An 89,027-nucleotide genomic window follows, 5' to 3' on the forward strand; every position below is an offset into this window, starting at 1 on the left:
GTCCGATATCCGCTCACTCGCAGGCGCCTTGACCTGCCCCACCCTCGCCACACCACAACCAACGAGACACCGACCACAAAGTCACCGGCATTGGGCCTAGGTTCGCACCGCGTCCTTCGAACGCGCGTGGGCCGGAAGGCCGTTGGCGAGGTCCTCGACCATCAGGCGCCAGGCGATGGCGGTCGCCGCGGTGCGCAGCTGGGGGCTGCGCGGGCGGCCGGCGTCGGCGTCCAGCCGGGCGTTGAGCCAGTCCGACCAGGCCTGGGCGAGGACGCGAACCTCCTGGGAGCCGGTCTCGGTGGGGGAGAGCCGGTCGCCGTCGCGGGTGAGGTAGCCCTCGGCGGCCATCCGGTCGAAGACCGGCTCCAGGACCTCGGGCGGCACCCGCTTGCGGGCGGCGATGAGGTCCAGGGAGGCCTGGCCGACGGCCTTGGTGTGGCCGGCGACCTCCATCAGCGCCCAGGCCCCGGCCAGGTCGACCCGGGTGTCGGCGTCGTCGACGATCGAGCGGACGGTGTCGAGGTCCACGCCGCGCACGAGCTTGCCGACGGCGTACTCCAGGTGCGGGTCGGAGTCGCTGGTGGTCGGCTGGGCGAAGCCCTCGCCCATGTCGGTGGAGCCGGCCCGGGCGGTGTCCCGCAGCTGCACCTGCTTGAGGAAGAGCGCGACCACGAACCCGACCAGGGCGACCGGCACCGTCCACAGGAACACGGTGTGCAGGGCGTCGGAGTAGGCCTGGACGATCGGGGCCGCCTGCGCGGCGGGCAGCCGGTGCAGGCCCTGCGGGCTCTCGGCGGCCCGGGTGAGCAGCGCCGGGTCCGCGCCGGTGAGGCGGGCCGAGGAGGCCACGCCCCGGGCGAGTTCGGTCTTGAGGCTGTTGGCGTAGATGGTGCCGAACACGGCGGTGCCGAAGGAGCTGCCGATGGTGCGGAAGAAGGTCACGCCGGAGGTGGCGGTGCCGAGGTCCGCGTAGTCGACGGTGTTCTGCACGGCGATGGTGAGCACCTGCATGCTCAGCCCGATGCCGACGCCGAGCACGAACATGTAGAGGGAGGCGAGCGCGGTGCCCGTGCCGGGTTCGAGCCGGGAGAGCAGGTAGAGGCCGACGGCCATCACCAGGGTGCCGACGATCGGGAACACCCGGTACCTGCCGGTCTTGCTGACGGCGTTGCCGCTGGCGATCGAGGCGAGCAGCAGCCCGATCACCATCGGCAGCGTCCGCACGCCGGAGACGGTCGCCGAGTCGCCGTCGACGTACTGCAGGAAGGTCGGCAGGAAGGTCAGCGCGCCGAGCATCGCGAAGCCGACGATGAAGCTGAGCACCGAGCAGACCGCGAACACCGGGTTCCGGAACAGCCGCATCGGCAGCATCGGTTCGACGGCCCTGCTCTCCACCCAGCAGAACAGCCCGAGGGCGACGGCGCCGCCGGCGAACAGGACGATGATCACCCCGGAGCCCCAGGCGTACTCGTTGCCGCCCCAACTGGTCGCCAGGATCAGTGCGCTGGCGCCGATCGCGACCAGTGCGATCCCCAGGTAGTCGATCACCGGGCGCACCGCCGAGCGCACCGAGGGGATGGTCCGGGCGGCCGCGATCACCACCAGGATCGCGATCGGCACGTTGACGTAGAACGCCCAGCGCCAGGACAGGTGGTCGGTGAACAGCCCGCCCAGCAGCGGCCCGATCACCGTCGCCACGCCGAACACCGCGCCGATCGCGCCCTGGTACTTGCCGCGCTCGCGCAGCGGGATGACGTCCGCGATCAGTGCCATGGCCGTCACCATCAGGCCGCCCGCGCCGATGCCCTGGAGCGCCCGCCAGGCGATCAGCAGCGTCATGTTGGTCGCCAGGCCGCAGAAGAACGAGCCGGTGATGAAGACGACCGCCGAGATCTGGAAGAGCAGCTTGCGCCCGTACAGGTCGCCGAACTTGCCGGCCAGCACGGTGGCCACCGTCTCGGCCAGCAGGTAGGCCGTCACCACCCACGACATGTGCGCGGCCCCGCCGAGGTCCGCGACGATGGTGGGCAGCGCGGTGCCGACGATGGTCTGGTCGAGCGCGGCCAGCAGCATGCCGAGCACGATGGTGCCGAAGACGACGTTGCGCTGCCGGGCGTCCAGTACCGGCGGGGCGGTCGGCGGGGTTTCGGTGGCGGCGTTCATGTCCTCAGCCTCCGGGGCGCCGGGGGAGGCCGCGATCGGGTTCGGCCGTCCGGGTGAGCGGCGGCGCGGGCGGCGCAGCCCGGCTGGCGGCTCCGGGGCCGCGCCGTCCACGATGGCCGTTCGGAGGGGGGCCGCGCGCGGCGGGCGGGCAGCCGGACCGGGAAGCCGGACGACGGCCGGCCGCCGGACGCGAAGCCAGACGACCGCCGGACGCCCGGAAGGTGCTCCCATGACGGCCCAACCCCCGTGCAGCACCCCGGAACAGCGGCCCGGCGCCTCCGCCGCGGGCCGGCGGGCCGAGGCGCGGCGCTGGCGGGCGCTGACGGTCTGCCTGGTCGCCGGGTTCATGACGCTGCTGGACGTCAGCATCGTCAACGTCGCCCTGCCGACCGTGCGGGCCGGGCTGCACATGTCCGACAGCGGCCTGCAGTGGGTGCTCAGCGGCTACGCGCTCGCCTTCGGCCTGGTGCTGGTCCCGTCCGGGAGGCTCGGCGACGCCCGCAGCCGCCGGGCCGTCTTCCTCACCGGGCTCGCCCTGTTCACCGCGGCCAGCGCGCTGGCCGGGGCGGCGCAGAACCAGGAGTGGCTGGTGCTGGCCCGGTTGTTCCAGGGCGCGGCCGGCGGGGTGCTGGTGCCGCAGGTCTCCGGCTTCATCCAGGTCCTGTTCCAGGGGGCCGAACGCGGCCGGGCCTTCGGCGCGCTCGGCGCCACCATCGGTCTGTCCACCGCCGTCGGCCCGCTGCTGGGCGGTCTGCTGATCCACCTGTTCGGCCCGCAGAACGGCTGGCGCTGGGTGTTCCTGGTCAACCTGCCGATCGGCGTCGCCGCCCTGCCCATCGCCTACCGGCTGCTCCCGCCGCCCCCGCCGGCGGCCTCGCGGGCCGGGCACCGGGACTTCGACCCGGTCGGGGTGCTGCTGCTCGGTGCCGGGACGGTCGCGCTGCTGCTGCCGTTCGTCCAGGCGCAGCAGTGGCACGGCTCGACGCGCTGGCTGCTGCTGCCGCTGGCGGCGGTGCTGCTGGGGGCCTTCGTGGGCTGGGAGCGGTACTACGCGCGGGGCCGGGAGCCGCTGGTGAGCATGGCGCTGTTCGCGGTGCGCCCGTACGCGGCGGGAGTGGCGCTGTCGCTGGTGTACTTCGCCGGGTTCACCGCGATCTTCTTCATCTTCACGCTCTACCTCCAAGCGGGCCTGCACTACTCGGCGCTGACGGCGGGCCTGGCGGTCACGCCGTTCGCGGTGGGCTCGGGCGTGTCCGCGGCGATCGGCGGACGGCTGGTGCACCGGCTCGGCCGCCGGCTGGTGCTGCTCGGCCTGGTGCTGGTGCTGGTCGGCCTGCTGGCCTCGGCCCTGGCGGTGCAGCTGTGGTCGGGGTCGGCGATCGGCTGGGCGACGGTGGTGCCGCTGCTGGTCGCCGGGGTGGGCAGCGGGCTGGTGATCGCCCCGAACCAGACCCTGACCCTCCAGCGGGTGCCGATCGCCCGGGCGGGCAGCGCCGGCGGCGTCCTGCAGACCGCCCAGCGGGTCGGCTCGGCGGTCGGCATCGCCATCGTCGGCTCGGTCTTCTTCGCCCACGCCCAGGGCCCGCACCCGGACTGGGCGCTGGCCTTCCAGCTGGGCGTGACGGTCGCGGCGGGCCTGGTCCTGGCGGCGCTGCTGGTGGCGCTGGCGGATGTGGCGGCGGGCCGCCGCGACGGGTGAGCACCGCTCCCGGCGCCGCCGCCGGACGGCGGGTCAGTGGTCGCGGCGCTGGACGACGGCCACGGCGACCAGCACCGAGGCGAGCGCCCAGAGCGCGAACGTGGCCCAGGATCCGGCGACGGTGGCCGGGTGCGCCGAGGGCAGCGAGTGGGTCAGGTCGACCTGGGCCAGCCGGCGCCAGGCCTGGAGCGGCATGGCGTGCAGGAGGTCGGCCGACCAGCGGTAGCGCTCGTTGAAGAACGCTGGCAGGAAGAACAGCACCAGGACGGTGCCCACCACGGCTCCGGCGGTGTGCCGGATCAGCGCGCCGAGGGCGAATCCGGCGAGGGCGCAGACCGGGGCGAACAGGGCGGCGGCCGCGACGAAGCGCAGCGCGGCGGGGTCGGTGACGGAGACGCCGATGTGCGTGTCGGCGAGGACCGCCTGGCAGGCGCCGAAGGAGACGCCCGCGGTGACGGCGCCGTAGCCGAGCATGACCGCGGTCAGTACGCAGGCCTTGGCGGCGATCACGGCCCGGCGGTCCGGGACGGCCACCAGCGTGGTGCGGATCAGCCCGCTCGCGTACTCGCCGACCAGGGCGAGAGCGCCGACGCTGCCCGCGACGATCATCACGACGTCGGCGGCGATCATGGTGAAGGAGTCGCCGAGCGCGACCTGCAGCATGGTCGCCGGATCGCCGTCGCCGACGGTGTAGTGGTCGTAGGTGTACCGGGCCGCCTTGAGGTTGGCGGCGATGACGAACAGGGCGCTCAGGCCCAGCACCCAGACGGTCGAACGCAGGGACCAGAACTTGATCCACTCGGCGGCGAGCAGGTCGCCGAAGCGGGCGCGCGGCCGGGGGAGGGGCCGGGGACGGGACTGGGGGTGGGGGTGGGGCTGGGGCTGGGGGGTGGTGGTCGCGGTGATCATCGGGGCTCTCCGGCCAGGTAGTCGACGCTGTCGGCGGTCAGTTCCATGAACGCCTCCTCCAGGGAGGCGGCGCGGGAGGTCAGGGCGTGCAGCAACAGGCGCTGCTCCAGGGCGAGTTCGCCGATCCGGGTGGCGTCCAGGCCGGTCACGGCGAGCGCGCCGTCCGGGCCGGGGCGGACGGTGGCGCCCGCGGCGGTCAACACGGCCGCCAGCCGGTCGGGTTCGGCCGCCCGGACGGTGACGCCGGTGCGGTCGGCCCGGGCGGAGAACTCCGCCAGGCTCTCGTCGGCGATCAGCCGGCCCCGGCCGATCACCACCAGCCGGTCGGCGGTGTGCTCCATCTCGGCCATCATGTGGCTGGAGACGAAGACCGTCCGTCCCTCCTCGGCGAGGCGGCGGAACAGGCCGCGGACCCACAGCACGCCCTCCGGGTCGAGGCCGTTGAGCGGCTCGTCGAACAGCAGCACCGGCGGGTCGCCGAGCAGCGCGCCGGCGATGCCGAGCCGCTGCTTCATGCCCAGCGAGTAGCCGCCGATCCGGCGACCGGCGGCCTTGGTGAGCCCGACTTCGTGCAGCACCTCCTCGACCCGCGCGGCCGGGATCGCGTTGGCGCGGGCCAGTGCCCGCAGGTGGGCCGCGCCGGTGCGCCCGCCGTGGACGTCGCCCGCGTCGAGCAGGGCGCCGACGTCGCGCAGGCCGCGCGTCCGCGCCCGGAACGGGCGGCCGTCGACGGTGGCGGTGCCGCCGGTCGGGTCGTTGAGGCCGAGGATCAGCCGCAGGGTGGTGGACTTGCCCGCGCCGTTGGGGCCCAGGAAGCCGGTCACATGGCCGGGCCGGACGGTGAAGGTGAGGCGTTCGACGGCGGTGGTTCGGCTGTAGCGCTTGGTCAGCTCGGTGACTTCGATCATGGGCTCCACGGTGCCGGGCGGGGCCGGGCCGCCGCATCGGACCGGCGTTGACACCGCGGGCCCCGGCTGTCACCCCCGGTCGTACAACCACGGTCCGATGACGGCGATTCAGGCCGCCGATACGATCTTCGTATGCTTGCGACGCCCTCTCCGCCCCTGTTCCGGCGCATTCCGCCCGAGGTCTGGGTCGGGCTCGCCTGGTGCGTGGCCGCCGCCTACCCCGCCGTCCTGCTCGGCGGCAACGCCCGGTACCACGGCGGGGCCGCCCACGGCGGACTGGCCTTCACCCTGGCCACCACGGTGGTGGCCTTCGCCGGCGCCGCGCTGGTGCGCCGCCTTCCGGTGCTCGCGGTCGCCCTGCTGTTCGTCGCCGCCTTCACGGAGACCGACGGCTGGGCCGCCGACACCCAGGTGCCGCCGGCCTCCCTGCTGGCCGTGGACGTCGCGCTCTGCCTGATCACCGCCACCCGGCCGCGCCGCAGCTCGCGGACCGCGTTCGCGCTGGTGATGAGCCTGCTCGTGCTGCACATCGGCCTGGTGCACGGCAACACCGTCGGCATCTTCACCGGCACCCACGTCGGCTCCGCCGACGGCGCCGCGCTGCTCGCCCTGGTCGCCTGGCTGGTCGGCCGCTCGATGCGGCAGAACCGCGAGCACGCCCGGGCGTTGAGCACCCGGGCGGCCGCCGAGGCCGTCACCGCCGAACGGCTGCGGATCGCCCGCGAGATGCACGACACCGTCGCCCACACCATCGGCATCGTCGCGCTCCAGGCCGGCGCCGCCCGCCGGGTCATCGACACCCGCCCGGAACGGGCCAAGCAGGCGCTCGGCGAGATCGAGAACGCCGGCCGGGACACCCTGGCCGGGCTGCGCCGGATGCTCGTCGCGCTGCGCCAGGCCGACGGCTCGACGTCGGCGACCACCCCTCAAGGTCTGGCCGACCTCGACCGGTTGGCCGCCGCGACCACCGCCGCCGGTGTCCGGGTCGAGGTCCGGCGGCGGGGCGAACAGGGCCCGCTGCCACCGGAGATCGACCTCTCGGCGTTCCGCGTCATCCAGGAGTCCGTCACCAACGTGGTGCGGCACGCGGACACCCGCTCCTGCAAGGTCCTGGTCGACCGCCGCACGGCGGGCGAGGTGGCGGTGGAGATCACCGACCGGGGCCGCGGCACGGGCACCGGCACCGGCACCGGTCGGGGCGGGGGCTTCGGCCTGGCCGGGCTGCGCGAACGGGTCGGCCTGCTGGACGGCGAGTTCGAGGCCGGGCCGCGCCCCGAGGGCGGCTTCCGGGTCGCCGTCCGACTGCCGATCCCCGGGGAGGTGACCGCATGACCCGCGTCCTGCTGGTCGACGACCAGCCGCTGGTCCGGGCCGCGCTGGAGATGGTCATCACCGAGACCGCCGACGTCGAGGTGGTCGGCGAGGCCGGCACCGGTGCCGAGGCCGTCCGGCTGGCCGGCGAACTGCGGCCCGACGTCGTCGTGATGGACCTGCGGATGCCCGGTATGGACGGCATCGAGGCCACCCGCCTGATCACCGGCGGCGGTGGGCCGACCAGGGTCGTCGTGCTCACCACCTTCGACGACGACGACCACGTGTACGCGGCGCTGCGCGCCGGGGCGTCCGGCTTCCTGGTCAAGGACATGGCGCTGGACGACATCCTCGCCGCCGTCCGGGTGGTGGCCGCCGGGGACGCCCTGATCGCACCGAGCGTCACCCGCCGGCTGATCTCCTCCTTCGCGGACCAGCGGCCGGCCCCGGGCCCGGCGGCGGCTTCGGGCCCGGCCGCCGCGTCACCGACCGGTGCGCCGGTGCAGGCCCCCGCGCCGACACCGGCCGCCCGGCGGCTGGGCGCGATCACCGGCCGGGAGCGGGAGATCCTCACCCTGGTCGGCCGGGGCCTGTCCAACACCGAGATCGCCGCCGAACTGGTCCTCAGCATCGCGACCGTGAAGACCTACATGACCCGGCTGCTCGCCAAGCTCGACGCCCGCGACCGGGTCCACCTCGTCATCCTGGCCTACGAGGCGGGCCTGGTCGCCGTCCCCGGCTGACGTCGGCAGGCTCAGCGCTTGATCGCCACGCCCGCGTACATCGCGATGTCCTGGTCGCGGATCGGCGCGGCCCCGGCGTCCGGGCGCCAGTGGTGGACCAGGGTGACGCCGGGGTCGAGGAGGTCGTAGCCGTCGAAGAAGGCCGCGGTCTCCTTCTGGTCGCGGATCTGCAGCGGGATGCCGCGCGCGTTGTACTCCCGGCCGACGCCGCCCACGCCCACCGGGTCGGTGTCCCCGGTGAACACGGTCAGGGCGAGGAAGCTGCCCGGTGCCAGGGCGTCCATGAAGCGGCGCACGATGCCCTGCGGGTCGTCCTCGTCGAGCACGAAGTGGACGATGGCGATCAGCGACAGCGCCACCGGCTGGGAGAAGTCGAGGACCTCGCGCAGCCGGGGGTTCTGGATGATCGACTCCGGGTCGCGGAAGTCGGCGTCCACGTAACAGGTGCGGCCCTGCGACGTGCTGGACATCAGGGCCCGCGCGTGGGTGAGCACGATCGGGTCGTTGTCGACGTAGGCGACCCGCGCGTCCGGGGCGATCGACTGGGCGATCTCGTGGACGTTGGGCGAGGTGGGGATGCCGGTGCCGATGTCCAGGAACTGCCGGACGCCGTACTCCTCGGTGAGGTGGCGGACGGCGCGCTGCATGAAGTCGCGGGTGGTGCGCATGGAGATCGGCAGCGACGGCCAGGCCTGCACCGAGGCGTGCGCGGCGACGCGGTCCGCCTCGAAGTTGGTCTTGCCGCCGATGAGGTAGTCGTAGACCCGCGCCGAGTGCGGTACGTCCATCCGCAGATCCACCGACGGGTACTCCTCCTGCGGGCCGCGCCCTGCCCGGACCTCGTTCGACATGCTCGTCCTCCCGTTGCTGGGGTTCCGTCACCGGCCGCCCTGGTGGCGGGCCTTGGTGCGCATGGTAACGGTGTTACGGGACGACAAGATGACCATCTCTTGGGGTTAAGGCCCCCTTAAGAGCGCATCCTAGGGCTGGGCCGCCGGGCTGCCGGCGGTCGGGGAGCCGCTCTGCCCCGGGAGGAGCGGATGGTGTCCGTACGATCGACCGGCGGCGGCGAGTTCGAGCGCGGCGCCGGTCCAGGCGGCACCGAAGGCCCAGGTCGAGAACCACTCGCACAGGTACAGCGGGCGGACGGCCCAGTCCGTGCCGACGCCGGCCACCCCGGCGACGACGGCGAGCAGCAGGAGCGCCAGGATCAGCACCCCGGCCGCCAGGTAGGCCCGGCTGACCCAGGACGGCTGGGTGGAGCGCGGGTTGCGGAAGGAGTAGACGCAGAACATCGCCAGCACGAAGAGCAGCAGTCCGGCGAAGGCGTAGTGCAGCAGGCCGACCGCGCTCTGGAACGCGGTGGCGCCCTGCGGCGCGGTCGGGCACAGGGCGACCCCGAGCGCGAACACGCCGGCGGCGGTGCTCCAGCGGTCGTCCCGGCGGTCGAAGCGGTAGCAGATCAGGAACACCCCGAGCGCGCACAGGCCGCCCACGAAGAGGTTCCGGGTGCTGGTGTAGTACGAGCCGCTCATCGAGGCCGGCCAGAATCCCGCCGTGCTCTGGCCCCTGAGCTCGGCGAACAGCCAGTTCCCCAGGGGTAGTGCGAGCGGCAGCAGGATGCCGATCAGTCCGACGCCGAGTCGTAGGAAGGTGATGGTCCGTTCGTCCTGGTTGGTGCCTCCCCGGGCGTCGACCGCGTCGCGCTCCGGGTCTTCCGCCGTCCGCCGTTCGTGGGTCACGGACGCCTCCTTGCCCTCTGCACTTATGAGCAGCTGTCAGCTGGTGTACCCACGGTGCGGCCCCTGTCCACACCACCGGAACGGGCGATTTGAAGACGGACCCCAGCGGCGTGACGGGGGTCAGCCGGTGGGACTGGCGGACCTGGCGATGAGGGAGTTGAGCAGGGCCGCGCCGCGCTCGGCGTCGTCGACGCTCACGGCGAACTCGCGCCCGCGCCGGGTGCGGACCACCAGGCAGACGCCGCGGCGCAGCATCACGGTGGTGCCGAGGCCGTTGACGCGGTATCCCCAGCCGCCGGCCTGGGCGGGGGTGCGCAGCTCGGCGCGGGCCGAGTCGAGGTCGGCGGGGGACCAGCGCCGGCTGGGCCAGCCGAACGGGCCGAAGCCGACGGACAGGCCCTGCGCGGTCACCCGGGCCTTGACCGAGGCCGAGCACAGGACGATGGGGGAGGTGGTGACGAACGGCACGACCGTCGCCCAGCTGAACCCCATCAGCCCGCTGGCCGGGGCCAGCACGCCGACCAGCGCGCCCAGGGCGAGGACGGAGGCGCCCAGTTGCAGCCACGGGTTGGCGGCCTGGGAGAGCCAGACCAACTGCTCGCCCGGCGCGGTCGCCGGCGCCGGGATCCGGGCCGCCGGGCTCGCCCCGGTCGGGGAGTCGATGCGCGGGCGGACGGCCAGCCAGGTCAGCAGGCCGGCCAGGCCCGCCGCCACGACCAGGACGACCACCTCGAAGCCCATCGGCGCGGCCTCCTGCCAGCGCGCGCGGTCCAGGTTGGCGTGCACGATGGAGGTCTGTGCCCCCGTCAGGAGCACCCCGACGGCCGCCAGTGCCGCCCCGGTGGCGCCGCCCGCCGTCCCGGCCCGGAACCGGCGGGCGGCCGCGGCGGCCAGCACCAGCACCAGCCAGACTCCCGCCGGGAACAGCGCGGACGCCGTCAACGACATGGAGCCGTCCGGGTTCTGTCCGCTCCAGTGGGTGGCGAGCGGGTCCGGCAGCCGGTGGCGCGCGGCCCACGGCAGCGCGATCAGCAGGGCCAGGACGCCCGCCGACCAGGCCACCGCGCCCCAGAGCGCGCCGCGCCCCGCCCCGGGCTCCCGGCGCTCCTTCGCTATGAGCTTCCCGTCCGTCACGACATCCCCCTGATCATGTCCACGAGATCGTTCCTGCTGTAGCCGGCCCGGGCCGCATCGGCGACCAACTGCCTTACCCGATCGGCGAGTTCGGAGCGCGCGTCGGCGCCTTCGGCGACCGTGACGCCACGGCCCCGGCGGAACTCCAGTACGCCCTCGTCGCGCAGCGTGCGCAGCCCGCGCAGGACGGTGTTGGTGTTCACGCCCAGCGCCCGGGAGAGCTCCCGGGCCGGTGGCAGCCTGTCTCCGGGGGCGCACTCGCCCTCGGAGACGGCCCGCCTGATCGCGCCCGCCACCTGCTCGTGCAGGGGACGGGCGTCACCGGTGTCCAGCTTCAGCAACATGGTGCTAATGACGATAGCACCATCCGGATCTTGCGGCGGTCCCCTCGTGCCCCCCGGCACCCGCCGGAGCGCCCGTCCCCTCGCGCACCCCGGCGTCCCGGCGGAGCATGGACACCGAGGAGGTGGCGGCACGGCGGTGAGCGGACGACTGCGGGTGTTCCTGGGGGCTGCGCCGGGGGTCGGCAAGACGTGCGCCATGCTCGCCGAGGGCCGCCGGCTGCGCGACGACGAAGCCCTCGACGTCGTCGTCGGACTGGTCGAGACCTACGGCCGCCGGGGCACCGAGCACCAGCTCGGGGACCTGCCCGTGCTGCCCCGCCGCACCGTCGGCCACCGCGGCACCACCCTCACCGAACTCGACGTCGACGCCCTGCTCGCCCGCCGCCCGCAGCTCGCGCTCGTCGACGAACTCGCCCACACCAACGCCCCCGGTGGCCGCCACCCCAAACGCTGGCAGGACGTCCGGGAACTCCTCGACGCCGGCGTCGACGTGGCCACCACCGTCAACATCCAGCACCTGGAGAGCCTCAACGACGTCGTCGAGCAGATCACCGGCGTCGCCCAGCGCGAGCGGATCCCCGACGAGGTGGTCCGCGCCGCCGACCGGATCGAACTCGTCGACCTCAGCCCGCAGGCCCTGCGCACCCGGATGGCCCAGGGCGCGATCTACCCGCCCGACCGGATCGACGTCGCCCTCGACCACTACTTCCGGGCCGGCAACCTCGGCGCCCTGCGCGAACTCGCCCTGCTCTGGCTGGCCGACCGGGTCGAGGAGGAACTCGCCGACTACCGCGCCCGGCACGGCATCCGGGCGCCCTGGGAGACCAAGGAACGCATCGTCGTCGCCCTCAACGGGGCCCCGCAGGGAGAGCACCTGATCCGCCGCGGCGCCCGCACCGCCACCCGGGTCCACGGCGACCTGATCGGCGTGCACGTCCGGCCCGACGACGGCGCCACCGTCCACGAACCGCCCGCCCTCGCCGGCCAGCGCGCCCTGCTGCACGAACTCCACGGCGGCTACATCGAGGTCGACGGCAACGACGCCGCCCGCGCCCTGGTGGACTTCGCCCACGCCGAGAGCGCCACCCAGATCCTGCTCGGCCCGACCAGCCGCAGCCGCCTGCGCGAACTGGTCTCGGGCTCGGTGATCAACCGTGTCATCCGGCTGGCCGGCCCGATCGACGTCCGGGTCGTCCCCCCGCCCCAACCCGGCCTGCTCGCCGTCCCGCCCGCACCCCGGCGCCGCCGCCCGGCCGCCGTCCCGCCGCGCCGCCGGCGCCTGGCCTGGCTGGCCGGCCCGGCCGCAACGGCCGCCCTGGCCTGGGCGCTCTCCCCGCTGCGCGACTCGTTCGCCCTCCCCGGCGCCCTGCTCTGCCTGCTGCTGGCCGTCGCCGCCACCGCCCGGCTCGGCGGCCTGCCGCCCGCCGCCGCCAGCACCGCCGCCGGGGCGCTCGCCGCCGACTACTTCTTCACCGCGCCCTGGCACAGCCTCGCCGTCACCCGCGGCGCCGACCTCGCCGCGCTGCTGCTCTTCCTCGCCGTCGCCGGGATCATCGCCCACCTCATCGACGGCCTCACCCGCCGCTCCCAGCAGGCCGACCGGGCCCGCGCCGAAGCGGCGGTGCTGGCCCGGCTGGCCGGGGCGGCGGCCGAATCCGGCGCCCGCGCAGTGCCCGACCTGGTCGCCGACCTGCGCCAGGTGTTCGGCCTGGAGGGCGCCGTCGTCCTGGTCCGCACCGGCCGGCTCTGGCGCCCCGCCGCCGCGTCCGGCACCGCCCTCCCGCAGCACCCCGAAGAGGCCTCGCTCGCCGTCGACCTCGGTCCGGACGCCGTCCTGGCGCTGCGCGGACCGGCGCTCACCGAGCAGGACACCCGACTGCTCGGCCCCTACGTCACCCAGCTGCGACTGGCCCGGGAACGCGAACGGCTGGCCGCCCAGGCCGCCGCTGCCGAGACCCTCGCCCACACCGACGCCCTGCACACCGCGCTGCTGGAGGCCGTCGGACAGGACCTGCGCGCCCCGCTCGCCGCGCTGCGCCGCGAGGCCGCCGACCTGCCGGGGCCGCCGGGGCGGCGGATCGCCGCCGAGGTGCGGCGGATGGAAGGCCTGGTCGCCGACCTGCTGGACCTCGACCGGCTGCGGGCCGGCGAGCAACCGGTGCTGCTGCGTCCGACCGCGCTGGCCCCGGTGCTCGCCGCCGCGCTGGCCGCCCTGCCCGCCGAGCAGAGCGGTGAGCAGCGCGACGTGCGCCTCGCCCTCCCGGACGGCCTGCCGCCCGTGCTCGCCGACGCCGGTCTGCTGGAACGCGCCCTCGCGGACCTCCTGGCGGGGGCCGCCGGGCCCGCCCTGGTGGACGCGGGCGCGGTGGGCGGGCGGATCCACCTCCGGGTGAGGGCCCCGGGCCCGGCCGCCGACGGCACCGGCCTCACCGTGGCGCGGGGCTTCGTCGAGGCGATGAACGGCGAGCTCACCGTCGAACCGTCTCCCGCCGGCGGCACCGCCTACACCCTCGACCTCGCCCGCGCCCCGGCCTGACGTTACGGCTGATCGCCCGTGATCCGGTATCCGGGGCGCCGCGTCGCCTCCCGGCTCCTGTCTCCTGCCTCCCGGCTCCCGTCCGCCGAACGGGTGAAACCAGGTGTCGGCGGGAGGCAGGCGTATGGAGCGCGTTGGGAAGGCGGCCCGGCGCGTCAGGAAGGCGTCAAGGACGGGCGGCGGCCGGCCGGCGCGGCGGTTGGGTGGAGGACGACACACCAGGTGACACACCGGGTACCGGAACGATGACGCGAGGACGGACCATGCACGGCAACGGGCGGCACCAGGGCAGCGGCACCGGCAGGGTGGTGGTCGGGGTCAGCGGATCGCTCGGCAGCCTCGCCGCCCTGCACCGCGGCGTGGCGGAGGCCCGCAGCCGTGGCGCCGAACTCGTGCCGGTGCTGGCCTGGGAGCCGCCCGGCGGCGAACTCGGCTACCGCCGGTCGCCGTGCCCGCCGCTGCTCGCGGCGGTGCGGGAGGCGGCCGAACAGCGGCTGCGGGACGCCCTCGACGCGGCGTTCGGCGGCGCCGACCCCGGCGTGCCGCTGCGCCCGCTGGTGATCAGGGGCGAGACCGGGCCCGCCCTCGTCCAGGCCGCCGACCGGACGGACGACCTGCTGGTCCTCGGCCGGAGCGGCGGCCTGCTGCGCCGCCGGCTGCGGCGCTCGGTCACGGCGCACTGCGCGCGCGAGGCGGGCTGCCCGGTGCTGACCGTCCCGGTGCCCGAGCTGCTGCACGAGCTGGAGGCCATGACCCGGCGCGCCCGGTGGCACCTGCCGGTCGGCCCGGCGCCCGAACTCGTCGCCGCGAAGGGGTAGGGCGTGCGGATGTACGCGGCCCGGCCGGGCGGGCGGCGCTACCACCCGGTCCTGGAGCGGCTCTCCGCCCCGGCCTCGGGCACGGTGGCGCTGCTCGCCGGCGGCGTCCTGGCGATGGGCCTCGGCGGGCTCGGCGAACTGCACTCCGGCGGGCTCGCCCACGTCGCCTACCTCGGCCTGTGCGCGATGCTCGGCGCCTTCTCCCGGCCCCGGGCGGCGCCGCTGATCGGACTGGCGGCCTGGCTGTGCTGCAACGCTTTCGCCGAGCACCGGCACGGCGAACTGGGCTGGGCCGGGACCTGGCCGGAGGGCTCGCACTTCGCGATGTTCACCGCCACCGCCCTGCTGGTGGCCCTGCCCACCACCCTGCCGCGCCGGACGGTCCGGGTGGCGCGGCTGCGCCTCGACCAGCTCGGGTGAAACCCCACAGACGGTCCCTCACCGGCCTTCGGGCCGGCGGGCGGACCACGCCGAGACCAGGGCTCCGGCCGGTACTCCGGAGCCCTCGGCAACCGGTGGAAAACAGGTAGGAGGCGCGCGGCGCCGTGGCGGCGGAGCGGTCGCCGTTCGGACAGCGGGCCCGCCGAGCCAGGCGGGCACCGCCGCGACCGCACCACGGCCCGCGCCGCGCGTCGTCCGTCCAGCCCCGCAGCCCGCAGGCCCGGTAGCCCGGCAGCCCTGCCCCCGGGCCGCCCGCTCGCCGCCCCCGGGCCGCCCGCCGCGGGCGGCGTTACGCTGAGACGACCAGATCCGTCCTCGCGGCCCCCGCTGCGCACCCAAGGGGGTGGGGCCAGTGTCGGCGTCCCCGACCAGCCCCCCGACCGGCGGTCCCCGTGACCGTCCGACGGGTTCCGGGGCGGGCGAGAAGGGCCTGAAGAGCGGCGCCCTGGGCCTGCTGTCCTCGGTGTGCATCGGCCTCGCCTCCACCGCCCCCGCCTACAGCCTCGCCGCGACCCTCGGCATCGTCGTGGTCGGGGTCGGCCTCCAGGCGCCCGTCGTCACCGTCCTGGCGTTCATCCCGATGCTGCTGATCGCCTACGCCTACAAGGAGCTCAACGCCGCCGACCCGGACTGCGGCACCACCTTCACCTGGGCCGCCCGGGCGTTCGGCCCGCGCACCGGCTGGATGGGCGGCTGGGGCATCGTCGTCGCCGACGTCATCGTGATGGCCAACCTGGCACAGATCGCCGGGGTGTACGGCTTCCGGCTGGTCGGCCTGGACTCGCTCGCGGACAGCCGGGTGTGGACGGCCACCGCCGGGGTGCTGTGGATCGTCCTGATGACCGCGATCTGCTACGTCGGCATCGAGCTGTCCGCGACCCTGCAACGCCGGCTGCTGGCCGTCGAGGTGGTGATGCTGGTCGCCTTCTCGGTCACCGCGCTCGTCAAGGCGTACGGCTCCGCCGCGCCCCCGACCGCCATCCCCGTCGACGCGTCCTGGTTCAACCCGTTCAACGTGCCCTCGACCTCGGCGTTCACCGCCGGCATGCTGGCCGCGGTCTTCATCTACTGGGGCTGGGACACCGCCGTGTCCGTCAACGAGGAGACCGCCGACTCCGCGCGCACGCCCGGCCGCGCGGCCGTCATCTCCACCGTGCTGCTGCTCCTCATCTACGTCCTGGTCGCCACCTCGGCGCAGTCCTTCGCCGGGGTCGGCGCGGACGGCATCGGGCTCGGCAACCCGGCGCACTCGGGGGACGTGCTGTCCGGCCTCGGTGACGCGGTGTTCGGCACCACCGGGATCGGCGCGGTGCTCAGCCGGCTGCTGATCCTGATGGTGCTGACCTCGGCCGCCGCCTCCACCCAGACGACGATCCTGCCCACCGCCCGCACCACCTTCTCGATGGCCACCCACCGGGCCATCCCGACCGGCTTCGCCCGGGTGCACCCGCGCCACCGCACCCCGACCTGGTCGACGGTCGCCATGGGCCTGGCGTCGATCGCCTTCTACGTCCTGCTCACCGCGATCAGCGGCAACGTGCTGGCCGACTCGATCGCCTCGGTCGGCCTCGGCATCGCCTTCTACTACGGCCTGACCGGCTTCGCCTGCGTCTGGTACTACCGCCGGGTCCTCACCCGCAGCGTCCGGGACTTCGTCTTCAAGGGCGTGCTCCCGCTGGCCGGCGGCCTGATGCTGCTGTACTTCTTCGCCTACGGCGCCTTCGACGTCTACGCCGATCCGGACTACGGCGCCACCTCGATCGACCTGCCGGGCGTCGGCCGGGTCGGCGGGGTGACGGTGATCGGGCTGGGCGCGCTGCTGCTCGGCGCGGTGCTGATGCTGGTGCAGCGGGTGGTGCAGGGGTCCTGGTTCCGCCACCCGGACGTCCCGGTGAGCGCCGCCGACCCGGCCTCCGCGCCCTGAGTTGCCGGTGCCCCGAACCGGCTGGTTCTGACGTTTCCTTGACGCGTAGTCACGTGTAAAGGACTAGCAAAGCAGGCATATAGTTCGGGCAAAGCATCGTGGTGGGAGGGGCCGGATGGAGACGACGCTGGAACCGGACTGGCGCACGCTCGGCGTCCTGGGCGCGGCCCGGGGCGCGCGCGGCGGGGGTGACGGCCGCCTCGGGACGGAACACCTGCTGGCCGCCGTCGCCGGGGCGAAGGGCCCGGCCGGCGAGGCCCTGGCGGCCGCCGGGGCGACCGCGACCGCCCTGCTCGCCGTCCTGCGCGACCGCCAGGGCGGGGCCGACACGGCACGCTGGGGCTCGGACGACGGGGCCGGCGCGAGCGTGCCGGCCCGCGACGCGCTCGGCCCGACCGGGGAGCGCGGCGTGCTGCTCAGCGGCGCCGCCGCCCGCGCCCTGACCGGTGCCATGGAGCGGGCCCGGCAGGACGGCGAGCGGAAGTTCAGCGCCGAACACCTGTTGCGCGCCCTGCTCGCCGATCCGCACGCCCGGGCCGTCGAACTGCTGCGCGCGGCGGGCGTCGCGCCGGGAGCGGTGCTGGAGCGACTGGCGGCGCCCGCCGGCCCCGACGCGCCGGACGGTCCCGGTGCCCCGGGCGCCCCCGACCGCGACGACCTCGACCCGCTGCTGCGCCCCACCCGGGACGCGCTGCTCGGCCGCACGCCGTACCGGCTGCCGCGCTGGAAGCGGCTGCTGGTACCCGGCTTCGCCAAGATGAACATCGCGGCCGCGCCGATGGCCTGGGTCCGGCTGGAGGCCGACGGGCAGGCGCAGCGCCTCGGCCGCCGTGCGCCCGGCACCGAGCACGTGCTGCTGGCCGTTCTCGCCGTGCACGAAGTCGCCTGCCGGCACCCGCAGTTGGCCGGCGAGGGCGGCGTCGACCCGGCCGAGCGGCACGCGGGCGGGGTGCGGCTGGCCCGGCTCGGCCTGGACTACGCCCGGGCCCACGCCGCGCTCACCGCCGGGCGGGTGCCGCTCGCGGCCGACCCGCGGGCGGTCGAGGCCTACCTGTCCGGCGCGGCGGACAGGCAGGGAACCGGGCCGCTGGTGGAGACGCTGCTCTCGGAGGAGACCCGGGCCCGGCGGCTGGTCGAGGCCCTGTGCGGCGACCGGCCCGATCACCCCTGATTGCTGTAACTGAACGGCGTTGGGACTAGACCGCGGGGACCATCCCGAGCAGCTCGCTCAGGCGGCGGACCGTGGCGGGTGACTCGCGGTGCAGGCCGGCGACGTCGAGGCCCTCGTCTCCCAGGATCATCAGCAGCGCCTGCTCCCCGATCGCCAGCACCACGACGTAGCCGCTGTTGCAGCGGGTGACCACGTCACGCAGGCCGCCCACGCCGACCTCGGCCGCGGTGCGCCGGCCGAGGCCGAGCATGGCGGCCGACAGGGCGGCGGCCGACTCGGGGTGGACGGCAGCCGTGTCGGCGGCCACCAACAGGCCGTCGGTGGTGGAGATGACACTCTCCGAGATGCCCATGACCCGGTCGCGGAGGGACTTCAACTCGTCGACCAGTACGGCGGTCGGTGTCTGGCTGCTCATGGTGCGCTCTTCTCACTCTGCTCGGTCGTCTCGGTACGCGCGGTGTGCTCGGCGCGGTGTGCGTTCGGTGGGCCGTCGGAAGCCGCCGCCGCTCCCTCGGATCGGGCGGGCAGGCCGCCGGGGCCGCCGGGGCCGCCCGGACCACCCGCGCCGCGTCCGCTGCGGACGCGGCGCGGCAGCGGCCCGGTGTCGGCCGGCGGCGGTTCGCTCGTCGCTATGCGCGGGGCCACGCTCGGTGCCAGGGGAGCCGGGTGCGCCGGTTCCCGGTGGAGCAGGTGCCGGGCGTCCATCCGTACGACGTCGAGGAGTACCGCGAACACGCCGCGTCCCAGGGCGAAGCCGAGGTCGCGCGCGGTGCGGCGGCCGGTGGCGGCGGCCAGGATCTCCCGGTAGCGGACCGGGATCCGCAGCGCACCGGATTCGGCCCGGGCGGCAGGACGGATCCGGATGCGGGCCAGTTCGCCGGGCGGTCCCCAGAGGCGGGTCAGCAGGGCCGTCCGCCGGGCGGTCTCCGCGAAGAGCCGCTCCGGCTCGATGCCCGGGCGCAGCGCGATCCTGGCAGGCGGCGCCGCCTCGGCCGTCTCCCAACTGCCGGGCGGGCTCAGCACCAGGGCGAAGGCCCCGTCGAAGGCGGCGGCGGCGCAGACGGCTTCGAGCTCGGCGGCGCCGATCGACCCCTGAGCCACCAGGGCCGCGCCGAGGTCGCCGCCCCAGGTCGGGGGAGCGTCGGTCGGCCGGCCGACCGACGCGGCCACCTCGGCGGACGCCCACTCCTCCTCGCCGACGCGCCGGGACTTCAGCAGCAGGGTCGCGGCGGTCGGGGCCCCGGGGGTCTCGATCGCGGTGACCAGACCCTGCTCCAGGTGGATCGTGCCGCCCGGTGCGCTGGAGACGGTGACCGAGCCGGTGAACTCCGTCCGGCGCAGCGCGAGCAGCAGCGCGGGCACGTTGCGCGCGGTGGGCGGAGCCGGCGTCGTGGGAGCTGCGGGGATGGCGGGCGGCGCCGTGTCGTGGGACGGGTCGGTCATGCCAGCAAGTCCTGCGCGCGGTCGGCGGTCTGGCGGACGGCCAGCGCCAGGTTGGTCCGTTCCCGGTCCAGCACGGTGGCCAGCAGCAGGGGGTCGCCCTTCCGGGACACCACCTGGACGACCTGGTGATGGCGGGTGCTGGTGACCACCAGGCTCTCCAACTCGCTCTCCGCCCCTGCCTCGTACAGCCGCTCGCCGATCAGGTTGGTCAGCTCGGCGAGTTCGGCCCCGGTCCCGAGCAGCCGGTGGTCCCCGGCGGACTGGTAGCTGAGACCTGTGACGGCGTCGACGAGCGCGGCACCGACCACTCCGGGGGAGCCGAGCACATCGGAGAGGGAAGCTTCGAGTGCGCGCACCAGTACCCCTTCACGTTCTGAACCCCGGTAGCGTACTTTATTCCATCATTTTCACGAGGCGACCACAACCGGTGACTTCTTGCTATTTTGTTCCTGCACACGGGAGTTCTGCCCGGAAGTCACGCAAAGGACGAACAGCGCATGAACATTGACGACGCACTCAAGGACGCGATGGCCATCGAGGGGGCCATCGGAGTGGCTGTGGCCGACTACGATAGCGGCATGTCGCTCGGGTTCCTCGGCGGGGGGCAGCAGCTCGACCTGGAGATTGCGGCCGCCGCCAACACCGAGGTCGTTCGTGCGAAGATACGCGCCTTGGCCGCGCTGTCGATCGACGATGTCATCGAGGACATCCTGATCACCCTCGGCACCCAGTACCACCTGATCCGCCCGCTGACCCGCAGTCACGGCTCGCTCTTCCTCTACCTGGCGCTGGACCGCTCGCGCGCCAACCTCGCGCTCGCCCGGCACGGTCTCAAGCGCATCGAGGCCGCTCTCGACGTCTAGCCGAGGTCGGGCCGACGGCCCGGGTGTCCGCGCCCCGTCCGGAAGGCCTGCGCGGAAGCCCTGCCTGAAGCCCTGCCTGAAGGACTGCCCGAAGGCCCACCCGGAAGGCCCGCGCGGGCCGCGTGTCGCGCGTGGAATTCCGGGCGGAGCGAATGCGGGACGTGACGAACCGGCTACGGAGATCCGTCCGTGGGAATCGGGCCGCGAATATCGCGGGTGTGCGCCGACCATGAAAATGCGTGACTTTCCGATGACTGGGCGTCATATTCGCCTCGGCTGTTCCGGCCGGCGCCGGAGCGCCGGAATGCCGTGGTCGAACCGCCGGAGCGCCGGTGTTTCGGCGGTGCCGCGGAATCGGCTCGACCACGCCGCGCGCGGCACGAAGGCGCGCCGCCGAGATCCGGCGGCGGGAGCGTCCCCGGACGCGGACGACGGGTGTGTGTGTCCGCGCTGGCCCCAGGTGCGGGCGCGCGGCGGCGTCATCGCGAACCCGGCCTCGTTCTCGAAGACGATTCAGGCGGGCAGCCTCACAGGACGGCGACCGCCAGTGTGATCGCGGCCAGCACCATCAGCAGCCCGAGCGCCACGAAGCCGTACTCCAGGGGTCTGCGCTCGCGGCCTTCCACCAGGACCTGCCGGGGGTCGGCCGGGTCGTAGCGGACCTGCACGTGGCCGCCGTCCGGCAGCGGGTGGCGCGGGGTGGACGGGACGGGGGAGAAGACCTCCACCACCCGGCCGTCCTCGGTCTCGAACTGCAGCAGCGGGCGCGGCGGCAGCGCGCGGTCCTCCGGGGCGGGGACGCGGGCGCGCACCAGGGCCAGGGCCGGGACGCCGACCCGGCGCAGCCGCCGGAGGTCGCGTAGGCCGACCACCCCGGCGAGGTAGGCGACCACGCCGCCCAGGCCGCCGAACACCACCACGGCGAATCCGGCCGTCCCGCCCACCGCGCCTCCCTGTCCGAATCGCCCCCGGACACCCCAGTATTGCCGACCGCAGGGACTCCTGACGCCTGGAACCCGCCCAGTTCACGGCGGAGCCCCGCCACTCCGGAAAAAGGGGTGGCGGGGCCCTCAGGGCACCGCGCGTACGTCAGACGTCGCCGAACTCGCCGGTACGGACGGCGGCGACGAAGGCCGCGAAGCCGTCGGGGGAGAAGGCGAGGGCCGGGCCCTCGGGGTCCTTCGAGTCGCGGACGGGGACAACACCGGGGACGTTGGCGGCCACCTCTACGCAAGCGCCGCCGTTGTCGCTGTACGAAGACTTGAACCGCTGAGGCTCGGTGGTCGCGGTAGATCCTCTCTTGGTTTCCTGCCTGTGTTGAAACACCGGGATGAGACCAGGGTGGCCTACGACGGGATCGTCGAGCTCTGTGCGTTGATGTTCACTGGCCGACGGTCCAGAAGAAGTTGATCAGCGTGACGGCCGCTCCGCACAGGATCGCGGCACCGTACGGTCTTGCCCGGGATGCGCGGTTGGGGTCAGTATCGATCACGGCTTGGTCCTCCTGTCGGCGTGTGGACGTGGCTCGTCCGACAGACAGGTGCACCGACCGAGTCCCTCCGCGACCGCAGACGGCGACCCCATCGGGACGGGGCGATGCGCCGGAGGTCGGGAATGGCCGCGACATACCATCGCAGTGAATACGAAGCGCCAGGCCGAGATTCCGGCACCGGTGTGAGGGAGGGCCAGGATGTTCGGTTCGCAGAAGAAGCTCAACGATCTGATGGCGCAGCTCAGGCCCGACCTGAGTCGGGAATCGCTCGGTGTCGGGCCCGACTTCCCGGGCGTCGCCCCGAACCCGTTCCTGAGCAGTGATGCACGGAAGCGCAACGCGGAACTGCGTACGGGGGCGCTTGCGCTCGGCGTTCTCGTCGACTGGCGGGAGGTCAACAGCAGTCCGCGCGTGGTCCTGATGCTCGACGTGGAGACCGCCGACGGCATCTCGTTCCGCGGTATCGCGGACGAAGGCCTCACGATCACCGAGCTCACCCGACTCGCCCCAGGACAGACGTTTCCCGTGCGCTACCGGCCGGCCGTCATGGACCACTACGTCGCCCTTGCCCGGGACGCGGACCCCGTCCACGTGCAGCAGCTCGCTGACGAGATCGCGAGCCGCAAGCGGACCTGACCCGAAGCCATTGGCCGGATCCCTGGAAGCCTCTTGAAGATCCTGCTCTGACTGCCCGACTCACCCCGGATCGCCGGTAAGTGTCGATCAGGTCGAACTGGTACAGGCCGGGCGTGCTTTCAACAGCTTCATCAGGGAGCGGTCGGCCAGGAGACCCCGCCACTCCGGAAAGGGGTGGCGGGGTCCCAGGGCAGCGCGCGTACGTCAGACCTCGCCGAGCGGGGTGTCCGGGTCGGCCAGCGCCTTCGGGTCCACCACCCGCCTGGAGCGCACCAGTTCGCGGATCGGGTCGGTGACGTCCCAGACGTTGACGTTCATCCCCGCCAGCACCCGGCCGTCGGCCAGCCAGAAGGCGATGAACTCGCGGGTGGCCGGGTCGCCCCGGAACACCACCTGGTCGTAGCCGTCCGGTTCGACGTAGCCGACGTACTCCAGGCCGAGGTCGTACTGGTCGCTGAAGAAGTACGGGATCCGGTCGTACACCGCGTCCGGGTGCCCGAGCATCGCGCGGGCGGCGGTCTGCGGCTGGTTGACGGCGTTGGCCCAGTGTTCGACCCGCAGGTGCGTGTCGAACAGCGGGTGGTAGGCGTTGGCGACGTCGCCGGCCGCGTAGACGTCCGGGTCGGAAGTGCGCAACTGCTGGTCGGTCTTGACGCCGTTGTCGATCTCCAGCCCGGCGGCCTCGGCCAGGCCGGTCGCCGGGGTGATGCCGATGCCGACCACCACCGCGTCGGCCGGTACCGTCGTGCCGTCGCCCAGCCGCACGCCGCTCACCGCGCCGCCGGAGCTGGTCAGTTCGGTGACCTCGACGCCGAACCGCAGCTGGACGCCGTGGTCGCGGTGCAGATCGGCGAAGACCTGCGCCACCTCCCGGCCCAGCACCCGCAGCAGCGGCAGTTCGGCGGCCTCCAGCACCGTCACCTCGGCGCCGGCCTCCCGGGCGGCGGCCGCCACCTCCAGGCCGATCCAGCCCGCGCCGATCACCGCGACCCGCGCGCCCGGGCGCAGCACGGCCTTGATCCGGTCGCTGTCCTCGACCCGGCGCAGGTAGAGCACGCCGTCCTGGTCCGCGCCCGGCACCGGCAGCCGGCGCGGGGTCGAGCCGGTGGTGAGCAGCAGCTTGGCGTACTCGATCCGGCCGTCGTCGGTGAGCGTCACGGTGTGTCCGGCCGGGTCGATCGCGGCCACCGTCGTGCCCAGCCGCAGCGTGACGTCCTGCTCCCCGTACCACTGCGGCGGGTGGACGTAGATCTTCTCCCGGGGCGTCTTGCCGAGCAGGTACCCCTTCGACAGCGGCGGCCGCTCGTACGGGCGCTCGTGTTCGTCGCCGATCAGGACGATGCCGCCCCGGTACCCGGCCTCGCGCAGCGCCTGGGCGGCCTTCGCGCCGCCCAGGGACGCCCCGACGATCACGATCGGCCGCTCGCGCCCGCCGTCCTCCGCCGTTCCCGCCGTGCCCGTGCCCATGCTGAACTCCTCGCTCTCCGGCCGGAATCAGGGGCCAGCCTGCCGCCGTCCGGGTGGCGTGTCGAGGGCGTGCCGGGCGCGCCGCGCCATGCTCCCCCTTACGGGTGAACGCGAACCGCTACGGGCGCGGTCAGGGAATTCGCTACGGGGTCATGGCCTCCCGGACCAGCGCGGTGTCGGCGAACTGCTCGAATCGGACGATCCGGCCGCCGCGCACCGTGAAGTGGTGGGCGACCCGCACCGCGAGCGGCTTTCCGGTGATCTTGTGGACGGCCGTGTAGCGGGCCAGCACCACCACGTTCTCGCCGTCGACCACGTAGGTGTCGTCGTGCGCCGTCCAGTTCTCCCAGGCGGCGGCCAGGCGCTCCATGACGTTGGCGGTGACGCCCTTCGGGGTGCGGTAGGTGCCGGCCAGCGGGAAGCCGGCCATCTCGGTCCACTCCACGTCGTCGGCGAGCGTGGCGCGCAGCGCGGCCAGGTCGCCGTGGGCGGAGGCCAGGTACTGGCGGCGGACCACGTCGGCCGGGGCGGAGGACTCGGCGAACGAGGCGGTGTCCCTCGGGATCTCGATCATCGTCGCTCAGCCCCAGGCCATCTCGCCCATGGCGACCTTGGTGCCGAGGTCGACGGCGATCTTCAGCCCCAGGTCGGGGAAGCGCCGTTCCAGCGCCTCCTTCGCGGCGGTCGCGTCCGGGGCCCGGCCGATCTCGGTCTCGAAGGCGCGCAGGTAGTCCCGGGTGTGACGGACGGAGGTGAGGTCGGTGGCCGCGCCGGCGGTGCGGTGGCCGGCCGCGACGAACTGCGGTTCGAGCGCCTCGATCCCGTCCAACAGGTCGATCCAGGCGGCGCGTTGGGCCGGTTCGGGGGTGTCGGCCGTCCACACGTGCAGGCCCTCGAAGAGCAGCACGCCGCCGAGTACGGCGCGGTGGTGGTGCTGCCAGAGGTAGTGCCGGTCGGGCAGGTGGAAGTCGGCGCCGCGCAGCTCGAACCGGTGCCCCTCGAAGACGAGTTCGTCCCCGTGCAGCAGCTCGGGCCGGACCAGCCGGGTGGGCAGCTCCGGGCCGAGGTGGGCCCAGGCCCTGAGCTTGCCCTCGAACGTCTCCTGGATGTGCTCGACGGTGGAGGCGGTGGCCAGGAACCGTGCCTGGGGGAAGGCGTCCTGGACCTCCTGGGCGCCGAAGTAGAAGTCCGGGTCCCCGTGGCTGACGAAGACCGCGGCCAGCCGCTTGCCTGCGGCGCGGATCCGCTCCACCAGCCGGCGGCCGTCGGAGCGGGTGAACCCGGCGTCCACCAGCAGGGCGTCCTTCGGGCCGGTGACCAGGACGGAGGTCTTGTTGAGCGAGCTGTCGGGGCTGTCGATGATCTCGAAGTCGAGAGCACTCATGGGTCTGTTGTCCTTCCTGCTGCCGGGCACGCCTCGCGGCCAGCATCGGCCTTGCGGGTGCGCTCCGCATCCGGAGGAGGGGCGGGGCCGGGCCCGATCCGACCCGCGCCGTGGGCGTCACGTCCTCGGGGCCAGTCGCAGCACCGCCAGCGCCCCCAGCAGGGTCGCCCCGGCCAGCACCGGCCACAGCACCCCCGGACCGGCCGCGAGCAGCGCCGTCAGCGCCGCCGGCGCCGCCGCCCGGCCCACGCCCGAGGACAGCTCCCAGCGCGCCAGCGCCCGCCCCAGCAGGTGCGGCGGGGCGGCGGCCGTCACCAGGGCCGTCCCCGCACCGGTGTAGAGGATCTCGCCCAGCGTCAACACCACCGAGACCGCCGCGACGCCCGCCGCGCCCGCGGTGCCGCCCAGCGACCCGACCGCCCAGTACCCCAGGTAGGCCAGGGCCAGCGTCACCCCCGAGGCGGCCAGCACGGCCCGCCGCGAACGGTCCGCGAGCCGCAGCACCAGCACCAGCTGCAGCGCGATCACCAGCACCGTGTTGCCCACGAACACGCCCGACGACCACGCCGGGGAGGCGTGCAGGTGCAGCACCAGCAGCGCCGGCAGCGCCACCTCCAGCACGTCGAAGCAGAACGCGTACGGCAGGTTGGCGAGGCTCAGCAGGCTGATCCGCCGCAGCGACTCGCCCTGCTCCGGCACGTCCACCGCCCGGTCGGCGGCCCGCTGCGGCGCGCGCACCCGCAGCGACAGCACCAGCGCGGCGGCGGCCAGGCAGGCCGCGCCCGTCACCCCGGCCAGCACCCGGATCGCGCCCGTCCCGCCGGTCACCACCAGGGTGGCCAGCAGCGCCCCCGCGCCCAGTCCCGCGTTGCGCAGCGACCGCCCGGCCGCCAGCGCGGCGTCCCGCAGGCGGCCCTCGGTCAGCGTGCTGACCACCGCCGCGTGCGTGGTCGGCCAGGACTGGCTGCCCACCCCGATCAGCACCGACGCCGCCACGAACCCCGGCAGGCCGTCCGAGACCAGCAGCGCCAGCGCGCCCGCCGCCCGCACCGCCAACGTGGCCGCCGCCGGCACGGTCCGGGCGCCGCGGTCGATCCACCGGCCGGTCAGCGGCACCACCAGCAGGCCCGCCACCATCCCCGCCGACATCGTCAGCCCCGCCGCCGCCGCGCCCAGGTGCAGCACCCCGATCCCGTACAGCAGCAGGAACGGCCGCAGCAGGCCGGAGCCCACCGCGTCCACCACCAGCGCGGCCGCGTACCGGGGCCCGCCCGCGGCGGTCAGCAGCCGCAGCAGCGTGGACGGGCCCCCGCGGCTCGCACCGATCGGCGGGGCCGGCGGCACGCCGTCGCGGACGGCGGCGTGGTCATGGACGGACTTCTCCTGGATCAGGCTCATGGCCGGTACCGTCCGCCCGGCCCGGCCCGCCGGGCACGTGGATTGACGCTAACCGTCAATCGACGCGGGAGCGGATCCGGGCGGGTGGCAGGATCGCCGTCGTGAGCGAACCGATCATCGAGAGGCGCGGGTGGGCGAACGCCCCTGCCGGGAGGAGCACGGCGGGCGCATGAGCGTGACCATCGACATCACCGGCCTGCCGGACGAGCGCCTGCTCTTCACACCGTCCCCGCTGGGCGAGCTGACCGCGATGCTGGACGTCCTCGCCGAGCCCGCGCACCACCCCGCGCTGCACGGCTGGGCGTCCAGCACCGCCGCGACGATCCCGCCGGAGCTGTCCGAGCGGCTGCTGGAGGCCGACTTCCTCTGGCGCTCCTCCCGCGCCGACTTCCTCGTCCCCGGCCTGCCCGGCGCCACCCTGGCCGCCGAGCTCGACGCCGTCGACCGGATGGACGACGAGCTGTACGTCGCCGCCGCCCTCGTCACCACCTGCGGCTCCTCCCGGCCGGCCCGCCGGGCGCCCTCCCCGCTCACCGACCCGGTGGCCAACGAGCGGGCCCGCGAACTCGCGCTCGCCCGGGGCCCCCGGCAGGCCGCCTTCGCGGACCGGCTGCTCGCCGACCCGCCCGCCGTGCGGGCCCTCGTCCGGCGGATGCTGGAGGACTGCGAGTCCGCGTTCTTCGCCGACGCCTGGCAGCGCGTCCTGCCCGCCCTCGCCGCCGACGCCCGGCGCAAGGCCGATCTGCTGGCCCGGCGCGGCCCCGCCGAGGCGCTGGCCGCGGTCTCACCCTCCGTCACCCTCGACCAGAGCGCCGACGGGCGGCGGCGGATCGTCATCGACAAGCTCCAGGACAACGCCACCAGCGGCACCGAGGGCGGCGGCGTCACCCTCATCCCCACCGCCTTCGGCCGGCCCCACCTCGTGGTGGTGTACACCCCCGGCTGGCGTCCCGTCCTCCAGTACCCCGTCGCCGAGGCGGGCATCCCCGAACCCGTCTCGCTGGCCCTCGTCCAGCAGCGGCTGGAAGCCCTCGCCCACCCCGTCCGGCTGCGCCTGGCCCGCACCATGGCCCGCGGCGCGCACACCACCGGCGAACTCGCCTCCACCTGGCAGCTCAGCGCGCCGGAGGTGTCCCGGCACCTGGCCGTCCTGCGCAAGGCGGGGCTGCTCATCACCCAGCGGCGCGGGCGGTACATGCTCTACCAGCTCGACCTGTCCGGCAGCGCCCGGCTCGGCTCGGACTTCCTGGAGGCGTTGCTGCGGTGACCGGTGTCGTGGTGACCGGCGGAGCGGCGACGGGTGAGCGGCGGCGGGTGAGCGGGAACAGCGGGGGAGCGGAACGCGTTCGTCCGGGCATGACCGACGACGCCTCACCCCGCATCCTGCGCTACGCCGCCTTCACCACCCGCCCCGAGGGCGGCAACCCGGCGGGCGTCGTACTCGACGCCGCAGGCCTGACCGACGAGCGGATGCTCGCCATCGCCGCCGAGCTCGGCTACTCCGAGACGGCCTTCCTGACCGCGGGAGCGACCGAAGGCGCCTACGGAGTCCGGTACTTCAGCCCGCTCACCGAGGTGCCGTTCTGCGGCCACGCCACGGTCGCCTCCGCCGTCGCGCTCGCCGCCCGCACCGGCCCCGGGCAGTACGTCTTCACGACGGCCGCGGGCGAAGTCCCCGTCCAGGTCGACCAGGACGCGGAGGGCGTGCTGCGCGCCACCCTGACCAGTGTCGAGCCGCAGGTGGAGGACGTGACCGAGGCCGACGTCGACGAAGTCCTCGCCCTGCTCGGCTGGGCCCGCACTGACCTGGACCCGACCCTGCCGCCCCGGATCGCCTACGCCGGCGCCCGCCACCTCGTCCTCGCCGCCGCCACCCGTGACCGCCTGGCCCGCCTCGACTACGACTTCGACGGCCTCGCCGCCTACACCCGGGCCCGCGACCTGGTGACCCTCCAACTCGTCTGGCGCGAGGCCGCGGACGTCTTCCACGTCCGCAACCCCTTCCCGGTCGGCGGCGTCGTCGAGGACCCGGCCACCGGCGCCGCCGCGGCCGCCTTCGGCGCCTACCTGCGGGAGCAGGGCGCGGCGGCGGCCCCGGCGGTGCTGACCCTCCACCAGGGTGAGGACCTGGGCCGCCCGGGCGTGCTCCACGTCGAACTACGGACGGCGGACAGCCGGATCCGGGTGTCCGGCGCGGCGGTGGCGATCCCGTAGCGCGAACGCGCTCGGCCCGGTCCCGGCCCGAGGCGTCCGGAAATTCGCTCGCATACCGGGCCCGGGTGGGCGAAGCTGCCCGGATGCAGCGAGCGAGCGAACGCACCGTCACGGTCCATCTCACCCACGGGGCTGAGTACTTCGGTCCCGTGGGCCCGTTCCAGGCGGCGGGCGGGTGGTGGTCGTCGGTGGACGGGGTGGGGGCGCGGACGGCCGAACTCGCCGGGGTGCCGGTGCTGGTGCTGCGGCTGGTGGAGGGCCGGGGCGAGCAGGGCGGGCGCGGCGGGCACGGTGGGCACGGTGGGCAGGTGTGGTACCACGCCGAGGCGCTGGAGCGGCCGACGGCCGTCGAGGCCCGGCCGCTGGACGCCGGGACGGCCGCGCTGCTCGGCCCCGCCGAGCGCCGCGCGGCCTGGGCCACGCCGGCCGGGCTGGGGGAGGCGCTGGCCTGGGCGGAGGCGGAGCTGGCCGGGGCGGGCCGTCCGGTCGCCGGCCCGGCGCGGCAGATCCGGACCTGGAACCTGTCGGGCCTCCTCCGCCTCCCGACGGCCACCGGCCGTGACGCCTGGCTGAAGACCACGACGCCCGCCTTCAACGCCCGGGAGGGCGAGGTGATCGCGCTGCTCGGCGGCGTCGACCCGGGCCTCGTGCCGCCGGTGCTGGCCGCCGACCCGGCGGGTGGGCGGCTGCTGCTGGACCACGTGCCCGGCGAGGACTGCTGGTCGCCGTCCCTCGACACCGTCGAGGAGGTGGTGCCCCGGCTGGTCGCCGCCCAGGCGGCGCTGGCCGCCGACGGGCGCGCGGCGAAGGCCGGGCTGCGCGACCGGACGCCCCGCACCCTGCTCGCCCAGGCGCAGGCGCTGCTCGACCGGCTCCCCGGCGAGACCGACCTGACGCCCGGGGAACTGGCCGACGTCCGCCGACTGGTCGCCGAACTGCCGCCACTGCTGGAGGAGTTGGCGGCCTGCGGCCTCCCCGAGACCCTGGTGCACGGCGACTTCCACCCCGGCAACTGGCGCTCCGACGGCGAGCGTCCGGTGGTCGTCGACTACGCCGACTCCTACCTCGGCCACCCCGCCCTGGACGGGCTGCGCCCGCGCGCCTACCTCGCGCCGGAGCGCTGGCAGCACCTCGTCGAGGTCTGGCTGAAGGCCTGGAGCGAGCACGCGCCCGGATCCCGGCCGTGGCGCGCGCTGGAGCTGGTCGAGCCGCTGTACCACCTGTCCTACGCGCTGCGCTACCAGGAGTTCCTGGACCACATCGAGGAGAGCGAACGCCCGTACCACGCGGGCGACCCGGCCGCCGAGCTGCGCGCGGCACTGGCCTGCGGCGTTCCCGACCTCACAGGTCGGAACACCTAGACTGCCGGGGTGGATCGGACGACGCCAGGCCCCGTGCTCCCGGAGCTGCCGCTCCAGGAACTGGAGTGCTTCTCCGTCCTGGTGCGCCAGTTGCACTTCGGGCGGACGGCGCAGCTCCTGGGCGTCTCCCAGGGCCGGGTCTCCCAGCTGATCAAGCGGCTGGAGGGCCGGGTCGGCGCCCCGGTGTTCGAACGCACCAGCCGGCGGGTCGAGTTGACCGAGCTGGGGCGCGAGCTGGCCGAGCAGGTGGTGCCCGCCGTCGACCGGCTCCGGGAGGGCTTCGAGGCGGCCCGCGCCCGGGCCGCCTCGACGGACCGGCCGCTGCGCCTGGGGTTCCAGTGCGCCGTGTACGAGCCGGTGGCCAGGGCGATCGCGGGCCTTGCGGAGGGGGCGGCCCAGCTCGTCGAACTGTCCTGGGGCGATCCGTTCTCCCACCTGGGCCGGGGCGAGATCGACCTGGCCATCGTGCTGTCCCCGTGCCGGGAGGACGGCCTGCGGGTGCTGCTGGAGTTCTCGCGGCAGCCGATGTACGTCGCCCTCTCGGCCGGGCACCGCCTGGCCGGGGCGGCGAGCGTCTCGGCGGACGAACTGGCCGGGCTGGCGCTGATCGAACCGCGTGGGCCCGCCCCGGACTACTGGCGCCGGGCGAACGCCCCGCGGCGGACGCCCGACGGGCGGGAGCTGGCCTACCCGGCGGGCGCGGCCACGCTCCAGGAGGGGCTGTCGACGGTGGCCAGCACCCGCCTGGGGCTGCTGCTGTGCGAGGCGAGCACGGCGTACGTCCAGCGGCCGGACATCCGCTGTCTGCCGGTGCCGGGCCTGGAGCCGTCCACGCTGCTGGTGGTGCAGGGCGAGCGGCCGCCGCACCCGCTGGCCGGGGCCTTCGTGCGGGCGCTCACCGCCGTGGGCGCGTGACGGCGGCGAGCAGCAGTCCGGCCGCCGTGATCAGCGCCGCCGTGAGGAGCACGGCGTGGGTCCCGGCCCGGTCGACGACCAGGCCGCCGGCGAGCGAGCCCAGCGCGATGCTCGCGTTGAACACGCCCGCCCACAGCGCCGCCGAGGCCTCCATCCGGGTGGGGTCGGCGATCCGGACCCAGGTCTGGGTGGAGATCGAGACCCCGCCGTACGAGGCGCCCCAGACGACGAGCGCGATCAGCACCGCCACCACGCTCCCGGTGAGGAGCGGCAGGAGGGCGGTGGCGAGCGCGACGCCCGCGAGGGCGGTGGTCACGGCCGCCTTGGGGCGCCGGCCGGCCGCCGGGCCGAGGGTGAAGTTCCCGGCGACGCCGGCCAGTCCGTAGACCAGCAGGCAGGCGGCGATGACGCCGCTGCTCAGGCCCGCGTCGAGTTCGAGCACCGGCCGTACGTACGTGTAGCCGGTGAAGTGGCCGAGCACGACCAGCGCGGTGACGGCGAGTCCGGCGGCGACTCCCCGGCTGCGCAGCGCGTCCGCGATCCGGTCGAGCCGGCCGCGCTCGTGGACGGGGAGGGCGGGGAGCGTGCGGGCGAGGACGGCGGCGGACACCGCGCCGAGCAGGGCGAGGGCCCAGAACGCGGAGCGCCAGCCGAGCAGCGCCGCGAGGTAGGTGCCCAGGGGGACGCCGAGCACCGAGGCGATGGAGACGCCGGAGAAGATCAGCGTGGTGGCGAGCGCGATCCGCGGCCCGTCGGCGAGGCGTGGGCCCAGCCCCGCGGTGATGCCCCACACGACGCCCATCGCGAGGCCGAGCAGGACGCGGCCGACGGCCAGTACGGGGTAGTCGGGGGCGAGCGCGGTGAGCGCGTTGGCCAGCGACAGCAGCAGCATGAAGGCGACCAGCACGTGCTTGCGGTCCCGGAGCCCGATGAGCGCGGGAACGAACGGGGACAGGGCGGCGGCGAGGAGCCCGGTGATGGTCAGGGAGAGCCCGGTGACGCCGTCGGAGACGCCGAGGGTCTTCGAGACGGGGGTCAGCAGCCCCACGGGCATCATCTCGGCGGAGACCACGGTGAAGGTGGCGAGGGCCACGGCGGTGATCGGTGCCCAGCGGGGCGGGCTGCCGGGGGCGGCCGGGGGCGCGAGGGTGTCGGCGTCGGTCATGGAGCCAGCCCATCAGCCGCGCCGAGGGCGGAACAAGATCGATGAGCTCATCCGTCGATTAGCCAGGTTCATCGATCCAGGGGTGCCCCCGGCGCCGCCCGCCGTGGTGCGGCAGGCGGCGCCGGGGCGCGGTCACTCCGGCGGGGCGATCCGGTGGCCGCCCGCGGCCGAGTAGAGGGTCAGCGCCTCGACCGGGCAGAAGTCGACCGCGTCGGCCAGTGCCTCCGTCAGCTCGGCGCCGTCGGCCGCGTAGTCGGCCACCGGCTCGGCCAGCCCGTCCGCGCCGAGCGCCAGCGAGCCGGGGGCGCTCAGGGCGCACATCCCGGAGCCGATGCAGCGGTCCCGGTCGACCCGGACGACCACCGCGTCGGCGCCCGTCCCCGGGGTGGCCGTCACCAGGCGACCTGGAGGGTCTCGGGGCTGCGGGTGAGCAGGCCCTTCCGCCAGTCGATCTCCTCGACGGGCCCGGTCAGGCGCAGCGAGGGCAGCCGGCGGGCCAGGCGGTGCAGGGCGAGTTCGAGCTCCATCCGGGCCAGCCAGGCGCCCAGGCAGTGGTGCGGCCCGGCCCCGAAGGTCAGCATCGGCGCGGCCAGCGGGGAGAACAGCTCGGTGAGCAGGTCCCCGGTGAAGACCGACGGGTCGTGGTTGGCGGCGCCGGTGTCGGCGGCGACGACGCTGCCGGCCGGGATGACCACCCCGCCGATCTCGACGTCCTCGATGGTGCGGCGCAACAGGCCGGGCAGGTGCTTGGCGTCGCCGAGCGGGACGGCGCGCAGGATCTGCTCGGTCGCGGCGGTCGCGCTGGCCTCGTCGGCGGCGAGCCGCTGCCAGGCCTCGCGGCCGTCGGCGAGCAGGTAGACGAGCGCGTTGCCAAGGCTGGTCATGGTGGTCTCGTGGCCGGCCACGACGAGGCCGATGACCAGCGTGACCAGCTGCCGCTCGGTGATCGATCCGTCCTCGGCGGCGGCCGCGAGCAGGCTGCTGACCAGGTCCTCGCCGGGGTCGGCGCGGCGCTCGGCGATCACGGCGGCGCCGAAGCCGGCGAACTCGGCCATGGCGGTGGCGATCTCCTCGGCCGTGTAGGCGGTGGCGGAGAGCGCGTGGTCGCTCCAGTGCGCGAGCTTCTTGCCGTCCAGGTTGTCCAGCCCCATCAGCCGGCTGATCACGTGGACCGGTAGCGGCCGGGTGTAGCCGGCCACGATGTCGGCGGGGGAGCCGTGGTCGATCAGCTCGTCGATCAGGCCCTCGACCACCGAGGCGACCCAGGGCCGCCAGCGGGCGATCGCGCGCGGGGTGAAGGCCCGCTGCACGGTGCGGCGCAGCCGCTGGTGCTCGGTGCCGTCGATGTTCAGCAGGCCCTGCGGGTCGTCGAGGATGTTGGGGATGGCGGTGATCGGCGGCGCGTCCGGCTCGTACAGCGGGGCGCGGCCCAGGCGCGGGTCGGTCAGCACCTGCCGCACGTCCGCGTGGCGGCTGACCAGCCAGACGGGCGTGCCGGTGGGCAGCGCGGCGAGCCGGGGCGGGCCGGGCTCCAGGCTGCGCAGGCAGTGCAGCGGGATGAGCGGGACGGTGCCGGTTCCGGCACCGGTCGCACTGTTCTCGGCGGACATCCGTACTCCAGACTCCAGGGCGGGGGGCCGCGCGTGACGGCCCGACGGGGGGTGGAACCGGGATGGTGCGGGGACGGGTGGGGCGGGCCGGCGGGCGGCTCGGCTCGGCCCGGGCCGGGTCCGGCGGACCGGGACGAACGGCGGATCGGGTGGGGCGGCAGATCGGGACGAACGGCGGATCGGGTGGGACGAACGGCGGATCGAAGGCGGAAGCGAAGGCGAACGCGGACCGGAACGGGGGATGGCGCGAATCGTGCGACGGCGTACGGTCGGTACGCCTCGGCGCGGACGGCGCGCGGTGGCGCACCGTCGGGTGGGGCGGATGTGCTGAGCGTGGTCGCGTGGACCGCTTCTGCTACGACCGTACGTGGGCGGTGGTGCGCGCGTCAGCGGCACTTCCAGCCAACGGCGCTCCTTTCCGGGCACTTCGAGGCACGCTGACGGGCGCTCGGCGCCGCCCGCGCGCCCTGCCGTGCGGGCCGCGCCGGGGGTCCGGCGGATATCTCGACGGCATATGACGCCCTCGCGGCCGGTGCGGTGAGCCGGATCACCGGGCCCGCCCCGTCGGCGCCCGTCGCTACGGGCGCTACGCTTCGTGGGCAGTCGTTTGTCGCAGGTCACGCCGGTGCAGAGCCGCATCGGCCGACGGAGGTGGAATCGGATGGCCCAGCAGGTCAAGGCAGTCATCGCGCGCGCCAAGGGCGCGCCCGTGGAGGTGACCACGATCGTGGTGCCGGACCCGGGGCCGGGCGAGGCGGTGGTCAAAATCCAGGCCTGCGGGGTCTGCCACACCGACCTCCACTACCGCGAGGGCGGCATCAACGACGAGTTCCCGTTCCTGCTCGGGCACGAGGCGGCGGGCGTCGTCGAGTCGGTCGGCGAGGGCGTCACCGAGGTCGAGCCGGGCGACTTCGTCGTCCTCAACTGGCGCGCGGTGTGCGGCCAGTGTCGCGCCTGTCGGCGCGGCCGCGCGCAGTACTGCTTCAACACCCACAACGCCAAGCAGAAGATGACGCTGCTGGACGGCACCGAGCTGTCCCCGGCGCTGGGGATCGGCGCGTTCGCCGAGAAGACCCTGGTCGCGGCCGGCCAGTGCACCAAGGTCGACCCGGCGGTCTCGCCGGCCGTCGCCGGCCTGCTGGGCTGCGGTGTGATGGCGGGCATCGGCGCCGCCATCAACACCGGGGGCGTCGGCCGCGGCGACTCGGTCGCGGTGATCGGCTGCGGCGGCGTCGGCGGCGCGGCGGTGATGGGCTCGCGGCTGGCGGGCGCGGCGAAGATCATCGCCGTCGACATCGACGACCGCAAGCTGGAGACGGCCCGCAAGCTCGGCGCCACCCACACCGTCAACTCCCGCAGCACCGACCCGGTCGAGGCGATCCGGGAGCTGACCGGCGGCAACGGCGCGGACGTGGTGGTCGAGGCGGTCGGCCGCCCGGAGACCTACAAGCAGGCCTTCTACGCCCGCGACCTCGCCGGCACCGTCGTCCTGGTCGGCGTGCCCACGCCGGAGATGACGCTGGAGCTGCCGCTGCTCGACGTGTTCGGCCGCGGCGGCGCGCTGAAGTCCTCCTGGTACGGCGACTGCCTGCCCTCGCGGGACTTCCCGATGCTGATCGACCTCCACCTCCAGGGCCGCCTGGACCTCGGCGCGTTCGTCACCGAGACCATCGAACTCGACGCGGTGGAGCAGGCCTTCGAGCGCATGCACCAGGGCGACGTGCTCCGTTCGGTCGTGGTCCTGTGAGCGAGCGTAGCGAGCGAACCATCGAGAGGTGCGCATCGGGCGAAGCACCTGCCGAGCGAAGCGAGGTGGGCGCATGAGTCCGCGCATTGACCGGCTGGTGACGGCCGGTACCTTCGAACTCGACGGCGGCAGCTGGGAGGTGGAGAACAACGTCTGGATCGTCGGCGACGACGAGCAGGCGGTGGTGATCGACGCCGCGCACGACGCCGACGCGATCGAGGCCGCGCTCGGCGGGCGCCGGCTGCTGGCGATCGTCTCCACCCACGCGCACAACGACCACATCGACGCCGCCCCGGCCCTCGCCGCCCGCACCGGCGCGCCGATCCTGCTGCACCCGGACGACCTGCCGCTGTGGAAGCTCACCCACCCCGAGCGCCTCCCGGACGGCGAACTCGCCGACGGGCAGCGGATCGAGGTGGCCGGCACCGAGCTGACCGTCCTGCACACCCCGGGCCACGCCCCGGGCGCGGTCTGCCTGTACGCGCCGGAGCTCGGCACCGTCTTCACCGGCGACACGCTGTTCCACGGGGGCCCGGGCGCGACCGGCCGGTCGTTCTCGCACTTCCCGACGATCATCGACTCGATCCGTGAGCGGCTGCTGTCGCTCCCGGCCGAGACGGTGGTCCGCACCGGCCATGGCGACCCGACCACCATCGGCGCCGAGGCCCCGGCCCTGCCGGACTGGATCGCCCGCGGGCACTGACGACGAACGGCCCCCGGAGCACGGCGCGCGCTCCGGGGCCGTAGCATCGCGATCATGGCCCATGATCCCCGCGACCTCGACGACGCCTTCCTCGCCTTCTGGCGGGAGCGTCACATCGCCACCCTGACCACCGCTCGCCCGGACGGCTCGCCGCACGTGGTGCCGGTCGGCGTGACGTACCAGCCGGAGACCGGGACGGCCCGGGTGATCACCAGCCGCACCAGCCGCAAGGCCCGCAACGTGGCGGCGGCCGGCCCGCAGGGCCTGCGGGTCGCGGTCTGCCAGGTGGACCGGGCACGCTGGTCGACCCTGGAGGGCGTGGCCGTCGTCCGGGACGAGCCGGAGCAGGTCGCCGACGCCGAGCGGCGCTACACCGAGCGCTACCGCGAACCCCGGGCGAACCCGGACCGGGTGGTCATCGAGATCGCCGTCGACCGTGTCCTCGGCCGGCCCTGAGAGCCCTGCTCCCGGGCTTCCTCACGCGCGGCCCGCGCCCATCCTGAGCGCGAGCTCGCGGGCGTGGTCGGCCGCCGCCGGGCCCCGGCCGGCGTCGGGCGCCTCGGAGAGGAAGACGAGCGCCAGCATCAGCGCGGCGTCCAGCCGGCCCACGGCCAGGCACGGATCGTCGTCGGCCGGGGCGGTCGCCGTCCTCGCGTACCCGCTGCGGACCGCCGCCGGGTCGAGGTCGTTCTCCGGGTACCGGGCGTACTCGACGAGCCGGCCGAACTCCAGGGCCGGGGGCCCGAGCAGGGCGTTCGACCAGTCGAGCAGGGCGACCGCCCGCCCCTGGCGGCGGCGGATGTTGGCGCTGCGCACGTCGAGGTGCAGCAGGCTGTCCTCGGTGGAACCGGCGAGGTGGCCGGCGATCAGGGAAGCGGCCGGCGGCTCGGGCCAGTCGCCGACGCGGCGGCCGATCTCGGCCCAGCGGCGCCCGATGCGTGCGGCGATCGCCGCCGCCGTGCCGGTTCCCTCCGCCGCGACGGGCCTCAGCTGCGGCGGCGGCACCCGGTGGAGCCGCGCGAGGAGGTGACCCAGCTCGAAGGAGTCGAGGTCCGAGCCGTCGTCGGGGACGTAGGCGGACAGCAGTACGTCGGGGGCGGCCGGGTCGTCCGCCAGGACGAGCTCCCTCGGCTGCGCGACCGGCAGGCCGTGGGCGGCCAGGTGCTTCGCGATGGCGTACTCCTGCCGGAGCAGGGTCCGGGTGTCCACGTGGGGGTCGTTGGCGTTCGACTCGAACCGCTGGCGCGCGAGCCGCACCGCGACGGGCTGCCCGTCCCGCGCCTGCGCCCGGAACACGGAGAACTCCAGTCCCTGGCCGACGAGTTCCAGGCCGCTCAGGCCCCACCGCTCGGCCAGGTCGTCCAGCGCGGCGAATCGCTCACTCATGTGCACCTTCGGGGTTTCGCGGTCGCAGGTCGGCCTGCGTCTTTCACCACCAGTGTGAAGGCGCCGGGCGGGCACGTCAGGCGTTCGCCGGAGACAGCGCGGGATGGCGCGGGTGCGGCTCCTGCCCGGCTCAGCCCCGGTTGTGGTCGCCGGCCGCGCCGTCGAGGAGTTCGCGCGGGATGTCCATGTGGACTCGTGCGGCTCCACCCTCATGTCGGAGGTCTCGTCGGCCTCCAGGTCGAAGGGCAGGGGCCCCGTCCCGCGGCCGAACGCCTCGCAGAACCAGCCCGGCTCGGCACCCCCCGGGTGCTTGACCAGGCCCGGCAGGTTCCTCCCCGACGGGGTTATCGGTCGCCGCAGCTGCTCGTCGTCCAGGCCGTCCGCCCGGGGTGGCGCCGCGTCAGGCGGAGCGGTGGTAGGAGGTGAGCGAGATTCGGACCGGGCCGTCGTCGGCCGTGGCGAGGACGCGGACGATGGCGATGTCCTGGCCACCCTGGGCGCGGACACAGAAGCTGCGGTCGGTGCGCAGGGCGTTGAAGGGCAGGGCGGAGACCGGCTGGGTCTCGACGCCCTTGACGCAGTCGGGGAGGGTGAGCCGGCCGGTCGGCGCGACGTAGGCGTCGCTGTCCTCGGGGATGGAGAACTCGCCGGCGTGGCGGCCCAGGTACCAGGTGGAGGCGTCCTGGGCGGTGACCTTCCCGGCCTTGAGGTCGAACTCGTAGGTGGGGTCGGGGGAGGTGAGTTCGAGGTTGGTGTGGACGGAGGTGTACCCGGCGGCCGTCGTGGCGGCGGCGGTGGCCTGGCCGGGGGCCGGAGCGGTGGTGGCGGCGGCGCCGGCGGCGACGTTCTGGTCGTCGAGGTCGTCGAGGGCGTCGAGGTACTCGGGATCGAGCAGGACGAACGTGGCCGCGGCGCCGACGAGGAGGGCGGCGGCGGTCAGGAGCACGGTGCGGGTGCGGGTGTGGGTGCGCCGGCGGGCAGGGGCGGCGGGCTCGGGTCTGTCGGGGGCCGGTTGCAGCCGGGTGGGCGGCGGGGCGGGGAGGCCGAGCGTGGTCGGGGCGTCGGCCGCGGCCCGGGCCGGGGAGAGGACGGTGGCGGGCGGGGCGGGTGCGCCGGGCGTGGTCGGCAGGTCGCTGTGGCGGCGGATCGCGCTGCTGACCCGCTGGGGCAGCCAGTCGTCGGAGAAGCGGAGCTCGCCGCCGGTGGCGGGGTGCCGGCGGGCGGCCTCGATCAGCTGGGCGGTGCCCGGCCGGTCCTCGGGGCGCTTGGCCAGGCAGAGCCGGACCAGTTCGTGCAGTCCGGGCGGCAGCTGGGAGAGGTCGGGCTCCTCGTGCACCGCCCGGTACAGCGAGGCGGGCTCGGGCCCGTCGCCGAAGGGGGGAGTGCCGGAGCCGACGTAGGCGATCAGGGCGCCCAGCGCGAAGACGTCGGTGGCCGGGGCGGCGGACAGGCCGAGGGCCTGTTCGGGGGCCATGAAGCCGGGCGAGCCGATCCGCAGACCGGTGCCGGTGAGCGGGCTGGCGTCGGCGGCCCGGGCGATGCCGAAGTCGATGACGCGGGGGCCGTCGGCGGCGACGAGGACGTTGCCGGGCTTGAGGTCGCGGTGGACGACGCCCGCCGCGTGGATCGCCTGGAGGGCCTCGGCGATGCCGGCGAGGAGCAGCAGGACGGCCCGTTCGGGCAGCGGTCCGTAGTGCTGGACGACCTGCTGGAGGGAGGGGCCGGGCACGAAGGTGGTGGCCAGCCAGGGAGTGGCGGCGTCGGTGCCCGCGTCGACCACCTGGGCGGTGTAGAGACCGTGGATGCGCCGGGCGCTGGCGACCTCCTGGGCGAAGCGGTGCCGGAACTCGGGGTCCTCGGCGAGTTCGGGCCGGACGACCTTGAGCGCGACCGGCCGCCCGCCGGGGGTGTAGGCCAGGTAGACGAGGCCCATGCCGCCCGCGCCGAGCCGCGCGCAGAGGCGGTAGCCGCCGACCTTGCGGGGGTCGTCCGGGGACAGCGCCTGGAACGCCGTGGGCGACGGGCCGCCGAAGGGCTCTGCGGTCATGCTGGCTCCCAGCGGGTCGTGCGGGTGGGACGGGGGAGTGGCGGAGCGGGGGGCGGGGTAAGGCGGGGCGGGGCAAGGCGAGGGTGTGGCAGGCAGGCAGGCAGGCAGGCAGGCGGGCCGGGGCCCGGGCGGACGCCGGCGTCGTGAAGCGCACCGGATCATAACCCGACTGGGATTTCAGTCAGGAATGGGGTCCTCCGGTCGGTCGGTGCCCCCTCCGGGTAAGGTGATTCCTTGTGGCTGACCGTCGAACCTTGATCATGGAAGCGGCTGCGCGGGTCATCGCCCGGCGCGGCGTCCGCGGGCTGCGCGTGGAGGAACTGGCGGCGGAGGCGGGTGTGTCCACCGCGCTGATCTACTACCACTTCAAGGATCGCGCGGGGATCCTCCGTGCGACGCTGGAGTTCATCAACGACCGGGCCGAGCGCTACACGACGGAGCGCGCGGCGGACGCGCCGCCGCTGGACGCCCGGGGCGAGCTGGAGCAGACGCTGCTGCTGGAGCTCCAGGACACCCCCGAGGTGCGGGAGAACAGCACGGCCTGGGGCGAGCTGCGGGCGAGTGCGGTGTTTGACCCCGAGCTGCGGGAGGACCTGGCCCGGGCCACCCTCGTCTGGGTCCAGGAGGTCGCGGAGCTGCTCGGACAGGTGCGGCCGATGAACGGGGCCGCCGCCCTGGCGGCCTCGGCCGAGCGGCTGACCGCGCTGCTGGAGGGGCTGAGCGTCCGTTGGCTCAGCGGCAGCCTGCCGGTGGCGCACGCGCGCGAGCTGATGGCCGGCGCGATCGAGGCCGAAGTGGAGCGACTGCGCGGGTAGCGCGCGTCGCGTTCCGGCCCCGGGCGAGGCGGCCCGGGGCCTTCTCGCGTGCCGGGTCCCTTTCCGGGCCGGGCCTCTTCCCGGGCCGGGCCTTTTCCCGTGTCGGGGCCGGCTGGGCAGTTCCATCATCTGGAGCTTGACTGAAAATTCAGTCAATGTCAGAGTTGCGGTTGCGGGGCCACCGGTCGCTCGGTGGGCAATACTTGATTCGGAGATCGTCATGAGCAACACCCACGGTGACAACCGCTCCCTGTTCGACCGCCTCTTCGGGGCCCCGCCCCCGCCCCCGCCCCCGCCCCCGCACCAGGCGGAGCACGGGCTGCCGTACGCCGGCGAGGCCGGGCTCCCGCAGTGGTGGGTGGACCGCGACGACGTCCCGCACGCCCGCACCTGGATGTCCTGGCCGTCCCGCAAGTCCGTCTGGGGCCGGCAGCTGGCAGGTGTCCAGCAGGACATCGCGCTCATCGCCCGGACCATCGCCCGATTCGAGCCGGTGGTCATGTGCGCCCCGGACGACTACAGCGTCCGGGAGGCCCGGTCCCTGTGCGGATCCGCCGTCACCGTGACGGACGCCGTCCCCACCGATGACCTCTGGATGCGGGACACCGCCCCGGTGTTCCGGCGCGACGGCTACGGGCGGCTCGACGCCGTCGGCCTCAACTTCAACGGCTGGGGCGGCAAGCAGACCCACCGCGACGACGCCGAGGTCGCGCGCGGCATCGCCGAGATGCTCCGACTCCCCTTCTCCTACGCGGAGTTCGTCGGCGAGGGCGGCTCGGTCGAGACCGACGGCGACGGCACCCTGATGGCCACCGAGAGCAGCCTGGTCAACAAGAACCGCAACCGGGGCATGAGCCGGGACGAGATCGAGGAGGCCGTCCTGGAGGTGTACGGCGCGGACAAGATGATCTGGGTCCCCGGGATCAAGGGCCGGGACATCACCGACGACCACATCGACGTCACCTCCCGGTTCGTCCGGCCGGGCGTCGTCCTGGTGCAACTGCCCCCGGCGGACCGCCACGACGTCTGGGCCCGGGACGCCCGCGAGCAGTTCGACATCCTCTCCCGGGCCACCGACGCCAGGGGCCGCCGGCTCCAGGTGATCCGGGTGGACGGCCCCGACACCGTCCGCTCGCGCGACTCGAAGTTCGTCGACTCGTACCTGAACTTCCACGTCGTCAACGGGGGCGTGATCGCCGCCCAGTTCGGTGACGTGTACAAGGACGAGGCCGCCCGGCGCGCCCTCGCCGAGGCCTTCCCCGGGCGCGAGGTCGTCCAGCTCGACGTCGACCGCCTGATGGCCGGGGGCGGCGGCATCCACTGCTCCACGATGCAGGAACCGCTGCCTTAGGGCCTGTCCGGTCGGCCCGGGAGACGTTCGGCGCGCCAGCCCGCGATCTCCGTGCCGATCGCCTCGCCGAGCAGGCTGCGCGCGCGGTCGAGCGGCAGCGAGCCGCTCAGCCACCGGATGGAGAGGCCCTCCAGGAGTGCGGTGAGGCGTTCGGCGGAGGCCGCGTGCGCGGGCGCGGTGCCGAACGGGTGGGCGCGGCCGAGCAGGCCGGCGATCTCGTGCACCCAGGTGTGGGTGGCCCTGGCCAGGTCCTCGCGGAGGCGGGACTCGAAGACCGCGCTGGCCCGCAACTCGCCCCAGGCGGTGCTGTTCTCGCGGACCTCGGTGGAGTCCTGGAGTTCCAGCAGCAGGGCCTGGGCCAGTTCGCTCCAGGGGTCGTTCGCGGGCGCCCCGGGCTCCGGTTCGGCGGTGTAGCGGTCGGCCCGTTCGCCGATGAACTCCAGGGTCTCGCGGAGGATCCCGGCGCGGTCGGTGAAGTGGTAGTAGATCAGCGAGGTCGACACCCCGGCCGCGGCCGCGAGTTCCCCCACCCGCAGTCCGCGTACGCCGCGTCGCGCGATGAGTCTCGTGGCCGCTCTCAGTATCTCTGTTCGACGGTCTGGCATGGTGGTCCACTGTACTCGAATTATTGACTGAACTTTCAGTCTCTCCCGGGAGGCGCCCACTCGGCCCACCCGTCCCTCCCGGCCCGGCGGATCGCCCGATTCGCCCGATCGGCGCCGCGCGGGCTCGCCGCCGGACCCGCCGGCCGCCCCTACTGTCGGATATCGCCCGTTTCGGGGTGGAATCCGTGTCGACGAGGGGACCTGCCGTGAGAGAACCCGCCCTGTCCCGCCGGGCCGTGCTGCGCTCCGGGGCGGCCGTGGCCGTGGTCGCGATGGTGGAAGGCTGCGGTTCGTCGGGGGCCTCGTCCCCGAAGGACGAGCCGACCACGGCCGCCGGCACGGGCACGGGAGGAGCGGCGAGCGCCGCGGCGTCGTACGCGATGCCGGCCGAGTGGCGTCCGCACACCAGGACGTTCATGGCCTGGCCGGCCCTCGACTCGGTGTGGGGCGACCAACTGCCCGCCGTCCGCCAGGACATCGCGCACGTCGCGCAGGCCGTCGCCCGGTTCGAACCGGTGGTGCTGATGGCCCGACCGGACCAGAGCGCCGCGGCCCGGCAGCTGTGCGGCTCCAGCGTCGAGGTCCTCGACCTGGCGGTGGACGACCTGTGGGCCCGCGACACCGGTCCGACCTTCGTCACCGGCCCGGCAGGGCTGGCCGGCGTCGACCTCAACTTCAACGGCTGGGGCGGCAAGCAGACCCACGACAACGACGCCAAGGTCGCCCGGAACCTCCTCGACCACTACGGGATCCGGCGCATCCAGGCGCCGATCACCGGTGAGGGCGGCGCGATCGAGGTCGACGGCGAGGGCACCCTGATGGCCACCGAGAGCTCGTGGGTCAACTCGAACCGCAACCCGGGCACGAGCCGCGACCAGATCGAGGGGGCCCTGAAGGACCTGTTCGGCGTCCAGAAGGTCATCTGGTTCGCCGGCGTGGCCGGGCAGGACATCACCGACTGCCACATCGACGCCCTGGCCCGGTTCGCGGAGCCGGGCGTGGTCGTCATCCACCGCCCCGGCCCCGACACGCCGCCGGACATCTGGTCCCGCGCCTCCGACCAGGCCTTGCAGGTGCTCGGCTCCACCACCGACGCCAAGGGCCGCAAGCCGCGGATCGTGGAACTCGCCGAACCCGACCTCACCGGGCAGCCGGACCGGGGCAAGGACTTCCTGGCCACCTACCTCAACTACTACGTCGTCAACGGGGCGGTGATCATGCCCCAGTTCGGGGACAAGGCCTCCGACGACCGGGCGGCGGGCGTGCTGGCCGACCTCCACCCCGGCCGCGAGATCGTCCCGGTGAGCATCAACGCCATCGCGGCCGGCGGTGGCGGCATCCACTGCTCGACCCAACAGCAGCCCGAGGCCGCCGGGGCCTCCGGCGGCTCCTCGGGCCCGGCCTGACCGATCGGTCCGAGCGGCCGGGCCCGCCGGCCGACCTGGCCTGAGGAGCCGCCGGGCCTGACCGATCGGCCGGGCCGCGCCGAGCCCGGAAGCCGGCGCGGCGCGGCACGGCCGACCGGGCCGTTCCCGGACGGTCAGCCCGTGATCGGCCGGCTGTCCAGGCGGATGTGGTCGACCGCCCAGTACCAGTTGTTGCCCGCGTCGTACATCCGGAACTTCAGCGTCACCGCCTGCGCCCCCGTCGGGACGGCGAGGCGGCGGGTGACGAGGGCGTTCTGGACGTCCTTGCCGGCGTTGTCGTTGCCGGTGGCGTCGGCGCTGTAGAACACCAGGCGGGTCTCCGTGCCGTTGTCGAACACGGCGGTGACGGACGCCTTCTGCGGGGCCTCCTGCCGGTAGTGCGAGTCGAAGGCCAGGTACAGGGTGTCGGCGCCGGCCGGGAGGCGGACGGCGGGGGAGACGAGCGTGGAGTCGAAGACGCCCTTGCGGGAGGGGGAGCCGGTGTCGTCCCAGTCGTCCGGGTCGGCGACGGCGAGGACGCCCAGACCGCGGGTGAAGTTGCCGCGGTCCTGCCCGGCCGGGGTGGACCACTCCCGCTTGGTGTGGAAGGTCCAGCCCTGGAGACGGACGGTGCCCTGCGGCATGCCGGGGGCGTTGACCACCGACCAGCCCTGCGGCGCCTGAGCCGTCCAGCCGAGCACGCCGTCCTGCGGCTGGAGCGCGCCGGCCAGCGACTCGAAGTCCTCGCCCAGCAGGTGGCCGGCCATCACGGGGGCGGGGCGGGCCGCGAGTTCGCCGTCGGCGATCGCGAAGCGGTCGCCGGCCAGCGCCCGGGCGGTGACCAGGATCCGGTGGGTGGCGCCGTCCGGCAGCTGGGCGGGCGGGGTGACCTCCCAGACGGCGGTGGCGGTGGCGCCGGCGGCGAGCGCGGCGGGCGGCGCGGTGACGGCGGTGACCGTCCAGCCCGGCGGGACGACCGGCTGCGCCTCGACGGCGGTGAGCGCGGCGGTGGCGGTGAGCACGGCCGAGACCCGGGCCGGGCGGCCGGGCAGCAGGACGGGTTCGTCGATGGTGCTGGAGGCGGCCCCGAGGGCGACGTCCACGGCGAGCGGGTCGGCCAGGCCCAGGGCCGGGTCGGTGACCGTCCGGTCGTCCCAGGGGAAGCGGCCGGCGATCCGGCGGCGGAACGTGAGGTCCCCGCGGACGGCCACCGCGACGTCGTACCAGCCCTCGGGCCGGACCGCGAGGTTGACGGTCCGGTCGTCGCCGGCCGCGACCCGCACCTCGCGCAGCCCGTCGCCGTAGGCGAGGTCGCCGACCAGGAAGGTCTGGGCGGTGCGCGAGCGGTTGATCACGTCGACTTCGAGGACCTTGCCGTCGCGCTCCTCCGACAGCGACACCTCGTACGTGGCGGCGGCATCGCCGCGCAGGTGCCACAGCGCGCCGTTGGGGCCGTGGACACGCAGGTCGTAGCCCTCCGGGCCGACCGTCCAGACGTCGGAGAGCCGGCTCTTCGCGCCGACGGTGTAGTGCCGGGGCGCGCCGCCCGGTGCCGGGTAGACGGCGAACACCGCGCCCTGGCGGCCCTGGTTGACCAGGTCGAGGGTGAGCTCGCCGCCCTTCAGCCGGGGCTTGACCAGCAGGTCGTAGGGCGCCGGGCGGGCCGAGCGGGTGCCGCGCTGCTGCTGCGGGAAGGCCTGCGGGCTGGGCACGGTGGGGGCGGGGAGCTTGCCGGTGTCGACCACCTTCTGCCGGTTGCCGCTGGTGTCGGGCAGCTGCGGCCAGGCCGGGTTGCGGCCGGAGAAGTCGAAGACGTTGGTGAGGTCGCCGCAGACGGTGCGCCGCCACGGGCTGATGTTGGGCTCCTGGACGCCGAAGCGCTGCTCCAGGAAGCGCAGCACCGAGGTGTGGTCGTAGACGGTGGAGTCGACGACCCCGCCGCGGGTCCACGGCGAGACCACGACCATCGGCACCCGCACGCCCAGGCCCATCGGGTACGGGCCGGAGACCAGGGTCTCGCCGGCCGGCAGGGTGTCGGACCAGGTGAGCGAGCCGTCCGCGGCCTTGACCCGGTACTTGCCGTCCTGACCGACGACCCGGTGGTAGGTGGCGGAGCCCTTGCTGACGCGGACGACGACCTCGCCGTCCACCGGCACGGTCGACTTGCCGCGCCCGGTGGCCAGCGGCGGGACGGGCGGCAGCTGGTGGTCGAAGAAGCCGCCGTGCTCGTCGTAGTTGAGGATGAAGACGGTCTTCTGCCACACCTCGGGCTTCGCCGCCAGGGCGGCCAGCAGCCTGGCGGTGAGGTGCTCGCCGTTCGGCGGCGCGTAGTTGGCGTGCTCGGAGAGCGCGGCCGGGGCGACGATCCAGGACACCTGCGGCAGCCGGTCGGCCTGGACGTCGGCGGCGAAGGCGTCGACCAGGGCGTCGCCCATCGCGAACGGGTCGTTCTTCTTCGCCGGGTCGCCGACGGCCCGCATGCCGCGCTCGTACAGCGGCTCGCCGGGCTTGGCCTTGACGAAGGGGGCGAACCAGGCGAGCGCGTTGTCGTCGAAGTTGTCCAGCGCCTGGTAGGTCTTCCAGCTGACGCCGGCCCGCTCCAGCCGCTCGGCGTAGGTGGTCCACTCGTAGCCGCCGGGGATCTCGGTGTTGTCGGTCACCGGGGTGTCCCGTACGGTGCCGCCGCTGGTCCCGGTCATCAGGTGGTCGCGGTTGGTGTTGGTGTTGCACTGGACGGACGCGTAGTAGGCGTCGCAGGTGGTGAACACCGAGGCGAGCGCGTGGTAGAAGGGCATGTCGGCGCTCTCGTAGTAGCCCTGGCCGAGCCAGCCGCCGGAGCGGCGGGTGACCGAGCCGTCGGCGAGGCCGTCGTTCCAGGCCTTCATGGAGTCCACGAAGCCGAAGGCGGGCGCGCCCTGCTGGTAGGCGCTGGTGTGCGCGGCGTTCATCGGGAAGGGCAGCAGGTGGCCCTCCTTGCGGCCCGGGTCGGGCTGGTGGAACACCGAGCGCCCGTTGATCCCGCGCACCGCCGTCCGGTCGCCGAAGCCGCGGACGCCCGCCAGGGTGCCGAAGTAGTGGTCGAACGCGCGGTTCTCCTGCATCAGCACCACGACGTGCTGGATGTCCGCCAGCCGTCCGGGCCTGGCCGGCGCGGCGAGCGCCTCCTGGACGCTGATCGGGAGGGCGGACAGCACGGCGGCCGCCGCCGCGCCGCCGAGCAGGCTGCGGCGCGACAGTTCGGGCATCGGACTCATCGGGTGGGGCTCCTTGCTGACGGGCGCCGGACCATCGGTTCGACCCGGACCAGTCATGTTTCTAAGCGACCGAGGTGACCGGGGCCGGGGAGTTCGATGACGATCCGATGGCCGCCAAGGGGCCCGGAGCTGTACAGACAACTTGACTTGACGCCGAGCCACGGAGAACCGCGGTCGACGAGGCCCGGTGAACTCCCGCGCCCCTCCGAGCCGTAGCACCGGGGTGGGGGCGCGGAAGCGGCGCGCCCGGACACCGGGGAGGAACTGGATGCAGTCCCGACGCGACCAGGTGCAGGCGCACCTGTTCGTGATGAGCAGGCTGGCCTCCGGCATGCTGCGGGCCGAGCCCGACGCGCCGGACACCCCCACCGGGCGGACCACCCGGGGCACCACGACCGGACTGGCCGTGGCCGTCCTGATCGGGCTCGGGGTCGTGGTGTACGGGGTCATCAAGCCCGGCGGCGACGCCGGCTGGACCAAGCCCGGCACGCTCGTGGTGGTGGAGGAGACGGGCGCCCGCTACCTGTTCGTGGGCGGGCAGCTGCACCCGGTGCTGAACGACACCAGCGCCCGGCTGGTGGCCGGCGACCAGATGGCGGTCGCCCAGGTCGGCCGGGCGTCGCTCGCGGACGTGCCGCGCGGCGCTCCGGTCGGGATCGTCGGCGCCCCCGACGGGCTGCCGCCGGCCGCCGAACTCGCGGGCGGCACCTGGCTGGTGTGCGGGACCGTCCAGCCCGGCCCGACCGGCGCCCCCGCACCCCGGCTGGGCCTGCTGATGGACCCGGTCAAGGAGGGCAAGGCGCTGACCCCGAGTCAGGCCGTGCTGGTGTCCCTTCCGGACGGGACGGTGCACCTGCTCTGGCAGGGCCAGCGACTGCGCGTCGACACCGCCAACCAGGCCCTGCAGGCGCTCGGCTACGGCGGGGCGACGCCCTTCCCCGTCCCGGCCGGGGTGCTGAACGCGCTGCCCGCCGGACCGGATCTCGCCTCCCCCGCCGTCCCCGGGCGCGGCGGCGACGGCCCGGTGCTGGCCGGGAAGCCGACCCGCATCGGCCAGCTCTTCGACGTCGCCGGCGGTGCGCACTACCTGCTCACCAAGGACGGCCTGGTCCCGCTCACCACGACCCTGTACGAGCTGCTGCGCGGCGATCCGCGCACCCAGAAGGAGGCGTACGCGAACAACGCCCCGGCGCCCGCGCTGATCGGCCCGGTCGACCTGGCCGCCCACACCGCGCCGGGCGGGGCTCCGGCCACGGGACTGCCCGAGACGCCGCCGACCCTGGTCACCCCGCTGCACGGCGAGGGGGTCTGCGCCGACCTGCACACCGGCGCCGGCTCCCCGGTCACCGCGATCACCCTCCTGGACGCGGCCGGGGCGGACACCGGCCGCCCGCCGACCGCTCCGGCGGGTGCGGTGGGCAGCGGCTGCGCGGTGGCCGACCGGATCTCCGTCCGGCCCGGGCGCGGGGCCCTGGTCAAGGTGGTCTCCGGCGCGGGCACGGGCAGCACCGAGTACCTGGTCACCGAGGCGGGGGTGCGGTATCCGCTGCCCTCGGCGGCCGTCGCCAAACAGCTCGGCTACGGGGGTGCCACGCCGGTTTCGGTGCCCGCCCCGGTGGTCGGGCTGCTCCCCACCGGGCCGCTCCTGGACCCGGCGGCGGTGGCCGACGGGGCCGCCGCCACGCCGACGGCCGCCTCGACGGCCGCCGCCGCGGCCGCCGCGCCCGGTTCGGCCCCGTGCAGCTGAACCACCCGGTCTCGCGAGCCCGTTGAGTCGGTCAGGAACGTGTGCGGGGTCGCAGTCGCGCCCCCGCTCGTGCAGGGAAGGGAGCATGCCGTGGGCACACCGTCCATGTTGACGAAGGAAGACGAGGCGATCCGCCAGGTTCTTTCGAGCCTGGAGCAGCAGATCGAGAACATGGTGACCGCCGGCCGCACGGTCGAGCGGATCAAGGAGGAGCTCGCCGCCGGCTACATCTCCGGCGCGAGCAGCATGTTCCAGTCGAAGGTCGATGACTGGATGCAGCGCTACCAGAAGGTCATCGGTGCCTTCGAGAACTTCGTCCAGTCCACCCAGGGCGCCAACCAGATCCTCACCCAGGCCGAGAACGATGCCCGGGCGCACGCTGCGGACGGCATCTACAACGGGCTCCAGGGCGCCTGAGGACGCGTCGGAAGAGCAGGAAGACTAGGGAAAGCGAACCGATGGACTTCGGAAACATCCAGCTCCACCACGAGACGGTCGAGCAGTCGGCGGCCGAGCTCCGGCAGGCCGGCAACCTGATGCACAGCAACCTGGAAGAACTCATGGGCAAGCTGAGGGGCGTGATCGACGGCGGGCACTTCCAGGGTGTCGCCGCCACCGCCTTCGAGGAGCTCTCCCGGGTCGTCGCGGCCAACGAGTCGCAGATGGACAAGGACATCGAGGCCGCGGCGAACACGCTCACCAAGATGCACGACATCATGACGGAATCGGACTACAACGCCGGCAAGCAGTTCTAGTCCGGGCGGGGGCGCGCGACCATGGGTGAAACGACGATCAAGGTGACGGTCGAAGGTCTGGAGACCTTCGTGAAGGATCTGAACACCTTCGAGCAGGACGTCAACGGCCAGAAGACGTCCTGGACCGAGGTGCCGGCGCTGAAGCCCGGCCGGGAATCGTTCCCCGCGACGAAGGCCCTGAAGACCAACTTCGAGGCCTTCTCCAAGAGTGTGGGCGAATCGATCGAGGCCATCCGGGGCGACGTCGACAAGATCGTGCTCGACCTGATCAAGGCGCGGGAGAAGCTGCACCTCGGTGACGGCGAAGCCCTGTCGGAGGCCCAGATGATGGACGTCCTCAAGGACGTGCTCGGCGGAGTCACCGGACCTCCCACCCCGCCCAAGTGAGGGCCCGTCGTCGGATCGGGCGGTTGTGGGGCCGCCCGATCCGACGGCACACCGCTGTCCTGACCCGTGTCACCGCGTTCGGAGGAAACCATGGCGGACGAGCCGCCCAAGGTCACGTACACCTGGGAACAGATGCTGGAGGCGTTCGCGGGGTCGGACCACAGCGCCATCGTGAAACGGACGGACGTCACGGGGCAGCCGTGGATCACCGGGCAGGAGCTGGTGACGGACTCCCGGTACAACAACAACCTGCGCAAGAAGCAGGGTGGCCTGTCCAACAACGCCGGCTACGACATGTGGGCGGAGTGGGATTACGGTGACGGCAACGCCACTACCCCGTACACCACGATCCTGGGTGTGACCTACAACTGGCACTTCTTCGACGACACGCCCTCCGGCACGTCGGGGAGCGTGCTGCACCGGTTCCACACCGATCCCGGAGAGATCCTGGGCGGGGCCATCTTCCAGGGGGGGCCGGGGAACGACAACACGAACTACAAGACGCTGACCGAGGCGGCGCGGATCCTCGCCCTGGTGGACGCGTTCTTCGCGGACAACCGGGCGAAGATCCACCAGTGGGCCGAGTCCGTGGACGGCGCGGGCAGCGACTTCCAGGGCAGTGCGGCCGGCCGGTTCAAGGAGGTCCTGGTCGGGCTGCAGAACGAGTTCAAGACGCTGCACTACCGACTCAGCGGAGACCTCGACGCGTTCAAGGACGACGCCCCCGCGCCGGCCGCGGGCAGCAGCATCGCCGACAAGCTGAAGGCGGCCGGCGATGCGCTGGTCAAGGTCCAGCAGGACATGTACAACAACGGGTACAACCCCTGGCGCGGGTACAGCGCCTTGACGGACCCCACGGGCTCGTGGGCGTACAAGAAGAACGACGACCCGGACAAGCACGCCACGTACGCCTGGCCGGACCTGTGCATCCACTACGCGTTCACGCAGGAAGTCCAGAAGCTGACGGCGGTCCGCTACCCGACGACGTTCAACAACGAGTCCTCGTACGAGGCCACGGTCAGCGGCGGCACCACGAGCATGACGAGCGGTTCCACCGGAACCGCATCGGTCGCCGCCTTCGCCACGGTCCTGAACAACGCGGCGACCAAGCAGTGGACGGACGAGGTGGTCAAGACGCTCGACAAGGCGGCCACCGACGCCGGGACCGCCCTCGCCGCCGCCTACGAGGCCGCGTCCAAGGTCCTGATGTCGTTCGCGGCCCCGAACATGGACCTGGCCCCGGACAAGGTGGACCCCCCGAAGGACAGCCCCGACAAGGGGCCCGGCGGCCCTGACGGCCCGAAGGACGACAAGAACGGTCCGAAGGACGGCGGCATCGGCGGTCCGCCGCCGCCGAAGATCGACACTGGCCCCCCGCCGCCGAAGCCCGGCGGGATCGGCGGCGGAGGCGGCGGCACCGGCGGCAAGGGCGGCGGCACCGGGACCGGAGGCATCGGCGGAATCGGTGGCATCGGGGGGATCGGCGGCGGCAACGGCCAGGCGCCGCTGCTCGACAAGGACGGCAAGCCGCTCCTCGACAAGGACGGCAAGCCGATGTACGTCCCGCCGGGGACGAAGGTCAACGACAAGGGCGAACTCATCGGCCCCGACGGCAAGCCGCTCCTCGACAAGGACGGCAAGCCCCGGCACGTGCCGGTGGGCACCGTGGTGGGCCAGCCGACCACGGGATCGGGCGGATCGGGCGGATCGGGCAGTTCGGGGGGCGGATCGACCTCCAACACGGCGTTCAAGGTGCCGCCGGGGTCGAAGATCAACGACGACGGCACCGTCACCACCCCCGAGGGCAACCTGCTGAAGGACTCCAACGGCAACCCGGTGGTGCTCCGCAAGGACGACAAGATCGACGCGGACGGCACCGTCCGCACCGCGAGCGGTCGGCCCGTCTCGCAGTTCGAGCAGCTGCTGTCCGACGAGGAGCACGCGCTCTCCGGGCGGGGCGGCGGGCTCGTCGTCGGCGGGGGAGGCGGCAGCGGCGGCAGTGGCAGCAGCTGGACCGGCCTGCCGAGCTCGCTCGGCGGCGGCGGAATCTCCTTCGGCGGTTCCGGCGGTTCGAGCTCCCTCAAGAGCGGCACCGACCTGTTCGGCGAGCCCTTCAGTGGCCAGGGCTCCGGCCCCAAGACCATGGGCGGGATCGCCGCTCAGGGGCCGCCGCGCGTTGGCGTCAGCGACCGCCTGGCCTCCGCCCTGGGCATCGACAAGGGGGCGACGGCCGCCGAGGAGGCCATGGCCTCCCGCACCATGGCCGCCGAGCGGGCGTCAGCGGCCGGGCTGGCCGGCGAGGAGGCCCAGCTGATGGGCCGGGGGGTCTCCACCACCGGTGGCGGCGGCCCCATGATGCCGCCGATGGGCGCCGGTGCCGGCGCGGGCGCGGGCGGTCAGGGGGAGAAGGAACGGCAGCGCACCACCTGGCTGGCCGAGGACGAGGAGGTCTGGGGTACCGACTCGGGCGCCGTGACGGGCGTCATCGGCCGCTGAGCGGGCGATTCGCGTCGGCGGTCGAACCGCAGGACCCCGCCCATCCGTAGAGAGAACCGTACGACCCCACGAGCCGGCGCGTCCCGGGCCTCACCCCCGTAGGCCCGGGACGCGTCATCGGGATTCGGGACGAGACGGAAGTGCGGGTGATGGCGTTGTCGTACGCCGAGCAGATCGAACAGGCCATGGCTGCTCTGGAGGAGCAGCAGGCCAAGATGGCGGTGGCCGCCAAGGAGTTGCAGGCGGCCACCGCCTCGGTGACGTCCAAGGACCGGATGGTCACCGCGACGGTCGGGGCGCAGGGGCAGGTGGTGTCCCTGGTCTTCCACACCACCGCGTACCGGTCGATGGCGCCGGCCCAGCTGGGTCAGGTCCTGGCCGACGTGCTGAACACCGCGCGGGCCGACATCGGCGAGCGGGTCGCGGAGACCATGGGCGCGTTCAGCGGCCTGGGTGAGGCCCTGCGGGCCTCGATGACGGGCGGGACCGAACTCGACGACCTCTTCGCGCCGCTGCGGGAGATGCGGCCCGGCTACGCCGACGAGGCCGCCGCGGCGGACCGCCGCAAGCGCGACCGGCAGGAGGAGTTCCGTGGCTAAGCCTCAGCTGACCGCGATGGCGGACCTCAAGGACAAGTTCGCCAAGTTCGGCCCGCTCTCGGACACCATCGAGGAAGTTCGCCGGTGGACCGACGAGATCAACGAGTTCAACAAGAGTTCGGCGGGCAACGACGACATCGGCAAGGAGTACCACAAGAACGTGGACGGGCCGACCGCCGATCTCGACGACCTGTTCAAGAAGGTGCGCGACCAGGTCGAGGGCGCCGGAACCAAGGGTCAGAAGACCTCCGAGATGCTGAAGAACGCCGACGAGGAAGCCAAGAACCAGAACTGACGATCCGTCAGTCCCTTGTGCCGGCCCGCTTCGCCCGACCCCCGACGAACGCCAGGAGTACGCCCCCGTGTCGATCATGCTTCCCCCGGCCCTGGCCAAGCTGTTCGGGTTCGTGACCGGCATGAAGTGGCCCGAGGCCAACGAGGACCGGCTGCGCACGGCCGGTGACGACTACCTGGAGATCTACAAGAAGGTCCCCGAACTCCGCTCCTACCTGCTGGAGTTGGTGAACTACGTCAAGGATGAGTTCGAGGGCGAGGCGGCCGACCGGTTCGTCCAGCAGATGGGGCAGCTGATCGGCGCCGACGGCGGCACCGACTACGTGACGGCCTCCGGGGACTCGGCGAAGGAACTCGGCGACTACGCCCACAAGACCGCCAACCAGGTCGAGTACGCCAAGTGGATGATCATCGCCCAGCTGGTCCAGCTGGCCGCGCAGATCGCCTGGGCCATCGCCAACATCCCGCTCACCTTCGGGGCTTCGCTCGCCACCATCTTCGCCGCCGAGGTGGCGACCAGGGAACTGGTCAAGCAGGTCTTCATCTGGCTGTTCAAGCAGATCGCCCTGCACGAGTTCCTGAACATCACCACCTCCATGATCATGGACGGGATCATCCAGGGCATCCAGATCGGCCAGGGCCACAAGGACCACTGGGAGAAGGACTCCTTCCTCCAGGCGATCGAGTTCGGCGCGATCAACGGCCTGCTCACCGGCCCGCTGGAACTGCTCACCTTCGGCTTCGGCAAGCTCTTCGGGAAGGTGTTCGGCGGCGGCATCGGCAAGGAGTTGCAGAACAACCTCAAGAACCTGGCCGGCGCCGAGCTGAAGACCGCGGCCGACCTCGCCAAGGGCGCGGGCCGCTCGCTGGAGAATGCGGGGCTCAACACCCTCAAGAAGACCGGCGAGGGCGGGCTGGCGGGCCTCGGCAAGACCGGGGTGAAGGACGGCCTCAAGGGCGCGGCCAAGACCACGGCCAAGGACGCGGTCGAGGGGGCGACGAAGACCACGGCCAAGGGCGCGGCGGAGGGTGCGGCGAAGGCCGGGGCGAAGGCCGGGGCCAAGGATGCGGCGGAGGGTGCGGCGAAGGCCGGGGCGAAGGCCGGGGCCAAGGATGCGGCGGAGGGCGCGGCGAAGGCCGGGGCCAAGGACGCGGCGGAGGACGCGGTCAAGGCCGCCGAGAAGAAGCTGTCCAACGTCGAGAAGTTCACCCAGGAGATGGGCAAGTCCTTCGAGGAGCAGCTCGGGAGCCTGGGCATCTCCAAGGACCTGGCGAACGAGGCCGGGCGGAAGGTCGCCGAGACGATCGCCGGCAGCGGCGCCCGCTACGCCGTGGACCTCGGGACCGTCCGCAAGCTCCTGGACGCGGCGGTCAAGGACGCAGGCAAGGGCGGCGAGCACCAGGCCGTCAAGGACCTCGCGGACCGGACGCTCCACCTGATGGACGGTCTGCGGCCGCAGACCGCACTGCAGATGCTCTACAAGTTCGGCGAGGGCATCGGCGGCTACCTCAAGGGCGGCGTCCAGAACATCCTGACCGAGGGCACCTACAACTCGATCTTCGGCGACGGCTCGTTCTCGGTCACCGCCGAGACCTTCTTCGCGGGCGTCGCCATGGGTGCGATCGGCCACGCCGGGCACACCCTCACCGGCCCGGCGCGACTGCGGTTCCAGGACAAGATCCGCGCGTGGGACGCGGAGTCCTCGATGACCAGCGACGGCAAGTACTACGGCCTGGGTCACCCGCGCACCCTGCTGGCCATCGCGTCCACCCTGATGGGGCACCCGACCTCGCTGCTGATCCCCCGGCCGGAGGGGCCGAAGGCCCGCGAGGCCCGGCTGGCGGCGGAGGGGAACTTCGAGCACGCCACCCAGCCGAAGGACTTCCACACCAGCTCCGAGGGCTCCAGGTCGCAGTCGTCCACGACGGGGGAGCGGCAGACCAAGGACGCTCCGGTCAAGACGGAGGCCAAGGCCCCCGGGGAGACGTCGAACAAGCCCGAGCCGCCGGCCAAGGTGCCTACGTCCGGCGGCGGCTCGCACGAGCAGGGGCAGAAGTCGACGCAGCAACCTCCGGCGCACGAGACGGTGCCCGCGCCCGCCACGACGTCCGAATCCAACGTCCCTGCCCCCGCCCCCGCCCACGTCCCGGTGACCGGCGGGCACGAGCAGCCGAACCCCCGGGAGCAGCAGAACCCCCGGGGGAACGAGAACACCCGCGACAACGAGAACCCCCGGGGGAACGAGAACACCCGGGAGAACCCGAAGACCCCCGAGCAGCAGAACCCCCGGGGGAGTCAGAACTCCCACGAGAACCAGAAGACCCCCGAACAGCAGAACACCCACGAGCAGCAGAACACCCACGAGAACCAGAGCGCCCACGAGAACCAGAACACCCACGAGAACCAGAACACCCACGCCCACAACGAGGAACTGCAGTACCTGGAGGTCGACGAGTCCAGCGCCCCGAAGGACCACGGCCACCACCTGCCGTCCGCCGGCCCGGAGCGGCAGCCCGGCTGGGTGCTCGGTGACAGGCCGTCCCAGGAGACGTTGAAGGCCCTGGAGCGCCTGCCCCTCGACCCGTCCCGCTTCGCCCTGGTGATCCACACCAACGAGCACGGGATGCCGATGCACAACGGCCGCGAGCTGTCGGTGGAGAAGCTGGCCTCCATCGTGCGCGGGCTCGCCCAGACCGGGCACCTCGGCGGGGACCGGCGCACGATCGAGTTCGTCGCCTGCGACCTGAACGGGCCGCTCAACGCCCGTTACGTCCAGGAGGTGATGGAGCACATCTGGGCGGACCCGAAGCTCGCCGACGTCAAGGCGGTGGCGGCCGACGGCCCGGTCTGGGTGGTGCCGGGGTTCGACTCCCCGACCGCGATGAAGGAGGGCCCCGGTACGGGCCACGTCGTGGTCGCCGCGAAGGTCGGCTTCGGCGCGGACGGCCGGCCGGTCGTCGAGAGCGGCGGGAACTGGTACGAATACGTCAACCCCGCCTCCGAGGAGGGGAAGGCGCGCATCGAGGCCGGCGAGCCGCTGGTGCGCTCGTACCCCTCGCCGCTGCCGGAGCACTACACGTCGGGCTCCAAGCACACGGACATGGCGGAGGCCTCGGTCTTCGGCGACGCGGCGAAATCCGCGCAGGAGCACGAACGATCGGCGCCAGGCCAGGAACCGCCACCGGCCTACCACTACACCGACGCGCCCGAACACGTCCGCGCCGACGAGGACGGCCGGCGCGGGGAGCAGTGGCGCCAGGCCCAGCGGGACCTCCAGGACGCCTACGACGCCAAGCTCGCCGAGGCGGCCGACAAGCTCCGCCAGGACCCGGACGGCAGCGGCCACGTCCATGACGCGCAGGCCGAGGAACTGCTCCGCGAGGCCTTCACGGACGGGCCCGTTCGCTTCCCCGACGACGCGCCGCCGGGCCTGCCCACGGCGGTGTGGAAGCGCGCCAAGGACCTGATGTACCAGGAGCTGACGGCCCGGCCGCAGGACCGCGAGCAGATCCTCGCGGGCCTGGACGGCATCACCCACCTCGCCGCGGTCCGCGAGGCGGCCGTCCGGGTGGCGATGGAGCGCTTCGACCGGACGGTGACCGAGTGGAGCGCCCCGCCGAGCGCCCTCGGCGACGGCACCGCCACCGTTTCGCACGCCGACCTCCCGGCGGTGATCCGGGACCTGATCCGCAGCGAGGCGCGGGGCGGCTTCAGCGCCCGGGCCGAGGCCGAGGTGGCCCGGATCTACGCCCGCCCGGAGGACCTCACCGGGGTGGGCAACGCGCAGGCCCAGCACGCCCTGAACCGGCTCACCGAGCACCTGCGCGGTGAACTCGACTTCCGCGCCGACCACGAGACCGCGCTCGCCCAGGCGGAGCACCTGGTCGAGCGGGCCACCGCCGACTGGTACGACCGCCTCTCCCCGGCCGACCGGGAGCTGCTGGCCGCCGCCGGGGTGACGGAGCGCCCCGAGCTGTCACCCGACAGCGTGACCCTGATCAGGGAACAGCTGCGGGACCGCCTCGGCACCGACTTCGAGGAGGTCGCCGGCCCCGTCGACACGGCCGCCGGACCGCGCCGCGAGCGCACCCAGGCCGTGGACCTCTTCGGCCTGGCGCTGGCCGGCCGCGCCCAGGGCCTGCCGCACGAGTTCGCTGTCCAGGCGGTCCGCGAGGCGGTGATCCGGCGCGCCGCCACGGAGGCGGAGAAGGCGACCGAATCCTGGAACACGGACGCCGGCGCCGAACGCAAGGACCGGGCCGCCGCCTTCGGTGTCACCGAGCACGACGTCCAGCAGGCCCGTGGCACCGTCACCCGCGAACTGGCCAAGGCCGCCGACCGGCTGGTCGCCGACCACCTCAACCGAGGCACCAAGGACACCGAGGCGCTCGGCCGGGAACTCGACGAGCTCACCGGCACCGGTGCCGTGCACGACCGGCTCACCCACCAGGCCGCCCGCCTCGGGGCCCGCCGCGCCGCCGAGGAGGCCGCCGAGAAGGCCGCCCAGGAGCACGGCGGCCTCACCGGGCACGGCATCGGCCGCCTGAAGGAGGGCCACCGGGACCGGATCACCTCCGCCTTCGACCAGGTGTTCGGCAAGCCCGAGGACCTGAAGGTCCGCCAGGAGGAGTGGGACGCACGGCACCGGGAGCTCACCGAGGAGCTGGTCGAGCACGCCGCCTTCGAGGCCGAGGCCGCGCCCGCCCTGCGCGACGCCGCGGCGGGCTTCGAGGACCGGGCGGCGCCGCACGTCCTCACCGACGACGTGATCGCCTTCCTCAAGCGCGAGTACGGCGACGAGTTCTTCGCGCGGTACCGCGAACTGTGGAAGCTCGCCCACCTGGACGCGGCCGGCTGGCGCGCCCACCAACGCGGCCACGAGGACGCCTTCGCCCGCCGCCGGGAGGAGGAGGCCGCGGCCGCCGAGGAGCAGCTCGCGCTGATCCGGACCACCCCCCGGACCGAAACCCCGGAGGGGGCGGGCCACCACACGGATTTGCGCGAGACGGATTCGCACGAGACGGATTCGCACGAACGCCCTCGGCAGGACGACCTCCCCGAGTCCATCGAGACGGCGCTGACCGGCGCCACCACCCGGCCCGAGGAGCAGCCCGCACCGTCGCACACCGATGCCCCGTCCGACCTCACGCTGCGGCCCCGGCCCGACGGCGAGGCGGTCGTCCACACCTCCGACGAGACGGTGGTCGTGCATGAGTCCGTGGAGTCGCCGGTGTCGGCGCCGCGGATGGTGGTGGATCGGACGCCGCGTTTCGTGGTGCAGTCGTCGTTCGAGGCGCGTCGGTTCGATCATGAGGGTCCGGTGACGGATCTGACGGTGCGGATCGATTTCGTCGAGGGTGGTCGGGGTCACAACACGGCTCTGGTGTGGGACAAGGTCGTTCGGGGTGTGGAGGAGTATCTCAACGCGCCCGGTTACCGGTTGGCCAATGGTGACCGGATGCATGTCACGGTGTTGCCGGCCAGGCCGGGTGAGCGGGCGCATCTGACGGTGGACCTGGTTTCGCGGGGCCGGGAGATGGATCAGAGGTCCTGGTGGCTGGACGCCGATCCGATCGACTACGCGCACGAGTTGGGCCACCAGATCGGTCTGCGGGACGAGTACCGGGCTTCGGGTCTGCCGCACCGTCCGGCGGTCGAGGGCAGTCTGCTGGGTGACCACCGGGCCCCGGCGCCGGAGGGGTTGCGGCAGGGTGGTCTGCGTGAGCGGCACTTGCAGCTGATCTCGTCGGTGGTGGGGCACCTGGACCCGGCTGCTACGCATGGCCGGACCTGGGATGAGGCCTGGTCGTTGGCGGCGGTGCATGACCGTGAGCATGTCTGGGTGGACCCGGTGTCGGCTCCGCTCGGGATCGGTTCGCACGAGGGTGGCCCGCTCGACGTCGCGCCGAGGGCGAACATCCATGAGGACAACCTGCCGGCGGAGCACAAGCGGCTCATCAAGCAGCCGGGCTATTCGTCCGGTGACCAGTTCGGGATCTCGGTCGCGCTGCTGAACGACCCGAATCTGCATGTTCTGATCGCGCGGGGGCCGCGGACGGCGGAGGGTCATGCCGTCAATCCCAAGGACAAGTCCCAGGAGATCGAGGCCTTCTACCGTTCCATCGGGATCTCCGACGACCGTATCCACACCGTGGACGTACCGACCATGGAGACGGGCCGCCTCTACGAGGTGATGGACGCGGAGGCCCGCCGCATCGTGGCCGAGGACTGGGAGGTGCTTTCCGAGCAGGACCAGGAGGCGGCGGTCAAGAGCGTCACGTTCGGTACTGACAAGGTCGCCAAGGTGTTCTCGGACGAACTGCGCCAGACCGTCCGCGACGCCTGGAAGATGACTCCTGCGCACGATCAGCGGATCGCCGACTGGCTGACGGGCCGTGGGATCACGCTGCCTGCCCGGGGTTCGAAGGTCTTGGTGCTCTGGTCCCGTTTCACCGGCAAGGCCACGCAGTGGGCCGACCTGGGTGGCCGGATGGAGCACGACACGAGCTTCCAGGGCGTGCGGCAGATCCTGCGGGAGGTCGCCCGTGAGCAGGGCATGGTGCTCATCACCGGTGACCCCCATCCTTCTCGGCAGAACAAGTGGAACGAGTTGGTCGCGGAGATGCGCGCGGAGCTCGGGATCGACACCATCCACCACGTCACCGGCTTCTGGAAGGACGGTGGATCGGACCCCTCGGTCTGGACGGAGAACCTCAGGACCGGGCAGTTGAGGCTGTACGACTTCCTGGACCGCCACTACGACATGAACCACCTGGGGACCCGTTCCGGAAACCTGGAAGCCGCCGCGCTGCTCGGCCACAAGGTCACGTACCTGGAGGAGAAGGGCTCCAGCGGACGGGAGCGGATGGAGAAGTGGCACGAGCAGGACGCAGGCAAGACCAAGGCCGGAGGCATGGCGCCGGGCTACGAGCGTGTGGTGATCCCCACCCCGCCCACCGCGTCCGGCCGGTACACCATCCCGTACGACGAGAAGCACGGCGCCTCCAAGCAGTCGGGGGCGGGCGGTAAGGGCAAGGAGAAGAAGCAGTCGGGTGGGGGCGGCAAGGGCAACCAGCCGCAGGCCAAGCCCAACCACGGTTTCCACCTGAGGGGCGACATCCTCCGGTGGCGCAAGCCCGTCGACGTCTACGGCCAGGAACGCGGCTTCGGGTACGACGCTGTGGCCAAGATCCGGGAGCAGCTGGGGCTTTCGGGTGACCGGCCGCTCGACGCCGGGCAGTTCGCCGCCAACCGCGTCCAGCACCTGCGGAACCGGTACGGCAAGCTGCGCCAGGAGGTCGTGACGGCCTCGGGCGGCGGACGGGCGGTGGAGGATTACCTGGGCAAGTTCGACGAGGTCTTCGCCGACGGGCCGCGGTACGCCGACAACCCCCCGTGGCAGGTGTACCGGAGGATGGCCGAGGAGGGGCTGCCCCTGTTGCCCGAACTGCAGTCGTACCACCGTAGCCTCCACGACGGCGCGTACCTGTACGAGATGGGCTACCAGATCCACGAGGTGCCCCGCGACGGGGACTGTCTCTACCACTCCGTCAACCACGTTATGGACACGGCCGTCAGCCCTCAGAACGCGGCGATGCTGCGCAACCGCGTCTCCAGGTGGATCGGCCACAACATGGAGCTGGTTACCGCGTTCGCGCAGACGCACGGGGCGAAGCCCGATGATCTCGGCTGGATGGTCAAGACGAGGGGGTGGTGGGCCGGGTCGAACGGTGATCTGATCCCGTCGATCGTCGCCTCGGCCCTGGGGGTGCGGCTGCACATCTTCGACGGGGTCAACTGGCATTCCTTGGCGCCGGTACCCGGTGCCCCCGAGGGCACCAGGGATGTGTCCCTGTTCCTCTCCGATAGTCACTACTCCCCGCTGGCTCCGGTCGAGGCCCCGGAAGGGGCGCAGGCTGCCGGCAGTACCCAGGAAGGCGATGGGGGGCAGAAGCGGCAGCTTGAGCACAACAGTGACTCGGAGCCGGAGGATCAGTCGGGGAAGAAGCTTCGGCAGGCGCCGTCGGGGGTGTCGGAGGAGTCGGTGGTGGTGAATCCGCTGGCGGTGGAGCATGGTGGCGGGATGCCGGTGCCGGGGCCGTTGCATGAGCGGGTGCAGGCGTTGGAGCACCTCGGTCCGGAGGCCCGGCGGGAGCTCGCGGCGGACACGGTGTTCGTGGAGAGTCTGCGGTCGGAGTTGTCGGCGGAGGACTTTGCGCAGGCGGCGGCGCGGTTGGTGATCGACGTGGACTCCCGTGTGCATCAGCCGGTTGCTTCGCGGCGTGAGGCCGAGTTGCAGGTCGCGCGGATGTTGCAGGACAAGGAGGTTGCGGCCAGGCTGGTGGCGGCGGGTGTGCGGGTGGTGGTGGTGCCGCGTGACGTGCCGTTGACCGGGGTGGCGGGTTTCGAGCGGCTTCGCGGTGTCCTGGCCGATGGTGAGGCGGGCAACGGGCGCAGCGTCGACCAGTTGCGGGGGGCGAACGACGAGCTTCTGGTGGCGATCACTGAGGAGAACCTGCTCGGTGAGCGGACGACGGTCGGTCCGCATGCCACGCAGCCTGAGGGGTATTCCTCGGTGACTCATGAACTCGCGCACGCGGTAATGGAGTTCGGGCTGAGTCGTGAGCAGAGGGCGCTGGTCGAGGAGGCGTACCGGGGTAAGCGTCTCGCGGACGGTCTGGCTGATCTGTTCGGTGAGGAGTCCGTGACGGTCTGGCCCGATGGATCGCGGCGCAATGCTGCGGGTGAGTTGGTCGGCAACTATTCGTCGGCGGATGTGCATGAGTTCTTCGCTCAGTTGAGCAATACGTATCTCGGGACGAACCACGGGAACGATCCACAGACCGGGAAGCCCCGCAACAACGGTTCCGACTGGGTCCGTGAGAACGAGCCGGAGCTGCTGCCGTTGTTGGAGCAGCTCTACGGGCCCGATCCGCAGTCCGTCCAGGCGCGGCCCTCGAACCAGGTCAGCCGGGCCCGGGCCGAGGAGGAGATGTACCAGGTCTTCCAGGAGTTCATGGAGGCGAGGGCCGAGGAACACCGTGAAGAGGAGTTGTTCCAGGGCTTCCGAGAGTTCATGGACGGGAGGTCCGAGGAGCAGCGCGTAGAGGAGATGTTCCAGGGCTTCCGGGAATTCATGGACGGAAGGGGCGAGGAACAGCACATCGTCGTGCCCGAGGAGACGGCGGTCGTGTCGCAGGACACCTCCCACGTCGTCTCCGAGACCGAGTCGGTAGAGCAGGCCGTCGACCACACCGTCTCCCACGACGAGTCCACCACGCAGGAATCGGTGGTCGCCGAAGAGAGCGACCTGCCGCTGACCACGGACGATGAGGGGGCTGCGCTCCAGCAGACCTCCTCGCACACCGAGGAGACCACCGAGGGGATCACCGACGAGTCGCTGGCGGTGGCGAACTCCCATGAGGTAACGCAGAGTTCGCAGCAGCAGGAGCAACAGCAACAGCAACAGCAACAGCAACTGGAGCAACAACAGCAGCAAGAGGTGCAGCCTCCGCCGCCGCCCGCCCCGCTACCGCCGGCCCGCGTCGGCGAGCGCGGGTTGGCCGCGTACGACGTCCTGGTCGCTCTGAACCACGACGACGTGCGGATTCTGAACCAGCTCACCGACCGGTTCGCCGAGGCGCTGCACGGGGACCGGGATGCCGCGCGGACGCTGGCGAACAGCCTGTTCGGCGGCGAGGTGCTGCGGCCGACGGTGTCCGCGCTGTCCCGGGGCGATGTCCGGGAGGTGGACTTCCAGGCGGGCCAGTGGTCCGGCACGGTCCGAATCACGGGTGGCGCGGGGGAGGGCACGTACGTCGAGACGGTGTCCGGCTTCGAGTTCGAGTACGGCTCGGAGCAGCAGAGCATGATCGGCGTCACCTCCGACGGGTTGACGCAGGCCAACCTCGGTGTGCAGTTCAAGGCGAAGTTCGGCAGCTCGGGGGATCTCACCGAGACGCTCGGCTATCAGCACGGCTGGCTGCACGGCAGTGCCACCGCCGAGGCCAGCAGGACACTGGCCCGGGGTAAGACCGTCGAGCCGGCGGCGCTGTTCGACACTCCGTTCAACGTGCGGGTGGAGTTCCTGGACGCCCGCCTCCAGGGCGCACCGGGGCCGTGGAAGGTGCCGCAGCCGATCGACCTCGGTTTCACCGGGCGGGTCGCCGTGCCGGTGCGGGAGACCGCGAACGCGCCGCAGGTGCCCCAGGCCCACTACACGGTGCCGCGGGAGACCGCCGAGAACCTGCGGCTGGCCGGCTCGCACATCGTGACCGACGTCTGGCCGGTCGACCGCCCGCCGGCGCCCGTGCCGGACGCCGAGGGCAACATCGAGCTCGCCGCGGTGAACCAGCCCGTCACGCCCGTAGCCAACGGAGCGGCGGCCCTGGCCAGGTTCGTGGCGGGTTTCGAGGGCCAGGCCGAGCGGTACTTCGAGGGCCGCTGGCCCGCCCTCAAGCGCAGGCTGCTGGAGGAACTCGACCTCGGCACCCTGCACCAGGAGCTGAAGGGAGTGATGTCCGGTCAGAAGCTGACCATCGTGGACGACAGCCTGACCGGGCCCGCCGCGGTGCTCACCATCGGCGGCGGGACCGTCTCCCGGATGCAGCAGGTCCACGTTCTGCCGACCACCGAGCTCAACATCGCGACCGCGACGACCCGCTCGCACGTCGAGCAGAAGACCGGCAGCAAGGACTGGCAGACGCTGCCGTCCTCGGTCGGCAACTGGGCCGCCAAGAACGGCGGTGCCGGGGGCGGGGTGGGCGGCCGGGCCGGCCGGGACGACGTCGAACTCCACGGCTCGGGCGACGATCTGGGGCTCGGCACCAAGGTCAAGAACCCGGCGGTGCTCTTCGAGGGGACGGCCGACCTGGTCGTCACCTTCGGCTGGCGCAGCAGGCTGTCCCAGCCCGCAGACCAGGACGCCCACGTCGCTCTGGGTTTCCGGACGGTGATCGACCAGGCCGAGGCGATCCTCGTCACCCCGGTCGAGGAGGTCGTGCCCGGCACGCAGCCGCCCGTGTTCACCGCCGCCCAGCAGCTCACACCCCCCGAGCACGCCCACGCGGTGGGAGACGAAGTGCTGGCCCCCCGGGACGAGTTCTGGCAGGGGCTGCCCGACACCACCACCGTCCGGGACCTGCGCAGCGTCGCCCCGCTGCACGCCGCACTCGACCGGATCGGCCGGGAGGTGTTCGGCGGCGAGCAGGGCTGGTCGGCGGTGCGCGAGGACGTCCTGCAGGCCTACTCGCACGCCGCCGTCAGCGCCCACCTGGTCGGGATGTCGCGCGGATCCGAACTGCGCGGTCCCGAGGTCACCCTCGGCCCGTTGGAGAAGATGCACGTCTCCGTCACGGCCCGGGTCACCCGGATCGACCACGTGCGGCCCCAGAGCAACGCCGAGCTCAACCCGATCCGCGAGAGCAGCACCTTCGACTCGTCGCGTCACCTGCGCTCCGACACGAAGACCGTGCAGGGCCAGGGCGGCGGCAAGGGCCCGGTGCACACCCGGGAGGTGCTGGACTCCGCGGGCAAGCCCTTCAAGGACAGCATGCAGGGCAACGTCACGGCCTCCGTGGAGTCGCGGGTCCGCGACGGGTGGCGCGGCGGGGAGTCCAGCAAGAGCTACGCGAACGGCAAGTACGGCAGTGCGCAGGAGCTGTTCCGGACGGAGATCACCCTGGACGTGACGGTCAACGGGGAGCACCGCGGGTCGGTCCCGCTCTCCGCCGAACTGAGCCTGGAGCAGGTGCACACGGCGCTGCGCCAGGTCGGCGAGCACGACCGGAACGGCTTCACGGCTCCCTCGGCCCCGCACCAGGAGGTCGCGGAGCAGGTGGCCACGCAGCGGACGGTCACCCGGCTCGGCCAGTCCGACGTGGTGCTGAGCCTCGGCAGGGGCGACACCGCCGTGCTGAGGCAGATCAGGGAGACGCTCGAACGGCAGTCCGGCCACCCGGTGCCCGAGCGCGTCCTGGCGCGGCTCGCCAGGGCGGTCGACCCGTACGGCCTCAAGGCCGCGCTGTCCCGGCTGAGCCGGGGCGAGCGGATCCGGATCCCGGTCGACCTCGACGGGTGGAAGGGAACGGTCGTGGTCGCGGCCGAGCTGATCAACCCCCGGCCGAGGGAGACGCTGGTCACCGGCTTCGAGTTCGAGGTCGGCAGCCAGCAGCGCACCACCACCGGCACCACCTCCGACCTGCGCACCCGGTTCCGGTTCCGGCTCAAGCTCGGGGGTTCCGTCCCGCACGTCGACCTCGCCGGGGAGGCCTCGCACACCCGGGACTTCGTCAAGGGGCTCTCGATCGACCGCACCGGCGGCACCAACAGTCGGGCCAAGGCCACGGAGTCGGCCCGACTGTCCGACTCCACCGCCGAGTTCACCGTCTCCTTCGAGCCGTCGAAGCGGTCGGCGAGGCTTGACGACCTGACCGTTCCGGTGCCGGCCGTGGTGGCCGCGCCGCACCGCACCGTCGATCCGGCCGCGCCCGTGCGGCAGCTCCCGAGCCACCGGCTCGGCTCCTCCGACGTCGTCACCGCCGTCTACCGGAGGCTGGGCCCGGACGGGACGGCCCGGGAGGGGACGGTCCACGAGGTCGTCCAGGACCTGGGCCGCAGGGCTGCGGGCTTCCTGGGCAAGGACTGGCCCGGCATGCAGCGGAAGCTGCTCGCCGAGCTGGACTTCGACCGGCTGCACACCGACCTCAAGTCGGTGATGGCCGGTCACCCCATCGTGGTGAAGCACGGCCGCAGCCGGGCGTGGATCACCGCCGAGGTACGGGAACTGACCCCGACCGGTTCGGCACCGGTGGTCGAGTTCAACATCGGCCACGGCGCCCAGACCTCGCTCACCAGCTCCGACGGCGGGACCAACACCGGCGGCGGCCAGGGCACCGCGATCACCGGTAGCCTGCTCGCCACCACCGACGTCCTGCCCACGGGGGCGGCGTTCGTCGGCGGCGGCAGCGTCACCGGGGCGTGGGGCGTCGACCGGCTTGAGCACGGCAGCGCCAGCACCGCCAGCGGGACGGCCGTCAAGAGCAAGGTGACGGACGGCCGGTCCTACCGCGCGGACGTGGTGCTGAAGGTCGAGTTCGAGCGCAAGCCGGCGGTGAGCCTGGCCTCCCCGCACAAGATCCGCCCCAGCCGCGAGGCACGGGAGCAGATGTTCCGGCGGCAGGACAGGGAGCGGCAGGAGGCCGGCGGCAGCGCCGCTCCGTCCAAGTTCCAGGCCCTCAACCGGGAGCTGGTCAGGACCGGGGACCGCCTCGCCCGCGTCGGCCTGTACCGGCGGACGGTCGTGGAGACGCGGATCCACGCCGACGTGCTGCTGGAGTCCGGCCGGGGCGAGCCCGTCCGGCCGCCGCGCCCGGACGATCCGAACCGGCAGTTGCCCCCGATCCCCCCGGCCGTGCCGTCCGCGACGCAGGTCGTCCGGCGGCCGCCGGCATCGGTGTTCACCAACGGGTTGCACGACACCGGCATCGTGCGCTGGCTCGACGACACCTCCGGCGTGCGGGACCTGCTGACCGTGTTCGGTGAGCGCTTCTTCCGCGAGGGGACGTGGTCCTGGCTGGAGTCCGTCGCCCGGAACACCCACAGCCACGCGCAGTTGTCCGCCCTGTTCGGGTCGGTCGTCCGGGGCCGGGAGATCCTGGCGCCGTCGGAGGAGCACCCGAACGCCCCGCGCCGCGACGCGGTGGTGCAGGACGGCCGGACCATCGAGACCCCGTCGGCCGGCAAGCGCCTGTTCGTCGACGACGCCGGCATCAGCGCCACCATCTCGATCGTCCAGCTGGAGTACCACAGCGACAACCAGGCGGCCGCCTTCAGCCCGGCCAACGACGTCACCAGCGGCGGGCGGCACACCCGCCTCGACTGGCGGCGGTGGAACGCCCAGGGCCAGCTCGGCGCCAAGTTCGGCACCAAGGGCGCCGCCGAGTTCACCGTCGGCGTCGTCGGCGGGGGCGGCCACCGGTGGCGTGAGGGGCCCTCCGCGGGCTCCTCCGGGAAGACCGTGGCCAACGCCAAGATCCCCACCCCGGCCGCCCGCTACGTCGGCCAGGCCGAGGTCCAGCTGACCTTCCGGGACGGCGACCGGACCGAGACCGTGAAGGGCCTCGTCCCGATCGAGATGGAGATCCCGATCAGCGAGACCACCGTCGTCCAGTCGGTGAGCAACCACCGGGTGCTGTACTCGGTCCTGCACCCCGAGGGGCAGACGATCAGCCGCGGCTCCACCTCCGACGCCGTCGCCGAGACGCTCGCCACGCCCCTGCCCGGCCCCGCCAACGGGGTGCACTACCTCGCCGACCTGAACGAGCGGGGCACCCCCGCCGCGCAGGCCGTCCTGGAGGCGTTGAGCCACCTCCCGGCGGATTCCCGGTACTTCACCCTCGCTTACCACACCCTCCAGCACGACGGAGCGCCGACCTGGCTCGGCAGGGAGCTGAGCCCGGAGGAGATGGCGGGCGTGCTGCTGCGGCTGGCCGAAGGCGGCCAGTGGCAGGGCGAGCCGCTGCGCTTCCTCTCCTGCAACTCCGGTTACCGCCCGCCCGGCCCCGAGGGAAGCGCCGAGCGCCAGGCCTCCTACGCCGACAGGACCCTGCTCGCCCTCCACGAGGCGCTCGCGGCCCGCCGGGCCTTCGCCGAGGCCAACAACCTGCCCCTCAGCCCGGCGCTGGAGCGCCTCGGCCGCCCCGAGGCCTTCGCCGCCGGGGGCCTGGTCCACCTCACCGGCGGGGACCAGCCCCGCATGGTCGTCGCCGCGCGCGTCGGCTACACGGGGAACGGCCTCCCGAGAGTCGAGGGGGCCGGCGACTGGTACCACCTGGCGGTCACCGAGCACGGCACCGTCCAGTCCACCGCACACGGCCAGGAACTCCTGCGCCCGGACGAGGAGCCCGTCCCCCAGGCCACCGAGCACGACCCCATCGACCCGGACCAGCCGGTGCCGGTCGTCCTGGGCGACGTGGGTCAGGTCGGCGTCGGACATCTGGGCGATGAGGATCAGGTCGTCGCCGGGCATGCGGGCGATGAGGACCAGGCCGTCGCCGGGCATGCGGGCGATGAGGACCAGACCGCCGCCGGATCTTCGAGCAGCGACGGCGATTCCGTCTACTCGGTCCTGATGACCTTCCACGTGACGGTGCCCCTGCCGGTGGCGGAGACCCCGGCCGCGCCGAGGCCCCCGGCCGAGTGGTCGGTTCAGCGCACCCGCGCCTTGGAGCTGCTCCAACCGCCGAAGCGGAACCGGATCGAGGGGGAGGTGTACGGCCCGACGGACGGCGGCGGCGCACCCGGGTCGAGGAGGCTGGAACGGCTGGCGTACGACTACGGCACCGGAGAAGCGGCCCGCACCGCGCTGGAGCTGCGGCTGCGTGATTCCGCCACCGTGGCCACGGTGGCCGTCACCCGACCGGGCGGCTTCGCCGAGGTGTGGACCGTCCGCGGGAACACCGAGGAGGAGGGAGGCGGCCTGCGCTGGGAGCTCAAGGAAGCACAGGAGAGCGTGGAACAGTCCGCCAGCGCGGTCGTTCCCCCGTCGATCACGCCCGACACCCACCTGTGGGTGACGGCGTCCGGTGACCACGTATCGGCGGACGGTCTGAAGCTGCTTCCGAAGACGACTTACACCATCAGGGCGGAGAACTCCGGCGACATGTACCACATGCGCGCCGCCCTGGTCGCCTATCCGGACCGCGGCCTGGTGATCTGGAACGTCACCGAAGCCACCAAGGGCCAGGTCGAACAGATCATCAATCTGCATGACGACCTGATCCGGTCGGGGCGCACGGTGGTGTACACGACCGAGACGCAACTGCCGAGCAAGTTCGGTCGCAACGAGACCGACGCGTCGGAGGATCTCGCCGCCTACCTCAAGCGGCCGCTCGTCGCCGACCATCTGAAACTGGTCAACAGTGCCGTGCCGTCCGCGACGAGGAACGCGGAGACCAAGGAGCAGGTGCAGGCGCTGACACGGGCCGTGGGCATGGTCGAGAAGCGCACCGCGAACTATCAGGATCCGACGGGCGAGGTGACGTTCCAGGACGCCCGGGTGACGGAGTTCGCCCGTGGCTACGGGCACTACACCCCGGAAGAGGGCGAGGCCTTCCGGCGGGACCTGGCGAATCCGGACTTCGGGGGCTTCGAGGAGGGGAAGAAGTACGTGCTCGTGGTGTACCGGGGCAGCGGTCACAGCGGCCGGGCCGGCGCCAACGCACCGGCCCTCGACACCGGTACGGAGGGCGTGGTGCAGATCATCGAGCAGGCCAAGGCGGCGCTCGGGGACGGTCACACGATCGTTCCGATGGGCGAGGAGCCCGCCGTCTGGGAGGGGCCGGCCCTGCGGGAGTACTGGAACTGGCCGTCGGTCGGGAACCGCCGTAAGGAGCTCGCGCTCCTCAAGTACCTCTCCGACACGTACGAGGTGGTCGGAGCGGTCGGCATGCGCAGCGGCGTGATGGACGAGCTCTCCTTCGCCGGAATCAAGATCGTCTCGATCGACATCAGCCCGCACCGCAACGAGGGCGACGGGCTGCCGAACCTCAAGCAGTCCAAGGGATGGACGCGCGGACTGAAGTTCGAGGAAGCCATGGGGCGGAACTACGGCCGGGCATTCATCACCGAGGCGAGGGCGAATGACCGGATGCTCGAAGGCGCGTTCCCCGGAAAGTTCCTGGGGGGCGATCCGAAGGTGATTCGAAGTGCGATCGAATTCTATCTGGGCCGTCACGAGAGGCCCATGGAAGTCGGGCACGAGTCCCACCCGCACCTGGCGGATCCCGTGCGCGTGGGCCTGGAGCAGATGAAGGCCGTCAAGGAGATGACCGGCTTCGAACTGGCGAAGCAGACCCTGCCCTACCTGCGTGAATTCAACGAATTCAAGGAGCGCCTCGCTCCTGACGCGTGGGAGCAGGTGGAGGGGCAGCTGGCTCTGGCGGAGGACATGGCGCACGAGATCGAGTCGGCGGCCGCCAAGGTCTGCGCGACTGCCGTGCCGGAGTTCGGCGCCAACGGACTCAAGGCGCTCGGAGTCACCTGGATAGCCGACAACCACTGGAAGGTCCTGGCGGAGGACTACACCGGAACCATCGACAAGAAGGTCAGCAACGCCGCTTTCAAGGCGATCAGGGAGGGGCTGGAGGAGGCTCTCGCCGAGTACTTGACGAGGCAGGCCAACCCCGGGGTGGACGAGAAGACCATCAAACAAATGCGGAAGGGTTTCTGGACCCCGGAAGTCAAGGAAATGGTCGGGAAATTGACCGAGGACCAGCTGAAGAGGATCTACCAGATCTGCCGTGAGCAGTACAAGGCCCCGTCGGACGAAGACGGCGAGGCCCCGGCCGGATGATCCGGCCGGGGCCCGCCCCGGGGGCCTTGGCGGCTCAGCCGCCGAGGCCCCGCAGGGTGTGGTAGACGCCGCAGGCCTGGAGGGCGAGCGGGAGCAGGGAGAGGGCGCTGAGGGTGTGCAGGATGTCGGCGATCCGGCCCCAGTAGGGGAGCAGACGCCGGCCGGGGACCGTCCAGGCGACGACCAGCAGGGCGACGGCCACCGCCAGCAGGCCGCCCAGCAGGCCGAGCCGCTCGGTGGGCGAGGCCGATTCCGCGGCCCGGGAGACCAGCACCAGGCCGCCGTAGACCCCGGGCAGCAGGATGCTCAGCCGCTGGCGGATGCTGCCGACGGCCCGGCCGTGCAGCAGGAGCAGCAGGCTGAGTGCCGCGGCCTCGGCCGGGCCCGCCCAGCCGTCGGTGAAGGCGAGGACGGTCAGGCAGGCCGCGCAGACGGCGCCGATCGCCGTGTAGAGGGCCATCAGGTAGTCATCGGCGATCAGGGCGCGCGGCAGCACGGCGGCGGCCGGGACGGGCTCGATGTTCTCCTGCAGTTCCTCGGCGTTGCGCGGGAGCATCGGCAGTCGCAGCCCGGAGAGCCGGAAGGCGAACGACGGCACGAAGGCGCCGATCAGGACGGCCACCACCGCGACCACGGCGACCAGCTTGCCGAGCGTCAGCCCCGCCAGCACCAGCACCCCCGCCAGCACCCCGAGCACCGCGACCAGCACCACCCCGAGGAAGAGCGGGGCAGCCCCGCCCACCGCCGCCAGGGCCAGCACCGCCGCGCCGGCCCCGGCGGAGGCGGCCGCCAGCACCCGGGCGCCGAGCAGGTCGTCCCCGCCCGGGCCGCTGGGCAGCAGCAGGGCGGCGAGGCCCAGGTACGGGACGGCGGCGGCGCCGAGCGCGGCGCCCGCGCCGGCGTCGGCCATGGCGCGGGAGGCGCTGGCGGCGCCGAGCAGCAGCAGGGCCGCGACGGCCGCCGCGGCGGCCTGGCGCGGGCCGGCGGGGCCGGGCAGGGCGAGCAGCACCCAGGCGGCGGCGAGGGCCGTGAGGGTGACGGCGAGAGCGAGGCGGCGGGTGAGGGCGGGGCGCCAGGTGTCGCCGCGCTCGTTCATGCCGGAGGCCACGCCGTCGACCAGGTCGTCGAAGTGGACCGGCGGCAGGGCCTGGTGGCGCGGGCGCAGGTGGACCGCGTCGCCGTCGTGCAGCTTCAGCGCCTCGGTGCTCTGCTCCTCGTCGAGCGGGTCCTCGCCGAGCCGTTGCAGCACCCAGCCGCCGTGCTCCAGCCCGGTCTCGGCGAGGTCCGGGCCCGCGTGGCCGAGGATGGCGGGAAGCAGGTCGCCGAGCGGTACGTCGGCCGGGACGGCCAGCTCGAAGACCACCTCCGGCGCGTGGAACCTCAATCGGCACAGTCCTGCGACGACACTGCTGCTCACGCCAGTCCTCCGGCTCGGTGGTGTTCTCCGCTCGGTTGAACGGGCGGCTCGGCGCGCCGCGTTCAACCGCGGTTGAACCCCGGGTGCCACGCCGTCCGTGAGCCAGAGGGACGGCTGTCGCAGTGAGGAGCCCGTCACAGTGAGGAGCCCTGAGTGAGCGTTGTGCTGGTCACCCGGACGCCCCGGCGCCCGGGGCCCGAGATGCCGGACGGCGAGATCCAGTTGCAGGAGCCGCCGGGTCTGCCGGAGAAGCAGAGCGGCATGGCGAGCGTGATCAGCATGGCCCCGATGGCGCTCGGCTCGCTGTCGATGGTCTTCATGTTCCTGCACCCGGGCGGCGGCGAGGGCGGCGGTGGAGCGCTCAGCTACCTCGCGATGGGGATGATGGCGCTGTCCGCCGTCGGCATGCTGGTCACCCAGCTGATCCGCGGCTCCAGCGACCGCAAGCAGCAGTTGCGCGGCGAGCGCCGCGACTACCTGCGCTACCTCTCCCAGGTGCGCCGCCAGGTGCGGCGTTCGGTCGACGCCCAACGGCAGGCGCTCGCCTGGCGGCACCCGGCCCCGGACGAGCTGTGGTCACTGGTGGGCACCACCCGGCTGTGGGAGCGGCGGGCCGCCCACCCGGACTTCAGCGACGTCCGGATCGCGGTCGGCGCCCAGCGCCTGGCCACCCCGCTCGCCCCGCTGGCCACCAAGCCGGTCGAGGACCTGGAGCCGCTGTGCGCGCACGCGCTGCGCCGCTTCATCCACGCCTACGGCACCGTCGCCGACCAGCCGATGGCGATCCACCTGCGCGGCTTCGCCCAACTGCTGCTGCGGGCCGAGGACCCGGAGGCCGCCCGCGCCCTGGTGCGGGCCGTGCTCGCCCAGCTCGCCGTCGTGCACGGCCCGGACGAACTGCGCATCGCCGTCGTCACCGACGCCGAGCGGCGTACCTCCTGGGACTGGGCCAAGTGGCTGCCGCACGCCCTGCACCCGACCGACACCGACGGCGCCGGCCCGGTCCGGCTGGTCGCCGGCAGCCTCGGCGAGGTCGAGCAGCTGCTGGGCGAGGAGTTCACCAGCCGCCCGGGCTTCGAACCGGACGCCGTGCCCAACCGGGACGAGCCCTTCACCGTCCTGGTGCTCGACGGCCCCGGCGCCCACACCGGCAGCCGCGCCGCGCTCACCGGCTACCGCAACGCCGTTCTGATCGACCTGTCCGACAGCCTGGAGTGGCGCGCCGCCCGCACCACCCTGCGGCTGCGGATCGACGACGGACGGCTCGCCATGATCGGCGCCGACCGCAACCGCAAGGACGTCGTCACCGACCTCGGCCGCCCCGACGCGCTCGCCGTGCCCGCCGCGACCCGCCTGGCCGCGCTGCTCGCCCGCTACCGCATCGCCGACGGCGTGGACGTCGCCGAGCCGCTCGCCACGGACTTCGACCTGACCGCCCTGCTCGGCATCCCCGACCTGAACACCCTGGACGTCGAGGGGCTCTGGGGCCAGCGCGGCATCGCGCAGCGGCTGCGCGTCCCGCTCGGACTCGGTCCGGACGGCCGCCCGGTCGACCTCGACCTGAAGGAGTCCGCGCAGGGCGGCATGGGCCCGCACGGCATGCTGATCGGCGCCACCGGCTCCGGCAAGTCCGAACTGCTGCGCACCCTGGTGATGGCGCTCGCCGTCACCCACTCCTCCGAGGTGCTCAACTTCGTCCTGGTCGACTTCAAGGGCGGCGCGACCTTCCTCGGCCTGGACGGCCTGCCGCACACATCCGCCGTGATCACCAACCTGGCCGACGAGGCCGCGCTGGTCGACCGCATGCGCGACGCCCTGCACGGCGAACTCATCCGCCGCCAGGAGCTGCTGCGCGAGGCCGGCTACGCCTCGCTGCTGGACTACGAGACGGCGCGCGCCGGCGGCGCCGCGCTGCGCCCGATGCCCACGCTCTTCGTCGTCGTCGACGAGTTCAGCGAACTGCTTTCCGCGCACCGGGACTTCATGGAACTCTTCGTGATGATCGGCCGGCTCGGCCGCTCGCTCGGCGTCCACCTGCTGCTCGCCTCCCAGCGCCTCGACGAGGGTCGGATGAGCGCGCTGGAGTCCCACCTGTCCTACCGGATCGGCCTGCGCACCTTCTCCGCGATGGAGAGCCGCGGCGTCCTCGGCGTCCCCGACGCCTACCAGCTGCCCTCCCAGCCCGGCAACGGCTTCCTGCGCAGCGACATCTCCACCCTCACCCGGTTCAAGGCCGCCTACGTCTCCGGGCCGTACCGGCCCAAGCGCCGGTCCTCCCAGCAGGCCGCCCTTGCCGGGCAGGTCGTCTCCTACGGCACCGACTACGTGCTGCCGCGTCACCTCCCGGTGGCCGCGGCCGAGCCCGAGGAGGAGCAGGCGTCCGACGGTTCGCTGCTGGAGGTCGCCGCCGGCCGGCTGCGCGACGCCGGACCGCCCGCCCACCGGGTCTGGCTGCCGCCCCTGGACGTCCCGCCCACCCTCGACGAGCTGCTGCCGCCGCTCGTCCCGCACCCCGAACGCGGCCTCACCACCGAGGACGAGCGCTCCCACGGCTCGCTCGGCCTGCCGGTCGGCATCGTCGACCGCCCCTTCCAGCAGCTGCGCGACCTGCTCACCGCCGATCTGGCCGGCGCCGGCGGGCACGTCGGCATCGCCGGCGCCCCGCAGAGCGGCAAGAGCACCATGCTGCGCACCCTGATCACCGGCCTCGCCCTCACCCACACCCCGCGCGAAGTCCAGTTCTACTGCCTGGACTTCGGCGGCGGCACGCTCTCCGCCCTGCGCGGGCTGCCGCACCTCGGCGGCGTCACCGGCCGGCACGACGGCGAACGGGTGCTGCGCACCGTCGCCGAGGTCAACGGCATCATCACCCGCCGCGAGCAGTACTTCGCCGAACTCGGCATCGACTCCATCGTGTCCTTCCGCCGCCGCAAGGCCGCCGGGGAACTGCCCGACGACCCGCACGGCGACGTCTTCCTCGTCATCGACGGCTGGAACACCCTGCGCCAGGAGTTCGGCGACCTCCTCCAGCCGCTCACCCTGATCTCCCAGCGCGGCCTCAACTACGGCGTCCACCTGGTCGTCGCCACCACCCGTTGGGGCGAGATCAGCGGCGGCCTGCGCGACCAGCTCCAGACCCGCTTCGAACTGCGGCTCGGCGACTCCGTCGACTCCGTCATCAACATGCGCGCGGCCGCCAAGGTCCCCAAGCTGCCCGGTCGCGGCCTCACCGACGAGCAACTGCACTTCCTCACCGCCCTGCCCCGGATCGACGGCTCCGGCAACACCGACGACCTCGGCGACGGTGTCGCCGACCTGGTCGACGCGGTCGCCGCCCACTGGACCGGCCCACGGGCCCCCGAGGTCCGGATGCTCCCGCTCACCCTCGACGCCGCCGGGCTCCCCGCCCCCGAGGGCCGGCTGCGCGTCCCGATCGGCCTGGAGGACACCGAGGTCTCGCCGCTGTGGCACGACTTCGAGGAGAACCCGCACCTGCTGGTCGTCGGCGACAGCGAATCCGGCAAGACCAACCTGCTGCGGCTCATGATCAACGCCATCACCTCGGCCTACACCCCCGCCGAGGCGCGGATCATGCTGGTCGACTACCGGCGCGGCCTGTTCGACGCGGTGCCCCAGGAGTACCAGCTCGGCTACGCGGTGGCCGTCGACAAGCTCCGCCAGATCGTCGACGGCGCCTCGCGCGCCATGAAGAACCGCATCCCGCCCGCGGACATCACCCCCGCCCGGCTCAGGCTGCGCGACTGGTGGACCGGGCCCGAACTGTTCATCCTCGTCGACGACTACGACCTCGTCGGCTCCACCAGCGGCGCCCACCCGTTCGCGGCCCTGCTCGAAGACCTCTCCCAGGGCGCCGAGATCGGCCTGCACCTGGTCGTCGCGCGCGGCGCCAACGGTGTCGGGCGAGCCCTCGGCGACCCGCTGATGCGCAAGCTCCAGGAGGTCAACTCGCCCTCCCTGCTGCTCTCCTGTCCGCCCTCGGAGGGGTACCTGTTCGGCAACGTCAAGCCCCGGCAGTTCCCTGCCGGGCGCGGCCTCTACATCACCCGGCGGCGCACCGTCCAGGTGCAGACCGGGCACGTGGCGGACGAACCGGAGGCCGGCCGGTGACCGCCTCCACGCTGCGGGCGCTCGGCCCGCACTACGTCATCGCGCCGCCCGGCGCGGAGGCCGCCGGACTGGCCGAAGCCCTCGCGCCCGTCGGGGCCGAACCCGGCGCGCTGCTGCTGCTGGCCGCCGCCGCGGACGCCGCGCCCGTCCTGCTCGCCTCGCTCGACGACCTCGTACGGGCGGCGGGTGAGCGCGGCGCCGACGTGCTGGTGCTCGCCGCCTCGGGACTCGCCGCGATCGGGCCGGACGGGCGGCGGCCCGCCGAACTGCTCGCCGCCCGCTCCGGGCTGACGATCGTGGCGCCCGACGCGATGGTCAGCATCGAGCCGGACGGAACGCTGTCGGCCCCGGACGGCTCCTGGTGGCGCTGCCCGCCGGGCGGCGCCCAGCTCCGGGCCGAACCGCTCGGCGCGCGGTGGCCCGCCGCGGCCGCCATCACCCCGCTGACGCGCGATGCGTACTGGGTCACCGAAATCGCGGGCCGGGCGCGGCCCGCCGCGCTGGACCACGCGGCCGCGACCGACGGCGGACTGCTGCTCGTCCTCGGCGAACCGGCCGGGCGGCTGCCCACCGGGGCCCAACTCGCCAACGCCGCCGCGCTGCTGCTCGGGACGGTCGCGGAGGACGCGCGCCTCACCCTGAGCGCGCCGTGGGCCGCGCCGGTCGAGCTCATCGAACTCGCGGCGGTCGCGGCGGCCTCGCTGGGGCGGGAGGTCCGGGCGGCCGTCGGCCTGCCGGTACGGGGCGCGGCCGGGCTGCGCCACGTCCACCTTGCCGCGGACGGCACCGAAGGGTGGGAGCCCTACCTCACCGAACTGGTCGCCTGCCCGACCGACCGCACCGTCACGGCCGTCGGCTGGCGCAGCCGGCCCGACCTGCCCGCCGCCCCCGGGCCCGCGCGCTACCCGGCCTTCCCCGGCTGGGAACTGGAAGCCGTCGCGGCCGGACTCTGGCTCCGCCCGGCCGCCACCGCGGACCGCGGCCCCCGCCTTCGGAAGCCCGACCCGGCCGGCCCCGCCCTGGTCGTCGGGTCCCCGGGACGCCCCGTCCCCGAGACACTCTGGGACCACCTCGGGGCCGTCCTCGGCTCGCTCCCGCCGACGCCCGCGCGCCTCGCCCTCGCCGTCGAGGGGACGCTGGACGTCGAGTCCGGGGCGGTCGGGCGTTTCTGCGCCCGGCTGTACGGGCTCGACTGGGTCGGACCCGCCGCTGCTTCGGCTGTCGTGGCGGCGCCCGGCCCGGAGGCGGCGCCCGCGCTTGCGGCCGGGCCCGTAGCTGTACCTGAGCCCGCGTCGGTGGAGCTCGGAGCGTCGGCGGAGGCGGACCCGGCGCCGCTACCGGTGTCGACCGAGCCCGGGGCGCCGGAGCCGGTGGCCGCGACCGGTCCGGTGTTCGAGATCGAGACGGAGGCTGGGACCGGGACGGAGACCGAGACCAGGACAGAGTCCGAAGCCGGGATTGGGACGGAGCGCGGGATCGAGACGGATCCGGTGGCCGTACCGGTCCCCATGGCCACGATGGGGGTCTTCGGAGGAGAGCCCGGGGAACGCCCCGCTTCCCCTCCCACCCCCGAGCCCGCCCCCGGGCCGACTGCGGCCGTGGTGGGCGACACCGGCACGACGGTGGCCCCGGACGCCGGCCCCGGCCCGGCCGTGGAGCCGGGGGCGAGTGCCGCACCCGGGGGAGGAGACCGGACGCCGCCCGACGGGGAAGCCGGCCCCGGGCCCGCGCCGGCAGCAGCTTCGGAGGAGAGCACCCCCGCAGCGGAGGAGGTGCCGGCCCCTGCCCCGGCACTCGACCCTGAGCCCGTGCCCGTGGCCGTGTCCACGGAGGCCGCCGAGACCGCCGAGTCCACGGAGCCGCCGGGAACCACGGCGGGCCAGGCCGGGGCACACTCGACGCCCGAGCCCGCGGCCGGCTCCACGCCAGTGCAGGCCCCGGGGCCTGCCCCCGAGCAGGTCCCCGAGCAAGCTCAGGCGCAGTCGACCGCCCCCTTGTCGGACCTGGTCGAGCTCTCCACCCCCGCCGAGGACCGCGCGGCCCTGGTCACCCTCCTCGGGCCCGCCTACCAGCGCTTCGTCCGGCGGGCCGAGGACGTCGCGACCCGCCTGCCCGGCCTGCGAGCCCGGGCCGACGAGGGCGATCCGCGGCCCGAACTGGTCGCCGTGCTGCTCCACCACACCGACTCGACCGTCCTCGCCGAACGCGCCGAGCTTCGCGCCGCGGCGCGGTCGGGCGCCCCGGGCCCGTTCGGCCCCTACCTGCGCTGCCTCGCGGCCGGGCTCCGGCGGCTGCCCAGCCACTACGGAGGCGTGCTGGTGGCGGGCCCGGTCGAGTCGGCCGACCTGGCCGCCTACACCCCGGGAACCGTGGTCACCGAGCGGGCCCCGGTCAGCGGCCTGGCGGCGCCGGGCGCGGACTTCGGCGAGGACGTCGGGGTGGAGTTCGCCATCTGGTCCGTCGGTGGCCGCCGCAGCTCGGTCTTCGGCGAGCCGGGCGATCAGCCGACCGTGATCTTCGCCCCGGGGACGGAGTTCGAGGTGGTGGACGTCGACCTGCCGGACGAGACGACCGGGCGTCCGGCCCGCGTGCTGCTCCACGAGATCGGTGGCGTCCGCCCGCGCCCCGACCGCCTGCGCAGTTGGCTGGCCCGGCGCGACGCCGTCGCTCCCGCCGACCGGATCCGCCCCGCCGACCCGGCCCGCTACCTCCTGGACCTCGGCGGCGCGACCGGACGGTGACGTCCTGTGGGGGCCGGGCGGCCGTCGTGGCGCGGATCACCTGGTCCGAGGCGCGGCACCGGCGCCCCTCCCGCTCTCCCCGGCCGGTGGTGGGCCCTGGCTCCGACCCGGCCGGTCGGGCCGTCGGCCGACGGCCCGGCACCGCGATGAACCCGGGGCGGCCTTCCGTCCGTCGGACGAAGCGTAGGGGCGAACCGGCGGGAGGAGTGCGGGATGAGCGGGACGAGCGGGACGATGCGGGACGACTTCCGGTTGGCGTCGGTGTTCGACGCCGTGGACCCGGTGACGGGGCCGGGCTTCGGGCCGGACCGGCCGAGGATCGAGGAGCGCGCGGAGCGCGAGGCACTCGTCGGCTACCTGCGCGCGGGCGCGCCCGTGCTGCTGACGCCGATGCTGATGGACGACGTGGTGGACCGGCAGCGACGCTCCATCGTCCCGATGGGCTTCCGTACCGACGGGTCCTGGATCTGGACCGACACCGTGACGTACTACCTGGAGGAGTACGGGCTGGCGCCCGACCCGGAGCTGCTCGCTCACGTCCGCGCGCAGGGCGACGGTCCGTGGGCGGCGCCGGACGCGGCGGTGCTGGAGCGGGCGGTGTCCTTCGTCCTGACCCCGCCGGACTCCGACGAGGAGCCGGTCTGGACGGTCGGCTCGTAGCGGCTGAACCGGTTCGGCCACTCCGTCCGTACCTCCCCACAGGAGTGTCGTCGAGTGCAGGGGATGCATGGTGGCCGAGGAGAAGCGCGGCGAGGCGGGGCGGACGGGCGCCGGGTTCCAGCTCCCGGAGGTGAACTGGGCCCTGGCGGCGGAGGTCGAGCCGCCGGAGGGTGCGTCGGCGGCGGCCGCCTCGGAGGGAACCGCCTCGGCGAAGGGTGAAGCGGCGGAGGCGGGTTCCGGCGCCGCGACCGCGGTGCTGCCCGCGCAGCCGGAGCGCGAGCAGCCGGCTGCACCTCCCGCCGTCCCGCCCGTGCCCGCACCGGCCACGGCCACGACGACCGCAGCACCCGCCACCGCAGCACCCACCGCCGCCGGGACGCCCGAGGCGGTGGCCGCCGCGAGCGTTGCCGAGCCCTCCACCGACACCGGCACCGACCAGGGCCCCCGGCCGGGCCGGGTCTCCCGCCCGATGATCGCGGCGGCCGTCGCCGTCGGCCTGGTGCTGGTGGGCACTTCCGTGGTGGTGACCCAGCTCGGCGGCAACGAGCACAAGGGCGGCCCGGCCCAGGCGGACGCCCCGCCCGGCTACGGGCAGAGCGGTGGGGACGGCGGCAACGGCTTCGTCCCGAACTTCGACGAGCACGGCGGTACCAGCGGCTCCGGCGGCACCCCTGCCCCCGGTCAGCCCGACGCGGTGGTCCCGGCCGCGGACGCCGGTACGGGCACGCCCGCCCCGGGCGACCAGCCGGCCTCGGCCCCGAACGGCACCGGAAGCGGCGGAGGCGCGGGAGGCACTGCCGCTCGATCCGGCGGAGCCGCTAACTCCGGTGGTGGCAAAGCGAGTTCGACCACCGCTCCAGGTCGCGCCCAGGACGGCTCCGGCTCGGGTTCCGGTTCCGGTGGCGCCGCCGCTGCCGCCGCAGGTGGCGCGGCGGGGAGCGCGGCCGGTGGCGCCGCCAACCCCGCCCCGCAGAACCCCGCGCCGCAGCAGCCGGCCCCGCAGAACCCCGCGCCGCCGCCGGCTTCCCAGCAGCCCGCGCCGCCGCCCCCGCAGAAGGCCGCGCCCACCGTCGTGGTCACCGGCCCGTACTGCGGCAACAAGAGCGGCGTGTACAGCCAGAAGGGCTGGTTCGACCAGGGCGACTCCGGCTGGCGGAGCAACTCCGGCGGCTACAGCGGCGACGGCTGCAACGGGACGTACACCTCGGTGCCGATGTCCGGGGACGGCTCGGACGACAAGAACTCGGTGGTGTGGACCTTCACCGTGGACAAGGTCACCAGCTGCACCCTGGACGTCTACATCCCGGCCAGCGGGGACGTGAAGAAGGTCGGCGGGAACCCGACCTACTACACCGTGCAGAGCGGCAGCGGGTCGAGCGACTTCAAGATCAACCAGACCTCCAACCAGGGCCGTTGGGTCGGCGAGGGCACCTTCCAGTACCGCGGCTCGCTGTCCGTCACCCTGCACACCCGCGGCCAGGACTGGGTCGGCGGTAACAAGACCTACGCCCACCACGCCGCCAGCGCCATGCGCGTCACCTGCACACCCTGACCTGACCCTCATCCTCCGAGCAGGTCACGAACGAATGCCCCACGACGAAGGGAACCCCCAGGCATGTCGCGCCCGGTGCTGACGGTCTGCGCGGAGCAGCGGGAACGCGGCTCCTACCGCACGATCGGCGAGGCCCTCCAGGCAGCCCGCAGCGGCGCGGTGATCTCCGTACGCCCCGGCCGGTACGAGGAGAACCTGGTGCTCACCAAGGTGGTGACCATCACCGCCGAGGACGTCCGGGGCAGTGTGCGGATCAGTCCGCGCCGTGGCTCGGTGGTCCAGGTCCTGGCCGAGGCCGTCCAGCTGACCGGCCTGGTGATCCAGGGGCAGGACGACGACCTGCCCGCCGTCGACGTCCCGCGCGGCCAGCTCGCCCTACAGGACTGCGAGGTGATCGGCAACGCCTGGACGGCCGTTCTCACCCGCCAGCAGGGCGAACTGGCCATGCGCGGCTGCCGGGTGGTCAACACCGCCGGCGCCGGGCTGGTCGAGACCTCCACCGGCGCCAGCGTCATCGAGGACAGCGTCATCGAACACCTCGGCACCTCCGCCCTGGTGATCGGCGAACGGGCCAACCCCACCGTGCGGCGCTGCGTCCTGCGCGACGCGCGCGGCAACGGCATCTGCGCCAACGGGGAGGCGCGCGGAGTCATCGAGGACTGCGAGATCTCCGCCACCGACAAACCCGCCGTGGCCCTGGAGGAGCAGAGCACCACCCGCCTGCTGCGGACCGAGGTCCGCGACAGCGCGGTCGGCGTCTTCCTCGGCTCCACCGCGCGGGTGGTGCTGGAGGACTGCACCGTCACCGCCGTGCGCGGCCACGGGTACGTCCTCACCAACGGCACGGACCCCCTGCTGCGCCGCTGCCGCGCCGTCCGCAGCCAGGGCCACGGCCTGCACATCGCCGGCCGTGCCCGCGGCACCTTCGAGGACTGCGAGGTCACCGCCGCCGCGCAGGCCGGCATCCACGTCGACGAATCGGCCAGCCCCAGCCTGGTGCGGGCCGTGGTGCGCGACAGCGAGACCGACGGCGTCGACCTCACCGGGGAGAGCGCCGCCGAGTTCGACCGCCTGGAGGTGCGCGACGCGGCCGGCGGCGGCATCGTCATCCGTGACGGCGCCAACCCGCTGCTGCGCCGCACCACCGTCACGGACGCCGGTGGCCACGGCGTCGAGGTGGTGCGGGACGGGCGCGGCCGGATCGAGGACGCCACCGTGCTCGACGCGGGCAAGAACGGCATCCGGATCGCCGACGGCGCCAACACCTACCTCGGCGGCAGCCTCGTGCGCGGCAGCAAGGCCTGCGGCATCTCGATCGGCGCCGAGGGCATCGCCACCCTGCGCGACGTCGAGTCCGCCGACAACGCGTTCGACGGCGCGAGCGTCGAACACGGCGGCGAACTCACCGCGACCAGGACCAGGCTGCGGGCCAACCGCCGCCACGGGCTCCACCTGCTGCCCGGCGCCCGCGCCACCCTCACCGGCTGCCAGCTGACCGACAACACCGTGGACGGCCTGCGCTCGGAGTCCGCCGAACCCGTCCGGCTCACCGACTGCGTCACCGCCGAGAACCAGGGCGCCGGGCTGCGGCAGAGCGAGCCCACCGACCGGCTCGCCGTCGAGAACCTCGACAGCCGGGACAACCGCTCGCCCGACGCGCACGGCACGGTCACCGCCGCGGCGACCGCCGCCGGGGACGAGGGCGAGTCCGCCGACGGCACCCCGCAGGAGGCCCCCGCCGCTCCCGGACCGCAGGGCCCGCAGGCCGTCCTGCAGACCCTGGTCGGCCTGGAGGGCGTCAAGGAGCAGGTCGCCACCCTGGTCAACCTCAACAAGCTGGCCCGGCGCCGCGAGCAGGCCGGGCTGCCCTCCCTCCCGATGAGCCGCCACCTGGTGTTCGCCGGCCCGCCCGGCACCGGCAAGACCACCGTCGCCCGACTCTACGGCGCCATCCTCGCCGAACTCGGCGTGCTGCGCAGCGGCCACCTGGTCGAGGTCGCCCGCGCCGACCTCGTCGCCTCGATCATCGGCGGCACCGCGCTCAAGACCACCGAGGTCGTCATGGAGGCGCTCGGCGGCGTGCTCTTCATCGACGAGGCGTACACCCTGTCGGCCGGCTCCGGCGGGACCGGACCGGACTTCGGCCGCGAGGCCATCGACACCATCGTCAAGCTGATGGAGGACCACCGCGAGGACCTGGTGGTGATCGTCGCCGGGTACGAGAACGAGATCCGTGACTTCCTGGCCTCCAACCCGGGCCTCGCGTCGCGGTTCAGCCGCACCGTCGAGTTCCAGAACTACAGCGTCGACGAACTCACCACCATCGTCGAACACGCCGCCGGGGGCCACGGCTACGAGCTCGCCGACGGCACCCGCGAGGCCCTCGCCGTCCACTTCGACCGGATGCCCAAGGGCGCCGACTTCGGTAACGGCCGCGCCGCCCGCAAGGTCTTCGAGGAGATGGTCGACCGCCAGGCCTCCCGGCTCGCCGAACTGGAGGACTTCGACAACGCCGACCTCAGCCGGCTGCTCCCCGCCGACGTCGGCGAGCAGGCCGCCGCCGCCGTCGCCCGCGCCGCCGCCGGAGCCGACCAGCCCGAGGAGCCCGGCCTGCTCGACCGGCTGCGCGGCATGGTCGGCCTCGCCGCGGCCAAGGAACAGGTCGAGGACCTGGTCAACCTGACCCGGCAGACCCGCCGCCGCGTCGAGGCCGGACTGCCCGCTGCCACCATCAGCCACCATCTGGTCTTCTCCGGCCCGCCTGGCACCGGCAAGACCACCATCGCCCGGCTCTACGGCGAACTCCTCGCAGAACTCGACGTCCTGCCGGCCGGTCAGCTCATCGAGACCGCCCGCGCCGACCTCGTCGGCCGCTACATCGGCCACACCGCGCAGCTCACCCGCGACGCCTTCGAACGCGCCCGCGGCGGCGTGCTCTTCATCGACGAGGCCTACACCCTGACGCCCCGCAACGGCACCGGCGGCGACTTCGGTCAGGAGGCCGTCGACACCCTGATGAAGCTGATGGAGGACCACCGCGACGAGGTCGTGGTGATCGTGGCCGGCTACCAGGAGGAGATGCGCGGCTTCCTCTCCTCCAACCCCGGCCTGGCCTCCCGCTTCTCCCGCGAGATCACCTTCGACCACTACGCGGACGACGAACTCGTCACCATCGTCCGCCTCCAGGCGGAGACCGCCGGGTACAACTGCACACCGGAGACGCTGGCGGCGCTCGGCGAACTCTTCGCCGCCGTCCCGCGCGACCGGTCCTTCGGGAACGGGCGCTTCGCCCGTCAGGTGCTGGAGTCGATGATCACCCGGCAGGCCGGCCGGCTCTCCCGGCTGGAGGTGGCGGACCTGGACGAACTCAGCCTGCTGCTGCCCCAGGACATCCCGGCCGGGCGGATCGGCAGCCTCGCGTGAGGACGGCGGCCGCCCTCCTCGCCGTCGGACTGCTGCTGCCGACGGCGGGCACGGCCCTGGCCGACACCCCCGTCGGCGACGACAGCCTCCCGGGCGTCACCCAGCTGCGGCGCGACGCGTCCGGGAAGCCGGCCGGCTGCCTGCCCCCGTCCACCAAGCGCACGTCGCTCACGCCCTGGCCCCAGACCTTCCTGCGCCCCGACCGGGTCTGGCCGCTCAGCCAGGGTGACGGCGTCACCGTCGCCGTCCTCGGCTCCGGCGTGACCGACGGCACCGGCCTGCTCGCCGGTCGCCTCGACTACGCCCCCAAACTCACCGGAGGCGGGGACCCAGCCCGTGACTGCGTCGGCCACGGCACCTTCCTGGCCGGCCTGATCGCCGCCGACCGCCGCGACGGGACGGGCTTCGCCGGACTCGCCCCACGGGCCCGGATCCTCGCCGTCTCCGTCACCGACGACGGCGGTGCCACGACGGCGGACCTGCTCGCCCAGGGGATCACGGCGGCGAGCGAACGGGGAGTGCGGATCATCGCGGTCGGGGCGGCGTTGCCGGCCGGCAACGACGCGCTCGCCGGGGCGGTGCGGGCGGCCCGGAGCAAGGGGGCGGTCATCGTCGCGCCTGCGGCCCCTGACGTCCAGCCCGGCTCGGGGAAACCCGGACCGGCCTATCCGGCCGCCTACGGCGAGGTCCTCGCCGTCCGCGACCTCGCCCCCGGCGGCGCCCTCCCCTCGGGCGCCGGAGCCGTCCCGATCGGCGGCCGGGTCGACCTCGCCGCCCCGGGCGACGCCGTCACCGGCACCGGCCCGGCCTCCGGCGGCAACTACACCGGCGCCGGGCCGAGCTTCGCCGCCGCCTTCGTCGCCGCCACCGCCGCCCTCACCCTCGGCAGCCACCCGGACCTCACCGCCGACCAGTTGATCCGGCGCCTGGAGACCACCGCCTACCACACCGTCACCACCCCCGACCCGCAGGTCGGCTACGGCACCATCGACCCCGTCGCCGCCGTCACCCAGCTCTCCGTCCCCGACCAGGCGCCCCCCGCCGCGACACCGGCCGCCCTCGCCATGCCCCCCGCTCCACCCGCCTCCACCGCCCCCACCCAGGCCGTGGTGATCTCCCTGGCCGCACTGGCCGTCATCGCCCTCGTCGCCGCCGCCGGCGCCGTCACGCCGCGTGCCCGTGCTCGCGGCTGGCGCCCGGGGAGGGCGGAGGACGGCCAGGCGTGAGAGGTCGGCCCGGCCGTCCTCCCGCTGCACCGTCGCGCGGCTCCTCGGGCGTGGGCGCCGCGCCCTCGACCGCCGGGCTCCCGGTGGCCCCGGCGCTCGTAGCCGCTCTCCGGGCGGGGGCGCCCCCTCGTTCGTCCCGTGATGCACGTACCCCGAGGCCGCCCATCCGTCCTCCGGGCGGGGGTGCGGCCTCAGACGGTGTGGCGGATGGCCAGGGCGTCGCCGACGAGCGCGGCGAGTTCGAGGTAGGCGAGGTGGGTGTGGGGGCGGAGCCGGCCGGGGATGCCCGGGGCGTGCGCGGGGAGGAGGACGACGTCGCGGCAGAGGGTGCGGAAGTGGGCGAGGAGCTGGCGGTCGGCGACGGGGCGCTCGGTGGGCGGGCTGGGGACGAAGACGACGGTGCCGCCGCGGACGAGGTCGCCGTGGCCGCGGAAGGTCAGGTGGTCGATCAGCGCTGAGGCGTTGCGGGCGCCGTCGGCGGAGGCGTGTTCGCAGATGACCAGTTGGTCCGCGAGTTCGACGGCCGTGAGCTGGACGTCGCCCGCGGCGGCCGTGGTGTCGCTGAGGATCATCGGGTAGCGGCCGCTGAGGTCGGTCAGGGCGTCCCGGAACGCGGGGCCCGGGGTGTCCGGGCGGACGGCGAGGATGTCGAGCCGGCCGGCCGCGCTCCGGTCGAGGATCCGCCGGTCGGCGTGCGAGACGCGGGAGGCGTCGGCGAGGTCGAGGACGATCACCGGGTCGGGCCGGTGCTGCGCCAGGAGGGCGCCGAGCGTGACCGGGACGCCCCCGGCGGGCCTGCCCAGGAGGGCGATGCGGTGGCAGCTGCGCAGCGGGGTCCGGATCCGCTCCACGAGGCGGCGGCGCCGGGCCTCCGTGCCGCCGCCGAAGGGCAGTCGCAGGGCGCGCGGGTGGGCCGCCCGGTCCTGGCGCGCGGCGGGGGCCGTGGCCGGGGACGGCGTGGGTACCGCGAGCAGGGCGGTGGGGGTGGGGTCGCCGGGCGGTGCGGGCGGTTGCGCCTGCGGCGCCGGTGCGCGGGTGAACAGCCGCCGTTCGGCGGGCGGGATCAGGACGGTGCCGAGCGGGTCGAGGGGCTGCCGGGGGAGCAGCGGGACGGGCTCGGGCCAGGCGGCGGGTGTGTAGTCGGGCCGTTCCGGGGTGGCGGCGGCTCCGTCGTCGGGGGTGCCGTCGGAGAAAGCCATCGGGTGACCTCCTGGTTCACGGTGCGCCGGGCCGGACCGTCGGTGCGTTCAGTCGGGACTACGGGCGAAGGGCCCGTTCCGGTTCAACGCGCGTCACCCTGCGGATCGGTGAACCGCCCCCGGTGGAAGGTCCGTTGAGCGGGACAGGGCGCACCTCGCGTTCCTCGTCATGCTCGGAGGAGCTCATGCGCGCCACCAGGAACCGCGCCGTCACGACGGCCGGTCCGCCGTCGTCGGCCGGTCCTCCGGCCGGCGCGGACGCCGGCGGCGGCCCGGCCTCGACGGCGGTCTGGGGCGGGGCCGGTGTCGTGGTGCGGGGTGGGCGCCCGCCCGGTGGCCGCGGTGTTGCCGAAACGCGGAGGCCCAGCCGGGCGCCTCGTTGCCGGCCGAACCGGCGTGCGGGCGGCAGCTGAGCGGCAACTGCCCGGCCGTACCGGAAAACCCTCTGCTGGACCGGCTGTCAGTAGATACCGTCTTCGGATGGCACTCGATGCGGAACGAGTGCCATGCAGGAGCAGCCGGCGTGACTCCCGTGGGACGGGATGGGGGAGGGACAACGATGGATCCGGACGGGCCGGACGTGCGCGAGGTCGTCGCGGCGCTGGTACGGCAGGAGGAGCCGAGCAGGCCCGGGCCGCCCGCGCTGGAGGTGCCCGAGGGCACGGCGGAGGAGGTGACCGCCGCCGCCCGGCGGCTCGCCCTGCGGGCGCTGCCGACCGAGCGGTGGAGGCCGGAGCCCGCACCGGGGCTGCGGGAGCTGGCGGTGGCGCTGGTGGTAGACGAGCACCCCTCGGCACCGGCCTGGTCGGCGGTGGAGCGGGAGCAGCTGGCGACCTGGGTCGCGGTGCTGATCGAGCACCGGGGGGAGGACGGGGTCCAGGAGTTGGTGCGCGTGCTCAACGAGGCCTGAGGGGCGGTCTGGTGGCCATGAGGCGGCCGGGAGATGGCTGCGAGATGGCTGGCTGGTGTCCGTGCGGAGTCGTGGCCTGCGGCCCGGCCGTGCGGGGCCGGGGCGTTGGCGGATCGTTGGTGCGGCCTTGGCGGCTGCGGGCAGTCTGCTGCTTGTAGCCGCCGGGGAAGTCCGGTCGGTGTGTCGCCCTGCCCTTGCCCGATCTGAGAGGCCGCGCGTGTCGAAGCAGCCCGTCGCCCAGCCCACGTCCGTCGCCCAGCCGCCCGTCGGCCCGCCGGCCGGCACGGACCCGTCGGCCACCACGGGATCCGCCCCCGCGCCCGGCACGCCGAAGGCGGCCCGCCCGACCCTCGACCCGGACACGCTCGCCGAGATCCACCGGCTGCACGGCGGTTACCTGCTGCGCGCGCTGCTGCGCGCCACCGGCGGCGACCGGGGCAAGGCCGAGGACATCCTCCAGGAGACCCTGCTGCGCGCCTGGCAGCACCCCGAGGCGCTGGCGGCCGGTGCCGAGCAGAGCCGCCCCTGGCTGTTCACGGTGGCCCGGCGGATCGCGATCGACCACTACCGGATGGCCGCCGCCCGCGCCAAGGAGGTGATCGGCGAGCCGCTGGAGGACCGTCCGCTCGCCGAGGACCCGTACGAGCAGGTGGTCGTCGCCCGGGACATCGCACTGGCCCTGCGCCGGGTGCAGAAGCACCACCGCGAGGTGCTGGTCGAACTGCACCTGCGGGACCGCTCGGTGGTGGAGGCGGCGGCCCGGCTCGGGGTGCCGCCGGGGACGGTCAAGTCCCGCAACTTCTACGCGATCCGGGCGCTGCGCCCGGTCCTCGCGGCGGAGCACGGCTACGGCCCGGCCGACGGCCGCGGCCAGGCGGCCGCGCTCGACCGCCCGGGTGCCGCCGTCTCCCGCTGACCTTTGACTGCTGACTGCTGACCGGCTCCCCGTGGCGGGGCCCCCCGGCCCCCCGGGGGGGCCCCCGGGGGCGGGGGGCGGCGCGGGGGGGGGGGGGGCGGGCAGGGCGCCACCACGC

Annotated in this window: 61 protein-coding genes and 1 pseudogene; 36 read left to right on the forward strand and 26 right to left on the reverse strand. The window is 73.7% G+C overall.

Translation table 11 applies throughout. The annotated features are described in order from the left end of the window. Positions 1 to 96: 96 nt before the first annotated feature. Positions 97 to 2,163: an MDR family MFS transporter gene (locus ACIO9K_RS28015; protein WP_400334139.1), complete on the reverse strand. Its 2,067-nt coding sequence runs from the start codon at positions 2,161 to 2,163 to the stop codon at positions 97 to 99. Between the two features lie 229 nt (positions 2,164 to 2,392). Between ACIO9K_RS28015 and ACIO9K_RS28020 the strand changes: the two genes are divergently transcribed. Further along, positions 2,393 to 3,862, forward strand: coding sequence for an MFS transporter (locus tag ACIO9K_RS28020; RefSeq protein ID WP_363617512.1), 1,470 nt, complete (start codon positions 2,393 to 2,395; stop codon positions 3,860 to 3,862). Positions 3,863 to 3,895: 33 nt separating this feature from the next. Here the strand turns inward: ACIO9K_RS28020 and ACIO9K_RS28025 are convergent, their stop codons facing one another. Together ACIO9K_RS28025 and ACIO9K_RS28030 are read right to left on the reverse strand one after the other, a co-directional pair. Then, positions 3,896 to 4,771 (reverse strand): ABC transporter permease, encoded by an 876-nt coding sequence (locus ACIO9K_RS28025; protein WP_400334142.1) that lies wholly within the window; start codon positions 4,769 to 4,771, stop codon positions 3,896 to 3,898. After that, on the reverse strand, positions 4,768 to 5,679 hold the full coding sequence (locus ACIO9K_RS28030) for an ABC transporter ATP-binding protein (RefSeq protein WP_400334145.1): 912 nt from the start codon (positions 5,677 to 5,679) through the stop codon (positions 4,768 to 4,770). The genes ACIO9K_RS28025 and ACIO9K_RS28030 overlap by 4 nt, the downstream gene beginning before the upstream one ends. A 132-nt stretch (positions 5,680 to 5,811) precedes the next feature. On the opposite strand from ACIO9K_RS28030, the gene ACIO9K_RS28035 reads away from it, so the two are divergent. Both ACIO9K_RS28035 and ACIO9K_RS28040 read left to right on the forward strand, forming a co-directional pair. Next, the gene (locus ACIO9K_RS28035) at positions 5,812 to 7,011 is read left to right on the forward strand and encodes a sensor histidine kinase (protein ID WP_400334148.1); all 1,200 of its coding nucleotides are present in this window, start codon (positions 5,812 to 5,814) and stop codon (positions 7,009 to 7,011) included. Continuing rightward, positions 7,008 to 7,733, forward strand: a complete 726-nt coding sequence (locus ACIO9K_RS28040) for a response regulator (protein ID WP_400334151.1) — start codon at positions 7,008 to 7,010, stop codon at positions 7,731 to 7,733. Before ACIO9K_RS28035 ends, ACIO9K_RS28040 begins: the two co-directional genes overlap by 4 nt. 11 nt (positions 7,734 to 7,744) lie before the next feature. Here the strand turns inward: ACIO9K_RS28040 and ACIO9K_RS28045 are convergent, their stop codons facing one another. From ACIO9K_RS28045 to ACIO9K_RS28060, 4 genes are all read right to left on the reverse strand, one after another. Beyond that, positions 7,745 to 8,584 carry an SAM-dependent methyltransferase gene (locus ACIO9K_RS28045; RefSeq protein WP_363589115.1) on the reverse strand — a complete coding sequence of 280 codons (840 nt, stop codon included), beginning with the start codon at positions 8,582 to 8,584 and terminating at the stop codon, positions 7,745 to 7,747. A gap of 129 nt (positions 8,585 to 8,713) precedes the next feature. Next, positions 8,714 to 9,475: a hypothetical protein gene (locus tag ACIO9K_RS28050; RefSeq protein ID WP_363617502.1), complete on the reverse strand. Its 762-nt coding sequence runs from the start codon at positions 9,473 to 9,475 to the stop codon at positions 8,714 to 8,716. Between the two features lie 120 nt (positions 9,476 to 9,595). Then, complete coding sequence (locus ACIO9K_RS28055; protein ID WP_400334155.1) at positions 9,596 to 10,609, reverse strand: DUF1648 domain-containing protein; 1,014 nt, start codon at positions 10,607 to 10,609, stop codon at positions 9,596 to 9,598. Then, a complete protein-coding gene (locus tag ACIO9K_RS28060) occupies positions 10,606 to 10,953 on the reverse strand; it encodes a GntR family transcriptional regulator (protein WP_400334158.1) in 348 nt (115 codons plus the stop codon). Before ACIO9K_RS28060 ends, ACIO9K_RS28055 begins: the two co-directional genes overlap by 4 nt. Positions 10,954 to 11,089: 136 nt before the next feature. On the opposite strand from ACIO9K_RS28060, the gene ACIO9K_RS28065 reads away from it, so the two are divergent. The 5 genes from ACIO9K_RS28065 (at position 11,090) to ACIO9K_RS28085 (ending at position 17,843) form a co-directional block, all read left to right on the forward strand. Then, entirely contained in the window at positions 11,090 to 13,489 is a 2,400-nt protein-coding gene (locus ACIO9K_RS28065) for a DUF4118 domain-containing protein (RefSeq protein WP_400334161.1), read from the forward strand. A gap of 263 nt (positions 13,490 to 13,752) precedes the next feature. Then, a complete protein-coding gene (locus tag ACIO9K_RS28070; protein WP_400334164.1) occupies positions 13,753 to 14,307 on the forward strand; it encodes a universal stress protein in 555 nt (184 codons plus the stop codon). 3 nt (positions 14,308 to 14,310) lie between these two features. Continuing rightward, positions 14,311 to 14,727, forward strand: a complete 417-nt coding sequence (locus ACIO9K_RS28075; RefSeq protein ID WP_363617492.1) for a hypothetical protein — start codon at positions 14,311 to 14,313, stop codon at positions 14,725 to 14,727. Between the two features lie 373 nt (positions 14,728 to 15,100). Next, positions 15,101 to 16,672: an APC family permease gene (locus tag ACIO9K_RS28080; RefSeq protein ID WP_400334167.1), complete on the forward strand. Its 1,572-nt coding sequence runs from the start codon at positions 15,101 to 15,103 to the stop codon at positions 16,670 to 16,672. Between the two features lie 115 nt (positions 16,673 to 16,787). Continuing rightward, positions 16,788 to 17,843 (forward strand): Clp protease N-terminal domain-containing protein, encoded by a 1,056-nt coding sequence (locus ACIO9K_RS28085; RefSeq protein WP_400334169.1) that lies wholly within the window; start codon positions 16,788 to 16,790, stop codon positions 17,841 to 17,843. Positions 17,844 to 17,868: 25 nt separating this feature from the next. On the opposite strand, the gene ACIO9K_RS28090 is transcribed toward ACIO9K_RS28085, so the two are convergent. Genes ACIO9K_RS28090 through ACIO9K_RS28100 form a run of 3 tightly spaced genes read right to left on the reverse strand, consistent with a single transcriptional unit; the run spans position 17,869 to position 19,642 of the window. Further along, complete coding sequence (locus ACIO9K_RS28090; RefSeq protein ID WP_063350516.1) at positions 17,869 to 18,258, reverse strand: roadblock/LC7 domain-containing protein; 390 nt, start codon at positions 18,256 to 18,258, stop codon at positions 17,869 to 17,871. Continuing rightward, complete coding sequence (locus ACIO9K_RS28095; RefSeq protein WP_400334172.1) at positions 18,255 to 19,286, reverse strand: hypothetical protein; 1,032 nt, start codon at positions 19,284 to 19,286, stop codon at positions 18,255 to 18,257. Before ACIO9K_RS28095 ends, ACIO9K_RS28090 begins: the two co-directional genes overlap by 4 nt. Beyond that, a complete protein-coding gene (locus ACIO9K_RS28100) occupies positions 19,283 to 19,642 on the reverse strand; it encodes a hypothetical protein (protein ID WP_363587515.1) in 360 nt (119 codons plus the stop codon). Before ACIO9K_RS28100 ends, ACIO9K_RS28095 begins: the two co-directional genes overlap by 4 nt. Positions 19,643 to 19,783: 141 nt before the next feature. Between ACIO9K_RS28100 and ACIO9K_RS28105 the strand changes: the two genes are divergently transcribed. Then, positions 19,784 to 20,149, forward strand: a complete 366-nt coding sequence (locus ACIO9K_RS28105) for a hypothetical protein (protein WP_363587517.1) — start codon at positions 19,784 to 19,786, stop codon at positions 20,147 to 20,149. A 527-nt stretch (positions 20,150 to 20,676) separates the two neighbouring features. On the opposite strand, the gene ACIO9K_RS28110 is transcribed toward ACIO9K_RS28105, so the two are convergent. Together ACIO9K_RS28110 and ACIO9K_RS28115 are read right to left on the reverse strand one after the other, a co-directional pair. Further along, a complete protein-coding gene (locus ACIO9K_RS28110; protein ID WP_363587519.1) occupies positions 20,677 to 21,093 on the reverse strand; it encodes a DUF3592 domain-containing protein in 417 nt (138 codons plus the stop codon). A gap of 145 nt (positions 21,094 to 21,238) precedes the next feature. Further along, the gene (locus tag ACIO9K_RS28115; protein WP_363587521.1) at positions 21,239 to 21,475 is read right to left on the reverse strand and encodes a DUF397 domain-containing protein; all 237 of its coding nucleotides are present in this window, start codon (positions 21,473 to 21,475) and stop codon (positions 21,239 to 21,241) included. A 364-nt stretch (positions 21,476 to 21,839) separates the two neighbouring features. Between ACIO9K_RS28115 and ACIO9K_RS28120 the strand changes: the two genes are divergently transcribed. Continuing rightward, entirely contained in the window at positions 21,840 to 22,277 is a 438-nt protein-coding gene (locus ACIO9K_RS28120) for a hypothetical protein (RefSeq protein ID WP_363587523.1), read from the forward strand. 204 nt (positions 22,278 to 22,481) lie between these two features. Here the strand turns inward: ACIO9K_RS28120 and ACIO9K_RS28125 are convergent, their stop codons facing one another. From ACIO9K_RS28125 to ACIO9K_RS28140, 4 genes are all read right to left on the reverse strand, one after another. Then, positions 22,482 to 23,744 carry an NAD(P)/FAD-dependent oxidoreductase gene (locus ACIO9K_RS28125; RefSeq protein WP_400334178.1) on the reverse strand — a complete coding sequence of 421 codons (1,263 nt, stop codon included), beginning with the start codon at positions 23,742 to 23,744 and terminating at the stop codon, positions 22,482 to 22,484. Positions 23,745 to 23,886: 142 nt separating this feature from the next. After that, entirely contained in the window at positions 23,887 to 24,318 is a 432-nt protein-coding gene (locus ACIO9K_RS28130) for a nuclear transport factor 2 family protein (RefSeq protein ID WP_363587527.1), read from the reverse strand. A gap of 6 nt (positions 24,319 to 24,324) precedes the next feature. Next, the gene (locus ACIO9K_RS28135; protein WP_363617476.1) at positions 24,325 to 25,128 is read right to left on the reverse strand and encodes an MBL fold metallo-hydrolase; all 804 of its coding nucleotides are present in this window, start codon (positions 25,126 to 25,128) and stop codon (positions 24,325 to 24,327) included. 117 nt (positions 25,129 to 25,245) lie between these two features. Beyond that, the gene (locus ACIO9K_RS28140; protein WP_363617474.1) at positions 25,246 to 26,526 is read right to left on the reverse strand and encodes an MFS transporter; all 1,281 of its coding nucleotides are present in this window, start codon (positions 26,524 to 26,526) and stop codon (positions 25,246 to 25,248) included. A 169-nt stretch (positions 26,527 to 26,695) separates the two neighbouring features. Here ACIO9K_RS28140 and ACIO9K_RS28145 point away from each other — a divergent pair, with 169 nt between their 5' ends. From ACIO9K_RS28145 to ACIO9K_RS28160, 4 genes are all read left to right on the forward strand, one after another. After that, complete coding sequence (locus tag ACIO9K_RS28145) at positions 26,696 to 27,793, forward strand: DUF5937 family protein (protein WP_363617472.1); 1,098 nt, start codon at positions 26,696 to 26,698, stop codon at positions 27,791 to 27,793. Positions 27,794 to 27,882: 89 nt separating this feature from the next. Further along, complete coding sequence (locus ACIO9K_RS28150) at positions 27,883 to 28,740, forward strand: PhzF family phenazine biosynthesis isomerase (protein ID WP_363631950.1); 858 nt, start codon at positions 27,883 to 27,885, stop codon at positions 28,738 to 28,740. Between the two features lie 83 nt (positions 28,741 to 28,823). Continuing rightward, complete coding sequence (locus ACIO9K_RS28155; protein ID WP_400334183.1) at positions 28,824 to 30,101, forward strand: phosphotransferase family protein; 1,278 nt, start codon at positions 28,824 to 28,826, stop codon at positions 30,099 to 30,101. Positions 30,102 to 30,110: 9 nt separating this feature from the next. Then, on the forward strand, positions 30,111 to 31,016 hold the full coding sequence (locus ACIO9K_RS28160) for a LysR family transcriptional regulator (protein ID WP_400334185.1): 906 nt from the start codon (positions 30,111 to 30,113) through the stop codon (positions 31,014 to 31,016). Here ACIO9K_RS28160 and ACIO9K_RS28165 read toward each other — a convergent pair. From ACIO9K_RS28165 to ACIO9K_RS28175, 3 genes are all read right to left on the reverse strand, one after another. Further along, positions 30,997 to 32,181 carry an MFS transporter gene (locus tag ACIO9K_RS28165; protein WP_400334188.1) on the reverse strand — a complete coding sequence of 395 codons (1,185 nt, stop codon included), beginning with the start codon at positions 32,179 to 32,181 and terminating at the stop codon, positions 30,997 to 30,999. The genes ACIO9K_RS28160 and ACIO9K_RS28165 overlap by 20 nt on opposite strands. Positions 32,182 to 32,313: 132 nt before the next feature. Continuing rightward, the gene (locus ACIO9K_RS28170; RefSeq protein WP_363617461.1) at positions 32,314 to 32,577 is read right to left on the reverse strand and encodes a ferredoxin; all 264 of its coding nucleotides are present in this window, start codon (positions 32,575 to 32,577) and stop codon (positions 32,314 to 32,316) included. Further along, on the reverse strand, positions 32,574 to 33,791 hold the full coding sequence (locus tag ACIO9K_RS28175; RefSeq protein ID WP_400334191.1) for a cytochrome P450: 1,218 nt from the start codon (positions 33,789 to 33,791) through the stop codon (positions 32,574 to 32,576). Before ACIO9K_RS28175 ends, ACIO9K_RS28170 begins: the two co-directional genes overlap by 4 nt. A gap of 661 nt (positions 33,792 to 34,452) precedes the next feature. Between ACIO9K_RS28175 and ACIO9K_RS28180 the strand changes: the two genes are divergently transcribed. The 3 genes from ACIO9K_RS28180 (at position 34,453) to ACIO9K_RS28190 (ending at position 36,697) form a co-directional block, all read left to right on the forward strand. After that, positions 34,453 to 35,538, forward strand: a complete 1,086-nt coding sequence (locus tag ACIO9K_RS28180) for an S-(hydroxymethyl)mycothiol dehydrogenase (RefSeq protein ID WP_363587547.1) — start codon at positions 34,453 to 34,455, stop codon at positions 35,536 to 35,538. A gap of 73 nt (positions 35,539 to 35,611) precedes the next feature. Continuing rightward, positions 35,612 to 36,241 (forward strand): MBL fold metallo-hydrolase, encoded by a 630-nt coding sequence (locus tag ACIO9K_RS28185; RefSeq protein WP_363617457.1) that lies wholly within the window; start codon positions 35,612 to 35,614, stop codon positions 36,239 to 36,241. Positions 36,242 to 36,295: 54 nt separating this feature from the next. Continuing rightward, positions 36,296 to 36,697, forward strand: coding sequence for a pyridoxamine 5'-phosphate oxidase family protein (locus tag ACIO9K_RS28190; RefSeq protein ID WP_063350534.1), 402 nt, complete (start codon positions 36,296 to 36,298; stop codon positions 36,695 to 36,697). Positions 36,698 to 36,718: 21 nt separating this feature from the next. Here the strand turns inward: ACIO9K_RS28190 and ACIO9K_RS28195 are convergent, their stop codons facing one another. The 3 genes and pseudogenes from ACIO9K_RS28195 to ACIO9K_RS28205 all read right to left on the reverse strand — a co-directional run bounded on the left by ACIO9K_RS28195 (position 36,719) and on the right by ACIO9K_RS28205 (position 39,674). Continuing rightward, positions 36,719 to 37,627 carry a phosphotransferase gene (locus ACIO9K_RS28195; protein ID WP_363617455.1) on the reverse strand — a complete coding sequence of 303 codons (909 nt, stop codon included), beginning with the start codon at positions 37,625 to 37,627 and terminating at the stop codon, positions 36,719 to 36,721. A 192-nt stretch (positions 37,628 to 37,819) separates the two neighbouring features. Next, a pseudogene (locus tag ACIO9K_RS28200) lies at positions 37,820 to 38,134 on the reverse strand (DUF664 domain-containing protein); the annotation flags it as partial. Then, positions 38,028 to 39,674, reverse strand: a complete 1,647-nt coding sequence (locus tag ACIO9K_RS28205) for a serine/threonine-protein kinase (protein ID WP_400334196.1) — start codon at positions 39,672 to 39,674, stop codon at positions 38,028 to 38,030. The pseudogene ACIO9K_RS28200 and the gene ACIO9K_RS28205, both read right to left, overlap by 107 nt. 260 nt (positions 39,675 to 39,934) lie before the next feature. On the opposite strand from ACIO9K_RS28205, the gene ACIO9K_RS28210 reads away from it, so the two are divergent. Together ACIO9K_RS28210 and ACIO9K_RS28215 are read left to right on the forward strand one after the other, a co-directional pair. Further along, the gene (locus ACIO9K_RS28210) at positions 39,935 to 40,489 is read left to right on the forward strand and encodes a TetR/AcrR family transcriptional regulator (protein WP_063350538.1); all 555 of its coding nucleotides are present in this window, start codon (positions 39,935 to 39,937) and stop codon (positions 40,487 to 40,489) included. 220 nt (positions 40,490 to 40,709) lie between these two features. Further along, positions 40,710 to 41,840: an agmatine/peptidylarginine deiminase gene (locus ACIO9K_RS28215; RefSeq protein WP_400334199.1), complete on the forward strand. Its 1,131-nt coding sequence runs from the start codon at positions 40,710 to 40,712 to the stop codon at positions 41,838 to 41,840. On the opposite strand, the gene ACIO9K_RS28220 is transcribed toward ACIO9K_RS28215, so the two are convergent. Beyond that, positions 41,837 to 42,445 carry a TetR/AcrR family transcriptional regulator gene (locus ACIO9K_RS28220; protein ID WP_363587559.1) on the reverse strand — a complete coding sequence of 203 codons (609 nt, stop codon included), beginning with the start codon at positions 42,443 to 42,445 and terminating at the stop codon, positions 41,837 to 41,839. The two genes, ACIO9K_RS28215 and ACIO9K_RS28220, sit on opposite strands and share 4 nt — an antisense overlap. Before the next feature lie 206 nt (positions 42,446 to 42,651). On the opposite strand from ACIO9K_RS28220, the gene ACIO9K_RS28225 reads away from it, so the two are divergent. Beyond that, entirely contained in the window at positions 42,652 to 43,851 is a 1,200-nt protein-coding gene (locus tag ACIO9K_RS28225; protein WP_363587561.1) for an agmatine deiminase family protein, read from the forward strand. Positions 43,852 to 43,985: 134 nt separating this feature from the next. On the opposite strand, the gene ACIO9K_RS28230 is transcribed toward ACIO9K_RS28225, so the two are convergent. Next, a complete protein-coding gene (locus ACIO9K_RS28230) occupies positions 43,986 to 47,105 on the reverse strand; it encodes a phosphocholine-specific phospholipase C (RefSeq protein ID WP_400334203.1) in 3,120 nt (1,039 codons plus the stop codon). A 268-nt stretch (positions 47,106 to 47,373) separates the two neighbouring features. Between ACIO9K_RS28230 and eccB the strand changes: the two genes are divergently transcribed. The 8 genes from eccB (at position 47,374) to ACIO9K_RS28270 (ending at position 70,737) form a co-directional block, all read left to right on the forward strand. Then, positions 47,374 to 48,852 carry a type VII secretion protein EccB gene (eccB, locus tag ACIO9K_RS28235; protein WP_400334206.1) on the forward strand — a complete coding sequence of 493 codons (1,479 nt, stop codon included), beginning with the start codon at positions 47,374 to 47,376 and terminating at the stop codon, positions 48,850 to 48,852. Between the two features lie 90 nt (positions 48,853 to 48,942). Further along, positions 48,943 to 49,269 (forward strand): hypothetical protein, encoded by a 327-nt coding sequence (locus ACIO9K_RS28240; RefSeq protein WP_363617443.1) that lies wholly within the window; start codon positions 48,943 to 48,945, stop codon positions 49,267 to 49,269. A 41-nt stretch (positions 49,270 to 49,310) separates the two neighbouring features. After that, positions 49,311 to 49,607, forward strand: a complete 297-nt coding sequence (locus ACIO9K_RS28245) for a hypothetical protein (RefSeq protein WP_350879532.1) — start codon at positions 49,311 to 49,313, stop codon at positions 49,605 to 49,607. A 21-nt stretch (positions 49,608 to 49,628) separates the two neighbouring features. Next, on the forward strand, positions 49,629 to 49,994 hold the full coding sequence (locus ACIO9K_RS28250) for a hypothetical protein (RefSeq protein WP_350879531.1): 366 nt from the start codon (positions 49,629 to 49,631) through the stop codon (positions 49,992 to 49,994). 90 nt (positions 49,995 to 50,084) lie between these two features. Further along, the gene (locus tag ACIO9K_RS28255; RefSeq protein ID WP_363617441.1) at positions 50,085 to 52,490 is read left to right on the forward strand and encodes a hypothetical protein; all 2,406 of its coding nucleotides are present in this window, start codon (positions 50,085 to 50,087) and stop codon (positions 52,488 to 52,490) included. A gap of 149 nt (positions 52,491 to 52,639) precedes the next feature. After that, positions 52,640 to 53,089 carry a YbaB/EbfC family nucleoid-associated protein gene (locus tag ACIO9K_RS28260; protein WP_350879529.1) on the forward strand — a complete coding sequence of 150 codons (450 nt, stop codon included), beginning with the start codon at positions 52,640 to 52,642 and terminating at the stop codon, positions 53,087 to 53,089. After that, positions 53,082 to 53,384 carry a hypothetical protein gene (locus ACIO9K_RS28265; RefSeq protein WP_363587577.1) on the forward strand — a complete coding sequence of 101 codons (303 nt, stop codon included), beginning with the start codon at positions 53,082 to 53,084 and terminating at the stop codon, positions 53,382 to 53,384. The genes ACIO9K_RS28260 and ACIO9K_RS28265 overlap by 8 nt, the downstream gene beginning before the upstream one ends. A 67-nt stretch (positions 53,385 to 53,451) precedes the next feature. Further along, entirely contained in the window at positions 53,452 to 70,737 is a 17,286-nt protein-coding gene (locus tag ACIO9K_RS28270; RefSeq protein ID WP_400334213.1) for a hypothetical protein, read from the forward strand. Positions 70,738 to 70,771: 34 nt separating this feature from the next. On the opposite strand, the gene eccD is transcribed toward ACIO9K_RS28270, so the two are convergent. Next, positions 70,772 to 72,154 carry a type VII secretion integral membrane protein EccD gene (eccD, locus tag ACIO9K_RS28275; RefSeq protein WP_363617437.1) on the reverse strand — a complete coding sequence of 461 codons (1,383 nt, stop codon included), beginning with the start codon at positions 72,152 to 72,154 and terminating at the stop codon, positions 70,772 to 70,774. Between the two features lie 201 nt (positions 72,155 to 72,355). Between eccD and eccCa the strand changes: the two genes are divergently transcribed. From eccCa to ACIO9K_RS28305, 6 genes are all read left to right on the forward strand, one after another. Further along, the gene (gene eccCa, locus ACIO9K_RS28280) at positions 72,356 to 76,282 is read left to right on the forward strand and encodes a type VII secretion protein EccCa (protein WP_400334338.1); all 3,927 of its coding nucleotides are present in this window, start codon (positions 72,356 to 72,358) and stop codon (positions 76,280 to 76,282) included. Further along, entirely contained in the window at positions 76,279 to 79,023 is a 2,745-nt protein-coding gene (locus ACIO9K_RS28285) for a hypothetical protein (RefSeq protein ID WP_400334216.1), read from the forward strand. Before eccCa ends, ACIO9K_RS28285 begins: the two co-directional genes overlap by 4 nt. Positions 79,024 to 79,236: 213 nt before the next feature. Further along, positions 79,237 to 79,683, forward strand: coding sequence for a hypothetical protein (locus tag ACIO9K_RS28290; protein ID WP_363588556.1), 447 nt, complete (start codon positions 79,237 to 79,239; stop codon positions 79,681 to 79,683). A gap of 67 nt (positions 79,684 to 79,750) precedes the next feature. Next, a complete protein-coding gene (locus ACIO9K_RS28295; RefSeq protein ID WP_400334219.1) occupies positions 79,751 to 81,235 on the forward strand; it encodes a hypothetical protein in 1,485 nt (494 codons plus the stop codon). A gap of 63 nt (positions 81,236 to 81,298) precedes the next feature. Further along, positions 81,299 to 84,658: a right-handed parallel beta-helix repeat-containing protein gene (locus tag ACIO9K_RS28300; protein ID WP_363617429.1), complete on the forward strand. Its 3,360-nt coding sequence runs from the start codon at positions 81,299 to 81,301 to the stop codon at positions 84,656 to 84,658. Further along, positions 84,655 to 85,884: a S8 family serine peptidase gene (locus ACIO9K_RS28305; protein WP_363617427.1), complete on the forward strand. Its 1,230-nt coding sequence runs from the start codon at positions 84,655 to 84,657 to the stop codon at positions 85,882 to 85,884. Before ACIO9K_RS28300 ends, ACIO9K_RS28305 begins: the two co-directional genes overlap by 4 nt. Before the next feature lie 191 nt (positions 85,885 to 86,075). Here ACIO9K_RS28305 and ACIO9K_RS28310 read toward each other — a convergent pair whose 3' ends face one another. Continuing rightward, positions 86,076 to 87,083 carry a hypothetical protein gene (locus ACIO9K_RS28310; protein ID WP_363617425.1) on the reverse strand — a complete coding sequence of 336 codons (1,008 nt, stop codon included), beginning with the start codon at positions 87,081 to 87,083 and terminating at the stop codon, positions 86,076 to 86,078. A gap of 559 nt (positions 87,084 to 87,642) precedes the next feature. Between ACIO9K_RS28310 and ACIO9K_RS28315 the strand changes: the two genes are divergently transcribed. Beyond that, positions 87,643 to 87,993: a hypothetical protein gene (locus ACIO9K_RS28315; protein ID WP_363617423.1), complete on the forward strand. Its 351-nt coding sequence runs from the start codon at positions 87,643 to 87,645 to the stop codon at positions 87,991 to 87,993. Between the two features lie 217 nt (positions 87,994 to 88,210). Beyond that, on the forward strand, positions 88,211 to 88,909 hold the full coding sequence (locus ACIO9K_RS28320; RefSeq protein WP_350879510.1) for a sigma-70 family RNA polymerase sigma factor: 699 nt from the start codon (positions 88,211 to 88,213) through the stop codon (positions 88,907 to 88,909). Positions 88,910 to 89,027 lie beyond the last annotated feature (118 nt).

The sequence above is a fragment of the Kitasatospora sp. NPDC087271 genome (assembly GCF_044744605.1).
Lineage (GTDB): Bacteria > Actinomycetota > Actinomycetes > Streptomycetales > Streptomycetaceae > Kitasatospora.

Coding starts and splice junctions, on each gene's coding strand:
- ACIO9K_RS28015 (WP_400334139.1), bottom strand. CDS start 2,163: ATGAACGCCGCCACCGAAACCCCGCCGACCGCCCCGCCGGTACTGGAC.
- ACIO9K_RS28020 (WP_363617512.1), top strand. CDS start 2,393: ATGACGGCCCAACCCCCGTGCAGCACCCCGGAACAGCGGCCCGGCGCC.
- ACIO9K_RS28025 (WP_400334142.1), bottom strand. CDS start 4,771: ATGATCACCGCGACCACCACCCCCCAGCCCCAGCCCCACCCCCACCCC.
- ACIO9K_RS28030 (WP_400334145.1), bottom strand. CDS start 5,679: ATGATCGAAGTCACCGAGCTGACCAAGCGCTACAGCCGAACCACCGCC.
- ACIO9K_RS28035 (WP_400334148.1), top strand. CDS start 5,812: ATGCTTGCGACGCCCTCTCCGCCCCTGTTCCGGCGCATTCCGCCCGAG.
- ACIO9K_RS28040 (WP_400334151.1), top strand. CDS start 7,008: ATGACCCGCGTCCTGCTGGTCGACGACCAGCCGCTGGTCCGGGCCGCG.
- ACIO9K_RS28045 (WP_363589115.1), bottom strand. CDS start 8,584: ATGTCGAACGAGGTCCGGGCAGGGCGCGGCCCGCAGGAGGAGTACCCG.
- ACIO9K_RS28060 (WP_400334158.1), bottom strand. CDS start 10,953: ATGTTGCTGAAGCTGGACACCGGTGACGCCCGTCCCCTGCACGAGCAG.
- ACIO9K_RS28070 (WP_400334164.1), top strand. CDS start 13,753: ATGCACGGCAACGGGCGGCACCAGGGCAGCGGCACCGGCAGGGTGGTG.
- ACIO9K_RS28085 (WP_400334169.1), top strand. CDS start 16,788: ATGGAGACGACGCTGGAACCGGACTGGCGCACGCTCGGCGTCCTGGGC.
- ACIO9K_RS28090 (WP_063350516.1), bottom strand. CDS start 18,258: ATGAGCAGCCAGACACCGACCGCCGTACTGGTCGACGAGTTGAAGTCC.
- ACIO9K_RS28095 (WP_400334172.1), bottom strand. CDS start 19,286: ATGACCGACCCGTCCCACGACACGGCGCCGCCCGCCATCCCCGCAGCT.
- ACIO9K_RS28105 (WP_363587517.1), top strand. CDS start 19,784: ATGAACATTGACGACGCACTCAAGGACGCGATGGCCATCGAGGGGGCC.
- ACIO9K_RS28120 (WP_363587523.1), top strand. CDS start 21,840: ATGTTCGGTTCGCAGAAGAAGCTCAACGATCTGATGGCGCAGCTCAGG.
- ACIO9K_RS28125 (WP_400334178.1), bottom strand. CDS start 23,744: ATGGGCACGGGCACGGCGGGAACGGCGGAGGACGGCGGGCGCGAGCGG.
- ACIO9K_RS28130 (WP_363587527.1), bottom strand. CDS start 24,318: ATGATCGAGATCCCGAGGGACACCGCCTCGTTCGCCGAGTCCTCCGCC.
- ACIO9K_RS28135 (WP_363617476.1), bottom strand. CDS start 25,128: ATGAGTGCTCTCGACTTCGAGATCATCGACAGCCCCGACAGCTCGCTC.
- ACIO9K_RS28140 (WP_363617474.1), bottom strand. CDS start 26,526: ATGAGCCTGATCCAGGAGAAGTCCGTCCATGACCACGCCGCCGTCCGC.
- ACIO9K_RS28145 (WP_363617472.1), top strand. CDS start 26,696: ATGAGCGTGACCATCGACATCACCGGCCTGCCGGACGAGCGCCTGCTC.
- ACIO9K_RS28150 (WP_363631950.1), top strand. CDS start 27,883: ATGACCGACGACGCCTCACCCCGCATCCTGCGCTACGCCGCCTTCACC.
- ACIO9K_RS28155 (WP_400334183.1), top strand. CDS start 28,824: ATGCAGCGAGCGAGCGAACGCACCGTCACGGTCCATCTCACCCACGGG.
- ACIO9K_RS28165 (WP_400334188.1), bottom strand. CDS start 32,181: ATGACCGACGCCGACACCCTCGCGCCCCCGGCCGCCCCCGGCAGCCCG.
- ACIO9K_RS28175 (WP_400334191.1), bottom strand. CDS start 33,791: ATGTCCGCCGAGAACAGTGCGACCGGTGCCGGAACCGGCACCGTCCCG.
- ACIO9K_RS28180 (WP_363587547.1), top strand. CDS start 34,453: ATGGCCCAGCAGGTCAAGGCAGTCATCGCGCGCGCCAAGGGCGCGCCC.
- ACIO9K_RS28185 (WP_363617457.1), top strand. CDS start 35,612: ATGAGTCCGCGCATTGACCGGCTGGTGACGGCCGGTACCTTCGAACTC.
- ACIO9K_RS28190 (WP_063350534.1), top strand. CDS start 36,296: ATGGCCCATGATCCCCGCGACCTCGACGACGCCTTCCTCGCCTTCTGG.
- ACIO9K_RS28195 (WP_363617455.1), bottom strand. CDS start 37,627: ATGAGTGAGCGATTCGCCGCGCTGGACGACCTGGCCGAGCGGTGGGGC.
- ACIO9K_RS28205 (WP_400334196.1), bottom strand. CDS start 39,674: ATGACCGCAGAGCCCTTCGGCGGCCCGTCGCCCACGGCGTTCCAGGCG.
- ACIO9K_RS28210 (WP_063350538.1), top strand. CDS start 39,935: ATGGAAGCGGCTGCGCGGGTCATCGCCCGGCGCGGCGTCCGCGGGCTG.
- ACIO9K_RS28215 (WP_400334199.1), top strand. CDS start 40,710: ATGAGCAACACCCACGGTGACAACCGCTCCCTGTTCGACCGCCTCTTC.
- ACIO9K_RS28220 (WP_363587559.1), bottom strand. CDS start 42,445: ATGCCAGACCGTCGAACAGAGATACTGAGAGCGGCCACGAGACTCATC.
- ACIO9K_RS28230 (WP_400334203.1), bottom strand. CDS start 47,105: ATGAGTCCGATGCCCGAACTGTCGCGCCGCAGCCTGCTCGGCGGCGCG.
- eccB (WP_400334206.1), top strand. CDS start 47,374: ATGCAGTCCCGACGCGACCAGGTGCAGGCGCACCTGTTCGTGATGAGC.
- ACIO9K_RS28245 (WP_350879532.1), top strand. CDS start 49,311: ATGGACTTCGGAAACATCCAGCTCCACCACGAGACGGTCGAGCAGTCG.
- ACIO9K_RS28250 (WP_350879531.1), top strand. CDS start 49,629: ATGGGTGAAACGACGATCAAGGTGACGGTCGAAGGTCTGGAGACCTTC.
- ACIO9K_RS28255 (WP_363617441.1), top strand. CDS start 50,085: ATGGCGGACGAGCCGCCCAAGGTCACGTACACCTGGGAACAGATGCTG.
- ACIO9K_RS28260 (WP_350879529.1), top strand. CDS start 52,640: ATGGCGTTGTCGTACGCCGAGCAGATCGAACAGGCCATGGCTGCTCTG.
- eccCa (WP_400334338.1), top strand. CDS start 72,356: ATGCCGGACGGCGAGATCCAGTTGCAGGAGCCGCCGGGTCTGCCGGAG.
- ACIO9K_RS28290 (WP_363588556.1), top strand. CDS start 79,237: ATGAGCGGGACGAGCGGGACGATGCGGGACGACTTCCGGTTGGCGTCG.
- ACIO9K_RS28295 (WP_400334219.1), top strand. CDS start 79,751: ATGGTGGCCGAGGAGAAGCGCGGCGAGGCGGGGCGGACGGGCGCCGGG.
- ACIO9K_RS28300 (WP_363617429.1), top strand. CDS start 81,299: ATGTCGCGCCCGGTGCTGACGGTCTGCGCGGAGCAGCGGGAACGCGGC.
- ACIO9K_RS28310 (WP_363617425.1), bottom strand. CDS start 87,083: ATGGCTTTCTCCGACGGCACCCCCGACGACGGAGCCGCCGCCACCCCG.
- ACIO9K_RS28315 (WP_363617423.1), top strand. CDS start 87,643: ATGGATCCGGACGGGCCGGACGTGCGCGAGGTCGTCGCGGCGCTGGTA.